Below are 112675 nucleotides of genomic sequence, written 5' to 3'. Positions count from 1 at the left end.
GTGCTGCTCGACGGCAGCACCGGCGATGTGGTGATCGATCCGAGTCCGCTGCGACAGCAGGCCGCGATCGAGCAGGCGGCGGCGGACGCGGCGCGGCTGGCCGCGGCCAGCGGGCCGGGGCATACCGCCGACGGGACGCCGGTGCAGGTGCTGGTGAACATCGGGACCGTCGACGATGCGGAGAAGGCGGGACCGGTCGACAGCGAGGGCGTCGGGCTGTTCCGCACCGAATTCATGTATCTCGGCAAGGCGACCGCGCCGAGTCTGGACGAGCAGATCGCCTCCTACACCACGGTTCTCGAAGCGTTCGCCGGGCGCAAGGTCGTGGTCCGCACGCTCGACGCGGGCTCGGACAAGCCGTTGCCGTTCCTCGATCTGGGGACCGAGGAGAACCCCGCGCTCGGCGTGCGCGGGCTTCGGATCGGGACGGTGTTCCCGGATACCCTGGCCACCCAGCTCACCGCGCTGGCCAGGGCGGGCGAGGCCACCGGGGCGGATCTGTGGGTGATGGCGCCGATGGTCGCCACCGCCGACGAGGCCGCCGGATTCGGCGCGCTCGCCAGGGAATCGGGCCTGCGCACGGTCGGGGCGATGATCGAGATCCCGGCGGCGGCGCTGCGGGCGGCCGATCTGCTGGCGCATCTGGACTTCGTCAGTATCGGGACCAACGACCTCAGCCAGTACACGTGCGCGGTCGACCGGATGGCGGGCGGGCTCGCGCATCTGCTCGATCCGTGGCAACCCGCGGTGCTCGATCTGATCGCGATGGTCGGTGCGGCGGGGACGGCGGCCGGCAAGCCGGTCGGGGTGTGTGGGGAGGCGGCGTCGGATCCGACGCTGGCGCCGGTACTGGTCGGGCTCGGGGTGACGAGTCTGTCGATGTCGGTACCCGCGTTGCCCGGGGTGCGGGCGGCGTTGTCGGCCGTGGATATCGAGACGTGCCGCGACGCTGCCGATGCCGCGTGTGCGGCCAGGAATCCGCAGGTGGCGCGTGAGGCGGTCGCGGCGATCGTCGGGCGGGCATGAGTCGGAGGACGGTGTGGGCGGTCCGGCGAGTGGCCGGGCCGCTACACGGTGGGTGGGTGCGGGCATCGTTCGTTCGGCGGGTTCGCTCGATCCGCGATGCCCGGCGGGGCCGACCTCGCACCCCGTACACGGCCGGCGACTTCGCACGCTTCGGCAAGGGGCGAGCGGTTCCTTCGCCAGCCGTCGGACCGCCGAGTTGTTTCCGCGGCGACGTCGTGGGTGGCGGAGATCGCCGCGCCATGGCGTCCCAGGCCGCAGGCGAAGATCCGGGGCAGTTCGACGCTCGAGCCGATGTGGGACGGCGGGTGCGCGAGGCAGGGCACGACCGCTCCCCTATCTCCTGCAGCACAGTTGATTCCGTCGGTACCAGACCGGTCGAGGCCGGAGGACGGTCTACCGCTCGCGACACCCCGGCGGCGCGAGCGAATCGGCAGGTCGAGGCGCGGACAGCCGTCCGGCACGAGGCGCGGGCCTCCGATGTCTGGCAGGAGTCGGCGTGGGCCGCCGACATCTGGATGGGTCCGACGTGGGAATCCGACGTTCGACAGGGGTCGGTTCAGTGACGCTTCGGGGCTTCGTGCGTGGGCGACTAGTTGGGACGCCGGGCGGTGAGATCGCCGATGGGGTGGTCGAATTCGCGGACGGCCGGATTACCTGGGTGGGTGCGGCAGCGGACTACCCTGCGGTTGAGCGACTTCCCTCGGCGAGTGACGAGCTGGTGCTGCCGGGGTTGATCGACGTGCACTGTCATGGTGGTGGTGGGTTCGGGTTTCCCAACGCTGATGCGGCGGGCGCGCGGGTCGCGGCGGCGAATCATCGTGGTCAGGGCACGACCGGGTTGCTCGGGAGTTTGGTGTCGGCGCCGCCGGACGTGCTGATTCGGCAAGCGGGGCTACTCGCCGATCTCGTGGCGGACGGGCAGTTGCTCGGGGTCCACTTGGAGGGGCCGTTCATCAACGCTTGCCGTTGTGGTGCGCAGGATCCCGCGGCGATCGTTCCCGGTGATCCCGAGCTGTTCGAACGGATCTACGCGGCGTCGCGCGGCACCGTCCGATCGATGACGCTGGCGCCGGAGACCGCGCACTTCGAGGAACTGCTTACCGCCATGCGCCGCAACGATGTGCTGCCGAGCCTCGGGCACACCGATGCCGACGCCGCCACCACGGCGGCCCGGATCGTGGCTGCGGCCGGTGGTCCGATCACCGCGACGCACCTGTTCAACGGCATGCCGCCCCTGCACCACCGCTCACCCGGACCGGTCGCCGCCTGCCTGGCCGCCGCCGGTCGAGGCGACATGGTGCTCGAATTGATCGCCGACGGTGTGCATTTGGCACCCGAGACCGTGGCGATGGTGTTCGACACCGTGGGGCCCGAACAGATCGCGCTGGTCTCCGATGCGATGGCGGCGGCCGGGCTCGGCGACGGCGACTATCAGCTGGGCGCGCTCGATGTGCGTGTCCGCGACGGTGTCGCCCGCCTCGCCACCGCGGACGGGACACCGGGGGCGATCGCGGGCGGGACCGCGCGACTGCTCGATGTGCTGCGCTGGACGGTGCGGGACGCGGGGATTCCGCTGGCCAACGCCGTCACGGCCGCCACTCGCACGCCCGCCCGGGTCCTCGGTCTCGACGACCGCGGCATTCTCGCTGTCGGCATGCGCGCCGACCTCCTCGTCACCGACCAGTCATTGCAGCCGCGGCGGGTGTTCGTCGCCGGAACGGAAGGAACCTGATGGAAATCGTGATCCGGGCGGACGAGCACGAGGTGGCCACCACGGTCGCCGATATCGTCGGCGGCTATGTGGAGCGCGGCAACGCGATCCTCGGTCTGGCCACCGGGTCGTCGCCGCTGGGCAGCTACCGGGAACTCGCGCGGCGCTGTCGCGACGGCGAACTCGACTTCTCGACGGCGAGCGCGTTCCTGCTCGACGAGTACGTCGGGCTGCCGAAAGAGCATCCGCAGTCGTACTTCTCGGTGATCCGCTCCGAGTTCGTCGACCACGTGAATCTCGATCCGGCGCGGGTGCTGAGCCCGAACGGCGAGGCAGGCGACATCGCGGGCGAGGGCAGGCGCTACGACGCCGCCATCGCCGCGGCGGGCGGGGTCGACGTCCAGTTGCTCGGCATCGGCACCGACGGGCACATCGGTTTCAACGAGCCGGGCTCGGCGCTCACCTCCCGCACCCGGGTGAAGACGCTCACCGAGCAGACCCGCAAAGACAACGCCCGCTTCTTCGACGGGCCCGAAGACGTGCCGCATCACGTGCTCACCCAGGGCCTCGGCACCATCGGCGAGGCCGGACATCTGGTGATGATCGCGCTCGGCGCGGGCAAAGCCGACGCCATCGCCGCCGCGGCGGAGGGACCTCTGTCCGCCTTCTGCCCGGCCTCGGTCATGCAGTGGCACCGGCACGTCACCGTGGTGATCGACGAAGCCGCCGCGAGCAAGCTGAAGCTGGCCGACTACTACAAGTACGCGCTGGCGAACAAGCCCGCCTGGCAGTCGTTCTGAGATGACCGCGCTCGAGTTCGCGGTGCAGGATGTGGCGGGCGCGATCGGCGCCCGCCGGGTCGGCGCGGATCGGGTGGAATTGTGTGCGGCGCTGGGCAGTACGGGTGGGTTGACGCCGAGTATCGGGATAATCGAGGCGGTGGTGGCGACCGGTATCCCGGTGCACGCGTTGATCCGGTGTCGGGCGGGCGGTTTCGTGTATTCCGAGGCCGCCGAGATCGACGTGATGAATGCCGATGCGAAGGCGGCGGTGTCGGCCGGGGTGGCCGGGCTCGTCGTCGGAGCGCTCACGCCCGAGCACCGGATCGACGTCGAGACGCTGGAGCGCATCCTCGACGGCGTTTCGGTCGACGGCATCGAGCTCACCTTTCATCGGGCCATCGATCAGATCGGTGATCGGTTGGCTGCGATCGACAGCCTGATCGCAGGGGGCATGACCAGAGTCCTCAGCTCCGGCGGCGCGGCGTGTTGCGCCGATGGTCTCGACGGGCTCGCCGCCATGGTCGACCAGGCGGCAGGCCGACTCCAGGTGATGGCGGGTGGCGGCGTCACAGTGGCCGATATCCCCGCACTGCACCGCATCGGCGTCGACGCGATCCATCTCTCGGCCCGTCGCGTGGTCGCCGATGACGGTGGGCCGGGCGGTGGCGGCACCACCGGCCACGAGCAGCTGGACGAGGAACTCGCCGCAGCGGTCGCGGCACAGCTCCACGACGTGGCGTCGGCCGACTGATCAGTCACCCGGATCAGGCCACGACGACATCGAGCGACTGGTGGCGGACTCGGCGGCACGTCGGCGACCTTGTCGAAACGTGCACGGCAACAACACCATCGGCGGCGGCCACGGGTCTGCCTGTCGTCGACCACGCGATCACCCCCATTCCCGCGGCCTGATCAGCCACCCGCGTCCGCCACGATTACGGTGGACCGGTCGGTGGCGACATGGCGTGTCCCGCGCCGCCACCACCGGCGCATCAGGGTCACCAGCTAGGGCCGAAGCTTCAAGAACGTTCGGCGAGAATGAGTTCCGCTTCACCGGGGTTGCAGTCGAACGCCGCCCGCACCGCCGCGATGGCTTGGGCGTGCTCCCCCGCCGCGACCAGTCGATCGATCTCCGCCCACTGATCGGTCGGGGCGGCTACCGACAGGTCGAGTCTGCGTTCGAGCCGTTCCCACATGCGGGCGACTGTCGGGTCGCCGGCGAGCAGTTGGCCCAGGTGGGCTTTGAAGGTGGGGTGTTCGGTGCGGTACATGCCCATCCAGCTGCTGTCGGGCGGGCTGGCCTCGGCGTTGGCGGTGCGGTCGGCGAGCTTCAGGATCACCGCGGGTGGGTGGGCGGCGATCTTGGTGTAGGCGTTGAGGTTTCGGGCCTTGCGGTCGGGGCCGATACCGGTGACGGCCCAGACCAGGTCGAGAACCTCGCGGCCGAAACGGGATTCGACCTCCTCGGCGGTGACCGGGGTGTCCTCGATGACATCGTGCAGCCAGGCGGCGGTACCGACCGCGCCGTCGTAGCCGAAGTCGTCGAGCACGGCCCGTACCGCCGCCAGGTGGGTGATGTAGGGATGCTCGCCGTAGCGCTGGTCGCGGTGGGACTCGAGGGCGAACGCCCGCGCCTCGGATTCCCGCTGATCGAACTCCATACCGCACCCCCGTGCTCGATTCGGATCGTGACGAGATCGACCCTAGCCGAGGCCACCGACAATCAGCGCGGCTTCCGGGCGGTGAGGACGCCGGTCTGATACTTGCTCTGGGTGTAGTCGAGCTCGGTGAAACCGGCGGTGCCCAGCTGGTCGGTGTAGTGACGGATGTCGGCATCGGCGAAGGGGTTGCCGCCGCCGAAGAACGGGGCGAGCACCCGGCGTGCCCGCGGGGTGAGCGAGGCGTCGGCCAGCAGCAAACGGCCGCCGGGACGCAGGACCCGCCACATCTCGGTGATCGCGGCCGCCCGATGGTGCGCGGGAATGTGGTGCATGACGAATGTGCAGGTGACGACGTCGAATTCGCCGTCGTCGAAAGGAAGTTCCTGTGCGGGCGCCTGTTCGTAGCGGTGGTTCGCCGCGCGATCGCGCTGCCGGTTGTCGGCGACGGCGATCGCGGACGGGTCGACTCCGACGGCGGTGCCGGCAGGCCCGGCCACCGCGCCTGCGGCGCGCACGAGTTTGCCCGGCCCACAGCCGATATCGAGCGTGCGCTGCCCGGGTGCGATCCCGGCCGCCGCGACGAACTCGGTGAGCAGGCGATGCTGCCTGCCGAGGAAGAACACCGTGGTGAACAGGTTGTACCGGCGCAGGCCCGCGATGACGATGCCGGTGTCGCTGTCCTCGACGAACATGGGGGTGAGAAGCTGGTTTCTTGACATGGGTCCATGGTCGGACGCGGCCACGGCGGCGACCAGGACCAGAATCGCCGGATCTGTCCGTTTCCGGACACATCCGGGGAAACCGTCCCGTGGAGGAACGATGGCCGAGCACACCGATCGACGGGTCCGCCGGACCAGGGACAACCTGCACCGCGCGCTGATCGAGCTGATGATCGAGCGCGGCTACGACCGGGTGACGGTCAGCGACGTCATCGAGCGCGCCGATGTCGGACGCTCCACCTTCTACGCGCACTATCGCGACAAGGACGACCTGCTGCTGGTCAGCTGCACCGAGTACCTGCGCCGCGAGATCACCCGCACCACCGTGCCCGGCTCACCGCTCGCGCCGCTGCGCGTGATGTTCGCCCTCGCCGCGCAGCATCCGGAGGTCTATCGGCCACTGATCGGGCCGAAGGCGACCACGACGGTGCTGCACGCCTACCAGCGGTGCGTGGCCGACCTGATCGGTGAGCTGGCCGACGACCTGCCCGGCGATACCGTCGCGTTCCTGTCCTGGGGACTGGTCGGCGTCCTCGGCGCCGTGATCGACCCGGGCGATCCGGTGCCGCCCGCGACCGCGTGGCAGCGCTTCGAAACGCTGGCCCTGTACGGGCTCAGCGGCGACCCAGGTCCGGCCACGGTGGCCGGCGCAGCAGGGCCAGCGCCGCGATCACGCCCGTGAGCAGACCGATCCATTCGCCGAGCTGAGCGATCCGGTTGGTGTCGACCGCGGGCGTCCAGTGGGCGCGGCCGTCGTGGATGACGAACACGCCGACGGGTCGCGCGGGTCTGCCGAAACCGCCGCCGCGGGCGACGGTGATCACGGTCGCGCCGTCGGCGGTCGGCACCGGGTCGCCGAAGATCGTCGGCGGCGTGGTGACCACCTGCTCGAGCCGGTCCCTGATCGTCATCCGAACCCCCGTCGGTCGTCGCGGCACTGCTGTCGAACATACGCGCCGGGCGCTGCGCTGCCCGGCGGTTCGCGCACACCACGCCCGAGCGCGGCGGCGCTCTTGGCATGATGGGTGAGCCCAGCCACGACGAGAGGTGTTGCGCCGATGACCACCACCCCTGAGCTCGACATCCTGGCTACACCATGGTCGCGTTCACTCGGCCTGCGCGTACCCGTGGTGAACGCGCCGATGGGCGGGGCGGCGGGCGGACGGCTCGCGGCGGCGGTGACCGCGACGGGTGGGCTCGGCATGATCGGCATGGGCAGCGCCGGATCGGTGGCCGCGCTGGAGCGCGAGCTCGCGCTCGCCGGGGACGCGGTGTTCGGGATCGGGCTGGTCGACTGGGTGCGGCAGCGGGAAGCCGGGCTGCTCGACGCCGCGATCGCCGCCGGGCCGCGGGCCTTGTCGATCAGTTTCGGTACCGACTTCTCCTGGGTGCCGGTGGTGCGGGACGCGGGAATTCTCGCGATCACGCAGGTCTACGACGTACCGGGGGCGCATCGCGCGCAGGACGCCGGGATCGACGTGCTGGTCGCGCGGGGATGCGAGGGTGGCGGTCACGGTGCCGACCGGCTCGCACTGCTACCGCTGCTCGACGCGGTCCTGGATATCGCGACCGTGCCGGTGCTGGCGGCGGGCGGCATCGGTTCCGGGCGCACGCTGGCCGCGGTGCTGGCGGCGGGCGCGGCCGGAGCCTGGTTGGGGACATGCCTGGCGGCGGCGGAGGAGTCTCTGCTGCCCGAGAACGCGCGCCGGGCAATGCTCGCGGCCGATTCGACACACACCGTGGTGACCACGGCCTTCGACGAGACACTCGACCTGCCGTGGCCGCCGATCTACCCGGCCCGCGTGCTGCGCAACGACTTCACCGATCCGTGGTCACGCCCCGAACTCGACGAGACGCGGCCCGACGCGGACCTGCTGCGCACGGCCATCGCCGCCGACGACGCGACCATCGCGCCGGTCGACGCGGGACAGGGCGTCGGGCTGATCACCCACATCGAACCCGCGGCCGCGATCGTCGATCGACTCTGCCGGGACGCGGCCGTCTTGTTGCGGCGCTGATCTGCGACACAACGACTCAGCGGCCGACCGGCTCGGCTACCCGGCGTCTCTACGGCTCAGCAGCGCTAGGTCCCACAGCCCAACGGCCATGCAGCTGGTCGCTTGGCCATTGTGCCGCTGAGCTTCTCGCCGTTGGGTCGCCGAGCTGCTTGGCCCTACCACAGCCGAAGGCCGCAGCGCCGCCCCAACGACCGCGAAGCTCGGCGAATCAGCAACTCAGCGGACAGGATTGCGCAGGTCGACGCTGTGGGCAGGGTCGTTCAGCAGACCCTGATCGAGCTGGATTGTCTCCTCGGTCCGCCACCGGGCGTGCCAGATCGGCACACCACCGGGCAGATTCGACTCCCGGGCGGTGGTGAGCAGCGGGAGCTCGAGGCGCGCCGCGGTCACCGTGACCGAGGCGTTGGCCGGGGTGTGTGACCAGACGTCGTCGACCACATCGGTGACCCGGATGCCGAGCCGGTGGCCGACGGCCAGGCGGGCGTCCTGCCAGAGCAAGCGGATCGCGGCCTCCGGGCGGACCGGGGCGATGCCGCGGGTCATCACCGTGGCGCGACCGTCGGGGGCGATGTCGTAGAGCTCCAGTGCGACAGTCGCTTCCGGCGGTCCGGACAGCTGAACGGACGCTGTCGCCCGGCCTGCCAAGTGCAGCGCTTCGGTGACCGGCGCCGAGATCGACCAGATCTCGCGGTCGGGGCCGGGGAGCAGGCCGCGATCGGTGAACGTGCCGGTGCGCAGGTCGACGGTCACGCGCTCGGCATCGACCGGCGGCCAGACGCTTTCCCCGCGCCAGCCGCCGTCGAACTGGCCGACGGTGACCGGCGGGCCCGGCACGTCGACAGCAGCGCCGGCAACATGCCGGTCCAGGAAGGCCGCCAGTTCCTCAGTGAAATGCGGTGTGCCGCAGCGGCTGCGGCAGTCCGAGTGACCCCACTGACCGAACCAGGCACGGTGCTCGCCAGGGCCCATCGCCTGCCAGGCGTCGAGGACGCGGTCGGCACGGGTGTTGGTATCGAGGAAACTCTGGCCGAGGAACAGCGGCGTGGTGTTGCCGCGCAGGTCGTCGACGATGTCGCGGTCGCGCCAGCCCGGGTTGTCGGCGTTGTGGTCGGTGGTGAGGGCGAGGTAGCTGTCGGTGCATTGCTTGGTCAGCGCGACGGCGTTGGCCTGGTATTCGGGTGAGTCGTCCCAGCGGCCGGGGGTGTGGGCGATGGCGAGGTGCTCCGGGCCGGCGAGATCGGCGGGGCGAAGGCCGTCCTCGGTCAACGGTTTTCCGCCGAACTTCCACGAGACGCCCTGCATGTACAGGTAGGAATACGGGTCGACGACCGGCTCGAACGCCGCGACGGCGGCCAGGCCCTTCGGCTTCGCGGCCAGCGCGAGCATCCCGGTCCAGCCCTCGTAGGACGTGCCGACCACGCCGACCCGGCCGGTCGACCACGACTTGCTCGCCGCCCATTCGACGGCGGCGGCGACGTCGGACTGCTCCCCCGGGCCGCCGAAATCCGGGCAGCCGTTGGAACCGCCGAAGCCGCGCAGATCCACGATCACGTAGGTGTAGCCGGCCTTCAGCGCCCACTCGACCGGCAGATTGTCGGTCGACGGTCCGCCCTCGGGGCGGGGCTGGGTGAGATAGGCCAGGTGCGCCCGGTACGGGCTGGCTGTCAGCAGCACCGGGGTGCGCACGTCGTCGGCCAGGCCGGACGGCCGCAGGATGTCGGCGTGCAGGCGGGTGCCGTCGGGGGCGGTCAGGTAATCCTGCGTCCACTGGAACGCCACATTCACCGGCTCGGCCGACACCGGCGCCGCCATACCCAGCACCAACGCCACACCGGCCGCGACCCGCGCCACCATCGCACCCCATTGCACGGATGGACTATCGCCGGTCGCGCCGCGCGCGTCCAGCCCCGAGATCCGGGGGCCGCGAACTAGGGCTGAGGTTGCGGACGGACGGTGAGGATCTGCTGGGCGACACCCACCGGTCCGCGCACGTCGTGCAGCACGGTGCTGGTCAGGCCCTGTCCGGTGTGACCGAAGGTGACGCCGGTGTCGAGGCCGGTCCACTCGCCCTCGGGCTGCCGGTACAGGTGGATCGTCAGGTCGACGTTGGGGAACATCCATTTGGTCGGTTCCTGCCGGGCCGCGATGCCGTTCGCGGTGTCGACCAGCGCGATGAAGGACGCGAGGGGCTCGCTCGGTTCGCCGGAGACCAGGTCCACCGCCGAGTGGATCCAGGCGGCGGTCTGCCCGGGTTGCGGGTGCCCGACCGGGCGGGTGTCGAGGGTGGCGATGTAACCGCCGGGCCAGATCGAACTGAGCGGCCACGCGGACAGGGTGTCCGGGGCGGGCAGGCGATCGGGTTCGCCGCCGGCGACGCTGTCGGTGTCCTGATCGCTCAGCAACCAGGCACGGGCGCTGATGACACTGCGACCGGCGATGGTGACCGTGGCTTCCACCAGTTCGATGGTGCGGCCGGGCCGGACGGTCCGGACATCGATGTCGAATTCCTCGAAGCCGATCCGGCCGAGGATGTCGAAGCTGATCCGGCTCAGGGCCAGCGCGGGGCGTTGCTCGCGCGATCGCGTGCGCAGGATCTCGTGGACGATCAGCCCGCCGAGGGGGCTGAAGTGCTGTTCGTCGAGGTCCCAGGCGCCGCCCGCGTGGACGGTGGGCACGAAGCGGTGCGTGCCGACTCGCTGGAAGTAGCTGGGGGCGATCGTCTCCGTCACAAAACTCAACCTAAGGGTCGAGTTTTCATCTTCATAGTCGATTTACCATCCTTGTGGTCGACTTCACAGCGACGACTTGCCACGGCGGGGCCCGACCGCGCCCCCGATATGATCGGCCGATGACTTCGATGGCGGACGAGAGCGTCGCGCCCGCCGGGCGCGCGGCCAGACGCCGTGATCGCCGCAAGGCGGAGATGATCGATGCCGCGTTGCAGATCCTGTCGAGCAGCGGTTATCAGGGGATGCGGTTCGAGGACGTCGCCGAGCGCTCCGATATCGCGAAAGCGACCCTCTACCACTACTTTCCGAGCAAGGACGCACTCGTCTCCGCGGCATTGGAGAAGCTGACCTCCGATGTCCTGACCCACCTCGGCGCCGCGCTCGACGGTGCGGCGGATCGACCGGCGGCCGATCGGCTGCGCGCGCTCGTCGACGAGCAGCTGCGGGTGCTCACGGTGCTGTATCCCGAAGTGGGGAAACTCTTCTCGTTCCCGGCGCCGTGGCCGGCCGAGCACACCGAGTCGATCAAGACCATGCGCAGGCGGCACGACCGGATCTTTCGCGAGGTCGTCGACGCGGGCATCGCGTCCGGCGAATTCGATTGCCCCGACCCGTCCGTCGCGCTGCACTGCCTGCACGGCATCCTGAACCACGCCTCGATCTGGCTGCGCCCCGAGGCCGATCCGGACGGGCGGACCCGCGATGCCGTGGTCGAGGAATCGTTGCGGTTGTTCGTCCGGGCGTGAAAACTCGCAGATCGGGCACTGTACGGACCCGCCGGTCAGGTGTCGGAGCGAAGGGGTAGTTTCTCCGGCACGGGCGGGGGATTCTCGCTCGTCACGGGAGGGACCCACTGTGGCTGAGCCGAGAACCCATCACTATCAATTCGCCCATCGGGTCCTGCCGGACCTGGCCCAGCGGCTCGGCGCGCGCATGGTCACCGACGAACCGCCGTTCGGTTACACCGAACAGCTGAAATACCTCTGGGACACCGTCGGTGAGCAGCTGGCCCCCGACGACCGCCTCCCCTGCGACGACATCACCGGCCGCCGCCTGGACGGCGAAGGATTCCGCCTCCTGCTGGTCCAACTCCCGACCCCGGCCGCCCCCGCGGAAGCGCATTTCGTGGCCGTCGTCCTCCCCGACGACTCGCCGGACGTCCGGATCTTCACCCTCGAACGCGCCGCACTCCAATCCTCGGACCGCTCCGACGCCACCACCCTCGGCTCCTGGGCCGACCACAGCCACCTCAACCTCGGCCCCGGCCCCCACCCCGACCCCACCGCCTTCGTCTCGGCCATCCACGCGAAGCTCGCCGCCCGCTAGTCCGGGCCGCGTTCGTCACCGACTACGCACGATCCGAGGGCCGAAGCGATTACGCACCGCCCCAAGGGTTCCCCGCCGCCCGTCGTGCACGACAGTGTCCACCCCACACGCCGACGCCGCGCGAATCGGGCCGAAGGCCGGTCTACGGACGGCATCCCACGGTGATCGCACCGATCGGGTGGTACTGCGAGCGTGCCGGGAAGGCTAAGTGGAGATCAGTCGGACCGACTGACCACAGAGCTTCTTCATATCGTCGGTATCGATGGTCAACAGCAATACCGGTGGGCGCTGCCGGGCCGCCAGTTCGGCCACCACCGCGTCGATGGCGTACTCGTGCCCGTGCAGGTTCGCCTCGATCAAGAGGTCGGATGCCGCCTTGGCGGCGGGCTCGTCGACGGGCTCGATGCGAATCCCGGAGAGCAACCAGGAAAGTCGGGCGCGATTGGTCTCGGCGTGGACGGCCTCGATGACGGTCAGCGCGCTGACGACCACCTCCATGCCGCGTTGTCGTGCCTCGGCCAGTACGGCGACCACCGGCAACGCGTCGTCGACCAGCCTCGACAGGCCGTCGCCATCGAGCACCAGCGTGCCCAGGTGGTGCTTCTCCCCCCGACGAGTCATCGTTCCCCTCAGCTCGCGCTCTGCCACTCGCCGTTCTCGGCGAGTGCGGTATCGAAGAGCTCCTTGGCCTTGTCCCGCGCATCATCCGGGATCGGGCCGACGCGCTGTTCGTAGTCGGACAAGTAGTCGTCGAGCACCTGCCCACGCAACTCACGTTCGACAGCCGCGGTCACGAACGCCGAGAACTCACGCTTTCCCACTCTGCGCCGCACGGCCTCAGCGGTCCCCTCGGGCAGCGACAGACTGACCCGCTGTGCGGGCCCCTCACCGATCCCGTGCTCGATCTCGCTCACCACCCGAGTTTATCAAAACAAGTAGGAAACTGATCGCGTCCGCAAGCGGGACGTACCCGGTCGGACGACGCGCAGCGTTCGAGCGCGCCTACTCGGCGGCGCGGGCGGCTGCCGCGATCTTCGTCGTCGGTTCGGGCATCCATCAAGATCGGGAGAGGTACTGTGACTGCCTTCAGGGGGCTTCGCCGGTGGTGGCCCCTTCATGGAGGGGAGTCCGAATGGGCAGTGCCGTATCAGCCTGTCGTGCACAGTGTTCGATGGTGAAGCGCGGTCGGCTGCGCTCGGCTGTGATCGCAGCTTCGGCCGTGTTGTGCCTGACCGGTACTCCCATGGCGGTCGGTCATGCGGATCCGCTGCCGATTCCGCAGAACGACCCGTTCTACACCCCGCGATCGGGCTGGGACTCGGCGGCACCGGGCACCATCCTGAATTCGCGCCCCGTCGAGGTGGCCTCGCTGCAACCACAGGCGCAGGACGCCGATGCCTGGCAGTTGCTGTATCGAACGACCGATACCGACGGCCGACCCATGGCGACCGTGACAACGGTGCTGCGCCCACGAACCGGGCAGGTCAAAGGATTGATTTCCTATCAGCCTGCCACGGATGCCTCGGCCGCACAGTGCGCGCCCTCGTTCGTGCTCCGGCAAGGAGCGCCGGACAAGTACGACTCGTCGCTGGATCTCATTCAGATCGACCAGATGTTGTCGTCCGGTCATGCGATTTCCGTCCCCGACTGGGAGGGGCCGAAGGGAACGCTGTTCGCCCCGAGACAGTCGGGTTACGCCGTGCTCGACGGAGTACGCGCGGCCCAGGGTTTCGCACCGCTGGGCCTGCCCGGCACCGATACTCCGGTTGCCGCGATGGGCTACTCCGGCGGGTCGTACGGCACCAGTTGGGTCGCGCAAGTTCAACCGACCTACGCTCCCGAAATACGACTGGTCGGTGTCGCCATGGGTGGTTGGACCGCGCCCATCGGCCGCTACCTGGGGACGCTCGATGCCGGTCCGTTCTCCGGTTTCCTGCCGTCGCTCCTGCCGGGCATGATGCGTGCCGATCCACGCCTGGCGGCGGCTTTCGACAAATATCTGACGCCTGCCGGGCAAGCTCTGATGGCTGCGGGTGACAGCAAATGCGTGACGGCGAACGTGGCTCAGCATGCGTTCCTGCGCATGGACGACTACCTGACGATCCCTTTTGCGCAACTGATCGAGGAGATACAGCCGTCGTTGGACGCGCTGGACTTCAGCCCCACGGCCTCGACCGCGCCGCTGTTCCTCTACAGTGCCGTGCACGACGAGATCGTCACCATCGCAGGGCCCGATAGGGCGGTGGCACAGTGGTGCGCAGCGGGGGCGCCGATCACCTACACGCGGGACCAGTTGAGCGAGCACGTCAGTCTCGCGATCAGTGCGACTCCCGCGGTCCTGCGGTGGATCGATGAACGTCTGGCGGGGCAGGCCGCACCAGACGGTTGCTCGACGCGCACGGTGATGTCCATGTCGCTCGGTGGCGCATAGCGCGAGGTCGGCGGCACCTGGCCTGACTGTTGGTTGCGGGCCGCGAACATCGAGGTCGTGCAGGCTCGAATGCGACACGCGGCCACGAAGACGACGCTGCGACACGTACGGGCATCGCTGGCCGGATACAGACGAGTCCGCCCGCTCCGTGATCACGGAGCGGGCGGACTCGAAACCGTCTACTGCGTAGGGAACGGGCCGATCAGGCCCGTTCCCGCAGGTCAGGCTTACACGTCGTAGTAGAGCTCGAACTCGTACGGGTGCGGACGCAGGTTGACCGGCGCGATTTCATTGTCGCGCTTGAGCTGGATCCAGGTCTCGATGAGGTCCTCGGTGAAGACGTTGCCTTCAGTGAGGTAGTCGTGGTCCGCCTCGAGGCGGTCGATGACCGTGGCCAGGCTGGTGGGGGCCTGCGGGATGTTCTTGGCCTCCTCGGGCGGCAGCTCGTAGAGGTCCTTGTCGACCGGAGCCATCGGCTCGATCTTGTTCTTGATGCCGTCCAGGCCGGCCATCATCATGGCGGCGAAGGCCAGGTACGGGTTGCCCGAGGAGTCAGGCGCGCGGAACTCGATGCGCTTGGCCTTCGGGTTGTTGCCGGTCACCGGGATACGCACGGCAGCCGAGCGGTTGCGCTGCGAGTACACCAGGTTGATGGGGGCCTCGTAGCCCGGCACCAGACGGTGGTAGGAGTTGACGGTCGGGTTGGTGAACGCCAGCAGCGACGGGGCGTGGTGCAGGATGCCGCCGATGTAGTGACGCGCCAGATCCGAGAGGCCACCGTAGCCGGCCTCGTCGTGGAACAGCGGCTTGCCGTCCTTCCACAGCGACTGGTGCACGTGCATGCCCGAGCCGTTGTCACCGAAGAGGGGCTTCGGCATGAAGGTGACAGACTTGCCTTCCTGCCACGCGGTGTTCTTCACGATGTACTTGAACAGCTGCAGGTCGTCAGCCGCGGACAGCAGCGTGCCGAACTTGTAGTTGATCTCGGCCTGACCGGCGGTGCCGACCTCGTGGTGGCCGCGCTCGAGCTCGAAGCCCGCGTTCTGCAGGTTGGTCGAGATCTTGTCGCGCAGGTCGACGTAGTGGTCGTACGGGGCGACGGGGAAGTAGCCACCCTTGTTGCGGACCTTGTAGCCCAGGTTGCGGCTGCCGTCCGGGTTGAACTCCTTGCCGGTGTTCCACGAGCCCGAGACCGACTCGATCTCGTAGAACGAGCCGTTCATGCCCGAGCCGTAGCGGATGCCGTCGAAGATGTAGAACTCGGCCTCGGCACCGAAGTACGCGGTGTCGGCGATACCGGTCGAACGCAGGTACTCCTCCGCCTTACGCGCGATGTTGCGCGGGTCGCGGGAGTACGCCTCACGGGTGAACGGGTCGTGCACGAAGAAGTTCAGGTTCAGGGTCTTCGCGGCACGGAACGGGTCGATCCGAGCGGTGCTGAAGTCGGGGAGCAGGAGCATGTCCGACTCGTCGATCGACTGGAAGCCACGCACCGAGGAGCCGTCGAACGCCAGACCCTCTTCGGCCAGGTCGGCGGTGAACGCCTTGGCCGGGATCGAGAAGTGCTGCTGGACGCCGGGCAGGTCGGAGAAGCGGATATCGACGTATTCGATGTCCTCTTCCTTGATGTACTGGATGACCTCTTCGGCCGTGCTGAACGTCACTTGTTCTCCTTACGGATCGGTTCCCAGCCAGTCACGATGCATGGGTTCGTCGCGACCTGACGCTAAGGACGCGGTGTTTCCCTACAGTCAAGGCTGTGTTTCGCCAGTGTTACGCGTGCCGGAGGCGGGGTGATGTCTGTCATCCGGGCGCGACCTGCATGCTAATCCTGCCATCCGCCCGATCGCGCGGTGACGTGACCTCCACGAATGCGGTCGTGAGCGGGCGATAGCCGGCCACTATCCTGGAAGCCATGGCGCGTATCACCGGCACATGGCTTTCCGGCAATCCGGCGGAACCGGGCGACCCGGAAACATCCGGCTACCCCGGCGAGCTCTACGGGCTGCCGCGCGAGGGCGCCGGCTCGCTGGCCCCGACCTGGCGCCGGGTCGTCGCGCTGTTCGTCGACTGGTTCATCGCGGTCGGCATCGCCGCCGTGATCACCCGCAGCTTCGCGTCGTCGTCGGTGCCGCTGCTGGTGTGGTTCGTGATCGGCGTCGCCGCGGTGACGCTGTTCGGGTTCACCCCCGGCCAGTACTTCCTGAAGCTGCGGGTGCTGCGGATCGACGCCCCGGTGGCGGTCGGGTTCGTGCGGGCGCTGGCGCGGCAGGTGCTGCTGGTGTTCGTCATCCCGGCGCTGTTCACCGATGCCGACGGACGCGGCATGCACGATCGCGCCACGGGCACCGCCCTGGTCAACGCGCGCTGACCCGTCGGCGGGCCCGCGCCGGCCTTACGCTGTGGCCGTGTCACTGAATCCGGCCCTGCTGGCCGTGCGTTTCCTGCTCGAACTGATCGCCATCGCCTCGTTCGGGGTGCTCGGCTGGCGAGCCTTCGACTCCCCCTGGCGGTATCTGCTCGTCGTCGTGCTGCCGATCGCGGCCGCGGCGCTGTGGGGCACGTTCGTGCTCCCCGATGATCCGAGTCGCGGCGGCGGCGTGCCGGTGCCGGTCTCGGGCCCGGTGCGGCTGCTCGTCGAGTTCACCGTGCTCTTCGGCGGCGCCGCCGCGCTGTGGGGCGCCGGCCTGCCCCGGCTCGCGCTCATCTCGACGGCGGTGCTGGTCGGCTACCACCTGCTGGCCTACGACCGCATCCTGTGGTTGCTGACCGGACGGCCGCCGAACTCCTGACACGAGACGAGCCCGGCACCTGCGATCAGGTGCCGGGCTCGTTCGGTAGGCGGGCTCAGCGGCGACGGATGGCGCGCTGCATGCCCTTCATCTTGGCGCCGGGGGGCATCGGGCCCTTCGGCATCGCGGGTCCGCTGCGCGAGCTCAGCGCGGTCAGCCTGCCCTCGATCTGATCGATCCGCTTGACATCGATATTGCGCGGCAGCTTGGTGAGGAACTTCTGCAGATCCTTGAGCGGGGTCTGGCCTTCCTCGTTGCCGACGACGACTTCGTAGATGGGGGTGTCACCGATGAGGCGAGCGGTTCGCTTCTTCTCCTGCGCGATGAGCGACTTGACCCGCTGCGGGGAACCCTCGGCGACGAAGATCACGCCCGGCAGGCCGATGACGCGGTGCACCGCGTCGAGCTGGGTGGTGGCCGCGACGCCGTTGGCGACCCGCCACTTGCCCTGCAGATTCTCCAGCACCCACGCCGCCGCGCCCGCCTGGCCCTCGGCCTTGCGGTAGACGTTCTTCTGCACGCGACGTCCGAAGATGATGAACGCGAACAACACACCGAGCAGCAGACCCAGCGGCAGCAGGAACCACTGCATGTCGAAGATCAGACCGATGAGGAAGAAGACCACCGTGGTGCCGACGAGTGCGCCGATCATCAGCGGCAGCAGCGCCTTGTCTTCCTTGCGCTGCATGTTGAACGCCTGCCACAACTGCTGACGCCGTTCGCGTGATGCCTGCTTACGGGCCGCTTTAGCCGCGGCCTTGGCTTCCTTCGACGGCTTGCCGCCCTTGCCTCCTGCCATAGGTGTCAGCTTAGATGGCCCCCCGCCGGGCCGTCGGACCGCATGACGCACCGACCTCGAACACGGCGATTCGGACGTCTTTCACGGCGAACCCGCCGGGCACGGGCAAGAATGGCGAGGGTGCGCCCGATGACCGAGAAGCCGACCGGATCCCCCGTCACCGCGGGGGTCGACGACGCGGTCGCCGAGCGACTGGCCGCGGCCTTGCGGTGCGCGACGGTCTCGACCGAGGATCCCACCCAGACCGCCGACGCGGAGTTCGCCCGGCTCGCCGCGCACCTCGAGGCGTCGTTCCCGCGCGTGCACGCCGAGCTGACTCTGACCACCTTCGGCCGCAGCAGGCTCTACCGCTGGGACGGCACCGAGCCGGGACCGGTGGCGGCGATCCTGCTGGCCCACCAGGACGTCGTCCCGGTCGACGATCCGCAGCGCTGGACCCATCCCCCGTTCGCCGGCGTCGTCGACGCGGAGTTCATCTGGGGCCGGGGCGCGATCGACGACAAGAGCCGGGTGCTCGCCGTGCTCGAAGCCGTGGAGCAGTCGCTGACGGCGGGTGTCCGGCCCCGGCACACCGTCTACCTGGCCTTCGGCCACGACGAGGAGGTCTTCGGCGACGGCGGCGCGGTCCGGATGGCCGAGCACCTGCGGGCCGAGGACGTCCGGGCCGACCTGCTGCTCGACGAGGGCGGGGTGATCACCGACGGGGTCGCCGACGGGGTCGACCGACCGGTCGCGAGCATCATGCTGGGTGAGAAGGGCTACGCGACGGTGCGGCTGTCGGTCAGTGAGACCGGCGGTCACTCCTCCATGCCGGGCAAGCAGACCGCGGTCGGGCGGCTGGCGCGTGCCGTCGCCCAGGTGCAGGACCATCCGATGCCGCTGCGGTTGACCCCGGTGATCACCGACATGCTCGCCCGGATGCGGGTGGCGCTGCCCGAACCGCGCCGCAAGCTGCTCGAACTCGCCGATACGCGCGGACTGGCCACGCTGGCCGGACCGCTGCTCACCCGGCTGCTGGCGGCGGGCCCTACCACCGAGGCACTGGTCCGCACGACGACCGCGCCGACGGTGATCCGGGGCGGGGTGAAGGCCAATGTGCTGCCGCAGAGCGCGGAGGCACTGGTGAATTTTCGGATCCTGCCCGGTGATTCCGTGTCGTCCGTGCTCGCGCACTGCCGCCGGGTGATCCGCGACATCGGCGTGGCGATCGAGCTCGTCGGACCGGTGTCGGAGCCGTCGCGGGTCGCCGGTCCGGGCCCCGCCTACGAACTGATCGCCGAACTCGCCGCCGAGCTGGTGCCCGGCATCGTTACCACCACCGGGCTGGTGCCCGGCGCCACCGACTCCCGGCACTACGACGGCCTGGCAGGCACCCGCTGCAATTTCGCGCCGATCGTGCTGACCGCGGCCGACCTGGAACGGATCCACGGAACCGACGAGCGGATCTCCCGGCTCAACTACGCTCGACTGATCGAGTTCAATCGGCGCCTGATCGAGCGGCTCGCGGTGGCGCCCGGCGACGAAGGAGCAGCACAGCGATGACGACGGACACGGGCGAATTCGCCGGCAACGGCGGCCGGATCGCCTGGCGCGCTTGGCAACCCGACACCGCCCCGCGCGCGGTGGTGGTGCTGGTGCACGGCGTCGCCGAGCACTCGGGCCGCTACGAGCACGTGGGCGACGCGCTGGCCGCGCGGGGTTTCGCGGTGTACGCGCTCGATCACATCGGACATGGTCTGTCGGAGGGCGCGGCCGCCAATATCGGCTCGATGCACGCCGCCGCCGACAATGTGGCCACCCTGCTCGACCTGGCGGGCACGGCCCATCCCGGCGTGCCCCGGTTCCTGCTCGGCCATTCGATGGGCAGCCTGGTGGTGCTGCACCTGGCCACCCGCGGACCGGTCGACGTGGCCGGGGTCGTGGTCTCGGCACCGCCGCTGGACATCCCGCTGGGCAATCCGGTGCAGCGCCTCGCCGCTCCACTGCTCACCCGGGTCGCCCCGAATCTCGGTGTGCTGACCCTGGATTCGTCGACGATCAGCCGTGATCCCGAGGTGGTGCGCGCCTACGACGAGGACCCGCTGGTGTTCCGCGGCAAGCTGCCCGCCCGCACCGCGGTGGAGATCCTGCAGCACACCGCGCTGGTGAAGCAGCGCCTCGACGCGCTCACCGCGCCGCTGCTGGTGCTGCACGGCACGGCCGACACCATCGCCGCGCCGTCGAGTGCGGACCTGCTCGAAAGCGATGCCGGTTCGACCGATGTGACGGTGCTGCGCTACTCCGGGCTGTTCCACGAGGTGTTCAACGAACCCGAGCGCGATCAGGTGATCGGTGACGTCACCGACTGGCTTTCCCGATATGTTACCGACGAGTAGCTTAGCGCCTAGTAGACTCCGCCCATGGGAACCACGTCTACCGGCGCCGTCGCCTTCATCCGCGCCAGCTGGCACAGCTCCATCGTCACCAAGGCCCACGAGGGCTTCGTCGCCGAATACGCCGGCCTGGGGTTCGACCCGGCCGCCGTCGAGGTGTTCGACGTCCCGGGCGCCTTCGAGATCCCGCTGCACGCGCAGCGCCTGGCCCGTACCGGCCGCTACGACGCGATCGTGGCCGCCGCGCTCGTCGTCGACGGCGGCATCTACCGTCACGACTTCGTCGCCACCGCGGTGATCGACGGCCTGATGCGCGTCCAGCTCGACAACGACGTCCCGGTGTTCTCGGTGGTGCTCACCCCGCACCACTTCCACGAGCACAGCGAGCACGTCGACTACTACACCAACCACTTCGTGACGAAGGGAGCCGAGGCCGCCCGCGCGGTGGCGAACACCCTCAGCTCTCTACGCTCACTGCCCGCGGCGCGCTGACTACTCGAACTGGGTCAGGCAGGCCTGTTCGCCGTCGAGGACGCCGGTGCGGAACGCCTCGAGGCGCTGATAGCCGCTCGGCACCACCTTGCCGTTGACGTCGGCGGCCGCGAGGCCGTCGGCGAGCAGGCCCGACACCGCCTCGTCGAGGTCGCCGGCCGACAGCCGCGGATCACTGCCCGGCTCACTGAGTTTCGTGGTCAGCACGCCCGACAGGCACGCGGTGCGCAGGCCCGCCGATTCGGCGCCGGTCAGTGACAGCTTGCGGTCCTGCTGCACCGCCAGGGCGTAGCGGGACACGAAGACCACCGCGGCGTTGTAGTCGCCGGTGACGACCGCCGAGAGCGGTTCCTCCTTGCCGGTGGCCCCCTCCCCCGCGCGCTCGGCCATGGCGGGCACGTCGGTGCCGATGGTGTTGCTGCCCGGGCAGTAGGACACCGGTTGGGTGGTGGTCGTCGAGGCGCAATTGCGGGTGACCCCCGCGTAGTCGAACTTCGGCGCGTTCCGCACCGGCATCGACTTGCTCAGCTGGGTGGCCAGCGAGCTCAGGTTCTCCTTGTTCACCGGGAGCTGCTGATCGCGCTCGCCGTCCTCGAAGGTGACCGGCAGGCCGCCACGGCGCTTGCTGATCTCGTCCTCGTCGATCCCCTTGCAGGACCCGGCGCCCTCGGTATAGCCCTTCTGCACCGCGGTGACGCGTTCGAAGGCCGAACCGTGCACGGCGTCGGGATCATTGGGGTCGCGGTCGCGCACGGCGACGGTCGCGCCGAGCACGCCGTTGAGACCGTCGGTGGTGTTGAGGGTGAAGTGCTTGGACTTGCCCTCGGCGACGTGGCGCAGGAAGACGCCGGCCAGGCAGTCGGCCTGCTGCTCCTTCACCAGGGCGTCGGTGAGGAAGCCGCGCAGCAGGTCGGCCTGGGACTGGATGGCGTGGCCGTACTCGTGGGCCAGCACCATCACCACCGACATCTCCTTGTACTTGTCGACCAGCAGCGGCAGCAGCACCGAGCGGTCCCAGCCGATGGTGTGGTCGAGCGGGCAGTACGCGGCGTTGACCATCTTGTAGGTGCTGCTCTTGCAGAACTGCACCGATTCCGATTCCGGCGCCTTCGCCGACCACGAGATGTACTTCGAGGCGGGCTTGAAGTTGCCGCGGAAGGTCTTGGAATACTCCGTCTGCCAATACTCTTCGATATCGGCGATGGCATTGAGCGCGAGCTTGTCGATCGTGCCGTTATCGCCGTTGTCGGCCTTCTTGTCGGTGTCGGGCACCCCGGGGCGGCTGCCGCTGGGCCCGGTGTTCGACGTCGCGCCCGCCACCTCCCACGGGTTGTCCATCGTGGGCATCGCCTGGTCGCTGGCGACGGTCGTCGCCGAGCAACCGGTGGCGAGCAGGCCGACGCTCACCAGTGCCGCCATCGCCATGGCGAACCGATGTTTGATCATCCGCTGTTTCCTCCCCGGGGAATGACACGGACGCCGAGCGGTCCGATGTCGAGCGCTCACATGGTAATCGACGCCGTCAATCCCGCATTCTGACCGTGGCGAGCACCGCGCGATGGTCGGAGCCCGCAATGGTGAGCGTGCGCACCTGTTCGGCGACGCCACCTGCGACGAGGATGTGATCGATGCCGATCACCGGCCCCCACCGGCGATCCGCGGGGTAGGTGAGCAGCACCCCGTCGCCCGTCTGTTCCGCGGCGGCCGCGAACGGACCGTCCAGCAGCGCGCGGTAGGCCGAATGGTTCTGCGTCGCATTGAAATCCGCGCCGACAATCGCGGGCGTTGGCGCCGAGGCCAGGATCTCGTCGACCCGGCGCAGCTCGGCGGCCCACGCGGCGAAGTCGATGTTCGGCGGGATCGGATGGAAGGCGAACACCGAGATCGGGCCGCGCTGTGGATGTTCCATCGTCGCGGAGATGTTGCTCATGATGAAGCCGTCGTACTTCTCGGTCTCGCGCAACGGGTATCGGCTGTAGATGCCGGTACCGCCACCACCGGATTGCGCGGGTTCCAGATAGAAGTAGGGCAGCCGGTCTTCCAGGCCCGCCGCCCGTAGCCGGGTGATCGAGTCGGTGGTCAGTTCGTCGGCGGTGAGCACGTCGACGTCGTTGTCGCGCACCGCCGCGACCACCACAGCCGGATCCGCCTGTCCGAACAGCAGATTCGACTGCAGCACCCGCAGCTGCGGTCCGTCGGCCGCGGCGGCCGCGGGAATGTAGGCCGGAACGACCAGCCACGCCGCGCCGGCCAGCACCACGCCCCCGGCGATGGCGCTGCGCCACCCCCGCGCGAGGAGCACGAGGACCACCCCGAGCACCGCGCCCAGCATCAGCCACGTCGCCCCCGACGCCAGCAACACCAGCGACTGCTGCCGCCAGTTGCCCAGATGCAACACGATCCCGGCCACCGCCGCGATCAGCGCGCCCCACCCCAGGACCAGCAACACCCGGTCCGACCATTTCCGCATCATGGGCCCGAGCCTAGGCTGGCGCCCTTGGCGCGCCCTTATGGTGCCGCTAAAGGTTCTCTGAGGTGCCCGCGTCGGCCTACACTGGCGCCGCAGAAGGAGGTGGCGCGTGTACATCGAAGAATTCCCCGCCGCAGGCCCGCTCACCGAGAACGCCGTCGACGCGCTGCTGACCGTCGCGGGCCGCTACACCTCGGCGCTGACCCTCACCGTCGCCGACCGCACCGTCCAGCTCCCGGTCCTGCCGGTCTGCTGGACCGAACTCCCCATCCGCGCCGGCACCCCGATCACCATCGAAGCCGCCCGTGGCCACCGACCGCCCGACGCCGAGGACCGCCGCGCCCTGCGCGACTTCGTCGACACCTTCCAGCGCGCCACCGGCGCACCGGAGTGAATCACGTCGCCAGGCGACGGTTCAGCGCCGAACGCGGCCCCGCCCCGCGCACCAGTTGGTGGCACAGCCACGAGCCTCGAAAGAGGCTGTGCGACGTATAGTCGAGGACGAAACTTACTCTGGGGGACAACGTCTTCCAGCGACTAAGCAGGGGGCTGCATGTCTACTGTCGATGACAGGATCGTGCTGGCGGCGGGTTGGCTCCACGCCAATGTTGTCCGCGTCGATGATGGACATGCAGGGTGGGGCTGGTCTCCCGATGTGTCACCGAATCCCCAGGACACCGCCGAAGCCGTGTGCGCCTTGACGGCCGCCCGAGCACACACTCCGATCCATCTCTTGGCCCCGGCCTATGACGTGCCGGAGCCGACCAGCGTGACGGCACTACTGCGCCTGGGCAGCGTTACGCACGCGACTCAGGGCGAGTGGATATTCCAGTCACCCGTCGACGCTGCATGGCGCCTACGCGCACTCGTCGCGATGAGCGCGGGCGGGGTCTTACCCGACGTGCACGCATACCGGCAGGCCCTCCTCGCCATGCAGGATCCGCATTCGGGCGGTTGGACCATGTCCGACGGGTTAGCTCCGGTCTCTGTCACAGCTACTGCCGCCGCGATCCGCGCACTGCTGGAACTTCCCGATTCCGACACCGAAGCAGCCGCCGCGATCCGGCGCGGCTGCGACTTCCTGGTCAACGCACTGCTCCATGACGATCCACAGGCGACGACCAACTTCGCGACCGCCAAGATTGCGTGCTTGCTGGGTGCCGGGCCACTCGCGGACATGGGCAATCCCCGCATCACGCGAGCACATGAGCGAGCGGTCGACCATGTACTGCACTATTTGGAGACCGCACCTGGCACCCTCGAAGAGGAGCCGATTCGTCGCGGCAACGTCACCCAGACCTGGTACCACGCAACGCTTCCGCAGTCGATCATGGCACTGGCCACGTCCAGAAAGCAGTTGATCTTCCACCCCGCGTTCCGCAGCGGGTTCACCGAACTGCTGGACTATCAGCAACTTTCGCCGACTCATCGCGACCACGGCGGCTTCAAGACCTCGCGAGGCGGCATGATCACGTCCTACGCGACCGCCCAGTCGATCCACACCCTGATTCAGGTGAATGCCGAGGTGCGTCAGCGTGTCAACCCGGGCACCGTCTTCGACATGCTCTGTGACGCCAACAGCAGCCACCACACGGACCCGCAGAACATCGCTCCCGCGAAGTTTCCCGCAGTCCGGATGAACAGCACTGCGGGCGCGGCGATCTTCGGGATGGGTCTCACCGCCGGGCTCACCATTATCTTTCTGGCATTGATGTTCGACGAAGGAACGCTGGAACCACTGGGAAAACCAGGCAGCCGTGCCCTGATCTACTGGGGCACTGCCTTCATCTCCGTCGGGCTCTATTGCTGGGCGACAACCCGATTCCACCGCCTTGCCCGCGGAAAGATGCTGTCGCTGGTCGCAGCGATCTTCACGGCAGGAATTTTCCCCTTCTTGGCCTTCCTGCTCACATAGCACCGGCGGCTTGCCGGCACCTGCCACACAGCGCGCCGCTACGGACAGGTGGGACCGGGCGGAACTACAACGGCAGGCCTGCCTCGATCCAGTTGTAGGCCTGGATCTTTCGGGAGGCCGGATCGTTGACGACCTGGTTGATGAGGTCGTTGATCTGGTCGGTGGACAGGGGGTAGCCGTAGTGTTCGGCGGCGCCGGCGGAGGCCCAGAGGGAGGCGAAGAGGCCGGGGCCGCCGAGCAGGTGGGACAGGGCGGTGGCGACGTCCTCGACCACCTCGATGACGCCGTGCACCATGGCGATCGCGATGTCCTCGTCGCCGGGGGTGGCCCCGGGGGCCAGGGCGCCGGAGGCGACGGCGCGGCGGGCCAGCCAGTCACGGGGGACCATCGGGTTCGGGCCGATCGCGTCGCCGAGGTAGTACCGCCACTCCCCCGGGTTGCCCTGGTCGAAGGCGTGGATGTAGAAGGTGCGGGTCAGCGCCCACAGGGCGATGTAGCGCAGGGCGACCTGTTCGGGCTCGAGCGCCGCGTCGGGGCCCTCGGCGCGGTCGCGTTCGAGCTGGTTCCAGGCGAAGCGGAACCAGACCTGCTCGGAGTTGCCGACCCAGGTCGCGGGCAGGCGATCGGCCAGGGCGGCCATGTCGGCGGCCGGGCCGTAGAGGCCGGTGTCGCCGGACACCTCGACGCGCAGGTTGTCGACGTAGCCGCGCAGGGCGTCGACGGAGGTGAACACGGCGTAGCCGAGCTGGGCGAGGCGGGTGAGGTCGGCGTTGGCGGGCTCGAGCACCAGCACCACCGGCATGCCGACGCCGGGCTGCAGGCCCTCGGGCCAGAACGCCTCGGCGACAGCGAGTTCGCGGCCGGTCACCGGATCGGAGACCTCGCTGTCGAGCAGCGGGAAGCCGAAGCCGTCGGCGACGAGGTCGTCGACCAGCGCGTTCACCAGGTCGACCGCCGGGTCACCGAGGCTCACCCCGGCGACACCGACGGACAGCAGCGTCGGCCGGTGCAGGGTGCCGGTGCGCAGCTGCTCGAGGAACGCGTCGGCAGCCGCGGACAGCAGTTTGCGGCGCGCGCGCAGGAATTCGCGGTAGTTCTCGACCCGCCACAGGGTGGGATCGGTCGGAATCCACTGCGAGGCCAGCACTCCGGGGTGCTGCCGCTCGACTTCAGCGAGGTAGTCGGCCGGTTCGCGTTCGCCCAGTTCGGCTTCCGAGCCGGGGCTGAGGAAGCAGAAGTTGGCGATCGCGTTGATCTCGTTGCGTTCGTAGCCCGCGTCGCGCAGCGTGGTCTTCGGGAACAGGTAGTGCACCTGCACCGGGGTGCGCTCACCGAACTGCTCGATGCCGAGTTCGTCGCCGGTGCCCAGATCGCGCGAACCGTCGACGCGGGTCAGCAGGTACAGCAGCGGATAGAACCGCGATCCCCGGGTCGCGCCGCCGAAGTCGTCGGCGCAGAGGTCGAGCGAGCCGCCGCGCAGCCGTTCCAGCGAGCCGATGAGGCCGTTGATGCCGCCGCGTTCGAGCGTCTCGTAGTCCTGCTGCAGGAACGTCTCGGTGGACCCGCTGAACCGGCCCCACAGCGCGGAATGGATGTACCAGTACAGCACCCGGTCGCGGTGCAGGTCGTCGTCGAAGCGGCCGCCGTTGAGGAACAGCAGCCGGGTGATGACCGGAATCGCGTAGCGCCCCATCAGGACTCGGTCGTGATCGAGGCCGAGGCGACCGGCCACGGTGTCGAGGAAGGTGTCGACCTGGGTCGCGGTGTTGCTGAGCGCCTGCTCGAATTCCGCGGGCGACAGATCGCCGAGCGCGTCGAAGTGGGCGCGGCCGTTGCCGATGGCGATCACATTGCGCAGCAACCAGTCCAGGGTGAAGGTGTAGCCGTCCTTGTCCCAGCGGATCAGGTGGTCGCGCAGGTTGCCGCGGGCCTGCGGCCACTGCGCGCACAGCGTCGCCAGCGCAAGGTCGCCCTTGGACAGTTTGGTGCCACCGGAGTTGACGCGGTTGAAGATGTCGACGACCTCGTCGACGGTCCGGTCCGAGCCGGTGATGGTCTCGACATTGAACTCGCGATGGGTGATCTCGCGCAGCTTGTTCAGCCGGTCGAGGTAGACCGCCAGCGTCTCCGGCGCCACCTCGGTGAACCGCGGCAGGTAGTGCACCGGACCCAGCGCGAACAGCTCGGTGACATCGATCCAGGTCGGCGCGGTCTCGCGGCCTGGCACCTGGAACTCGAAAACCTCACGGTCGACATCGAAATGGAGCCCGGTGAACGCGACGGCGTCGCCCTCGAAGAACGACGGCGCGGTGCCGCGCAGGATGCCGTAGAGGGTGGTGATGCGCTGCTGGCCGTCGAGCAGCAGCTGCCGCAGCCCCGATCCGCCGCCCTGGCCGCGCACGGCGATGTCCTCCGATCCGGTCTCCCACACCAGGAGCCCGCCGACCGGATAACCGAGGTACAGCGACCGCATCAGTCCGCGCACCTGGTCCCTGTTCCAGACGTAACCGCGCTGGAATTCGGGCAGCAGCACCGCTCCGGAGTCGATCTGGTCGAGCAGGGAGGACAGACGTGTCACGGCAGCCTTTCATCGCGATCCGGTAGCGCAAGCGCTCCATCGTTGCACGGATCGTACCGACAAACACCGACGCGCCAGCGGCCGAACAGAACTCACGGTCCGCGGGCTCGCGGGTACTACGTCGCGGCCACCGCCGCGCGGAACGCCGCCGAGGCGTAGAAGGGCGCCAGCCTGCGCCGGACGACGGTGTCGAGATAGCCGCGCTCGTCGAGTTTCGCGAGCACCGAGGGGCCGAAGCGCAGCGCCTCCTCGATCATGTCCGCGCGCCCGATGCCCAGCTCGGCGAGCAATTCGGCCAGCGGGGTGTCACCGTATTTGTCGAAGACGTGATCGATGCCCTCATCGAGCAGCGCGTGGAAGTAGTCGGTGTCGCGGAAGGTGCGCCAGAACTCGAAGGTGAGGACGACGGCGTCCTCCACGTCGTTGGCCGAGACCAGTTCCCGGAAGGACCCGATCGAATCGCCGGTGTGCTTGCGCCAGGTCTCGCGGGCGGCGTCGAGCAGCACGTCGTCGGCGTCGTTGCGGTTGCCGCGCAAGACGAATCGCGCGCCGGTGCGGGTGATCCGGCCGACGCCGTTCTCGATCACCGGCAGCGCCGGCTCGGCCAGCCGGGCCAGCGCGCCGCGCAGCGACTGCGCCAGGCCGCCGCCGTCGGCGCGCCTGCCGTCGTCGACGGCGGTGACGACCGCGCGCTGCACCGCCTCGACGCAGGCGTCCACGGTGACCGGGCTGTTGAGCACCAGGCGCACCAGCCGGTGCGAGACCTCCATGTCGGCCACGGCCGAGACCAGTTCGTCGAAGCGGCGGTTGTCCACCACCTCGCCGACCGGGATCTCGTCCTGAGCGCGATGGTTGTACAGCCGGGCGGCGATCTCGCCGACGAGTTCGGGGATCGCGCCCTCGACCGGGATCTGCACCGCGTACTTGTGCGCGACGCCCTTGATCTGCTCGCGGGTGACGGCCTCGGCCAGGGTCAATACCGCGCATTCGGCGAGCAGGCCGTCGACCTCCTCGGTGACGAGCTCGAGGAAACCCGTGGGCGTCAGCAGCTGTTCCTTGGTGAACGCCACGTGCGCGTCGAGCACCCGCAGTGCCAGGTCGACGTGTCCGGAGTCCGCATCGTTGGTCTCACCCATGTCGCCCAGATTGGCACACCGCGCGCGCTGGTGAGACCTCGGCGCACCCGTCGATGATCTTCGGTGCCGACACGCCGAGCGCGGCACGCAGACTCAGCCCAGATCGCGGTTCGGAGACCCCATGCGCGCAGTTTGTCGGCGAGTATGGCATACTTGGCTGCTGAGACTGGGCTGATCACAGAGATCGCCATGGCTCACCGACTGAAAAGACTTGTAAAACACATGACTCAAGGCACTGTTAAGTGGTTCAACGGCGAAAAGGGCTTCGGCTTCATCGCCCAAGACGGAGGCGGCCCCGACGTCTTCGTGCATTACTCGGCCATCAGCGGCTCCGGCTTCAAGTCCCTCGAAGAGGGCCAGCGGGTCGAGTTCGAGGTCGGCCAGGGCCAGAAGGGCCCCCAGGCTCAGGACGTCCGCGCCATCTGATTCCGGCGTGAACGAGAAAGGCCCCGCACCCTCGGTGCGGGGCCTTTCTCTTGTCCGCTATCCCCCGAACACCCGCTCCACGACCGCCTTGGCGCGGCGGGTGATGCGCATGTAGTTGTCGAGGAACTCGCTGCCGTCGTCGGTGGGCCAGCCCGCCACCCGCGCGACCGCCGATAGTAGGCGGCCCGGGCCGGGGAGCTGATCGGTCGGCTTGCCCTTGACGAGCACGAGCGCGTTGCGGGCCGCGGTCGCGGTGATCCAGGATTCCCGCAGCAGCGCGACATCGTCGTGCTCCAGGATGCCCTCGGCCTCGATGACGTCGAGCGCTTCCAGCGTCGAGGTGTTGTGCAGGGCGGGCACCTCGTGCGCGTGCCGCAGCTGCAGCAGCTGCACGGTCCACTCGATGTCGGCCAGACCGCCGCGCCCCAGCTTCGTGTGGGTGGCGGGGTTGGCCCCGCGCGGCAGGCGCTCGGCGTCGACACGGGCCTTGATCCGGCGGATCTCGCGGGCGAACTCGGCGGACACCCCGCCGGCCGGGTACCGGATCGGGTCGATGACGTGCAGGAACCGCACACCCAGCGCCTGATCCCCGGCCACCTGGTGCGCGCGCAGCAGCGCCTGCACCTCCCACGGCTGGGCCCACTGTTCGTAGTAGGCCTGATAGGCGGCCAAGGTGCGGACCAGGGCGCCGTTGCGGCCCTCCGGTCGCAGGCCCGCGTCGACCTGCAGCGGCGGATCGGTGCTGGGCGCACCGAGCAGGCGCTGGACCTTCTCCGCGACGCCGATCGCCCACTTCACCGCGATGGTCTCGTCCTCGCCGGGACGCGGATCGCAGACGAACAGCACGTCGGCGTCGGACCCGTAGCCGAGTTCCATGCCGCCGAGCCTGCCCATGCCGATGACCGCGAAGTCGGCGGGCGCGGGCGCGCCTCGTTCGGCCTCCGACGCCCGGATGACCACGCCCAGCGCGGCCTCGAGCACCGCCACCCACACCGAGGACAGCGCCGCGCACACCTGCGGCACGTCGAGCATGCCGAGCAGGTCGGCCGAGGCCACCCGGGCGAGCTCGTGCCTGCGCAGCGAGCGGGCCGCGGCGACCGCGCGGTACGGGTCGTCGTAGCGGGCCGCGGCGGTCTGGATGCCGCGCGCGACATCCTCGGGCTGCGGGCCCAGCAGCTGTGGGCCGCCCGGGCCGTCGGCGTACATGCGGATGGTCTCGGGGGCGTTGATCAGCAGATCGGGCAGGTACTCCGAGGAGCCGAGCACGATCATCAGCCGCTGGGCGATGGCGCCCTCGTCGCGCAGTTCGCGCAGGAACCAGATCTGGTCGTCGAGACCTTCCGAGACCCGGCGATACGCGAGCAGGCCCGCGTCGGGATTCGGTGTGTCACCGAGCCATTCGAGCAGCGTCGGCAACAGCAGCGCCTGAATGCGGCCCTTGCGCGAGACACCGCCCGTGAGCGCCTTGAGGTGGCCGAGGGCGTTGGCGGGCGCGCCGTAGCCGAGCGCGGCGAGCTGGCGCACGGCGGCGTCGGGGCTCAGCCGCAGCGCGTCGGAGTCGAGCCGGGCGACCGACTCGAGCAGCGGCCGGTAGAACAGCTTGGAGTGCAGCCGCCGCACCCGCATGGAGTTGCGGCGGATGTCGGTCTCGAGCACGCCGACGGCGTCCTGACGGCCGTCGGGCCGGATGTGGGCCGCGCGCGCGAGCCAGCGCATGCCCTCCTCGTCGTCGGCGGCGGGCAGGGTGTGGGTGCGCTTGAGCCGCTGCAACTGCAGCCGGTGCTCGAGCAGCCGCAGGAACTCGTAGGAGGCGGTGAGGTTGGCCGCGTCGTCGCGGCCGACATAGCCGCCCGCGGCCAGCGCGGTGAGCGCCTCGACGGTGTTGGTGGCGTGCAGGGAGTCGTCGACCCGCCCGTGCACCAATTGCAGCAGCTGCACGGCGAATTCGACATCGCGCAGGCTGCCGGCGCCGAGCTTGAGTTCGCGCTCGCGCAGGTCGGCGGGGACCAGATCCTCCACCCGGCGGCGCATGGCCTGCACGTCGGCGACGAAGTCGGGGCGTTCCGACGCGGTCCACACCATCGGCATGAGCGCGTCGCGATACTGCTGACCGAGTTCCAGATCGCCGGTCATCGGCCGGTTCTTCAGCAGCGCCTGGAACTCCCAGGTGCGGGCCCAGCGCTTGTAGTAGGCGAGGTGGGAATCGAGCGTGCGCACCAGCGCGCCCGCCTTGCCCTCGGGGCGCAGTGCCGCGTCGACCTCGAAGAACGCCGAACTGGCGACGCTCATCATCTCCGCGGCCAACCTGGTCGCGGTGGCATCGGCCGGTTCGGCGACGAACACCACGTCGACATCGCTGACGTAGTTCAGTTCGCGCGCACCGCATTTGCCCATCGCGATGACCGCCAGCCGCACCGGTACCGGGCCGTTCTTGCACACCCGGGCCACGGCCACCGCCAGCGCGGCGGTGAGCGCGGCATCGGCCAGATCCGACAGGTGCCTGCCGACCACCTGGTACGGCGGCACCGGCTCGTTCTCGACGGTGGAGGCCAGATCGACCGCGGCCAGCAGCATCAGCTGATCGCGATACCGGCTGCGCAGCAGCGCGATCGCCTCCGGACCGGCGATCTCGGCCCGGTACAGCATCGGCCCCGCGTTGGGTCCGTTCTCGGGCTCGGCCTCGACCGCGTCGAGCAGATCGGCGATCAGGTCGTCGCGTTCGGGAAGCCGGTTCGCGCGCAGCACTTTCCACGCGGCCGGTGCGGCCACGAGGTGGTCACCGAAAGCCGTCGACGAGCCGAGCAGCCCGAACAGCCTGCCGCGCAACGTGGAATCGGACCGGATCACCGAATCCAGTTCGGCCCAGTCGTTTCCGAGCGACTCACGCAGCCGGACCAGCGTGGACAGGGCCAGGTCGGCATCGGGCGAACGCGACAGTGCCCACAGCACTGGCACCCCGTCGATGTTGTCCCAGCCGAGCTGGTGCAGGGAGTCCGCTGCGGTGGGCTCGAGCAACCCGAGCCGGCCGACGCCGGGGACAGCGGAGCGGACAGTCGGTGGCCGGACCATGCCCTCAAAGTACATGGTCCGTGCATCGACCGCGTCACGCCCGGCGCGCCGGGCGCCGTGTCACAGGCTGAGGTACTCCTCGAGCTCCCACGGGGTCACCTGGCTGCGGTAGGCGGCCCATTCCCGGCGCTTGTTGCGCAGGAAGAAGTCGAAGACGTGCTCACCGAGGGTCTCGGCGACGAGCTCCGAACGCTCCATCACCTGCAGGGCCTCGTCGAGGGTGCCGGGCAGCGAGCGGAAGCCCATGGCGCGACGCTCGGCGTCGGTCAGCGACCACACGTCGTCCTCGGCCTCGGGGGGCAGCGTGTAGCCCTTCTCGATGCCGCGCAGACCGGCCGCGAGCAGCACCGCGAAGGTCAGGTACGGGTTGCAGGCCGAATCAGGGCTGCGGATCTCGACGCGACGCGACGACGACTTGTTCGGCGTGTACATCGGCACGCGCACCAGCGCGGAGCGGTTGGACCGGCCCCAGGAGGCCGCCGTCGGCGCCTCGCCGCCGTGGATCAGGCGCTTGTAGGAGTTCACCCACTGGTTGGTGATCGCGCTGATCTCGGGGGCGTGCTCGAGGATGCCCGCGATGAACGAGCGCGCCGTCGAGGACAGGTTCTCCGGATCGTCGGCGTCGGCGAAGGCGTTGGACTCGCCCTCGAACAGGCTCATGTGGGTGTGCATGGCCGAGCCGGGGTACTGGGCGAACGGCTTGGGCATGAACGTCGCGCGCACGCCCTCGTCGATCGCCACCTCCTTGATGAGGTAGCGGAAGGTCATCACGTTGTCGGCCATCGATAGCGCGTCGGCGTAGCGCAGGTCGATCTCCTGCTGGCCGGGGGCGCCCTCGTGGTGGCTGAACTCCACCGAGATGCCCATCGACTCGAGCGCGTCGATGGCGTGGCGGCGGAAGTTCGGGGCCGAGTCGTGCACGGCCTGGTCGAAGAAGCCGCCGTTGTCGGCGGGCACCGGCACGCCGTTCTTCAGGCCGTTCTCCAGCAGGAAGAACTCGATCTCGGGGTGCACGTAGCAGCTGAAGCCCACGTCGGCGGCCTTGTTGAGCTGACGCCGCAGCACGTGGCGCGGGTCGGCCCACGACGGCGAGCCGTCGGGCATGGTGATGTCGCAGAACATGCGCGCGGAGTGCTGGTGGCCCTTGGAGGTGGCCCAGGGCAGCACCTGGAAGGTCGACGGGTCGGGCCGCGCGACCATGTCCGCCTCGGACACGCGCGCGAAGCCTTCGATGGCCGAGCCGTCGAACCCGATGCCCTCCTCGAAGGCGCCCTCGAGCTCGGCAGGCGCGATGGCGACGGACTTCAGGTAGCCCAGCACGTCGGTGAACCAGAGACGTACGAAGCGGATGTCCCGCTCTTCGAGCGTCCGCAGCACGAATTCCTTCTGGCGATCCATACCGGCGAGCGTAGGCACCCGGCGTTAAATCCGTGTTACATACGCGCTCGCATTTGCTATCTGGTCACATCGTTCGCACATCTCACCCGCTGTGACGGGGCGCGGTGAGCCGCGATCCGCGTCAGCAGGTGAGACCGGCGCCGGGCGCGGCGAGGTCGACCAGATAGTCGATCACCGCGTCGTCGAGGCACCGGTCGCCCGCGACGAGGGCGGCGGTGTGCCGGTTGCCGCGGAAGGTGATCAGGTCGGCGCCCAGCTGCGCGGCCAGGTCGACACCGGCCTGGTACGGGGTCGCCGGGTCCTCGGTGGTCGAGACCACGACCGTCTTCGGTGCGCCGGGGGCGCTCACCCGGTGCGGGGTGCTGGTGTTGGGCACCGGCCAGGAGGCGCACAGTTCCAGCGGGGCCGCGCCGGTGCCCTTGCCGTCGTCGAGGAAGGGCGCGGCCTTGCGGTACTCGCTGTCCTGGCGGCCGGTGACCGCCGGATCGGTGACGCGCGGATCGTCGACGCAGCGGATGGCGTTGAAGGCGTCCTGGGTGTTGGCGTAGGTGCCGTCCTCGCGGCGGCCGTCGTACATGTCGGCCAGCTGCAGCAGGGTGTCGCCGTTGCCGTCGCGCAGTTCGGTCAGGCCCTGGGTGAGGATATTCCACAGCTCGTCGGTGTAGAGGGCCTGCTGGACGCCGGTGATGGCGTCGCCGTAACTGAGCCCGCGCGGGTCGGTGGTGGCGGCGGGCTTGGTCTCCAGCGGGGCGACCAGCGCGCGGAACCGGGCCACGGACTGGGCCGGATCGGTGCCGAGCGGGCAGTCCGCGTTCTTCGCGCAGTCGGCGGCGTAGGCGTTGAACACGCCCTGGAAGCCCGCGGCCTGGCGCAGCGATTCCTGCACCGGATCCTGGGAGGAGTCCACCGCGCCGTCGAGCACCAGCGCGCGCACGTTCTGCGGGTACTTCTCGGCGTAGGCCGAGCCGAGCCGGGTGCCGTAGGAGTAGCCGAGGTAGCTCAGCTTCGGGTCGCCGAGCACCGCGCGCATCACATCCATGTCCTGGACGACCTCGCGGGTGCCGACGTGGGCGAGCAGGTCGGTGCCGGTGCGCTGGGCGCACCGGTCGGCGTACTCGCGATTGTCGGCCTCGGCGTCGGCGATGCCGGCCGGGGTGTTGTCGGTGGGCGGCTCGGCGCGTTCGGCGTCGGCCTGCTGCGGGGTCAGGCAGACGATCGCGGGCAGCGAGGAGCCGACGCCGCGCGGATCGAAACCGACCCGGTCGAACTTCTCGGCCAGCCCGGTGCGGTTACCGACGGTGACCATCGACAGCCCCGAGACGCCGGGACCGCCGGGGTTCATCAGCAGCGAGCCGATCTTGTCGCCGGTGGCCGGGATCCGCGACAGCGCGATCTGGGCGGTCGGGCCGTCCGGACGCGCGTAGTCGACGGGCACGGTGATGCGCGCGCATTCGGTCTTGGGCGGCAGCCGATCCTCGGGGCTGCCGAAGCCTTCGCACGATCCCCAGTCGACCTGCTGGTCGTAGAACTTCTCCAGACCGGGCGGCGGTGGCGGCAGCTGCGCGCGCGGCGTGCTCGTCTCGGCGCTGGTACAGCCGGAGACGATCAGCGCCGCGAGGGCGCCCCAGAGCACGACGAGCCTGCCACGCTGCACAGTGGGCCCACCTTTCCGCGCCGCACGGCGCACAACACGATGCGCCCGCTCCGCGCGAAGGGGCTCATCTCACGGTAGCCGAACCACCGCTGTGACCGATCACACCGGCACCGGCCCTTAAGCCGGCTCGGCCCGAGGTGGCACACTGGATTCGTCAGAAAAACCCGGGGACCCGGTACGGGCCTCGAGGAACCAGACGAAAGGGACGATGATGTCCGTATCCGATGAGCAGACCCCTGCCTACGGTGCCGCTCCCGCAGCCGAAGCCAAGCCCCGCCGCAAGACCCGCGTCCAGCATCTGCAGCAGATGAAGGCCGAGGGCGAGCGCTGGTCGATGCTGACGGCCTACGACTACTCCTCCGCGCGCCTCTTCGAGGAAGCGGGCATTCCGGTCCTGCTGGTCGGCGATTCCGCCGCCAACGTGGTGTACGGCTACGACACCACCGTGCCGATCACCGTCGACGAGCTGATCCCCCTGGTGCGCGGCGTCGTCCGTGGCGCGCCGCACGCGCTGGTCGTCGCCGACCTGCCGTTCGGCACCTACGAATCCTCGCCGCAGCAGGCGCTGGCCACCGCCACCCGGTTCATGAAGGAGGGCGGCGCGCACGCGGTCAAGCTCGAGGGCGGCGAGCGCGTCGCCGAGCAGATCGCGCTGATCACCGCCGCCGGCATCCCGGTGATGGCGCACATCGGCTTCACCCCGCAGAGCGTGAACACTCTCGGCGGGTTCCGGGTGCAGGGTCGCGGCGACGGCGCCGAGCAGCTGATCGCCGACGCCATCGCGGTGCAGGAGGCCGGCGCGTTCTCTGTCGTCATGGAGATGGTCCCGGCCGAGCTGGCGGGCCAGGTCACCCACAAGCTGACCATCCCGACCGTCGGCATCGGCGCGGGCGCCGACTGCGACGCCCAGGTGCTGGTCTGGCAGGACATGGCCGGCTACACCAGTGGCAAGACGGCGAAGTTCGTCAAGCGCTTCGGCAATGTCGGTGACGAATTGCGCTCCGCCGCAGCCGCCTACGCCGACGAGGTCCGCCGGGGCACCTTCCCGGGCCCCGAGCACAGCTTCTGAGTTTTCGGAGCGCTGGCGCGCTCGAGTCAGCGGCCCTTTGTGTCCCGGCGGTCAGGCACCGTTGCTTGCTCCTTCGTCGCCTGCGCAACGGCGCCTGACCGCCGGGACGGCCGCCGACGGCCGACTTCGTCGGCCTGCCCTCCCTAGGGGTCGGGCGTCGGGGGCTCGGGTGAGGTGCTCTCCGGCCAGCTCGGGGAACGGGTCCAGCCCGACCGGCACCGCGGTGGGCTCCTGGGCGAGGGCTGTGTGGAGGGTCGACGGGTGGCAGACTCGATATCGACATAGTCGACACGAGTAGAGGTATCGATGCCGCACCGCCGTTGGAAGATCCGTCCCGTGTTGCTGCTCGCGGGCGCGCTCGCCGTCGTGAGCCTGAGCGCTTGCGTCAGTGTGGATACCACCCCGACCGACAGTTCGGGCACCACGACCGCCACCACGACCAGCGCGGCGAAGCCGACCACCTCCGGCACCGCGGGTAGCCCGACGATCACCGACACCGCGGCCGCGCAGCTGTGCGACATGATCCGGCCCGAGCTGTCCAACTTCCGGGTGCAGGGGCCGACTCTCGGGCGGCTCGCGTTCAATGCGATGGTGCACGAGTGGGCGCTGCGCAACGGCGGGATCAACGGGCAGGTGCTGGCCGACAAAGCCATCATCGACCGCGTCACCACCGGGGCCTGCCCGGACGTGCGCACCGAGGCGATGACCGCCCTGGAGCTGCCGAATCTCGCCGCGGGACTGGCGTTCTGATGCGCGCCCTGTACCCGGAGATCGAGCCGTTCGAGCACGGCCTGCTCGCTGTCGGCGACGGCCAGTCGGTGTACTGGGAGGTCAGCGGCAACCCCGACGGCAAGCCGGTGGTCTTCGTGCACGGTGGGCCCGGCGGCGGTACCGGGCCGCTGCAACGGCGGTTCTTCGATCCCGCCGTGTACCGCATCGTGCTGTTCGATCAGCGCGGGTGCGGACGGTCGGTGCCGCACATCGCCGACGGCGCGAACCTCGACGTCAACACGACCGGGCACCTGATCGCCGACATGGAACTGTTGCGCGAGCATCTGGGCGTCGAGCGGTGGCAGGTGTTCGGCGGCTCGTGGGGGTCCACCCTCGGCCTCGCCTACGCCCAGGCCCATCCCGAGCGGGTCACCGAGCTGGTGCTGCGCGGGATCTTCCTGCTGCGGCGCAAGGAGATCGACTGGTACTACAACGGCGCGGCGGGCAACGTCTACCCGGCCGAGTGGGCGAAGTTCCTGGCCCCGGTGCCCGTCGCGGAGCGCGGCGAGGACCTGGTCGAGGTGTACCACCGGCTGCTGCACTCCCCCGATCCGCAGGTCGCGCTCGACGCCGCCGTGGCCTGGTCCACGTGGGAGGGTGCGACGAGTTCGCTGCTGCCGCAACCGGATCGGGTCGCCGAAACCGGTGAGGCGCGCTTCGCGCTGGCGTTCGCGCGGATCGAAAACCACTATTTCCGGCACGGCGGATTCCTCGACGAGGGACAGTTGCTGCGTGACATGGACCGGATCGCCGACATCCCCGGAGTGATCGTGCAGGGCCGCCACGACATCGTCTGCCCGGCGGTGAGCGCGTGGGATCTGCACAGCGCCTGGCCGGGCTCGACCCTGCACATCGTCGAGGACGCCGGGCACACCGCCCACGAGCCCGGCATCACCCACCACCTGGTGGAGGCGACCGACGCGTTCGGGAAGCGAGGCTGAATCATGGCGCCCAAGGCCGGAAAAGCCGTCGTCGCGGCACTGCGTCACGACATCGACCGGCTGCTGGCCGCCGAACCCGACGTGCGCGCCGACGCCTACGACTCGGTGCACCAGATGCGCGTGGCCACCCGACGTCTGCGCAGCGTGCTGCGGTCCTATCGCAGGCTCTTCGACGCGGAGCGGGCGGCGGCCACCGAGGCCGAGCTGAAGTGGCTGGCCGAGCTGCTCGGCGCGGCCCGCGACGCCGAGGTCCGCGCCGAGCGCTTCACCGACCTGCTCGCCGGGCACGAGGAGGTCCCGGACGAGGTGACCCAGGCACTGGTCGGCGCCTCCCGCGACGCCTACGCCAGCGCCCACGCCGCGGTGCTCACCGCACTCGACGGCAAGCGCTACCGGCGCCTGCGGAAGACGCTGACCGCCTGGCGCACCGATCCCCCACTGGATCGCGACCTGGCCCGCACCCCCGCGACCGAGGCCTTCGACGACATCCTGCGCCGCGACCGCAAGCGCCTGCGCAAACTGGTCTTCGCCGAACCCACCGCCGCGCCCACCCACCGCGTCGAACTCCTGCACGATATCCGCAAGGGCGCCAAGCGCTTACGCTATTCCTGCGAAGCCGCGGGCACCGTCCTCGGCGCCGACGCCACCGACCTCGGCACTCGCGCCAAACGCCTGCAAACCGTCCTCGGCGACCACCGCGACGCCGTCGAATCCCGCGAAGCCATCCTCGCCGCAGCCGCGACCGCCCCCACCTCCACGGCCACCCTCTACGAACTCCTCGCCGACACCGAAGAAACCGCCGCGGGCCGAGCCATGGCCCACTACCCCGCCGCCGCCGCTTTCGTCTCTGCGGCCGACTGACCTCCCGCACCGCGGCGGCGTACGCCGCCGCGTCGGATCAGTGTGCGGCGTAGTCGAATCCGATCGTGCGGGTCGCCACGTCGGCGGTCACCAGCCGGACCGAGACGTGCTTGCCTTCGGGTGGTTTGCCCTCGCAGCGGCCCAGGATCGGGGGTTCGGTGACGAAGATCTCGGCGTCGCGGGTGCCGTTGGCCTCGCGCAGGACCAGGGCCGGGAACTCGGTGCCGACCCGGGGCGCCAGGACGGTCGCCTCGGTCAGGTCGACGCAGGCGCGGTCGACCTTGGCCGCCACGGAGTCGGTGCGGCGCAGGGTTTCCGCTGCGGGACCGAGACCGTCGATCACCCAGGCGGGAACCTCGGTGCCCGCGCAGTGGGCCAGGCAGACCTCGGTGGTGAACCGGTCGGCGAGGCGGCGCAGCGGGGCGGTGACGTGGGCGTACGGCGCGCCGATCGCGCTGTGGGTGAGCTGGCCGTCGGTCGGCTGGTCCAGGTCGCCGAGGATCGTGTAGCCGGCGCCGCGCAGCAGACTCGTCGCCTCCGACATCAGGACCAGGGCGGCGGGGGTGTTCGCGTCGAGCCCGGCCAGCATCCGGCCCACGGGCACATCGGCGGGCCAGGCGACGTCGAGGGCGGCCGCGGTACGCCGCATCGAGGCGATCGCGCTGTCGGGCGGCGGCGGCATGGTGCGCAGCAGGCCGATCGGAGTTCCCCTGTGCTCCAGCATGATCCGCGCCGCGCACATGCCGGTGAGCAGCGAGACCTGCGCGTTCCAGTCGTCGGCGGCGGTACGCGGTTCCAGGTCGAGGCGCCAGTTGTCACCATGGCGCACCACGTCCTGAGCGGGCAGCCGCAGCGAGATCGCGCCCCGGTCGAGTCCGGCTTCGATCCGCAGTCTGCCGAACTCGGGTAGCGCGGTCAGCGAGGGGTGCAGCGTGCCCGCGTCGGCGGCGGCCTGCACCTGCGCGTAATCGAAGCGTTCCCGGGAGCGCACCAGCGCGCGCGTCACCGAGAAGTGCTGCGGGACAGCGTGATCGTCGAGTTCGATGGTCCACAGCGCGGCGGGGCGGTCGACGCCGGGCAGCAGGCTGGCGGTGCCCTCGGACAGCACCGTCGGGTGCAGCGGGACGGTGCCGTCGGGCAGGTAGAAGGTCTGGCCACGGGATTCGGATTCCCGGGCGAGCGCACCGCCGGGCACGATCACGGCGCCGAGATCGGCGATCGCGTAGTGCAGGGTGAAGCCGGTGGGCGTGCGTTCGATGTGCAGCGCCTGGTCCAGATCCATGGCGCTGGGCGGGTCGATGGTGACGAACTCGATCTCGGTCCGGTCGACCCGCGTGCCCGCGAACGCGTCGACCGCGTCGCGGGCCTCCGAGACGGCCTCGGCAGGATAGTCCGAGGCCAGCCCGAATTCGGAACGGATGGCGCCGAAGTCGACCGGCGCCGAGACGATCCGCTGATGGAGTTCCATCCTGGCAGGTTAGCGACTGACTACTGCAGTGCCAGCATGGTGCCGTTGAGCTGGTCGAACGGGCCGTACACGGTGAAGGTGACCCGACCGTTGGGGACCGACGAGGAGACGGTCGCCGCGGCGTCGAGCGCCTGGCCGAACGAGGCCGCCGAGGGGTGCGGCAGACCGGCGACAGTCAGACCGAAACGGGTCTGGTGGACCCAGGCGGTATCGGCCGGGCTGAGGTCGACCTGGACCCCGCCCGCCAGCGGGGTCACCGCGACCGCGCTCGCCGATCCGGCACCCAGCGAGGTGAAAACCGCAGCGGCTCCGGCGATCAGTGCACCGGCGACAATGGAACGAACTACCCGCATGTAAATGTGACCTGCTTCCGCGATCGAATGTGTTGGGCTCACCACCGGCGGCATCGAGCCCTCCCGACGGCGATCACTCTATGACCTCGCTCACGTTTCCGGCGACTTCCTGCGCATTTTCACGCAGGCGACACACTTTTCCCGCCACCGTCTCGCCAGTTGTTACTGTGTCGGCGGCACACCCGGCAAACGCCGGGCAGTGCGGCACCCACGTCGATAAATGGGAGTTCCGAGCGTATGTCGTCGCTGATTTTCGATTACCTGTTGCCGATCCTCGGCCCGGACCAGGCGTCCTATTGGGCCCAGCTGCTGGTGATCAACCCCGCGTAGCTCACCGAGCAGATCGAGCACCTGTCGCCTCCCGTTAACCTCACGGGAGGCGGCTTGTTTTCTGGGGCGCTAGCATCCCGCGCGTGAGTAGAATTACCGCCGCTCTCGCGGCCAGCGCCACCGTCTTCGCCCTGCTTCTGGCCGGCTGCGGGGACGACTCGTCCTCTTCCGCCGCCGACGGCTCCCCGGCCACCACCACGACCGATTACAAGGTCGATCCGAGCAAGGCAGGCATGTTCGTGGTGAGCTACCGCAACGCCTTCCCGAAGCTGGCCGCGGGGCGTGACGACGCCACCGTCGCGACCGTGCTGAACCAGTCGTGCAGCGACATCAAGGCGGGTAAGTCCGAGGCCGACACCATCGCCTCGATCATCAAAGCCACCAAGAACGGTGCCGACGCCGCGACCGAGGACGAGGCCAAGGCGATCTACCAGATGTCTACGCTGATGTGCTGAGCCGAATTCCGGCGACCTGGCGGCGGTTCCCTGTGAGAGCCGCCGCCTCGTCGTTCGGAGGCGGACGAGCCGGCCTGTAAGCCGGATCCTGTCCCCGGTTCGCACCGGGGGACGACCATCCATCTGGACACACCGTTGCCGGGTGCCTCGAGCGGTCCACCCGCAGGCTCGGGCGAGCAGCCCTCGAACACCTGCGCAGCCGCACCGTGAGGTGCGACCTTCGACCTTGCTCCGGGCGGGGTTTACCGAGCCGCCCCGGTCACCCGGGGCGCTGGTGCGCTCTTACCGCACCGTTTCACCCTTACCGCACGTATGTGCGGCGGTCTGTTCTCTGTGGCACTGTCCCGCGGGTCACCCCGGGTTGCCGTTAGCAACCGCCCTGCTCTGTGGAGTCCGGACTTTCCTCGGTACCGAGCAGCGGCGCGCACGCGCCCGTTCTCGTCACCGCGGTCGCCCGGCCGACTCGTCCGCTCGTACAGAGTACCGCGGCGCGAGCGACGGGCTCGGAGGCGGCAGCCCTGCGTCACCACGCAGGGCCCCGGGAGCGCCGCCCGAAAACGCAGTACGGTAATCACCCATGGAACGTGTCGACGTCAGTTTCCCCTCGGGTGACCAGCAGTGCGCTGCCTGGCTCTACCTGCCCGACGGTGCGCCCCGGCCGCGCCCGCTGGTGATCATGGGACACGGGCTGGGGGCAACCCGCGAAATGGGGTTGGATCGATATGCGCGGCGGTTCGTCGCGGCGGGGATGGGGGTGCTGGCGTTCGATTACCGGCATTTCGGCGCCAGCGAGGGTGATCCCCGCCAGGTGATCAACATCGCCCGTCAGCGGCAGGACTGGAAGGCCGCAATCGCCTACGGGCGCAGCATCCGGGGGTTCGACGCGACCCGGATCGCGTTGTGGGGCACCTCGTTCGGCGGCGGTCACGTGTTATCCGTGGCGCCCGACGACGACTACCTCGCCGCGGTGGTCGCGCAGGTGCCGTTCACCAGCGGATGGGCCTCGGCGATGGCGAAGGGGCCGATCAGCGTCACCAAGGTCGCTACCATCGCCGCCACCGACCTGCTGATCGGCCCGATCCGGCGCAAGCCGGTGCGGATCCGGCTGGGGGGACGCAAGCGGGCCGCGGCGCTGATGAGCGCGGCCGATGTGCCGGACGGTTTCGGCAGGCTCGCCGAGGAGAGCGAGACCTATCGGCCGAAAGTCGGTGCGCGGGTGGCCTTGTCGACGCTGTTCGACGCGCCCGGCCGCCGTGCGAAGGCGCTGAAGGTGCCGGTGTTCTACGCGATCGCCGAGAACGATTCGGTCGCCCCGGCGGGCCCGACCCGCAAGGCGGCCGAGCGCACCAAGCACGCGGTGGTCAAGCAGTACCCGGTCGGCCACTTCGACGTCTACTTCGACGACGTCTTCGAGCAGGTCGTGCGCGACCAGACCGATTTCCTGGTGTCGGTGCTGCGTCCGTGAACGCCGCCGCCGGCGGTGCCGGTGGGGCACGATGGGGGTATGGAACAGCTCAGCTCGCGCACGATCTACACCAATCCGTGGATGCGGCTGCGGGAGGACACCATTCGCCGGTCCGACGGGTCCGTCGGGATCTACGCCGTGGTCGACAAGGTCGACTGGGCGATGGTGATCCCGTTCGACGGCCACGGGTTCCACCTGGTCGAGCAGTTCCGGTACCCGCTGGGCGAACGCTACTGGGAGTTCCCCGCGGGCACTCCCCCGCAGGGCACGGCACCGACGCCGCTCGAGCTGGCGCACAACGAATTGCGCGAGGAGACCGGGCTGCGCGCCGGGCGGATGACGCCGCTGGGCATCCTGGCGACCGCACCGGCCTCGACCAGCCAGCGCGGCCATTGCTTCCTGGCCACCGACCTCACCCCGGGTGAGCCACAGCGCGAGCCCGAGGAACAGGACATGCGCAGCGCCTGGTTCTCCCGCGCTCAGTTCGAGGCGATGATCCTGCGCGGGGAGATCATCGACGCCCACGCGGTGGCCGGCTACGGCCTGCTGCTCATGCACGAACGCGGCCTCAGCTCACCGTGACCGCCGGTCTTCCCCAGTCGTGCGACGCGGGTGCGCTCGCCTGCCGGCCGTGCTGAACGGTCAGCGGGTGGTGGTCATCGGAGGACCACTCGCAGGCCCGCGAACTCGAGTGCGGCGAAGATCGCGACCAGCACCGCGCCGGTGAGCAGGAAGCCGATGCCGAGGGCGGTCAGGGGCAGCAGACCCGAACCGGCCAGCGCCGTCATGCCGACGGCCGAGGCGGCGTTGACGGCGACGACGAGGCGGCCGTAGCGATGCGGACCGCGCCGGGCGAGGGACAGCAGGGCGGCGCCGCCGGTGATCATGACGGCGCCGAAGAGCAGCGACAGTGCGGTCGGCAGGCCCAGTGGTGTGCGCAGCAGTGGCGCGCACAGGGTCAGCCCGACGCCGAACAGCGCTGTGCTCCAGCCGTCTACGCGCAGAACCGCGGGCAGTGGATCGCGGCGTGGGTCGGTGATCGTGGTCATCGTCGGCTCCTGTTCTCGGGGTGACGAGGCCACTGTGCGGGGCGCGGGTCATGCTCGCAATGACCTCCGAGGTCATGGCCGGGCCTGCGCCGCGCTGGATACGCTGGGCCGATGACGGATCCGCGGATCGGGCCGCTGCTGCGGGAATGGCGGCAGCGACGCAAGCTCAGCCAGCTCGAGCTCGCGCTGGCCGCCGACACCTCCGCGCGGCACCTGTCCTACGTCGAGACCGGGCGTGCCGAGCCGAGCCGGGCGATGGTGCTGCGGCTGTGCGACACCCTCGATGTGCCACTGCGGGAACGTAATACGCTGCTGCTGGCCGCCGGCTTCGCGCCCGCGTTCCGGGAGTCCGCGCTCGACGATGCCGCGCTCTCGCCCGCGCGCGCCGCGATCGACACGATGCTCGCCGCGCACGAGCCGTATCCCGCGGTGGTGGTCGATCGCTGGTGGGATGTGGTGGCAGGCAACGCCGCGATGCCCGTGCTGATGGCCGGGGTGCCCGAACACCTGCTCACCCCGCGCCCCAACGTCTTCCGGCTGGTCCTGCACCCCGACGGACTCGCGCGGCGGCTGGAGAACCTGCACCAGGTGCGCGAGCTGTTCCTGGAACGGCTGCTACGTCAGCTCGGGGCGACCGGAGACGCGCGGCTGCGGGCCCTCTACGACGAGGTGAGAAGCTATCCGGTGCCGACGGATTCGCCCGGCGCCTCCGAGCCGGCGGGCCCGTTCCAGGTACCGATCCGCATCAGCTCACCCCTCGGCCCACTCACGATGTTCTCCACCATGGCTACCTTCGGCGCCCCGGCCGACGTCACCCTCTCGGAGCTCGCCATCGAGTTCTTCTACCCTCTCGACGACACCACCGCCACCGCCCTCCGCACCATGGCCGCAGCGGCGCACTGACCGTCCGGCCTCATGGCTACGGCTTGCGCGAGAACACCGCAAAGACAGGGCGCACCACCGAGCCGGTGATGCGCCCCTGTCAGGTCGAGCTGGGATCAGATGGGCTGGAAGCCCGCGCCGACGCCGCCTGCCCGGTTCAGCACGTCCAGGATGACCTGGATGGGCTGGAAGTAGGCGGGCGAGTGGATCGGGTTGGCGCCACCGGTGCACGGGACGTCGAAGTCGACGGGGCCCAGGCCGGTGAGCCTGCCCTGGTTCATGCCGACCAGCCGGTCGCCGACGACGACCGGGCCGCCGGAATCACCGGGCTGGGAGCAGTACTGGTTGATCGAGGTGCCTTCGAGCTCACCCCACACCACGCCGCAGCTGCGACCGCTGGTGCGACCGTCCGAGCACACGGTGGTGCCGGGGCCCGGCGCGCCGCCGATGCCGGCGACGGTGGTCTGGCCGATGGTGCGCACCGGCAGGACCTTCGACGCGTCCAGCTGCAGGACCGCGAAGTCCAGGTAGTCGCCGTCGTCGGAGAACGCGACGGTGCCGATGACGCCCGCGTTCAGCGCCTGCTCGGCGCCGACCCGTGCCCCCGTCGGTGCGCAGTGCCCGGCCGTCAGGCCGACCAGGCGGCCGGCGTTGTCGTGGCCGATGGCGGTCAGCGAGCAACCGGAGTTGTTGTCGAAGACGATGCCCGAGGCCGCGCCGAGCACCACGCTCGGATCGGCCGACACGCTGCCCGCACCAGCGGACGCGGTGAGCGCCCCCGCGATGGCCGCCGCGAACGCCGCCATCCGTAGAAACCTCATCAAGTACCTTTCTCGACGGCCGCGGTAACTCCGCACGCCCGAGAAGCTTCTCGGCCGCCGGGGCATAGTCGTTACGCCGACCGCGAACCGGGGCGACCGTACCGCGCCCAGGCGACAAACGGCCAGCGCTAAAGGTACGAAACGTCGTTGACCAGACGGACCGAGGCGCCGCCGTCGGGATAGAACTCCGCGATGCACAGCGAGGCCAGGTCCAGATGCAGGCGATACAGCAGCGACGGGCCGACGCCGAGCGCCAACTGCAGCAGCGTCTTGATCGGCGTGACATGACTGACCACGACGATGTTCTCGCCCGGATACAGTCCCACCAGATCGCGCCGGACCGATTCGATCCGCTCACGCACCTGATCGAAGCTCTCGCCACCGGGCGCGGGCACCGACGGGTCGCCGAGCCAGTCCGCGTGCAGCTGCGGATCGCGCTGCGCGGCCTCGGCGAAGGTCAGACCCTCCCAGTCGCCGAAGTCGGTCTCGATGAGGCCGTCGAGCACGCGCAGCGGCACGTCGAGCTCGACGGCGGCGGCTTCGGCGGTGGAGCGGGCCCGCTGCAGCGGCGAGGTCACGACCGCGGCGATATCGCCCTTGGCGGCCAGCATCTTCGCGGCCCGCTCGGCCTGTTCGCGGCCGAGATCGGTCAGCGGCGGATTGCCGTGTCCGGAGTAGCGGCGCTCGATCGACAGGTCGGTCTGGCCGTGCCGCAGCAGCAACAGCCGCGTCGGCCTGCCGATCGCGCCGGTCCAGCCGGGGGCGACCGGAATCCGCTGGGCGGCACCGGAATCGCGCGGCTCGGCGGGCACGGCGACCTGGTCGCCCGCCGCGTGACCGGCGGCCACGGCGTCGCGGACGGTGCCGACGACCGCGCCGTCGTCCATCGCCTCGTTCGCCAGCCGGTCGGCGTGTGAGTTCTCCGCGCGCGGGATCCAGGTGAAGCTGACCCGCTCGAACCCGGCGACCAGTCCGCGCGCCTGTTCGGCCAGCGGAATCATCGACGGGTGCTTGACCTTCCAGCGACCCGACATCTGCTCGACGACGAGCTTGGAGTCCATCCGCACGGTGACCACCCGCGCGCCGAGCTCGGCCGCGGCGGCCAAACCGGCGATGAGACCGCGGTATTCGGCCACGTTGTTGGTGGTGACGCCGACGTATTCCTTGCGCTCGGCCAGCACCCGCACATGATCGGCGGCGAACACCACCGCGCCGTAGCCGGCCGGGCCGGGGTTGCCGCGCGACCCGCCGTCGGCCTCGACGATCACCTCGTTCATCGGGTTACAGCCCGGATTCCTTGGTACGCACCATGATCGCGCCGCATTCGGGGCAGCGCAGGACCGCGTCGGGGGCGGCCTTGGCGATGCGCTGCATCTCGCCGCGATCGATCTCGATCCGGCAGGCGCCGCAGCGCCGGGCCTGCAGCAGGGCGGCGCCGACACCGTGGGCCGCGCGCTGCTTGTCGTAGATGGCGAGCAGTTCGTCCGGGAACAGGCCGAGCAGACCGCCCCGGTCGTTCTCGCACCGCTGCTGGGCCACTTCGAGATCGGCCATCGCCTCGTCGCGCAGCCGTTCGGCGTCGGCGAGGTCCTGCTCGGCCTTGCTCAGCCGGGCGCCCGCGTGGTCGTGATCGGCGACCATCGCCTCACGCTGTTCCATCACGGTCAGCAGTTCGTCCTCGAGCACCGAGCGGCGCCGCTCCAGGCTGCCCAGCTCGTGCTGGATCTCGGAGAGCTGCTTGGCAGCGACGGTGCCCGCGGTGAGCATGCCGCGGTCGCGGTCCTCGCGCTTGCGGACGGCGTCGACCTCACCCTCGAGCTTGCGGATGTCGCGGTCCAGATCGTCGATACCGATCTCGACCGCGACGGCGGCGTCCTTGTAGCCGTTGCGCTCGGTCGCCAGGCGCGCCACCTCCTGCTGCTCGGGCAGCGCGTTCCTGCGGTGCGCGATCCGCGTCAACTCGGCATCGACAGCGGCGAGCTGGAGCAGCTTGGACTGGACCGACGGTTCGACATTCAACGCGCACGAACTCCTGAACACGGTGGACGGATGGGTTGGTCAACCGTACCGCGCCGCGGGGTGTGCGTACGCCATGACCCGAGGACCTGGGCCGACCGTTCCCGGTGTGGTGCTCGCTCCGGGTACCGGCGGCGGCGCGATACGCGGCGGGCAACGGCCGTGGTCGACGGCGGCGATAGATCGGCGGCCGGTGCGCACCGACGGCCCGGCACCCGCGACCCGTGTCGACACGGGTCGTGGGTGCACCGGCGGCAGGTGGTCGGCGGTCTCAGCCGGTGACTGTCCACGGGTCGGTGCGCAGGGCGCAGACGCGGGTCTCGACCCCGGGGAGTGCCGTGCGGACGAGCTGCTCCGCCTGCCCGCACCAGGGGAACTCGGTGGCCCAGTGGGCGGCGTCGACGAGGGCGGGACCGCCGCGGCGCAGGTGTTCGTCGACGGGGTGGTGGCGCAGGTCGGAGGTGAGGTAGGCGTCGACACCCGCGCGGATGGCCGCGTTCAGGTAGGAGTCGCCCGCGCCGCCGCAGACGGCGACCCGCCGGATGACGCGGTCGGGGTCACCGGCGGCGCGCACGCCCCAGACGGTGCGCGGCAGGCCGACGCCGACCCGGGCGGTGAATTCGCGCAGGGTCTCGGGCTCCGGGAGTTCGCCGATGCGGCCGATGCCGAGCGAGGACGGCAGCGGCGCGCGCTCGGTGACGTGGTAAGCGGGTTCCTCGTACGGGTGCGCCGCGCGCAGGGCAGCCAGGACGGCCAGGCGGGAGGTCGGTGCCGCGACCACCTCGACGGCGTCCTCGGTGACGGTCTCGACCGCGCCGATCGCCCCGATCGCCGGGTTCGCGCCGGGCAGGGGGCGGAACTGGCCGGTGCCCGAGGTGTACCAGGCGGCTTCGCGGTAGTTGCCGATCGCGCCGGCGCCGGCGGTGAACAGGGCCGACATGAGCGAGGCGGTGTGCGTCTGCGGGACCTGGATCACCCATTTGTCCACGGAGGCAACGGGTTTGGGGTCCAGTGGGCCGGTGACGGTGAGGCCGACGGCAGCGGCGAGCGCGTCCGAGACGCCGGGATCGGCGGAGTCGGCGTTGGTGTGCGCGGAGAACAGGGCGCAGCCGGAGCGGATCAGCCGGTGCAGCAGCGCGCCCTTGGGGGTGTCGGCGGCGACGGTGTCGACGCCGCGCAGCAGCAGCGGGTGGTGCACGACCAGCGCCTGGGCGCCCCACGCGATCGCCTCGTCGACGACGGCGGCGGTGGCGTCGACGGCGAACACCACCTTGGTCACCTCCTGGCCCGGATCACCGCATACGAGCCCGACCGAATCCCACGATTCGGCCAGCCGCGGCGGATACGCCGCGTCGAGCACCCCGATCAGTTCGGCCAGGTCGGTCACCGCCGCCTCCTTCGTTCCGTTGCGTTACCCGTCACCACAATGCTCTCCGCTGCCCAGGTCGTGGCGCACAGTTGACGTTGCCCGTCCCCGGTCACCACAGCGCGGCTCGCACACCCTCGATCAACCGATCGACCTCGCCCGCCCCGCGCACCGCGACCCGCAGATGATCGGGCCCCAAGCCCGGGAAGGTATCGGCCCGGCGCACGGCGATGCCGAGGTCGGCCAGGCGCTTGCGCAGCAGCTCGCCGTCGGGGACGCGCAGCAGCAGGAAGGGGCCCGCGGCCGGGGTGTGCACGTCGATGCCGAGGGCGGTGAGACGGTCGATCATGGCCGCGCGCTCGGTGGCGATCTCGTCGGCGTGGCGACGGGACGCGGCGACGGCCGACGGCTCGGCGGTGGCGATGATCGCCTCGAGCTGAAGGGTGCCCAGCGGCCAGTGCGGGCGGCCGCTGGTCAGCCGGGCCAGGATCTCCGGCGCGCCGAGGACATAACCGCAGCGCAGTCCGGCCAGCGCCCAGGTCTTGGTGAGGCTGCGCAGGACGAGCACGTCCGGCGCGGACAACGCGGCCAGTGACTCCGGTTCCCCGGCGGCGATCGACATCGGGGATCCCGGACTCGGCGGCAAGGTGGACTTCACCGGCGAACCCGGGGCCATACCGGCAACCGACGTAGACGACGAGTCCGCCACCAGCCGCGCCGACGACGATGCGGCTCGCGCACCACCGGAATCGGCCACGGTGCCGTGCATCGCGGCATCGAATGCGGTGCCATCGGCACGACCGTGCGGGGAGTCGACCGCACCACCGACGACGGTGACCTCCGCGACCGCATCGGCGAATGCCTCGTCGATCACGACAAGGCGCCCCGGCCGCCGGAGTGCCTCGATGACGGCCGCCGGGTGCAACACCGAGGTCGGGTTGGTGGGATTACCGAGGACGACCAGATCGGCCTCCTCCGGCACAAGACCCGGGTCGAGGGTGTACGGCGGCTCCAGGATCACCCGCGTCACCGGCACCCCCGCCTCCCGCAGCGCCAGTTCGGGCTCGGTGAAGGAGGGATGGACGACCGCGGCCAGGCGCGGGGCCAGGCGGGGCAGCAGGGCGAAGCCCTCGGCGGCGCCGGCGAGCAGCAGGACCTCGTCGGGGCGGCGGCCGTGGCGGGCGGCGACGGCCGCGCGGGCGGCGGCCTCGTCCTCGGCGCTCGGGTAACGGCCCAGGTCGTCGAGACGGGCGGCGAGGCGATCGCGCAGCCAGGCGGGCGGCGCGGTGCCGCGCACGTTCACGGCGAAATCGAGCATTCCAGGGCGCGCGTCCACGTCGCCGTGGTGGCGCAGCATCGCGGGGTCGACGGAGTCCTGGAACACAACTGAACACCCTACGTGGCGGCGATTCGGCGGCACGGGCGACAATGGCAGGCGTGGGTCAGCTGCACGTGTCATTCATCTGCACAGGGAACATCTGCCGCTCGCCGATGGCGGCGAAGATGTTCGAAGCGCACCTGTACCGTGCCGGTCTCGCGAACCGGGTACGGGTGACCAGCGCGGGCACCGGATCGTGGCATGTCGGCGATCCGGCCGATCCGCGTACCGAGGCGACCCTGCGCCGGGCGGGCTACCCCACCGAGCACACCGCGGCCACCTTCGGTCCCGAGCATCGCGACGCCGACCTGATCATCGCCCTGGACACCGGGCACGACCGGGAGCTGGCCCAGCGCGGCGTCTCCACCGACCAGCGCCGGCTGCTGCGCAGCTTCGACCCCGGTGCCGACGGCCGCGACGTGCCCGACCCGTACTACGGCGACCAGTCCGATTTCGACCTGGTCCGCGACCAGATCGAGGGCGCCATCCCCGGCCTGCTCGACTGGGTGCACGCCGAACTCGACGCCCGCCCCACCGTCGACGCGCACCGCTGATGCGCAAACTCACGTTCCTGCTGCGCCCGAGCTGGCTCATCCTCGCGGTGATCGTCGTCGCGTTCGCCTACCTGTGCTTCACCGTGCTCGCACCGTGGCAGCTCGGCAAGAACACCAGCACCGAGCACCGCAACCAGCTGATCGCCGACTCGGTGCAGGCCGATCCGGTGACCGTGAACAGCGTCCTCGACGGCGACCCGAGCGCGCACACCGAGTGGCGCAAGGTCACCGCGAGCGGCACCTATGTCCCGGATTCGACCGTCCTGGTACGGCTGCGTCATCTCGACGGCGCCCCTGGCTACGCCGTGCTCGACGCGTTCCGCCTCGACGACGGCCGGACCCTGCTGGTCGATCGCGGCCTGGTCGCCGCCGTCGACGGCACCCGTCCGCCGGCGATCGCCGCGCCGCCGACCGGCCCGCAGCGCCTCGAAGCTCGGGTGCGCGCCTCCGAAGGCGTCGTCGCCAACAAGCCGCCGAGCACCCAGGACGGCTATCGCCAGGTCTACACCGTCGACACCACCCAGGAATCCGCCGTCCTCGGCACGCCGCTGACCCCGATTCCCACCGGCACGGACAAGGGCGGCTACCTCCAGCTCGCCGAGGGCCAGCCCGGCGCCTTCACCCCCAGCCCGCTCCCCCAGCTCGACGCCGGTCCCTACCTGTCCTACGGCCTGCAATGGCTGGCCTTCGGCATCATGGCCCCACTCGGCCTCGGTTATTTCGTCGTCGCCGAACTGCGCGCCCGCCGTCGCGACCGCGCGCAAGCGCCCGCGGCCACCGAGACCGCGTCGGTGTCCACCGAACCGAGCGCTCCGGCCGCGCCCGCCACCGAGGCCCGTTTGGCCGACCGCTACGGCCGCCACCGCTGACCACCTGCGGCCGCTGCCGGTCGGGCAGACCTCACGCAGCGCGGTAGCGCATCAGCACCGCGGTGTCGAAATGCCTGGTCTCCACCAGGCGGAGCGCGATGCGCTGGTCCAGTGCCGGGAACATCGGTGTGCCGCCGCCGAGCACCATCGGCGAGATGTACAGGTGGTACTCGTCGATGAGACCGTGCGGCATCAGCGAGGCCGCGAGACTCGCGCCGCCGACCTCCATGACGCCGTCGCCCTCGGCCTTGAGCCTGCGGACCTCCTCGACCGCGTTCTCCGCGACCAGCGTGCTGTTCCACTGGACCTCGGTGAGCGTCCGGGAGAAGACGACCTTGGGCATCGCCGTCCAGAGCCGGCCGAAATCACGCTGGATGGGCGGCGCGTCCTCGGGCACGTACGGCCAGTAGTCGGCCATCAGCTCGTACAGCCTGCGGCCGTTCAGCACGACCTCGAGATCGCGGAACCGGTCGTTGTGCCACTGGTGCAGCTCGTCGTCGGGGTCGGTCCAGTCGATCTTGCCGTCGCGGTCGTTGACGTAGCCGTCCACGGACACGCCGAATCCATAGATCAGTTTCCTCATGACCGTGTAGACCTCCGCCACGCTCGAAACTCATCGGTCCAGCCAGAGATAGCAGACTAACCGCGCCGCGCTCGGCGCAACACGGCGCCGACCACCACCGCGACCACCAGCGACCCCACCTGCACCGCCTCGGACATGCGCACCGCGCGCCGCAGATCCGCGGTGGTCGGGGCGGGCCCGTCGCCGAGCGTCGGCCGCAGTTCCGCGCCGTGCCGGTACTGGGTGCGCCCGCCGAGCCGGACGCCGAGCGCCCCGGCCATGGATGCTTCCACCACGCCCGCATTCGGGCTCGGATGCTTGCTCGCGTCGCGCCGCCAGGCGCGCCACGCGGCGGCGGGCGTGCCACCGACCAGCGGGGCGAGCGCGGCGGTGAGCAGCCCGGTCACCCGGGCGGGCACCACATTCGCCAGGTCGTCGGTCCGTGCGGCGGCCCAGCCGAAGCGGAGGTAGCGCTCGTTGCGGTAGCCGATCATCGCGTCGAGGGTGTTGACCGCCCGGTACCCGAGCAGCCCCGGCACCCCGGCGACCGCGCCCCACAGCAGGGGCGCGACGGTCGCGTCGGAGGTGTTCTCGGCCACCGATTCCAGCGCGGCCCTCGCCAACCCGTCCGCGTCCAGGACAGACGGGTCGCGTCCGCACAGCGACGGCAGCAGTTCCCTGGCCCCGTCGATGTCTCCGGCGTCGAGCCGCTCGGCCATCGCGTGGCCGGCGCGCGCCAGGCTGCGCCCGCCGAGCGCGGTCCAGGTGGCCAGCGCGGTCGCGAGCACGCCGCCCCGCGCGGCGAGCACCCCGAACCCCACCACCGAGCCCACCGCGACCACCTCGTCGACCACTCCGGCCCGCCGGTCGTCGGCGTAGGTCAGCTGTTCCAAAGCCGCTGCCGCGGAGCCGAATCCGGCCACCGGATGCCACCGGCGCGGATCGGCGAACACCCGATCGAGCGCGAATCCCAGCATCAGCCCGACCGCGGTCGATGTCCCCTTCTGCACCCGGCCGAGGGTAGTCGACCGCGGGAATGTCACACCCCACCGCGCTGGTTCGTCCTCTCTGCGACGACCCTCATACACTCGCCCGGACCCGGGCCAGACGACCGAACGGCGAAACCACGATGACCGACCTACCGCAGCAGATCGACCAGGCCGAACTGGCCCGCCGCTTCGAAGAACACCGCCCTTACCTGCGCAGACTCGCCTACAGCACACTCGGCAGCATCACCGACGCCGAGGACGTGGTGCAGGACGCGTGGCTGCGCCTGCAACGGCACCACGAGGCGGGCAAGGCGGGCGAGATCGACAATCTGCGCGCCTGGCTGACCACCGTCACCGGCCGCCTCGCCCTCGATCACCTCGGTTCGGCGCGCGCCCGGCGCGAACAGTACGTCGGCGACTGGCTCCCCGAGCCGGAGGTCACCACCTGGGACGACCCGGCCGACCGGATCTCCCAGGACGAGCGGGTCACCACCGCACTGCTGGTGGTGCTGGAATCGCTCTCGCCCGCCGAGCGCACGGCCTTCGTCCTGCAGGATGTGTTCGGCATGACCGGTCCCGAGGTCGCCGAGGTCGTCGGCCGCACCCCGGCCGCGGTCCGCCAGCTCGCCTCCCGGGCCCGCAAGCACGTCGAATCCGGGACCCCACGGTTCCCCGCGTCACCTGTGGAGCAGGAGAAGGTCGTCTCGGCGTTCGCGCTGGCCTGGCGCTCGGGCGACCTGAGCTCGCTGCTCGGCGTGCTCGACGAGAACGTGGTGCTCACCGCCGACGGCGGCGGCAAGGTGCCCGCCATCCGCAAGCCGCTGCACGGCGCCGAGCTCATCGCCAAGGCCCTGCTCGGCTGGTACCACGCGCCGTCGGCGTCGGGTGGCTGGGGCCGCGCGGTCCTGGTCAACGGCGTGCCCGGCCTGGTCGTCTTCGACGGCGCCAACACCGGCGTCTTCTCGTTCGTCATCGACGCGGGCCGCATCGTCGCGATCAATATCGTCCGCAACCCCGACAAGCTCCACGATCTGCCCACCGAGGGCGAGCCGGACTGGTACCTCGGCGCAGGTCAGTAGGACGAGATCACACGTTCAACGAGTATCCGTGGGCCGCGGCTACTTCGGTGGAGAGGAGCTTGCCGTCGACGGCGGTGAGGCCCGCCGCGAGGCCGGGGTCCGCGGTGCACGCGCCGCGCCAGCCCTTGTCGGCGATCGCCGTCGCGAAGGGCAGGGTGGCGTTGGTGAGGGCGACCGTGGAGGTGTGTGGCACGGCGCCGGGCATGTTCGCGACGCAGTAGAACAGCGAATCCGCCACGGGGAAGGTCGGATCGGCGTGCGTCGTCGGCCGGGTGGAGGCGAAGCAGCCGCCCTGGTCGACGGCGATGTCGACGAGCACCGAACCGGGGCGCATGCCCGCGACGAGGTCGTCGGACACCAGTTTCGGCGCCTTCGCGCCGGGCACCAGCACCGACCCGATCACCAGATCGGCGCCGAGCACGGCCTTTTCGATCTCCAGCGCGTGCGAGGCGAGGGTGCCGACCCGGCCACCGAAGCGGGCATCGAGCTCGCGCAGGCGGGCCAGGTTGGTGTCGAGCACGCTCACCCTCGCGCCCATCCCCACCGCGACGCTCGCCGCGTTGGTGCCCGCCACCCCGCCGCCGAGCACCACCACATCCGCGGGCCGGACGCCGGGCACGCCGCCGAGCAGCACGCCCTCGCCCCCCATCGGCGCCATCAGGTGATACGCGCCGACCTGCGCGCCGAGCTTGCCCGCGACCTCGCTCATCGGCGCGAGCAGCGGCAGCGAACCGTCGGCGGCACGCACGGTTTCGTAGGCGATGGCGGTGATCCCGGAGTCCAGGATCGCGTCGGTGCATTCCTTCGACGCGGCCAGGTGCAGATAGGTGAACAGCACCTGGTCGCGCCGCATCCGCGAATACTCCTGCGCGATGGGCTCTTTCACCTTGAGAATCAGCCCGGCCGTGGCCCAGAGCGTGTCGGCGTCGGGCACGATCCCGGCGCCGGCGGCGGCATAGTCCTCGTCACCGAAGCCCGAACCTGCGCCGGCGCCGGCCTGCACGAGCACCTCGTGCCCGTGCGCGGTCAGTTCGGTGGCGCCCGCCGGGGTGAGCGCCACCCGGAATTCCTGCGGTTTGACCTCCGTCGGCACACCGACCGTTCCGCCTGTTCCCGTCATTGCGCCAGCTTAGGACGCTCATCGGCGGGAGTCAGGCGGTTGCCGGTCGTGTGTCGTCGCTAGGCCGGTGGTGCTGTCGCGGTGGTCGTGACCGCGGGGTCGGCCGCCGGCGCGGCCGAGGTCGTCGCCGGGGCGGTGGTCGTCGCCGCCGGTGTCGTCGTCGGTGGCGGGGTGGTGGTCGGCGCGGGAGCCACCGTGGTCGGCACGGGCGCCGCGGTGGTGCCGCACTGGTCGTGGTTGGGCCCGCAACTGTCGATGCCGCAGATCGGGACGCCCGGCGGGCATCCTTCCGTCGTCATGCCGCATTCGGTGAAGCCGCAGCTGTCGGTCCCGCAGTCCGGGCCGGGCACACAGTTGTGGCCCGGCGGGATGGTCGGCTCGGGGTCGTCGGGCGCGGCCGTCGGCGCGTTCGTCGCGGGTCCCGGCTGGGAGCCGCTACCCGGTCCCGACGCTCCGCCGTCACCGGGCGACCCGTCCGGGTTCGCCGCGGGCGCGGTCGAACTCGTCGCCGACACCGTCGCGGTGACCGACGTCGTGGACACCGTGCTCGAGGCGGGTTGATCCGATTCGGACCCGTTCGACGAACATGCCGACAACGCCAGCACCAACGCGACCAACGCCAGCAGTAACCGCACCATCGTGCGCGACCGGCTGCCCATCCGTGTGTTCGGCAACTCTTCTCCTGCGATCGTGGGAAACCCGCGCCCGACGATTCGGGCGCGGGTGGCGAAAAATCTGTGGTCGGTGCGGTCGCTCAGACCGCGAATATCTCGCCCCGCACCGGAATCCGGAGCTGAGCGGCACGCTCGGCGTAGGCGAAGGTGCGTTCGAGGTAGTCCAGCGACTCGCTGAAATGACCCCAGCCCTCCGCGTGCACCGCGACCACGACCGCGTCACCGAGCACGGCGGCCGCCTCGACGGCGGTCCTGGCGTTGAGCGTGACGTCGCTGTCGCCGAACCGCCCGACATTGGCCGCACCGATATTGAGCACCGCGACGTCGATCCGCCCGATCCGCTCGACGATCCGCTCGACCAGCTCCACCGACGCGTTGTCACCGGAGACATAGACCGTCGGCTCGCCCGCCGCCCGCAGCACGAACCCGGTCACCACGCCGCTGAGCGGCTCGCAGCCCTCGGGCCCGTGCAGCGCGGGCACCGCGGTCACCTCGACATCGCCGACGGCCACGACCTCCCACGGCACCAGCCCGCGCACGCCGGCGATCCGCCCGGCGGCATCGGGCGTGGAGAGCACGGTCTCGACCTCGGTCAGCAGGGCGCGACCCGCGGTGTCGAGGTTGTCGGCGTGCTGGTCGTGCGAGAGCAGCACGACGTCGATCGCGCCGATCGCCTCGGCCGGGACCGCCGGGCCGCTGAGCTTGTGCAGGGTGATCGGGCCGGGGTAGTAGCCCGGCTCGTCGAAGGTCGGGTCGGTGAGCCAGGTCAGGCCCCCGTACCGGAAGCGCAGGGTCGGACCACCGATGTGCAGGACGTCGAGCAGGGTGGGGCGGGTGATCGTCTCGGTCATGCCGACAACTTTCGCCGACCGTGACACGCCACGACAGTGGCCCCTAGGCCGACCAACGCTAAGATCGGGCCATGCTTTCGGTGGCCGTGGTGGCGTTCGACGGGATCAGTCCCTTCCACCTGTCGGTGCCGACCCTGGTACTCGGTCGCTCCGGCACCGGCGTCGACGCCGAGCCACCCTACGACGTGCGGGTCTGCGCCGAGCACCCCGGAACCCTCTCCACCGCAGCGGGTTTCGACATCACCGTGCACCACGGCCTGGACACCGTCGCCGCGGCCGACATGGTGGTCTTTCCCGGCTGGCACCGCGACCTGGCCGTCTCCCCCGCGCTCGACGAGGCCGTGCACGCCGCGCACGCGAACGGCGCCCGGCTGGTCGGCCTGTGCCTCGGCTCATGGGCGATCGCGGCGACCGGGCTGGCCGACGGCCGCGAACTCACCACGCACTGGGCCGCCGCCGAAGCCATGGCCCGCGCCTATCCGCGGGTGCGGGTGCGCGCGGACAGGCTCTGGACCGACCTCGGCGACGTGATCACCTCCGCCGGCGTCGCCGCCGCGCTGGACTGCTGCCTGCACATCGTGCGTGGCGACCTCGGTTCCCGCGCCGCCACCGAGCTCGCCCGCGCACTGGTCACCGCACCGCACCGCAACGGCTCCCAGGCGCAGTTCATCCCGATCGCGGTCCCCGACGACGACAGCGACGACCCGATCGAGCACGCCATGGTGTGGGCACGCACCCACCTCGACACCGGCATCGACCTCGATCACTGGTCGCGCGAGGCGCTCATGTCGCGGCGCACCTTCACCCGCCGGTTCCGCGAACGCACCGGCACCAGCCCACAGCAGTGGCTGTTGCAGCAGCGCACCGACCACGCCCGGCTGCTGCTGGAATCGACCGACGAGACCGTCGACCGGATCGCGCGCGACACCGGTTTCGGCAGCGCCGTGAGCCTGCGCCACCACTTCCACCGCATGCTCGGCACCAGTCCGGCGGCCCACCGCGCCCAGTTCCGTGGCGCGGCGCGATAATCACCGCATGATCATCAAGGTGTCCGGGTTCGCGCCGGAAATCGACGACACTGCCTGGATCGCGCCGAACGCGACCGTCATCGGCCGGGTGCGCCTGGCCGCCGAGGTCGGCATCTGGTACTCGGCGGTGCTGCGCGGTGACCTCGAACAGATCAGCATCGGCGCGCGCACCAATATCCAGGACGGCTGCGTGCTGCACGCCGACCCCGGTTTCCCGCTCACCGTCGGCAGCGGAGTCTCGGTGGGACACAACGCGATCCTGCACGGCTGCACCGTCGGCGACGACGTGCTGGTCGGTATGGGCGCGACCGTGCTCAACGGCGCGGTGATCGGCGCGGGCAGCCTGATCGCGGCCAATGCCCTGATCCCGGAGGGTGCCCGGATTCCGCCGGGCTCGCTGGTCGCCGGCGTGCCCGGCAAGGTGCGCCGCGAGCTCACCGAGGCCCAGCTGGACGGGATCAAGCTCAACGCGGCGGTGTACCTCCACAATCTGGCGACCCATCGCGACGCCGAGGTGTTGTGAGACGTCACACTGAGCAAGTGACCAGTAGGGATACCTGATAACATTTGCCCTGCGTATTGCGTCCGGCCATGAGTGTGACGGCCGGCACCGGATACGCAAGGTAGGAGGTATCACGGTGGCATACGTGCAGTCCGGTGTGCACCGAGCGGGGGGACGGCTCAGCGTGGCCGACATCGCCGCCCAGCCCGGCGGAATCGAGGCACTCCAGTGCCGGGTTCACGAACTACGCTCCCGCGGAATCCATTTCGCCGCCAACGCGATCGAACAAGAGATGGCCGCACTGGATCTGTCGCCACAACGCGCTGACTTGTTCGACGTTTCGTGAGTCGACGCGATCGAGCGCGCGTATAAATAGCTGCGTGGCGGGGGCAGCGGGGACAGTGGTCGGTGCGATTGCGGGGGCGGCGTACTGATGGCCACGTTCGTAGTCCCTGAGGGTTGGATGATGCAGGCCTACCGGTTTGCGCTGGACCCAGTTCCCACCCAGCAGCGTTCGTTGACGTCGCACGCGGGGGCGGCGCGATTCGCACACAATCACATGTTGGCGCTGGTAAAAGCTGTGATGGATCAACGCGCGGCGGAACGCACCTACGGCCTCGCCACCGATCAACTCACCCCGGCAATGGGGTGGTCGCTGTCGGTGTTGCGGAAGGTCTGGAACACCCGCAAGGGCGAGTACGCCCCGTGGTGGAGCGAGAACTCCAAGGAGGCGTACAACACTGGATTGGATGGATTGGCCCGCGGGTTGGACAACTGGTCGAAGTCTCGCGACGGTACGCGTGCAGGAAAGCCGTTGGGGTTCCCCAGGTTCAAGTCAGCCCGGTCGCGGCGGACAGTGCGGTTCACGACGGGCGCCATCCGAGTGGAGGCCGATCGCCACCACATCACTTTGCCTCGCCTGGGAACCATCCGCACACACGAATCCACCCGGGCGTTGGCCCGCAGGATCGAGGCCGGGCACTGCGCGAATCTTGTCGGCCACTGTTGTCCAGGATTCGGCCGGCCGCTGGCACTGCTCCTTCCAGACCCTCGTCCGAGGCAAGGACCGGCCGGCTCATCGAGCACGGTCACCGTATCCGGTGGTGGGTGTCGATGTCGGGGTGAAAGATCTCTTGGTGGTCGCAACCCCGGATGGAACCGAAGTCGCGCGTGTTCGAGCTCCAACACCACTCGCCCGGCGCCCGGACTCGGTTGCGAGTGCTGGAACGTCGAGCTGCCCGGCAGCGAGGCCCGTTCGACCATGCCACCCAGACGAAGCAGCAGCCATCACAGCGATGGCGTAAGACCAGGCGCCAGGCCGGACGAGTCTACTTTCGTACCGCCTGCATACGTCGCGATGCGCTGCACAAGGCCACCACCGCACTCGCACAGCAGCACCAGGTCATCGTCGTGGAAACGCTCGATGTCGTCAGCATGCGCTCGCATGGCGGCGCCTACAAGCGCGGTTTGAACCGCGCGCTGGCCGATGCCGCGTTTGCCCAGGTTCGGCGCATGTTGACATACAAGTGCCGCTGGTACGGCTCGACAGTCGTGCGAGCCGACCGGTTCTATCCGTCGTCGAAGCTGTGTTCGGGGTGTGGTGGGCGAAAGCCAAGCCTGACCCTCGCCGACCGCACCTACACCTGCGACTACTGCGGCCTGTCGATCGACCGTGACCGCAATGCCGCAGTTAACCTCGCCCGCCTCGGCGGGACCGGTATCGGGAGTAGCCCGACCGCCGACCGCCGGGTCGGAGATGGACGTGGAGCCACGCGTAAGACCGGAACCGCGCAAGCGGGCAAGGCGGCGGGCGATGAAGCGTCAACCCGGCACGACACCACTGACGGTGCCGATCAGCCCGGGACTGCCTCCCCGCAAGGCGAGGCTGCCTGATGGATTCGAACACAGTCACAATTGTTCACCACCAGACAACGGATAATGGGGCCATGCCCACTGTCTCGTCCATCCTCGCGCGGATACTGGAAAAGCCCGTCACCGATGGGGAGAAGCTGCTCGACAGCGCGCTGTCGGCGTTTCTCGATTTCGGGATCAAACGGACGAGTATGGGCGAGATCGCCCGGCGGGCGGGCATCAGTCCGGCCACCCTGTACCGGCGCTTCGAGTCGAAGAACGAGCTGGTCGAGGCGGTCGGCGTGCGGGAGGCGCAGCGCTACGTGGCCGAGATCGATGAGCGGGTGCGGGCGGTCACCGAGCCGGGCGAACAGCTCGTGGAGATCTTCGTCGCGTTCGTGACGACCCTCGCGGGCAACGAACTGCTCCGCAGGCTGCTCAGCACCGAGCCGGAGGCCATCCTGCCCAAGCTCACCATCGAGGCGGGCCCGATCCTCGCGGTCGGCCGCGAATACCTCGCCGACAAGCTGCGCGAACTCCAAGCCGGCGCCACGGTGCCCGACTTCGCACCCGATCTGGTCGCCGAGATCATGGCGAGGCTCGCGCTGTCGCTGGCGCTCACCCCCGACGGCCTCATCCCCCTCGACGACCCCGCGGCCGGCCGCGACTTCGCCCGCCGCACCCTGCTGCCGATGGTCGGCATCCGCGCCGCTCACTGAGCGGGCACCCCGAACGCGGCGGCGACGGCCTCGTCGATGCCCGCCGCCGCCACCGGCACCCCGTCCTCGAGCACGCCACGCACCCGCCCGACGATCGTGGCCGCGGCGGCGCCCGCCGGATCGGGCAGCGGCAGCCGGGCCACGTACTGGGTGATCCAGCGCCGCCGTCCCGAATACAGCCGATTGCCGCACACGGCGTCGTAGAACCGCAGTCCCAACGCCGAATTCGCCACGCCCATCAGCAGATACGCGAGTTCGGTCGCCTGCTCGCCGACCCCGAGATCGGTGAGCGAGATCCAGTAGCAGTCCCCGTTGACCACCGCGCCGGACCGGTCTAACGCAAACCGCGGCCGTTCACTGATATCCGGGAACACCAGTTTCGGCGCACCCCACAGGTGCGGACGCTGCGGCACCCAGATCTCGAACCACTTCCGCCCGCCGTCGAGCACATACCGGCGGCCGGACAGCACCTGCTCGTGCGACCGCAGATACTCCGCGGCGCCGGGGAATTCGGCGAGATCGATCGGCGTGCGGCGCGGCTGCATGAGGTCGTAGGGATAGAGCACCCTGGTGCCGCGATCGCGCCCGATCCGCCACGGATGCAGATCGTGGTGGGTGATCAACTGCCGCAACAGTTCCGGTTCCGGCGTCGGATCCATCTGGTCCCAGCGATCGGAGATGAACACCCGGTCCGCGGTGGTCTTGATGCCGACGCGAATGCGGGCGGTATCGCCGAAGGTGCGCCAGGTGCGCTCGGCGATGCGGCCGAGCCATCGGTCGACGGCGGGGCGGGACATACGCCAGGCGGTGTCGCCGGGGGAAACGACGCTCGACCGGTCGGGTGTGCCTGTCGCCGCTGTCGGTGACCGTCCACCGACCGACCCGGTGGACAACACGCCCACCTCGACAGCGAACACCCGTCCACCCGCGCCCACCAGGCAGCCCGTGTCCCCCGCCAGCGCGTCGAACAAGTCGGTGGCACAGTCAGGTTCGGCGCCGGGCTTCTCGTAGACCGAGACGTACCGGCAGTCGCACTCCCGAGGCGCGCGCGTCGCGACGGTGACGGCGGGCAGCACCGCGGCCGCGAAGAGCTTGGTGTCGCCGAGGTCGTAGAGCTCCGCGGGATGCAACTCGCCGGTGAGGATCCGGCGCAGATTCGCACCCGCCCTGGTGGTGAGAAACCTGTTGGCGCACAGCAATCCGAGGACACCGTCGGCGGCGAGCAGGCGGGGCGTGATCGCCACGAACGGGTGGGTGAGGTCGATGCGCCCGCGCAGCCCGAACTGCTTGCTCAGCAGCTGCGCGGTCGCGCCGCCGAGCTGCTGGGTCCGCACGTACGGTGGATTGCTGATGACGAGATCGAAGGAACCGTCCGCGATCCGCGCCGAGGCGGCGAGAAAATCACCTGCCCGGCAATCGATCTCGACGCCCTCGGCCCCCGCGCGCGCAGCTGTCTCGCCGACCGCGCGCCGGTCCAGGTCGTACCCGGTCAGCCGTACAGTGATGCCGGACGAGGCCAGCTCCCGGTGCACCGCCAGCAGCAGCTCGCCGTCACCGCAGGCCGGATCGAGCACCCGGAGCTCACCAGCGCGTGGCGCGTGCCGTAGCGCCCGTCGCGCCAGGAACCGCGCCAGCGCGGGCGGGGTGTAGTGCCTGCCGTGCCGTTTGCGCTCCTGCGCGTCGCGGGCCTGCGAAGCCATGCGCACGATTGTGCCCCGCGCGGCCGGTGTCGTGCCGCAGGCGCGAGGCCACGGACCGGTATCCGGGCGAAAAACCGATCGTTACCTGCCGAAACATCATTTCATCCGGCAAACGGTGGCTTGTGCCACTGATTTTGGGGTTACGACCGGCCCTGACCAGTCTGTATCGTCTATCCGGTTTCACACCGAGTGATGAAGTTCGAGGACGATGTCGAGATTCCGGACGCTGGCCGCGGCACTGACCGCCACAGCGCTCACCTTGCTCCCCGCCGCACTGCCCGCCGCGGCGCACGCCGACTCGGCACAGTACGCGCCGACCATGCTCATCCTGGACGCGTCCGGGTCCATGCAGCGCCCCGACCAGGGCGCCACCATGATGGACTCCGCGAAGAAGGCCGTGCGCACCTTCGTCGACTCGGCCCCGGCCGAGGCGAAGGTCGGCCTCACCACCTACGGCACCGGGACCGGCAACACCGAGGCCGAGAAGGCGGCGGGCTGCCGCGACGTCCGGATCCTGCAGCCGCCGACGACCATCGACAAGCCCGCGCTCACCAGCGCCGCCGACGGCATCGAGGCCCGCGGCTGGACCCCCATGGGCACCGCGCTGCGCCAGGCCGCCGAGGCGCTGCCGTCGGCGGGACCGCGCTCGATCGTGCTCGTCTCCGACGGTGACGACACCTGCGCGCCGCCGGACCCGTGCGAAGTGGCCGCGGAACTGAAGCAGCGGGGTGTCGACCTGGTCGTGCACTCGATCGGCTTCGCCGTCGACGACAAGGCGCGCGCCCAGCTCACCTGTATGGCCCAAGCCACCGGCGGCACCTACAGCGACGCCGCCGACGGCGCCGCGCTGGAACGCATTCTGCCCCGGGTGAGTTCGGCGGCCCTGCGCAACTACCAGGCCACCGGGACCCCGATCACCGGCACCGCCACCTACGGCACCGCCCCGGTCGCGAAGCCCGGTCAGTACCTCGACACCATCGGCCAGCACGAGAAGCGGTTCTACGCCGTCGATGTGCCCGCGGGCGCGACGGCGTACTTCACCGGCATCGTCTCCTTCCCGCGGGCGGCCGCCGGTGCGGCCACCGACGGACTGGCCGTGCTGGAACTGCGCGTCTACGGCCGCGACGGCACGTACTGCAATATCCGGGAACGTGAGCTCGAATCCCGCACCGGTGACGGCGTCGCCTTCACGATCAGCAACACCCTGGAGCGGGCGACCGAGGAACCGAGCGGTGGCAGTTCCGACTCCTGCAAGGGCGGCGGCCGCTACTACTACGAACTCCATTGGGACGAGGTCCCCGCGGGCGTGCCCGCACGGCTGCCGGTGGAGCTGATCGTCGGCATCGAACCGGGTGTCACCGATCCCGGCCAGGGCCCGGTCACCGAGAAGACCGCGTTCACCGACCCGGCGGGCCCGGTCGAGCCGGTCAGCGGCGGCGGATCGTTCACCGTCGCCACGATTCTCGACGGCAGCGGCAAGTACACCGACACGATCCAGAACGGCGAGTACGTCTTCTACAAGGTGCGCCTGAACTGGGGCCAGGGGCTGGCCTATCGCGTACGGTTCACCGAAACCGGCGGGGCGGGATACACCGTCGCCACGAACGTCACCACAACCCTGTACTCGCCACTGGGCAGACAACTCCACGAGGACACCAACGCCTACACCGGGCGCCAGGCCACGACTCTCGAAGGCGCGACCGTGCCGACCCGCTACGCCAACCGGGAGGCCGCCGGGGAGGCCCAGCGCCAGTCGGTGGCCGGGTGGCACTACCTCGCGGTCAAGGTCGGGATGCCGTCGGGCGAAACCGCTATGCCGCCGACGCCGATCGAACTCGACCTCACCGTCGCCGGTGACATCGAGGCCGGACCGACCTACGTGACCGCCAGTCCCGACGTGCTCGGCGAGCAGTCGCAGCCCGGCACCGAAAAGTCTGTCGCCGTGGAGGGTTCGGACTCGTCGACACCGTGGCTCGCCATTGCCGGCATCGGTGTCGGCGTGGTCGCGCTGATCGGCATCGGCGTCGCGATCTGGGCGGTTTCCCGGCGTCGCGCCTGATCCACCCCCGGAGCCCGCTCGCACCCGATTTCGCGGTGTGAGCGGGTTCCGCGTTTCCGGGACGGCTGCTAACGTGGTCTCAAAATGAGACTAGTTCTCCGCATCGACCGAGGGAGCCGCGCCATGGCGCCGACCGACCACGACAGCGGCGATTTCGCCGCCCTGCAGCGCCTCGCCGACGCGCGCTGGACCTGCAGGCAGTTCCTCCCCGACGAGGTCGACCGGGCCACGATCGACCAGCTGCTGAGCCTGGGCGCGCGCACCCCGTCGTGGTGCAACACCCAGCCGTGGCAGGTCGTCGTCACCGCGGGCGAGGGCACCGAGCGCTTCCGCAAGGCCCTGCTCACCCATATCCAGACCAACGGCGCCGCACCGGATTTCGAATTCCCCGCGCAATACGCCGGTGTCTACCGGGACCGCAGGCGCGCCTGCGGCTTCCAGCTCTACGACAGTGTCGGTATCGCCAAGGGCGACCACGAGAACACCATGCGCCAGATGGTGCGCAACTTCGAACTCTTCGACGCACCCCATGTCGCCATCGTCACCTCCGAGGCCGACCTGGGCACCTACGGCGCCGTCGACTGCGGCCTCTGGCTCCAGAGCTTCCTCCTCGGCGCCCAGGCTCTCGGCCTCGGCGCCGCCCCCCAAGCCGCCCTGGCCTCCTACTCCCCCTTCATCCGCGAGTACTTCGACCTCCCCGACCACCGCAAGGTCGTCTTCGGCGTCTCCTTCGGCCACCCCGACCTCGCCCACCCCATCAACACCTTCCGCACCGCCCGCGCCCCCCTCCCCGACCAGATCACCTGGCACACCAGCTGATCCGCTATCCGGGGATGCGGAGTCGGTTCGCACCCACGCGCTCGCGATCTCCTGTGCCGGCTGCCGATGTAGCTCGGCGGCGTGGATTTCGACCACCGTCCACACGATGCCGTCGTCCACCAGCCAGTAGGTGGATGGCCCTCAGGCGGGACGTGAGGCGGAGGTGATTCCGGGGCCCGGTTCGGGGAGGATGTCGCGGGCGGTGACCTCGGCGTCGCACTCGTCGCAGGTGAGGTGGACGTGGGCCTCGCCGGTGCAGTCCTTGTGCCGGTACTCGACCGGGGGCCCGTCTGGGGCCATGTAAGTGTCGCCCCAGTCGCGGATAGCCATCAGGATCGGGTAGATGGCGTGACCCTTTTCGGTCAGGCGGTACTCCTCGTAGGCGCCGTCTTTCGCGGGTTGCTTGACCAGGATCTCGTGCTCGATCAGCCGGTCGAGGCGGTCCTGGAGTCGGCTGCGGGAGATTCCGAGCGCGCTCTGGAAGGCGTTGAATCGGCGAATCCCGGTGAAGCTGTACTTGAGAACCAGCAGTGTCCAGCGGTCCCCGAAGATCACCAGCGGCCGCGTGATCGAGCACGGGACCTCGGCGAGTTCTTCGTAGCGCACCCTGCCATTATGCGCGCCGCCGCCGGTCGACGGCCTGCCGAACGGCCGAGATCGCCTCGCCCGGGTGCGACTATCCGGCCACGCACCGCTGACGGCGAACGGCTAGTCCTCGGCCGATTCGGCCAGGAGATCGGCGGCGTCGCTGTTACCACCGGCGGCAAGCCGCCTCAGCTCCGCGATGTCGCCACGATCGGACGCGAGCTGAACCAGCTCATCGATCGCATCGCCGCTGCCGGTGGCCCCAGCCGCCGCAACGAATCGATCGTGATGGATCAGCCTGAATCCTGTGTTCCTCCAGCGGTTTCCTCGTCGACTCCCGACCGATGACCTTCCCGCAGCCCACTCACCGCATGCGCGAACTCGGCCAGTTGCGCACGAAGATCAACATCGGGTTCGATCGCGGCCGCCGCCGCCACCCGGTCAGCGATTTCTCCTGGCAGATCGTCTCCGTACCAGGAGGTCAGGACACCGATCGCCGCACGACGCAGCCGCACGGGATAGCCGCGCAGCGCAGCACGGACCAAGGGTTCCCCGGTTCCCGGAGTGGCGCGGCACAGCATCGAGAGCACGGATTCGAGAGTGTGGTCGCTGATGCCTTCCTCGCCCCACCGGATCGCCTCGGGGCCAGGGCCGCAGGCGATCTCGTCGAGCGGGAGCACAGTTCGCGCGAGTTCGGCGATGCGGGCGATGTCGTCGTCCGGCGTTCGTCGCGCGACCCACGCCCACACGTATCCGTTTCGCGGATCTTCGCCCAGGTGCGCCACGGCCTGCGCGTACGCATCGACGCCGACGGCTCCGGCTACCCGCAGCGCCCTGTTGAATCCGAAGGGACCGTGCGGGTCGGCGAGCCTCGCTGTCACGTACTCGGCCCAGTCGGGACGAGCGAGCAATGCCGCGTAGGCCTCGACCAACCGGGTGACCTCGGCTTGCGGCCAGTCCAGTTCCGAAGGCTGCTCTCGCAGGAGGTACACGATCGACTGGACGCCCGAGATGCGGCTCAGCGTCGGCGCGGCCGCGGTCAGCAGGTCGGCGTATCCGGCCAGGACCGGCAGCGCGTCCGGGTACTGCCGGATGTCGGCGGCGGGACCGCCGATGGCCGCCAGCGCCTCGAGAATCTCGGCCGCACCGTCGAGAAGTTCGTCGTCGACGACGGATTCGGCGAGGGCGCCACGGAGATCGCCCGTGGTCGCCGCGAGATGGGCGAGGTACTCGTTCATCACCCCGTTGCGGAAACCGCGCCGCAGCAGCCACGCCTTGATCTCCGGATCCTCGGTTCCGGCCAGTCGCTCCACGGCATGGATCCGTCCCCAGCCGTCGACCCGGCGAGCCATGTCGAACACCGCGCGATCCCGATCCGGCTGTGAATTCGACAGCGCCACCACCGCATACAAGGTCAGATCGCCGAGCGACCCCAATGTCAGCAGGACCTCCCGGTCCCGGCGGTCACCGACCACACCGAGCATCACGATGCCGAGCGCCACCGCATCGCGGCGCGTTCCCGAATCGGTCACCTGCCTGGCCACCGAACGCACCCGCTCGACAGGCAGTGCGGCAGTACGCAATTCCCGACACAGATCGTCGGCCACGGCGAGCGCTCGTTGTTCGGCGAGCAGATCGTGCAATGCCACCATCGCGGCGTCATCGGGTTCCGCGACGAGCACCCGCACCGCCGCCACGATCTCGGCCGCCGACGCGGTCTCGTTCGCGAAGTGATGCGTCCGGATACCGTCGAGCACAGTCGAACTCAGAAACTTCCGCTCACCGGGTATCTCATCCGGATAAGGGTGTCCCTCCCCCGGCCACGGTCCTGGACCGTGCACAGCGGCGAGTGCGAGCGCATGAGCGAGATACGTGGTCTGGTCGTCATCGGGCGCCAGCCACGCGCCGGGCTTCACCGGCAGGGGCGCACGGCGCCCTTTCCACGAGAATTATTCACGGCCACACCGTAACCGACCCCACCCGAGAACACCAGTGGCACCCCTCACCGGGCGGACGGACCGCGGTCGACCGAATTCGCCCGCGACCTTCGTCGCAGCTTTGCCTCCACGACATCGCGCAGCGGCGCGTCCGGCATCTTCCACCACCTCGAGGTCTGCCACTTGGACCTGGTCGACAACAGTTCGACCTCACACTGCTCGGCAGCCGCCAGATCTACCGTCCCCGACGTCGGCGCGAGCATGCGGGTCGTGCGCCACTACGACGATCCCGATGGCGTCCATGGCACACCCGGCGACACGATGTGCGCCGATGTCCACAAGTGGCCGCGTCCACTGGGTTGGCACCTCACGACAGCCGTGCTCGAGTTCCTGGTGGCGACCGGAGCGGAGCTCGATGTCGACGAATACCACTGAGTCGGGCGCGAAACGGCCGCCGCCACTTCCCTTTTCGGGAAGAGGGCGACGGCCGGTGTACGACTGGCGCGCTGGGATCAGAGCGGGATGTTCTTGTGGTGGCTCTTGCGAGCCGGCGCCGAGGCCAGGGCCGCGGCGATGATGCTGCGGGTCTTGGCGGGATCGATGACCTCGTCGACGACGCCGATGGCGACGGCGCGCTCGACGCCGCCGGCGATCTGCTCGTGCTCGGCGGTCAGGCGCTCGTGCAGGGCTTCGCGCTCGTCCTCGGGCGCGGCCGCGAGGGCCTTCTTGTGCAGGATGCCGACGGCGGCCTTGGCGCCCATGACGGCGACTTCGGAGCCGGGCCAGGCGTAGACGGCGGTCGCGCCCAGGGAGCGGGCGTTCATCGCGATGTAGGCGCCGCCGTAGATCTTGCGGGTCACCAGGGTGACGCGCGGGACGCGAGCCTCGGCGAAGGCGTGCAGCAGCTTCGCGCCACGGCGGACGACGCCCTCGAGCTCCTGGCCGACGCCGGGCAGGTAGCCGGGGACATCGGTGACCACGATCAGCGGGATGCCGAACGCGTCGCACAGGCGCACGAAACGCGAAGCCTTCTCGGCACTTTCGGAGTTCAGGCAGCCGCCCAGACGCAGCGGGTTGTTGGCGAGCACGCCGACCGTGCGGCCGCCGAGGCGACCCAGGCCGACGACCATGCTGCGGGCGTAGCCGCCCTGCAGCTCCTCGAAGGAGGATTCGCCGTCGACGTTGTCGAGCAGCTCGTGGATGATCGGCTTCACGTCGTAGGCGCGCTTGGCCGAGGCGGGCAGCATCGCCTTCAAGTCGACGTCACCGTGCTCGGCGACAGCCTGGTCGAATTCGCCCTGTTCGGCGAACATCGAGACCAGCCGGCGCGCACGATGCATGGCATCGGCCTCGTCGTCGGCGGCGATGTGGCACACGCCCGACTTCTTGAAGTGTGTGGTGGGACCACCGAGGGTCTCCATGTCGACGTTCTCGCCGGTCACCGAACGCACCACGTCGGGACCGGTGACGAAGACGCGGCCCTCGGGCGCCATGATGACGATGTCGGTGAGCGCGGGGCCGTACGCGGCACCACCGGCGGCGAAGCCGAGGACCACGGAAATCTGGGGAACCAGGCCGGACGCGCGGACCATGGCCTCGAAGACCAGCCCTACCGCGTGCAGGGCCTCGACGCCCTCGGCCAGGCGGGCGCCACCGGAGTGCCACAGGCCGACGACCGGGATACCGGAATCGATGGCGGTGTCGATCGCGTCGACGATGTGCTTGCAGCCCTCGACGCCCATCGCACCGCCCATGACGGTGGCATCCGAGCAGTAGGCCACGGTGCGGACACCGTCGACCTCGCCGATCGCGGCCAGCACACCGGACTTGTCCCGCGGGTGCAACGGAAGCACCGTGCCGGGATCGAAGAACCGCTGCAGGCGGCCGAGCGGGTCGCGCGGATCGGTCGTCGTGTCGTTAAACGCGGGAGCAATGATGGTCATCGCGTTCGTCTCCTGCCTTCGAAGAGAGTGGCCGCGGCGGCGGCTGCGTATGGCGAACCGCCGGTGGGGTCGAACCATTCAGTTGGCGCGAACCCCACCGGGGATCGTGAATGCAGTCGATCGGTGCGGCCGGGTTGAACCGGCCGGATCTGGAGGGCCTTCGTGGTTACGCAGGCTTCCGCCTACGGCCCTTGACCAGCTCCGGCTATGCCCGACCGAAGGCGAGCGCGACGTTGTGCCCACCGAAACCGAAGGAGTTGTTGATCGCGTACTCGATTTCCTGGTGCCGGGCCTGCCCGTGCACCACGTCGAGATCGATCTCCGGATCCTGGTTGTCCAGGTTCAGCGTCGGCGGAACGACGCCGTCCCTGATGGCGAGCACGGTGAGCACGGACTCGAGGGCGCCGACGGCGCCGATCGAGTGGCCCAGTGCCGACTTCGGCGCGTACACCGAAGCGTGTGCGACACCAGCCTTGTGAATCGCGTTCTTCTCCGCGGTGTCACCGATGGGCGTGGCGGTCGCATGAGCGTTGACGTGGGTGATGTCCCTCGCCGACAGACCAGCGGTCTGGATCGCGCGGGTCATCGCCCTGCCCGCACCGGTGCCCTCGGGATCGGGAGCGACCAGGTGGAAGCCGTCGGACGTGATGCCCGCACCCAGCAGTCGAGCGTGGATGGTGGCACCGCGAGCCTTGGCGTGCTCCTCGGTCTCGATGACCATGAGCGCGCCCGCCTCGCCGAAGACGAAGCCGTCACGATCCTTGTCGAACGGACGCGAGGCGCCCTTCGGATCGTCGTTGCGAGTACTCATCGCCCGCATCATGGAGAACGCGGCGATCGGCACCGAGTCGATGAAGCCCTCGACGCCACCGGTGACGACGATGTCGGCGTCACCCATCACGATCATCCGCCACGCGTTGGCGATGGCCTCCGAACCCGACGAGCACGCCGAGACCGGAGTGACCACTCCCGCCCTGGCCTTCAGCTCGAGACCGACGACGGCCGACGGACCGTTCGGCATGACCATCTGAACAGCCAGCGGCGAGATCTTGCGATAGCCGCCGTTCTTCAGCTTGTCGACCGAGTCGATCAGCGCGTCGCCACCACCGAGGCCGGTGCCGATCGCGACGCCCAGGCGGTCGAGGTCGACCTCCGGGCTGCCCGCGTTCTTCCACACCTCGCGACCGAGGACGGTCGCCAGGCGCTCGACATACGCCATACGGCGGATCTCGACCCGGCTCAGCAGGGTGTCGGGGCTGACTTTCAGGTGACCGCCGATGCGCACCGGCAGGTCGTATTCCTCGATGAAGGAATCCTCGAGAACGTCGATTCCGCTCTCACCGTTGAGGAGTCCCTTCCACGTCGCATCGACATCACCCGCGATCGACGTGGTCGCCGCCATGCTGGTGACGACGACGTTGGGGAAATTCCCGTTCAAGGTGGAAGGAGTGGTCACTGGTTCAGCCCTACTCGGCGTCGAACTTGGCCTTGAGCTCCGCGGCGGCGTCGGAGTTCTCTGCCTCGAGCTTCTGGATGTAGGAGACCGCGTCACCCACGGTCTTCAGGCTGGCGAGATCCTCGTCGGGGATCTTGACGCCGTACTTGTCCTCGGTCTGCACAGCGATCTCGACCATGGACAGCGAGTCGATGTCCAGGTCGTCGACGAAGGACTTCTCGATGGTCACCTCGGAGGGTTCGATACCCGTAACCTCTTCGATGATCTTGCCGAGTTCTTCGACGATCTGTTCCTGGGTCAGAGCGGCCACTTTGGTGGCTCCCTTCTTGTTCTCATTGTGTAGGGGTCTTCTACGGCCGGCACCTCGTCGTGCGCGACCGCCGGGGGGAAAGCTAGCCGGAGATGGTCAGTTCGACCAACGCGGGGAGGTCTTCCGGAGTCTTCAGGGCCAGGTTGGGCGTGCCCTTCAGCTCCCGCTTGGCGATTCCGACGAGGGTGCCCGCCGGTGGCAGTTCGGCCACCGCCGAGACGCCGGCCTCGCGGACGGTCTCGGTGCACAGGTCCCAGCGCACGGGGCGAGTGACCTGAGCGGCGAGCTTGTCGATCGCGTCGGCGCCCGAGGTGACCGGCTTGCCGTCGAAGTTCGACAACAGCGTCCGGATCGGGTCGCTCGGCGTGATCTGAGCAATGGCATCGGCGACAGCAGCCTGGGCCGGGGCCATGAAAACGGTGTGGAACGCACCGGCGACGGGCAATGCGCGGACCCGTGCCTTCTCCGGCGGGTTCGCGGCGAGCTCCGCCAGAGCTTCCAAGCGACCCGCCGCCACGATCTGGCCGACCGCGTTGCGGTTGGCCGGGACGAGGTCGAGCTCGGCGAGCCGTGCGAGCACGGTGGCTTCGTCACCACCGAGCACAGCGGACATACCGGTCGGCTCCAGCGCACACGCCTTGGCCATCTCCCGGCCGCGGATGGCGGCCAGGGTGACCGCCTCGTCGGCGGTGATGACGCCGGCGACAGCAGCCGCGGCGAATTCGCCGACCGAGTGTCCGGCGACGATGGTATCCGCCGGAATCGCCTCGGGGGCGATTTCGGCGAACGCGAGCAGTGCGGCCGCGACCACGAGCGGCTGGGTCACCGCCGTGTCGACGATCTCCTCGGCCGTCGCGGTGGTGCCGAGACGGACCAGGTCGAGGCCGGCGGCCTTCGACCACAGCTCGAGGCGGTCGGTCGCACCGGGAAGTGCGAGCCAGGGCGCGAGCATGCCGGGTGTCTGGGACCCCTGTCCAGGGGTGAACAACGCGATCACTCCCTAAGAAAACACTGTGACCCCCACCGCATGAGATGTCGGCGCGAATGAAGCTTTCGAACGGGTTTTGTAGGGGTCCCACAAAATCCGAGGTGGGATGTCCCGATCGACCGATTCCCCAATCTCGTTACAGGGGCTCGAAGCCCACTGGGGTAGGCGGTGTTTCTGTGACGGGGGGTGACGATTCGTTATGCGTTCGTGTCAAACGGCCCACTGTGGCCGCGATCCGGAGCACATAAGCGTCTCGGGGATTCATGGGATCACGTCCCGTGATCTCGCCGATTCGTTTGAGACGGTACCGAACGGTATTTGGATGGACGTACAGCTGACGCGCGCACGTTTCTACTGCTCCACCACAATCCAGATAGGCATCGAGTGTGTCGGATAACGAAGATCCGGCAGCAGCCAACGGGAGCACAAGATACTCGTTCAGCGCCTCGATCGCAGCTCTATCGCCCAGCAGGGCGCGTTCGGGGAGCAATTCCGAGGCGTGAACGGGCCTTGGCGCGGCGCGCCAGCCCACCACGGCCTCCATTCCGGCCAGCGCCTCGATCGCGCTGGCGTGCGCGGCGCCCAGGGTCCGCATGGTCGGGCCGATCACCACCGGGCCGTCGGAGAAGACGTCGGCCAGCAGATCGGCCAGGAACGGCGAGGCGATCCCGGCGTCACCGAGATGCCCGCTGACCACCATCACCAGTCGCGCGCCCTGCACCACCGCCAGCGCGGCCCTGCCGTGCCTGGTCGCGATGGTGTGCACCGCGCCGACCGTCGACACGCCCTGGTCCGCCGGCGGAGTACCGACGAGCACGGTGGCGGGCGCGGTGGCGTCCCAGTTCAACGTAGCCGCCCGGAGAGCATGTCGGGACCGGTGTCGCCGCGGACCACCGCGTCGACCACCAGCGCCTCCAGGCGGGTATCCCACGCGCCGCGCGACTCGGCGGCGCTGGCGTACACCGAGGCGGCTGCGAAACCGAGCTCACGCCCGTATCGCAGCACCGCCTCGGTGAGCGCGACCAGCTGCCGGTCGTTGCGCGCCAGAGCGGGCAGCCACTGCTCGAAGAAGTCCATGGCCACCCGCACCATGTCCACGGTCTGGCGCAGCGTCAGCCGCCGCGCCAGATCCTGCGGAATCACCTGGAACGCGTCCAGGCTGAAGCGGATATCGGAGTCGGGATCCTGCAACCACTCCAGGAAGTTCACGACCGCCGTCTGCACCAGCATCTGGACGCCCGCACGCTGCGCGGCGTCCAGGTCGGCGAAGAACGGCAGCCGATCCTGCATCGACCCCACCGCCTCGGTGGACAGCCGGCCCGAGAACTGCTTGACCCGCTTGAGCAGCGTGTCGGGCAGCGGATCACGGGTCTGCCGATTCGGGGACAGTGCCCCGGTCGGCAGATAGACCTCGTGTTCGCTGGTGCCCTCGGTGATCCGACGGGGCCGCGGCGGTTTGCGCTCCACAGTCCAATAGTCCGCTACGCGAGTTCCTCGGCCGCGTCCGCACTGGGCTTCGGCGCGGCGGCGACGTCGTCGATGCGGTATTTCGCCGCCGCTTCCACCGCCTTCGCCTTGTCCAGCGTGCCGTCCTTGACCAGGCCCTCGAGCACCGCGACCACGATCGACTGCGCGTCGACGTTGAACACCCGGCGGGCGGCCGGGCGGGTGTCGGAGAAGCCGAACCCGTCGGTGCCCAGGGTGATGTAGTCGCCCGGCACCCACTGCCGGATCTGATCGGAGACCGCGCGCATCCAGTCCGTGGCGGCCACGACCGGTCCCTGCGTCTGCGCGAGCGCCTGGGTGACGTAGGGAACACCCGGATCGGTGTCGGGGTGCTTGAGCGCCTGGATCTCCTTGTCCAGCGCCTCCCTGCGCAGCTCGCCGAACGAGGTCACCGACCACACGTCGGCGGCCACGCCCCACTCCTGCGCCAGGATCTCCTGGGCGCGCAGACCGTCGGGCACGGTCACGCCGGAGACGAGGATCTGGGCGCGGATGCTGCCCTCACCACCGCGCTGGTACAGGTAGAGACCCTTGAGCAGACCGGCCACGTCGAGGTCGTCCGGCTCGGCCGGCTGCTGGTAGGGCTCGTTGTACAGGGTGATGTAGTAGAAGATGTTCTCCCCGGCGAACGCACCGCTCTCCGGCGGATTCGTGCCGGGCAGCGGGGTGGTCTCGGGGGTCACACCGCCGTACATCCGGCGCAGGCCGTCGCGCATGATGTGCGCGATCTCGAAGGAGAACGCCGGGTCGTAGGTCACCACGGCCGGGTTGGTCGAGGCCAGCAGCAGCGACTGTCCGTCGTTGTGCTGCAGGCCCTCGCCGGTGAGCGTGGTGCGGCCCGCGGTGGCGCCGAGGACGAATCCGCGCGCCAGCTGGTCGGCGGCGGCCCAGAAGCTGTCGCCGGTGCGCTGGAAGCCGAACATCGAATAGAAGATGTAGAGCGGGATCATCGGCTCGCCGTGGGTGGCGTAGGAGGTGCCCGCCGCGGTGAAGGTCGCGGTGGAACCGGCCTCGTTGATGCCCTCGTGCATGATCTGGCCGACGGTGCTCTCCTTGTAGGCGAGCATCAGCTCCGCGTCGACCGAGGTGTAGAGCTGGCCGTTGCGGTTGTAGATCTTCAGCGTCGGGAACCACGAGTCCATACCGAAGGTGCGGGCCTCGTCCGGGATGATCGGCACGATGCGCTTGCCGATCTCCTTGTCGCGCAGCAGTTCCTTGACCAGGCGCACCAGCGCCATGGTGGTCGCGACCTTCTGCTTGCCCGAGCCCTTGCGCACCGAGCGGTACGCCTCGTCGCCGGGCAGCGTGAGCGGCTTGGCGACCGAGCGGCGTTCCGGCACGAAACCACCGAGCGACTGACGCCGGCTCAGCATGTACTGGATGGCCGGGTTGTCCATGCCGGGGTGGTAGTACGGCGGCAGGTACGGATCCTTCTCCAGCTCGGCGTCCGTGATCGGGATGCGCTGCAGATCGCGGAAGTCCTTGAGGTCCTGCAGCGCCAGCTTCTTCATCTGGTGGGTGGCGTTGCGGCCCTCGAAGTGCTTGCCGAGGGTGTAGCCCTTGATCGTCTTGGCCAGGATCACCGTCGGCTGGCCCTTGTGCGTCATCGCCGCCGCGTAGGCCGCGTAGACCTTGCGGTAGTCGTGGCCGCCGCGCTTGAGGTTCCAGATGTCGCTGTCGGACATGTTCTGCACCAGCGCCTTGGTGCGCGGGTCGCGACCGAAGAAGTGGTCGCGCACGTACGCGCCGTCGTTGGCCTTGTAGGTCTGGAAATCGCCGTCGGGCGTGGTGTTCATCAGGTTCACCAGCGCGCCGTCGCGGTCGGCGCCCAGCAGCGCGTCCCACTCGCGGCCCCAGACCACCTTGATGACGTTCCAGCCCGCGCCGCGGAAGAACGACTCCAGCTCCTGGATGATCTTGCCGTTGCCGCGCACCGGACCGTCGAGCCGCTGCAGGTTGCAGTTGATCACGAAGGTCAGGTTGTCGAGCGCCTCGTTGGCGGCCACCTGGATCAGGCCGCGCGACTCGGGTTCGTCCATCTCGCCGTCGCCGAGGAACGCCCAGACGTGCTGGTCGGAGGTGTCCTTGATGCCGCGATCGTGCAGGTAGTGGTTGAACCGCGCCTGGTAGATCGCGTTCATCGGGCCCAGGCCCATCGACACCGTCGGGAACTCCCAGAAGTCCGGCATCAACCGCGGGTGCGGGTAGGACGGCAGGCCGTGGCCCGGTCCGCCGTGGCTGTATTCCTGCCGGAAGCCGTCGAGCCGGTCGGTGCTCAGGCGGCCCTCCATGAAGGCGCGCGCGTAGATGCCGGGCGAGGCGTGGCCCTGGATGAAGATGTGGTCGCCGCCGCCGGGATGGTCCTTGCCGCGGAAGAAGTGGTTGAAGCCCACCTCGTAGAGCGCCGCCGAGGACGCGTAGGTCGAGATGTGGCCGCCGACGCCGATGCCGGGGCGCTGCGCGCGGTGCACCATGATCGCGGCGTTCCACCGGATCCAGGCGCGGTAGCGGCGCTCGACCTCTTCGTCACCGGGGAACCAGGGCTCGTTCTCGGTGGGGATGGTGTTGACGTAATCGGTGGAGGTGAGCGCGGGGATCGAGACGCGGCGTTCGCCGGCGCGCTCGAGCAGTCGCAGCATCAGGTACCGGGCGCGGCCCGGGCCTTCGCGGTCGAGCATGTCGTCGAAGGATTCCAGCCATTCGCTGGTCTCCTCGGGGTCGATATCCGGAAGATACGACGCCACTCCCTCGCGGATCACCCGAACCCGCTCACCGGTAGGTCTGGTGGCGGACTCGGCGCCTGCGGCGGGTGCCGCCGCGGCGGGATCGTTCGCGGAATTCGCTGATACAGAGTGGATCAGGTCGGTCAAATCTGCTCCTCGTACTGGGGGCTGAACTGCTTGTTGGCGTCGCTATCCCCGGGCCTGCCCGCTTGGTGTGCGGGCCACCCGTCACGAAAGTTTCGGGCGCACCTTTCATCCTTACCGAAAAGGCTGCCCGGGTCATCCCTCCCGAGCAGGTACTGCCCGGTATTTCGCTGGACCACAGCGTGACGTTCCCCCAGCGATCCGTGCCCCGGCCGGAGGCGGCGGCGGACCCGCCGCCACACCACCTCACGGGCACCCCTCATTCATATCACTTCCCTATGGATTCCGGACCGAACGAAGTCGCAGCGCAGCGCCGATCCACGCGCCTGCGGAATCCACTAAGTTCGGCAGGGGAAGCAACCGAGTGAGAGGAATCGGGGGAACGATGAGGCTGCTGGACGTGCGCCGGCTCGGGCTGGTCTGTGCCGCTGTCGCCGTGACCGCGGGCATGGTCGTGGCCGGCTGCGCCGAGCAGGTGCCCGGCACCGCCACCACCGACGCCGCCGAGGTCGCCGCCTATAAGACCTCCGCCGCCGCGTCCTCCTCGGCGGCCGCCTCGTCCAAGGCCGCCGCCGCGCAGACCAAGGCGATCAGCGACAACTGCACCCAGTTCCCCACCACCACCGGCGCAGGCGTCACCGCCTTCAACGAGTTCGTCACCGCGCACGACCGCAACGCCCCCGACTACGCCGACAAGCGCGAGGCCGCGGCTACCACCCTCGACAACGCCGCGACCAAGGTCGAGACCGGCGTCACCGCGGCGGCGGGGGCGCTGCCCGCCGATCTCGCCGAGAAGTTCACCGCCTACGTCGTCGCCGCGCGCGAGCTGTCCGCCGAGACCAGAAAGATGACCTACAGCTCCCAGGTGACCCGGCTCAACGACGCCAGCCGCAAGATCAACCAGGCCCGTACCGCGGTCCACGACGCCTGCCCGAGCCGCTGAATTCGCCCCGCCGACACGCGGCATACGGTCCCAATTCATCCGATCGGCTTGCGCTGCGGCCGATAACCATGTTCGCTTGCACGTATCTACTGTCGGCAGTTTAGGGAGGACACCACCGTGGTCGCCGCGGCGGACGCGCAGAACTACGCTCAGAAGCTTGGCATTTCTCACGGCTTGGTCGTTCAGGAATTGGGCTGGGACGAGGACACAGACGACGCATTGCGCGCCGAGATCGAGGAGGTCAGCGGCGCCGAGATGGTCGACGAGGACTCCGACGAGGTCGTCGACGCCGTCCTTTTGTGGTGGCGAGAAGGTGACGGCGATCTGGCCGACGAGCTGATGGATGCCATCGGCCCGCTGGCCGACGAAGGCTTCATCTGGGTCCTCACCCCCAAGACCGGTCAATCGGGCCATGTCGATCCGAGCGAGATCGCCGAAGCCGCGCCCACGGCCGGCCTGACCCAGACCTCGACCATCAGCCTCGGCAGCTGGACGGGCTCGCGCCTGGTCCAGCCGAAGGCACCGTCCAAACAGCGCTGAATCCGCCGTTCGCTAAGGTCTCAGCCGGACGAGAACGCTCGGCTGAGACCCGACACGACGGAGGATTCGCTGTATGCCGCTAGAGGTTGGCACTCTCGCGCCGGACTTCACGCTCAAGGACCAGAACAACCAGCCCGTCTCGCTGTCGGATTATCGCGGCAAGAAGAACGTCCTGCTGGTGTTCTATCCGCTCGCCTTCACCGGCATCTGCCAGGGTGAGCTGTGCAAAGTGCGTGACGAACTGCCCAAGTTCCAGAACGACGACGCCGAGATCCTCGCGATCTCCGTCGGTCCCCCACCCACCCACAAGATCTGGGCCGCCGAACAGGGCTACCTGTTCCCGCTGCTGTCGGATTTCTGGCCGCACGGCGCCGTCACCCAGGCCTACGACGTCTTCAACGAGAAGTCCGGTTATCCCAACCGTGGCACCTTCGTCGTCGACAAGTCCGGTTACATCACTTTCGCCGAGATGAACGGGCCCGGAGAGGCCCGTGACCAGGCGGCTTGGGAGAAAGCGCTCGCCGCGCTAGATTCATAAACCGTCACCGCCGGTTCCCGCCGGCGGTGCCAGGGCGTATAGCTCAGCGGTAGAGCACTGGTTTTACACACCAGCGGTCGGGGGTTCGATCCCCTCTGCGCCCACTCCCCCGATCTCACGTCACCCGTTGCACGTGCCAACGGGGTCGACCTGACCAGGTGCCGGTGGCCGATTCCGCGCCGCCGAACAGAGCCGCCCCAGCACCGCAACGACATCCCCGCCCGATGTGACACCGGCCTGCGGCCTGTCAGCGGTTTCTGTGTCGATTCGCGCGCAGGTTCTCGGCCTTGCGGTGGCGGGACTCGGCCATCTGCGATGAATCCTCAGCGCCGGATTTTCGGCCTCTGCTCCCCGATCCCCGCATCGGAGGCACTTTCGGCACCGAGGTTTGCGACGAACGGCTCTGCATGTGTCGGGGCAAGAGGGGTTCAGTCGGAGGTGCGGTGTTTGCCGGCGTGCAGGGGAAGGTGGGTGCGATGAAGACGGTGACAGGGCTCCTGCCGCTGGCGGTCGTGCTCGTGGCGGTGGTTGCTGTTGTCTGGTGGCTGCTCGACCGCGGGAGCGCCTGGGGTCCGTGGCTGGTGGCGGCGATCCTGTTCGCACACGGCTGGGTGCATGTAGTCCTTCTTCTTCCGACGCCCAATCGTGGGACGAGCGAGGCGGGCGCGGACAACCCATTCGACATGGACCGCTCGTGGTTGATCGGGCGCGGCGTCGACAGCGGGCTCGTGCGTGCGCTCGGTGCGGTGCTGGCCGTCATCACGTTCGTAGCGTTGGCCGCGGCTGCGCTGGCGGTGCTGGGATGGCTGGTTCCGTCCGCTTGGTGGATCGGTCTCACCGTCGCAGGCGTCCTCGGTTCCACGACGGTGCTCGCGTTGTTCTTCGCGCCGACCCTCGTGCTCGGCTTCGTCATCAACGCCTGCCTACTCGCCCTGGCGTTCCAAACAGTCTGGGAAGTGCCGCGGTGAGAGTACCTGCCTTATCGATGGGGAAACGCTGCCACTGGCCCTGATCGGGCGGCAGATCGTCGACGGGTCGTTCCGAGCGACTCGCACGTTGCAGTCGGGGCGTCGATGTTCTCCTCGACCGCCCGGCACGGTCAGCCGCATCGATATTGACGGGTTCGTGCGACAGGAAAGCGAGTTCGGCCTGTGGGGCGCCGTTGCCGGTCAGTTCGGCTCGGGTCGACCGGATGCGGCGGTGAGGCTGCGGACGAGCAGGTCGATGACCGCTCGCTTGTCCGCGTCGTCGCGATTATGGGTGAGGAGTCCTTCGATGACGAAGGTGCCGATAGCGGACATGGCGGCGAGGTCGGTTTCGGCGACTCCGACCGCGCGGAGGTTGTCGGCGAACAGCGCGTCGGCCACCTGGTGAAAGCCGGAGTGCCAGGCATCGATGGCGGGGGCGGCCGCGGCGCGGGCGTGCACGGTGTTGACGAGCCCGTGCAGCTGCGCCAACTGGTCGACCACCCACAGCAGCCGTTCGTTCAACGATAGGCCGTCGATCTCCGCGTAGGTGGCGAGCGCCTCGGCCAGGATGCGGTCCAGGACCGCGATGAGCAGCTCGTCCTTGTCCTGGAAATACCAGTAGATCGTATTGACGGTGACCCCGGCGCTTTTGGCGATCCGCCCCGTGGACGCCGACTCGAAGCCGTCGTCGATGAGCAAGCGCCGCGCGGCGGCGATGATCTCCTCGCGCTTCTCCTCGCGGTTCTGCGGACGTCGATTCCTTGGCACCTAACCACTTTATCTTGAGCAACGCTCAAGAAGGCGTTAGCATTCTTAAGTGACGCTCAAGAAATTACGAGATGAGGCTGGGTTCCATGGACACCGACAACGCGGCCGCCGAGCTACGCCGGCTCGACACCAGCGGCCTGCTCGCCCTGTTCACCACTCTGGAAGCGCCAACCATCGCTGAGATCGATGGCGAGTACACCGCCGGCCTGCTGGCCCAGCCGAACCCGTTCGCTGTGGTGACCGGAAAGGTGGCCGTGGCCAACCCGCTCGGACCATGGCTGTGCAAGGCGTTCCGCCCCGTCGATGAGAACGGCGGGCGCGGCTACAACACTTTCGGCGAGTTCGGCCGGGTCCGGCAGCGCTACCCGATGCGCACGCTGCTGGCCCCGTCCCGCTACGACGGCGCCCCGGCCTACACGCTCCTCTATCGCGCCTACACCTCGATCTGCGGGTCGATCCACATGGTGGACGAGGTGCGGCGTGCCGCGCCCGGCGTTTATCTGGGCATGGGCACCTGGGGCTTCACCGATGCTCAGCGCCGGGTCCCCCGCCCTTTCCTGCTGACCGGCCCGGTCGGCTCCTACCGCGGCGACATCGGTAAAGCCCGCCGTAACTTCGCACCCGGCCCCCGCGAGCTGCCCGGCCCGCCCGCCTGACACCGCTCACCTGTCGGCCCCTCCGAACGAAGGATCCATGACCACATCCCCTCGCACCGCACTGATCACCGGCGCGTCGGCCGGCATCGGCTCGACGTTCGCCCACCACCTGGCCGCAAGCGGCTACCAACTGCTGCTCGTCGCCCGCCGCGCCGATCGTCTCCAGGAGCTCGCCACGCAGCTGACCGATCGCCACGGTATGCGCTGCGAGGTGTTCGCCGCCGACCTCACCGACCCCGCCGCACCCGCCGCGATTGTGGACTACGCCAGCCAGCAGGGCTTGGACGTCGACGTCCTGATCAACAACGCAGGCCTATCGGGCAAGACCGCGTTCGCCGATACCCCATGGGACGTCCTGGCCGGGGAGATCCAGCTGATGGTGACCGCCCCGACCGAACTCGCCCACCTGGTCATCCCCGGCATGAAGAAACGCCAGTGGGGCCGCATCATCAACCTGTCCTCCGTCGCCGCGTTCGCCCCACCCGGCGCCAGCCTGCTCTACACCGGCATCAAGTCCTACGTCCTCAACACCTCGCAAGCCCTCGACATGGAACTCAAACCCCACGGCATCCACGTCACCGCGCTGTGCCCCGGCTTCACCCACACCGAATTCCACGACGTCATGGGCACTCGCGACAAAGCCGACCACCTGCCCAGCATCCTCTGGCAGCAGCCAGAAGCCGTCGTCTCCGAAGGCTGGGCCGCCGTGATGAAAGGCAAGCCCGTGTGTGTCCCGGGCGTCGTCAACAAGATCTCCGCCGCCGTCCTGAAGCCCCTGCCCATCCGCCTGGGCTACCTCGCCGGAAGGACCTTCAACCCCTTCCAGAACAGCTGAAGCCGCTCACCTCACGCATTCAGCGAAGGCCTGGCCACCTGGTATTCCTCTCGCCGTGGCCGGCCTCGAGCCGCCACCGGAACTTGCTCGCCGCATCGGCGAAGATCTCGAACTTTCCTGCCATGGTCGGCCCCGCTTCCGTTCGAAGGGAAAACGCGCCTACCAGCGCAGACTATGCCACCCGGGCGGGTTTTACGCCTGGCATGGGCTTACCGCTCCTCGGAGGCGGCGGGTGTCGGCCCGCGTCCTGGGCCTGCCTGCACGTCTGCAGGCCGGCCCAGGACAACGGGAAAGGGCGGAGCGGAGTGTCTCTGCTCGGTTAGATGCCGAAGGGTGCTGCGTAGCGAACGGTGCCGCTGGGCAGTTGTTCGGAGTCGAGGCTCAGTGCCATCAATGCCTCGTCGGGGACATCGATACTGAGCCGGATGCCGTACTCCGAGGCGCGGGTGAACCCGAACCGCGGGTAGTAGGTCGGATGTCCGAGAACGATCACGAAGTGCTCGCCCGCCGTTTCAGCAGCCGCGAGAGCGGCACGGATGGCAGCGGAGCCAGCCCCGGTCCTCTGGTACTCGGGCAACACCGCGCACGGTCCCAGGCATAGCGCCGGGGTGTCGTCGACGTGACAGCGAGTCAGCAACGCGTAACCGACGGGCTGGCCGTCGGGTCCTGCGCTGAGGATGGACAAGCTGGCTATCCACGCCGGATCGGCGCGTAGCGCGTCGACGAGGTCGGCCTCCTCGGCGGTGTCGAATGCGGCGAGGTTGATCTTGCGAATCGCGGGGATGTCGCCGTCGGTCTCGGCGCGGGTGGTCCAGTTGGTGTGTGTGCTCACAACAGTCTTCTCCGTTTCGGGGTGGTGAGTTACTCGGTGTGGAGGGCGGCAGGTCTGCGGGGCTGGAGTGCCGGCCGCAGGCAACCGGCGCAGCCGGGAGGTCCCCGGGTGCGTGCTGCCGCAATCGGCGTCAGCGTTCGCGCTGGCGGTCACGGAATCGATAGGTCGCGCGCAGATCCCGCGTGATCACCTTTTTGGTTGTGCTGCGCTTACTCGACTCGCGGGCGTTTCCTCGGTCCGCGGCCCGTGCGCTTTCGCGCAACAGCTTGCGGTATCGGTCGAGCCTGCTCACATCCAACATGCCGGCGACCACAGCTTCCTGTACCGCGCAGCCCGGTTCACTGCGATGTTCACAATTTCGGAAGGCGCAGTCACGGGCGTAGGCCTCGATCTCGGCGAAGACCCGCTCGACCCCGTCGGCGGCATCGTGCAGGCCGATGCCCCGCAAGCCCGGAGTATCGATGAGCACCCCGCCGCCGGGCAGCGGCAGCAACTCGCGGTGCACGGTGGTATGCCGACCTTTGCCGTCTGTGGCCCGAACTTCGTTGGTGCCCATGTGTTCTCGACCGAGCAGGGCGTTGGCGAGGGTGGACTTTCCCGCACCCGAGGGGCCGAGCAGGACCGTGGTTCCGGTCATCACCTCCGGCAGAAGGTCCAGCCCCGTACCTGTCGTGGCGCTGGTGGTGACGATGTCCACGCCGGGTGCCAGCGAGGCGAGAGCCGCCAAGGTGGCGTCGAGATCGTCGGTGACGTCGGCTTTGGTGAGTACGACGACCGGTTTCGCACCGCTGTCCCACGCCAGCGCTAGTAACCGCTCGACGCGGCCCGCGTTCAGCGGTGCTGTGAGCGAGACAGCGATAGCGACGGTGTCGACGTTCGTCGCCAAGACCTGCCGGTGGGAGGTTCGATCCGACGAAGCCCGGGTGATCGCGCTGCGCCGTGGCAGCAGCGCCACCAGTTCCGGTTCCGGGTCCGGGCGCAGTGCCGCCCAGTCGCCTGTGCACACGGTATGGGCGGGGTCGAGCGAGGCTACCGCCGCACTGTCCGCGCGGACGGGACCCGAGGCGGTCAGTGTGTCACAGCGGCCGCGGTCGACCCGCACGACGCGAGCCGGAACCAGACCAGCGGCCGCATGCTCTACGAACAGCGCTGCGAACGAGTCGTCCCAACCGAGCGCGGATAGATCGAATGAGGACTGAGAAGAGGAATACATAGTGAGACCCTTGAAAAGGGACCCCGGCTCGAACACCGAATCCACCACGGCTGCGAGCGAATGGCTCGCGCCGCTAGCGGCGATGGGAATCGATCAGACCGGAGCCCGGGACGTGAGGATGGTCCGGGCGCTGCACAGGGCAGCGGTCTTCACCGCGATCATCAACTCACCTCCCAATCTCTCGCACTACATCGAACTCGGACGAACGACCCTAACACCAGGCGGCAATACCCCGCCAGCGATATTTGTGACCATCTGACCCCTCCGTGCCGTAACGATCGGCTCCCCGAGAAGGGCGCAGTGTGCGCACCGTCGTCACCCACGGCGGCGCGCTGACTTTCGTCATAGCGTCCTGGATCCGCGTGCCCCTCGATTCAGCGGGCTACGCCCACTTCCACGCCACCTCGGGCGGCATCACCGAACTCCGTGAGGACCCGTACTTCCACAACCGCCAGGTCTTCAGCCTCAAAAGCACCCACCAAGGGTGTCTGGCTGCTCATCGAACTCGATGACGATGGCCGCCCGGTCCGCCAGGTCGACTTTCGAGGCCTGGACGGCGTTCCGGTGACCGCCGCGGCACTCGACGAGGTGCTGCGCGCCCGCGACCAGGGTGGAATCAGTGCGGTTCAGGAGTATGAGCGGCGGTACGGCGTGCTCGGCGAGGGCACCGCCGACGACTGGGACCTCGCGGACGGCTCGCCCGAGGAGATCCGTCCGGAGAAATTCGAGAGGGTCTGGTCGGCGGCTCGGCGGGCCATAGGGCAGCGTGCCCCACGGTGATGTCGTGGGGCACGCTGCGATCCGGCCCAGAACTACGAGGAGACCTTGTCGCGGTCCGCGACGGTCAGCGTGCAGACGCCGCCTTCGCAGGAACGCTGCAGTTTGCCTCGGGAGAGGGTCTGCATCAGGCCGATCGCCCAGCAGGTCGGGCAGCCGCGCAGGGCGAACAGACCGACGGGCAGGAGCAGGAGGCTGAGCAGGCCGGTGATCGGGATGAGGGCGACCGAGCCGGTCAGGGCGGCGAAGCCCAGGGCGCCGCGAAGCAGGTGGACGGGCACCGATGAGCTCGCGTAGTCGGGGGTGTCAGGTTTCGTTCCGGTCATCGTGTCCTCCTGGAACCGGGTCGGTGACGGTGTGCAGGGATTCCCGCACGGTCGCGCGGGCGCGGTGCAGGCGGGATTTCATCGCGGCGGTGCTGAGGCCGAGGGCGTCGGCGACCAGCCGCCCGCTGTAGCCCTGGATGTCGCGCATGATCAGCACCCGGCGCTGATCGGCGGGCAGGGCGGCGACGGCGGCCGCCACCCTGCTCGCTTCCCAGCGTTGCAGCACTTCGTCCTCGGCGGAGGCGACCGCGGCGATTTCCGGCACCGGTGCGTTGTCCCGCATTCCCATGCGCGCCCGCCGCAGGCACTCGTTGCGCACGATGCGGAACATCCACGACGCCAGCGCACCGGAGGCCCGCAGCATCCCGATCTTGCGATAGAGGATGATCAGCGCCTCCTGCGCCGCGTCCTCCGCGTCTTCCGGTGTGGCGCACAGGGATCGCGCGAAGCGCTGGATGTTGGGGTGCGAGCCCGACACCAGCGCGGCGATCGCATCGACGTCACCGCCCTGCGCGGCGACGATCAGCTGATGGTCGGGCCAGCTCGCGTCAGCCACGCCCAGCTCGTTTGCGCTTCACGACGACCATGCACGTGCACAGCGCCATCAGGCCGACGACGATACCGATTCCGATGAGCACAACAACCTCCGTTTCCGTTCCCGACATTGTGTCGGGACATCGATAAGAGGCACGCACCGCGCAAAAGGATTCAGACGCCTGGTCGCGGGGGCCGGCGGGCGGTGACGAGCCACGCGCGCGAGTCGAAGTACACGCCGTCACCGGTGTGGTGCGCGTCGAGCAGTGCCCGCAGCCGCCCACGCGCCGCCTCGGCGCCCTGTGCGCCCAGACCGGCGATGACGTCCCGGAACTCCACCAGCCGGAGCACGTTGACGAAGGCGGTCACACTGTCACGGCCGTAGTAGACGGGCTCGTGGACATCGGTGAACGTGATATCGGTGAATCCGGCGGCAGCCAGGATCCCTTCGGTGACGGCCGGATCGGCGAGCGCGAACGCGCCGGGACCGTCGCCGGCGACTGTCGCCTCGGTGGTGAGGGTCTCGCGGATCACCGATGTCCACTCGTTGCGGTCGGCGGCGGCGCGCGCCGCTTCCCGCGTGGTCTGCCCGGCACCGCACCCGATATCGAGCACCCGGTCGTGCACCCGCACCCGTGCGGCGGCCCGGAAGTGGGCGTTGTGCAGGCGCAGCTCCGCGTCGTAGTCGAACACCTCGGCGGGCTTGCCCTCTGGTTCTGTCACCGGATCCCCTCAACGCTCGACGGGACCGTCGCGCAGGCCGCCGCGCACTCGGTCCACCGTCTCCGTCTCCGGCGCGGACTGCGCCAGCCGCCAGGTGGCGCCCACCTCAGCGTAGAGCGTCGAATCGGTGCCGGGCGGAAGCGCGACGTTGACGTCGAACGGGGTCGTGTTTCCCGGACGGAGGCCGGTGGGGTGGTGATCTCGGCGAGCGGCCGCGCCCGACACCGATCGTCGAGTTGGTCGCCGGTCGCGCTTCATTCCTCGGCGCAACCGGAGCACGGCACCGTCATCGTCGGTCTCCTGCCGGCGGTGCGGTGGCCGGGCCTGTCCGACCACCGCACCCATTCACTACGGCGTCGAGTAGCCGATGAGGGCGCCGATGCCCGCACCGATCGGAATGGTGACCAGCGCGCCGACACCGCCGAGGAAGAACCCGAGGACCGCGCCGATGCCCGCACCGATCAGGGCGCCGATGCCCGCGTTGTGCTGTTTGCGGGCGAGGGTGTCGCTCGCCTCGTCGACGAAGGCCGCCAGGTTGTCGGTGACGAAGGCCGGTGCGGCGACCGGACGTAGGGTGACCGACTGCCCGTCGGCGGCGATCCCCGCGGCCAGCTCGACCTCACCCGCGCCGGTGGCGAGGCGGGTCGGCACGGCGGCGACCACCCGGCCCGCCCCATCGGAGAGTGTGACCACACCCCCGGCGAGCCGGAACGTGCCGTCGGCGACGGAGGCGGTGAGTCCGGAGCCATCGGCGAGCGGACTCGCCGTGAACGCCACTCCCCCTTCGACGCCCTGGACGGTCGGAACGGCTGCTGCTGGTCCGGCGTGCGCGGTGGTGGCCGCGAGGCCGAGAGCCCCTGCCGCGAGAACGGCGACGGTGCCGAATCGTCGTGCGCTGGAACTCGTTCGAGACGAGAAAAACATCTTGCCCCTCCAGTCTGCCCGCCGAGATCGGCGGAACATCCTCTGCTGGACCGGATCTCGATCCGCGAGCATTTTCGCATCGTCAACGATCAAGTGGAACCCCACCTGCGGTGATACCGGAAAAACATCACCGGATCGCCTCGAATTCAGGTGAGGTTGTGTTCGTAGGCGAACGCGGCCGCGGCGGTCCGCGAGCCGACCTCGAGCTTGGTGAAGATGTTCGACAGGTTCCTGGCGACGGCCTTCTCAGGTCCGCTACAGTCCCCCACCGATGGAAGGGGTGGTCGGGACATGGTCGGCTGGTGGCGCTCCGGCGCACGCGGGCGTCGGCGGGAGCTGATGCTGGATGCGCTGGACGGCCTGTCCGTCGGTGACGCGCTGGGCGCGCAGTTCTTCCTCATGGGCCAGTCGATTCCGGAGCTCCGGGCGGGGCGGCCACCGTCGGGGCCGTGGGTGTGGACCGACGACACCGAGATGGCGGCCTGCGTGGTGGCCGAGCTGCACACGCGCGCGGAGATCGACCAGGATCGGCTGGCCGCCGTCTTCGCGCGTCGATGCGATCCCGCGCGGGACTACGGCCACGCGACAGTGACGACGCTGCGGCGCATCCGCGACGGCGCGCACTGGCGTGCGGCGGCCGGTGCCTCGTTCGACGGGCAGGGATCCTGCGGCAACGGTGCGGCGATGCGGGTCGCGCCGCTGGGGGCGTACTACGCGCAGAATCCGGAACGGATTGTCGCCGAGGCGATTCGGTCGGCGCAGGTGACGCATCTGCATCCGGAAGGGGTGACCGGTGCGGTCGCGGTGGCCGTCGCCGCCGGCGCGGCGGCCCGCGCTCGAGCGACCGGGATCCGGCCGGCGCCCGGCGAATTCCTCGCCGCGGTACTCGATCGCCTCGAACCCGGCGAGACGACTCGTGCGGTCCACCGAGCCCGCGCTCTGCTCGGCGTTTCCGTCGCGGACGCGGCACGCGAGCTGGGGAACGGCTCGCGGGTGACCGCGCAGGACACCGTGCCCTTCGCCCTGTGGGCCGCGGCGACGCACCTCGACGACTACCCCGCCGCGCTCACCGCCTGCATCGAGGCGGATGGCGATCGGGACACCACCGGCGCGATCGTCGGTGGAATCGTGGCCGCCTACACCGGAATCGGCGATCGGACCGGTGTGATCGGGGTGCCGTTCGCGTGGCGGGCCGCGCGGGAACCCTTGCCCGCCTGGCTCGATCCGCGCGGACGGCGGTGAGGGTTCAGGCCAGAGTCTTCGCGTCCACCCGGACAAGGTCGTATCGGCGGCTGGAGTGGTCGGCGGGCGGATTGTCGACGGGGCTCACCCGGACGGTCAGTTCGTAGGCGTAGCCCGGCTCGTATGTGAACCCGGCGATGCCCTCGTAGAACAGCTGCCAGCGCTCGTCCGGCGAATACCGGATCTGCAAGCACCGCATCGGCGCGACGCCGACGCAGTCGACCTGCTCGGGCGCGACGAACATCCGGACGGTCTCGTCCTTCGCTTCGGGCTGGTCATCGGCCGGACTACCGCAGCCGAGGATGCCGACGGCGAGTACCGCGCCGAGCAGGACGAGTCGTCGCATCATGGTGTCCTTCGGCTGCCGGGAGGAACTGATCACTTGCCCCGCCAGGGTAGCTGACCGGTAACCATGGCCTGCGCGGCCACGAGCGAGCGCCGGACGGAGGTCGAAATTGCTACGTGCCGTCGGCGAATTCCGTTGGCAGAATGGATTCCTCATCGAGTCGTACCGGAGGGAAACACATGACCGTCCTGGTAACCGGGGCCACCGCGAACATCGGCCGCAAGGTCGTCGATCACCTGCTCGCCGCAGGGCACACCGATGTCCGCGCGCTCACCACCAACCCAGGCAAGGCGGCGCTGCCCGCCGAGGTGGACGTGGTCGAGGGCTATCTCCGTCGCCCGGAGACCCTGCCCGCGGCGTTCGAGGGCGTGGAGCGGGTGTACCTGGCGCCCACCCCGGACAATGCCGCCGAGGTGCTGGCGCTGGCCCGCGCGGCAGGCGTGCGGCACATCGTCGACCTGTCGGGCGAGCCGGAGAGCTGGTGGGGCGCGGTGTGCACCGCCGTCGAGGACAGCGGCCTGGCCTGGACCCACCTGTGGCCCGCCGACTTCATGGAGAACACCCTCACGTGGTCGCAGCAGATCCGCGACACCGCCACCATCCGCGAGCCGTACCCCGACGCCGCCACGGCCCCGATCGCCATGGACGACATCGCCGCCGTGGCTGCCACCGCCCTGCTCTCCGACTCCCACCAGGGCCGGGCCTACTCCCTGGCAGGCCCCGAAGTCCTCACCCGCACCGCCCTCGTCGCCCATCTCGCCACCGCCCTGGACCGCGACCTCACCTTCCGGCAGTCCACCCGCGCGGAAACCATCGCCGCCCTCACCCCCACCATGGGCGACAACGCCGTCTGGTACGTCGACAACGTCCTCACCGACTACGCCCCCGACCCCACCAGCCTCCCCGTCACCAGCGTCCACGACATCACCGGCCGCCCCGCCACCACCTTCGCCGACTGGGCCACCACCAACGCCTCCCGCTTCCTCACCCCCTGATCCGGGTCATCCGGCGCACTCCCGCTCGGCCATCCACAGCGCTCGCCGCTCGGCATCCGGGGAAGGGCCGCATCGATCGTCGTCCGAACACCAACGCCATGGGTGCCGAATTCGCATTGCGTGCGCGCGGAGCGGTGGACGACTATCGAGGAGTGGACAGCGAACATCCGCCCGCACTGCCGCCGGGGGTCGTGCCGCCCGATCGAGTAGTGGTCGGGAATCTGGTGATTCGACGGTGGCAAATCGACGATCTGGCCGCCAAGTTCGCGGCGATCAGTGCGTCGTTCGAGCAGTTGCATCGCTGGATGGAGTGGGCGGCGCAGCCGCCGGACTTCGAGGAGCTGGCCGCGACGCACGCGAAACTGTCGGCGGCCTGGCCGACGCCGGACGGCGGCTTCAATTACGGCGTCTTCGATCGTGCGGGCTCGGTGCTCGGAGTGGTGGGCCTGCACGATCGGGTCGGGCCTGCCACGTTGGAGATCGGCTACTGGTGCCACTCCGAGCATGTCGGCCGCGGTGTCATCACCCGCGCCGCCGGGGCGCTCACGACCATCGCGCTGGCCCTCCCCCGGATCCACCGCGTCGAAATCCATTGTGATGCGGCCAATCTCCGCAGTGCCGCGGTGGCCCGACGCCTCGGCTACCGACTCGAGAGCATCGGTCCGCGAGCACTGTGCACGCCCGGCGAATCGGGTCGCGGCATGCTCTGGGTCATGGACCGGGCCGCACCGTAGCGCCCGGCGGTTCCCGCCGTGCGGAGCCGGCGAGAGTCTGTGTCAGGCGCGCCCGAACTGGTCGGCCGGCGCGGGCAGCGTCGCGTTCGCGCGACGATCGAGCGCTCAGCCCACGTCGCGGCGCAGCCAGGTGACCTCGGCGCCGACGCAATCGGTGCCCTGGCGGAAGGCCTCGAGATCCTCGTCCCACGCGGTCCCCAGGGCGCGGTCGATCTCGGCGGACAGGTCGTAGGTGCCATGGCCGCCGAGTTCCTTGGCGGCCTGGAGTAAGGCGCGTAATCGCATCTCGCCGAGCATCACATCGCCGTTGGCGCCGGTGGAGCCGTGCCACAGGCCAAGGGCGGGGACGAAGCTGTAGCGTTCGCCGTCGACGCCTTCGCTGGGGTCCTCGGTCACCTCGAAGCGCAGAACCGGCCAGGCGCGCAATGATTGGGCAATCCGCGATGCCGTGCCGACGGGACCGATCCAATCGCTGCTGGCGCGCAGTTGTCCGTCGGCGGGTTGCGCTGTCCAGCGCAATTTCGCGGGCGAGGAGAGCGCGGTGGACAGTGCCCATTCGACGTGCGGGCACAACGCGGCGGGCGATGAGTGGATGTAGACCACACCCGCCGTCGCATCAGCGAACTGACTCGATGCGCGCACTGCACAACACCTCCAGCCTCGACAAGGAGCGTCTTCCCCAACGACCCGTCGGACTGGCGTGGCCCGAGTGTACTGAAGTGTTCGGTGTTACGGGTGTTACTTCACAGCGTGTTGTGTGTCTCTGCGATCACGGAATCGCTGAATTTCGGCCACGCTGCTCGAGCCCAGTCGCCGAAATTCTCGTCGCTCAGCGCGATCGCCGCCACCCCTATTTCCGGGTCCACCCACAGGAACGTGCCGGACTGCCCGAAGTGCCCGTAGGTCCGCCCGGAATTGGCGGATCCGGTCCAGTGCGGGGATTTCCCGTCGCGTATTTCGAATCCCAATCCCCAGTCGTTGGGGCGCTGGGGGCCGAATCCGGGCAGGACTCCGTCACGGCCCGGGAATTGCACGGAGGTCGCCTCGGCGAGGGTTTGCCCAGATATCAATTGAGGTGTCAGCAACTCGGCGGCGAACCGGACCAGGTCGTCCACGGAGGCCTTCGCCGCGTGCCCGGCGGAACCGTCGAGGACCGCGGTGCGCATGCCGAGCGGCTCAAAGACGGCGTCGTGCAGATACTGCGGGAACGCGATGCCGGTGCTCTCGGTGAGGAAGTCGGCGAGCAGTTCGAAGCCGGCGCTGGAATAGATGCGCCGAGCGCCGGGCGCGGCGATGACGTCGGGAGTGGCGAAGGCGACGCCGGAGGTGTGGGCGAGCAGATGACGCACGGTCGATCCGGGCGGCCCGGCGGGCTGATCGAGTTCGACCGCGCCCTCCTCGATCGCGACGAGCGTGGCGTAGGCGACGAGTGGTTTGGTGACCGAGGCGAGCCGGAACACCCGCGCGGTGTCCCCGGTGGTCGCCACACCGCCCGCGGTGACGACCGCGGCGGCGGCGTTGGCGACCGGCCAATGCTGGATCTGCTCGAACGAACGCATATCGGCAGCGTACGAGACGCCGCTACGATCGAGTCACCATGAGTCCCGCACCATCGATCCACGGCGACGTGGCGGCCGGTTTCGGCCCCGTCGCCGACGCCTTCCGCCGCAACTTCACCGAGCACGGGGAGATCGGCGCCGCCGTGGCCGTCTACGCAGGTGGCGAGCCCCTCGTCGACCTGTGGGCCGGGCACCGCGACCGCAAGCGCGAGGTGGCGTGGGAGCGCGACACCATCGTGCCGGTGTTCTCCTCGTCGAAGGGGATGTCGGCGTTCACGATCGCCACGGCGGTCTCGCGCGGCCTGCTCGACTACGACCAGCCGGTGGCGAAGTACTGGCCGGAGTTCGCCGCCAATGGCAAGGACGAGATCACCGTCCGGCAGCTGATCGACCATCAGGCCGGGCTGTCCGGGCTCGACCGGATCGTGAAGCTGCGCGAACTCGCCGACCGCGACGCCCTCGGCGCCCTGCTGGCCGAGCAGAAGCCGGCATGGCGGCCGGGCACGCGGCACGGCTATCACGCCCTCACCCTCGGGCTCTATCAGAGCGAACTGCTGCGCCGCGTCGACCCGGCCGGCCGCAGCCTCGGCCGGTTCTTCGCCGAGGAGATCGCCGCCCCGGTCGCGGCCGACCTGTTCATCGGGCTGCCCGCGTCCGAGCCGATGGAGCGCGTCGCCGAGCTGTCGGCGACGAAGGGCCTCGACATCCTGCGCTACGAGCTCGCCGACATCCCGGTCCGGATCGGCGCCGAGGTCTACGCCAAGCGGGGACTTTCCTATGCGGCGCTGACCAATCCGCGCCCCGGCGCCCCCGCCCGTGCCGCCCGCCGGGAATTCCTGGAGATCGAGTGGCCCGGGATGAACGGCGTCGGCAATGCCCGCGCGCTGGCCCGCGTCTACGGCGCGGCAGCCGGGCGCACCGGCGCCCTGCCGATCAGCGAGACGGTGCTCGACCTGCTGGCCGCGGCCGAGACCGCCGACGACGTGCCCGCCGATGACCTGGTGCTGCACACCAAGAGCCGCTATCACCTCGGATTCCGCAAGTCGCGCGGGAGTTTCCGCTTCGGCTCGGACAAGCGCGCCTACGGCACCACCGGATTGGGCGGATCGTTCGGCTTCGCCGACCCCAGCACGGGCCTCGGCTTCGGCTACAGCATGAACCGCCTCGGCATGGCGATCCTCGACGACGTCCGCAGCCGCAACCTGCGCGAAGCCGTCGTGCGCTGCGCCGGCTGACACAGCGCACCCCGCGACTCGGCACGGATCCGCGCACGCCGCCGCGGCTCGGACCCGTCACCGCGTCACGATGGAAGCGGTTGGCGCGCATCGGTGGTCGGTCCACCGATGCGCGCCGTCGCTCGATCAATGTCCGGCGACACCGCTGATCTCGTTCGGCGCCGAGGCCACTGTGGCTGTGGCCGTGACCTTTCCGTCCGCCAGGTCCACGCGATGCACCTGCTTGGCCGCCGGGTCCGAGACGTAGGCGATCCCGCCGCGCACGAACAGCGCTGGTCGGGCGTCCTGCCAGTCGAGCGGTTCCTGCCAGCTGCCGAGCACCGGAATGGTCCGGGTGACGGTGCCCGCGACGGGATCGATGACGTGGATCTTGCCGTCGGTGCCGAGCACCAGCGCATCGCCCTGCGGGCCGCGGCCCAGCGAGCGGAAGGTGTAGCTGGTGCCGATGTCGACCAGGCGCAGGGAGCCGTCGGTGGTGTTCACCAGCGAGATCCGCTGTGGCCGTTCCAGTTCGGCGTCCTTGTCGACCTTGTAGTCGCCGAGCACGATCGGGGAGACCGCGCTGCCGGACATATTGCCGATCCGGCCGTACGGATCCGGGCTGGCGACTTTGGTGAACTTCCCGTCGCGGTAGACGACGGCGCCGGTCTGGCAGCCGATCACCACCGCCTCGTCCTGCGCGGTCGCCTCACCGTGCACGCCGGGGCAGTCCTCGTTCCTGGTGAGCTCCTTGCGGTTCGGATCGAGCGCGACGGCGCCGACCCGCTTGTCCTCGGTCCCGAGGGTGACCACCAGCTGTCCGTCGCTCAGTTCGATCGCGACACCGTGGTGGGGCGCGGCCGCCTGGTAGACCTCGGTCTTCGGTGTGCCCTGCGCGAGCTGGTCGGAGTCGAAGACGGTGACCTCGCCCGATCCGTCGGCGAACAGCACGGTCTTGCCCGCGTGCCGGACGACGTGGCCGGGCTTGCTCGCGGGGAACTCGGTGCCGGTGAATTCCCTGTCGTAGGCGTCGAAGACGCGGAAGCCGTCCTTGGTCGACACCATGAGGTGGTCGTCGTCGCCCGCCGGGTTGAGCCGGTTGTAGCCGTCGAGCTTCACCTCGCCCTGCTGGGTCAGTGTGGCGCCGTCGAGGACGTAGATGCCGCCGTTGTAGGTGAGCGCGATCGGCTCCGCGCCCGGCGTGTGCTCGTGCTCGTGCGCGGCGTCGTCCGTGCCGCAACCGCTGAGCGCGACCACCGAGGCGAGGGCCCCGGACAGGGCCACCAGCGTGGTGGTCCGTGACCGACTGTGCATGTGCTGCTCCATTTCTCCTGCGTGAACTACGTTGTCGGCCCGGCCAGACCACGGGCGATGGCCTCGGTGTTGGCGCGCGCCATCTCCAGATAGGTGGCCGCGCCACCGCCGGGCGCGGTGAGCGACTCGGTGTGCAGCGCGATCACCTGCACCCGCAGACCGGTGTGCTCGGCGAGCACGCGCGACAGCCGGTCGGGCTGCGCGGAATCGGCGAAGATCGCGCTCACTCCCGCGGCCCGGATCGCGGCGGCGAGCTCGTCGAGATCGGCGGCGCTGGGTGAGGCCAGGGTGGTGCCGCTGGGAATCACCGCGCCGATCACCCGGAGGCCGAATCGCTGTGCGAGATAACCGAAGACGTGATGGTCGGTGACCAGTTGCCTGCGTTCGGCGGGGATCGCGGCGAACCGGTCGCTCATCCACCGGTCGAGCTGATCGAGTTCGGCGAGGTAGCGATCGGTGTTCACGCGCACCGTCGCGGCATCGATCCCACCCACCCGCGCGAGGACTTCCGTGCTGATGGCCTCGACGGCCTTGCGGACCCGCTGCGGGTCGGTCCAGAAGTGCGGGTCGGGTTTTCCCGCCGACTCGTCGGACGTGTACGCGATCGGGTCGACCTGTTCGGCCACCGCCAACGTGCGGACGCCCGCCGCGGCCGCCGCTTGCACGTGCCGCGCCACCCCTTCCTCGAGGCCGAGCCCGTTGTGCACGACCAGCGCCGACCGTTCGATCTCGGCCGCCTGCCGGGCCGAGATCGCGAAGGAATGCGGATCCGCCCCGGCCTGCATCAGCACGGTGACCGGCACCGTGTCACCGACGACCGCCCTGGTGAGATCGCCGAGGATATTGGTCGTCACGACGATCCCGGATCGCTCGCCGCCGGTCGCACAGGCGCCGACCAGCGGCGTCAGCACGGCCAGGACGAGCACGAAGATCATCGCGGCGGGCAACGACCGCCGTGGGTTCCGGGTCCGGTCGGTGACCGGGCCGGAAGCCGCTGCCTGCCACCGGGAGTGCACGTTCACAGTCCGGTCTCCACGATCAGCGACGGCGCGATATCCACGGGGAAGGTGCGCGCCAGGCGGAGGTTGTCGTTGTAGGCGATCTCGTACACGGTGCGCGCGCGAACGTCGTTGACGTAGGCGCGATCCGGATCGACCTGGATGGTGGCCGAGTCATCGGCCGGACCTTCGACCAGGTCGAGCCGCGCTGTCTGGGCACCGGTGACCGGATCGAGGCCGTGCAGGACACCATCTCGGGTGAGCACCAGCAGCGCCGATCCCTCGCCCGCGGTGTTCACCGCCACCGCATCGGCGATCGGCGTCAACGTCCAGCTCTTCGCTCTGATATCGAGAGTCCACACACCAGTGCGTCCGGCGAGCGCCGTCAGCGTCGTGCTACCCGGCCGATGTGTGAAGGCCGTCGCCCGCTCGGCGGACGGCACCGGATACGGGATCTTCTCGCTGACGAACGCGCCCTCGCGCTGCGCGACGACGAGTGCGCCATCGGCACAACCGAAGACGACCCCGCGCCTGGTCACCGCCTGCCCGCGCGCATCAGCACACGTCGTAGGCTGCGCCTCGCCGGCCGCACCATCGCGCCCGCGCACCTCCACCCGCCCCGCCCGATCGACGACGATCAACCGCTCGCCATACGGCACCGCGACGCCATCGACCCGCCGCGGCTCCCCCACGGTCCCTTCGCCCAGCGCGGCACGATCGAACACCATCGTCTCGCCGCCATCCGACACCGCCGCTGTGACAGCAGGATCGCTGTGCGCGGCGACGACCACACCACTCGGCTGAGCCTGCCCAGTTGGTTCAGGTACGACACTCGGTTCGGCCGAGCCGCTCGAGCCCGCCGGGCTTGGTCGGGCCGGCGTACCGGGTACGGGCGAGCCACCCGGCCCACCTGAGCCACCCGGTTCACCTGTACCGGACCGTCCCGCCACGAATTCGGTGGGCCCGACCACCCGGACCGGAGCACTGTAGTAGTGCCGATGATCGCCGTGATCGACCGTCCACGCTCCACTGTCCACGATCGACAGACGGCCACCCGCGGAGACGTAGCCGAATCGGCCGTCCCCGGTGAGCCGCACCGCATTCGCGCCAGAACCCACCGAATGCGGTTGTGGGACCGCCACATCCAGGGCTGTCGCCTGCTCGGTGAGCAGATCGACGACCCGCATCTCCCCCGTCCCCGCATCGGCCACGATCAACCGCGTCTGCGGCTCGGCCATCTCCTCGGCCCCCGCGACGAACCCGTGCGGCGTCTCTTCCACCACCGCGGACTCCCCCGACCCACACCCGACCAGCGGCAACGCCGCGAGCGCGGCCACCGAGGCGGCACCGAGCCGGCGCGCGCCGAGTCGGTCCCGCAGCGCCGCGCCGATCGCCGACAGGAAAAACGATCCGACCGCCACGGCGGCGATCGTCGCGCCCGCCGCGGTTTCCGCGTGCCACGAGATGAGCAATCCGACGGCGGTCGACGCCCCACCGATCAGCGCCGCGACCACCATCACCACCGGGATCCGGTCCGACCAGTACAGCGCCGCGGCGGGCGGCGCGATGAGCAAGCCGAACACCAGCAGCGTGCCGACGACGTGGAACGACGCGACGATCGCCAGCGTCACCAGGCCGATCAGGGCCACCTGCGCGACTTTCGGACGCAGCCCGAGTGTGTGGGCTTTGCGCGGGTCGAAGGTCGAGGCGACGAACGCGCGGTGTCCCAGCACCGCCACCGCGAGCGCGATCACCAGTGCCACACCGAGATACGCCAGGTCCCGGGGCCGCACGGCCAGTACATCGCCGAACAGGAACCCGGTCAGGTCGACGGCGAACGACTGCGAGCGCGACACGATGATCACCCCGGCGGCGAGCATGCCGACGAACAGCAGCCCGATCGCGGTATCGGGCGCGAACCGCTTGCTCCGGCCCAGCGCCGACACCCCGAAAGCCATGGCGGCGCAACTGATCGCGGCCCCGACCAGCAGATTCCCGCCGAGCAGCGCCGCGACCGCGACACCGGGCAGCATCCCGTGCGACATCGCATCGCCCAGAAAGGCCATGCCGCGCACCACCACCCAGGTCCCGGCGAGGGCGCACACGCACGACACGAGCAGCCCGCCCCACAGCGCACGTTGCACGAAGGCCACCTCGAACGGGGCGAACAGCCAATCCATAGCGCGGAACGCTATACTGAAAATGATTATCGTTTCAAGTGAGGTGAGATGCGGCACACAGCGGACAGCGCGATCGAGATCGAGCACCTGACGGCGGGCTACGGAGCGACCCCGGTGCTGGCCGAGGTGTCGGCCAGGATTCCGCGCGGGCAGGTGACGGCGATCGTCGGCCCCAACGGTTCGGGGAAATCGACTCTGCTGGGCGTCCTCGCGGGCACCGTGCCGATCCAGTCGGGCAGGGTCACCCGGAACACTGCCCACCGCCCGGCAATCGTGGTGCAGCACACGGCAATTCCACCGACGCTGCCGTTGACCGTGCGGGACACCGTGACCATGGGACGGTGGGCGCATCGCGGACCGTGGCGACGCCTCACCCGCGCGGACAGGGCGATCACTCAGGACTGCTTGGCGCGAATGGATCTCACCGCGCTGGCAGCGCGGCGGCTCGACACCCTCTCGGGTGGACAACGCCAGCGTGCCCTGCTCGCCCAGGCCCTGGCCCAGGAGTCCGATCTGCTGCTACTCGACGAACCGGCGACCGGTCTCGACGCGGCCTCGCAGGCCACGATCGCCCAGGTCCTGAGCGAGGTCAGCGCGGCCGGCGTCACCGTCGTCCAGGCCACGCACGATGCGGCCGAGGCCGCCAGGGCCGATCATCTGCTCGTGCTCGCCGAGGGGCGGATCGCCGCGGGTCGGCCCGGCGAGGTGGGCGCCCGGCCGTAGAATCGCCGGGCATCCGCTCCACCCGCTCGCCGCGCAGCAGGAGGAATCATGGCCGCGACACCGACCTCCGTGGACGCCTACTTGGCCGATCAGCCGCAAGCCCAGCGCGCCGCGCTCCAGCGGATCCGCGAGACGATTCATCGCGTACTGCCGGAGACGGGCGAGAAGATCAGTTACGCCATCCCGGCCGTCACCCTCGACGGCCGGGCGTTCATGTCCTTCGCGGGATGGAAGGAACATGTGAGCGTGTACCCCATCCCGGAGGGAGACGAGGCGTTCGAACGTGCCATCGAGCCCTACACAGCGGGCCGTGGCACCCTGAAATTCCCGCTCGGGGAACCGATTCCCTACGACCTGATCGCGCAGGTCGCGGTCCGGCTCGCCGAACGGGAACGCGGGTGACTTACCAGTCGGCTTCGGTGAAGCGGATGATGCCGCGGATGTTCTTGCCGTCCAGCATGTCCTGGTAGCCCTGGTTGATCTCCTCGAGCGAGTAGCTGCGGGTGACCATGTCGTCCAGGTTGAGCTGGCCCGACTTGTAGAGCGACAGCAGGCGCGGCGCGTCCTGGCGGGCGTTGCCACCGCCGAAGATGCAGCCCTTCACCGTCTTCTGCAGCATCGACAGCAGGAAGCTGTTCATCTTCACGTCGCCGGCGTCCATGCGGCCCATCGAGGTGACGACCAGGGTGCCGGCCTTGCCGGTGAGGATCAGGCCCTCTTCGATGTAGTCGCCGTGCATCTCACCCATGGTGAGGATGACCTTCTCGGCCATCCGACCCTCGGTGGCGTCGATCATCGGCATGATCGCGGCGGCCATGCTCTCGTAGGTATGGGTGGCGCCGAACTTCTGCGCCTGCTCCCGCTTCCACGGGTTCGGGTCGATGGCGATGACCTTCGACGCGCCGGAGAGCACCGCGCCCTGCAGCGCGCTCATGCCGACGCCGCCGATGCCGGCGATCACCACGGTCTCGCCCGGCTTCACCTCGGCGACGTGGGTCGAGGAACCGAAGCCGGTCGGCACGCCACAGCCGACGAGGCACGCGACCTCGAACGGGATGGTCGGGTCGATCTTCACGACCGAGGTGTGGTGCACCGTCATGTACGGGGCGAAGGTGCCGAGCAGGCACATCGGGATGACGTTCTCGCCGCGCGCCTGGATGCGGTAGGTGCCGTCCGAGATCGCCTGACCCATCAGCAGGCCGGCGCCCAGGTCGCACAGCGCCATGTTGCCCGCGACGCAGGCGGGACAGCGGCCGCAGGCCGGGATGAACGACAGGATCACGTGGTCGCCCACGGCCAGGTCGCTGGGGCAGTTCGGGCCGAGCTTGGTGATGACGCCCGCGCCCTCGTGCCCACCCATCACGGGGTAGCCCGGCATCGGCGTCGCGCCGGTGACGATGTGATGGTCGGAGTGGCACATGCCCGCCGTTTCCATCCGGATCTGCACTTCACCGGCGACGGGATCGCCGACCTCGATCTCCTCCACCGACCATTCCTGATCGATGCCCCACAGGATCGCGCCCTTCGTCTTCATGTCCGGTCGACCTCTCGCCAAGCTTGTGCCTCGTTGTGACTGCACTCACCCTAACGAAAGATCGCCCAATTCTGAAACACGTTCTAGAAATTTGCCGAGAAATATCTATCCGCGCACGTCATGGACGTGATGGACGAGGTCGTGCAGGAAGTATCGGGCCAGCGAGGCGACCGTGAACAGCGCTCCGTCGCTGCGCGCACCCCGCGCGCCGAGCCGATCCGCGGGCACCGCGGCGAAGGCGGCGGCGATCCGGTCGGCGGCCGCCGCGAGCTCGGTCGCCACCACCGCCGGGTCCTGCCGGTCGTAGCGGTCGGCGACGGCGGTCGTGTCCTGGTCCCAGTTCTCGAATCGCGGCGGCTCGACGCCGTCGTCGGTCAGCATCAGCGCCAGCCGGGTGTCGAAGATCCGGCACACATCGCGCACGTGGGCGCCGTATTCGAGCACCGACCAGGTCGCATCGTCGGGACGGACACGCACGTCGGCGCGCTCGAGGGCGGTGCCGATCCGCGCCGCGCTGTCGACGGTCCGTTCGGGCACCGCCGCGTACGCGATCGCCTCGGCATCGAATCCGCAGTCGGGACAGGCGCGTTCGAGGACCCAGGTCCAGTTCTTGGTGTCGGGAACGATCATGTCCACAGCCTAAGATGTCTGCATCTTGCGATCCATCGATATTCCGCCAACCATCGGCGAGATCCGGGCATCACGCGGTGAGCTGACCGGCCTTCTCGAACAGTTCCAGGGTCACCGCGTGCAGGAAGTCGCCGACCGGCTTGGGCGCCTTGCCCGCGAAGGCGCGGGCGTGCGTGCCCTCGAGCACGATGCCGAGCTTGAAGCACGCGAGTACCTCGTACCAGGTCACCGCGCTCAGATCGCGATCGGAGAACCGGCCGTAGTGCTCGATCATCTCCTCGGGCGTGGGCAGACCGCCGACCGTGCCGAGGGTGCCCATCAGCCCGGCGCCGACGGTGCCGGGCACCGGCCGGGTCGCCAGCTGCCAGCCGAGGTCGAGCAGCGGATCGCCGATGGTCGACATCTCCCAGTCCACCATCGCCGCCACCTGCGGGCTGTCGTACTCGAACATCATGTTGGCCAGGTGACAGTCACCGTGCATGATGCCCGGGGTCCAGGTGGCGGGCCGGTGACGTTCGAGCCAGTCGCCGATCCGCTCGACGCCCGGAATCTCCGGCCCGGGATAGCCCTCGTTGGCGGTGTAGGAGTCGAGTTCGCGCAGCCAGCGCGGCACCTGACGCTCCAGGAAGCCCTCGGGCTTGCCGTAGTCGGCCAGGCCGAGCGCCTGGTAGTCGAGCGCGCCGAGCCGGGCGATCGCCTCGACCGCGGACAGCCCCATCTGCCTGCGGATCTCCGGGTCGCCCGCGTGCAGCTCGGGAAGTTCGGTCTGCGGGTTGAAGCCGTGGATCGGTTCCATCAGATAGAACACCGCGCCGATCACCGTCTCGTCGTCGCAGGCGGCGATCACCCGGGGCGAGCGGACCTCGGTGCCGTCGATCGCTTCGAGCAGCCGCGATTCGCGCCGGATCACGTCGTTGCTCTTGGCGCGCAGATGCTTGGGTCCGCGCCGCAACACGTACTCGCGACCGCCACGGGTGAAGCGCAACATGATGTTCTGCGTGCCGCCGCCGATCGCGCTGACCGCGCCGACCTCGCCGGCGGGCAGGCCGCGCTCGTCCATCCATCGGCCGATCGCCGCGAAATCCGCGATCGCCGGGTCCACGTCGACCGGTTGCGAAACAGACATGGCGATCATTGTGCCCGAGGCGGGTCGTCCGTGGGCCCGGCGTAGGGTTTTGCCACGATGCGCACGCTGTTGATCGACAACTTCGACTCGTTCACCTACAACCTCTATCAGCTGATCAGCGAGGTCAACGGGAACGAGCCGACCGTCGTGCGCAATGACGAGGCTGCCGGGCTCGCGCTCGACGGTTTCGACAATGTGGTGATCTCCCCCGGCCCCGGCCGGCCCGATCGCGTCCGCGATATGGGGGTGTCGACGGCCGTGATCGCGGAGTCGACCCTGCCGCTGCTCGGGGTCTGTCTCGGTCACCAGGGCATCGTGATCGGTGCGGGCGGCACGGTGGGCCGCGCGCCGGAAGCCCGGCACGGTTACCTCGATCGGGTCGCGCACGACGATCGCGACCTGTTCGCCGGTCTGCCGCAGGATTTCACCGTCGTCCGGTATCACTCGCTGGCCGCCCAGGAGCCGCTGCCGCCCGTGCTCGAGGTGACCGCCTCGACCAGCGACGGCGTGATCATGGGGGTGCGGCATCGCGAGCGGCCGCAGTGGGGTGTGCAGTTCCATCCCGAGTCGGTGTCGAGCGAGTTCGGCGCGGCGCTGCTGCGCAACTTCGCCGATCTCACCAAAGCGCGCACGCACAACGGCGCGCCGATCATGGTGCGCGGACCGCGCGAGGAGCCGCGGCTGTCGTCACCAGAGCGTCGATTCCGGTTGCGGCACAGCGTGATCGAGCGGGCTATCGATACCGAGGCGGTCTTCCTGCGCCGCTACGCCGAGTCGCCGACCGCGTTCTGGCTCGACAGTGAACACGTCGAGCCGGGCCTGGACCGGTTCTCCTTCCTCGGCGACGCGACGGGTCCGCACGCGGAGATCGTCGGCTATCGGGTCGGCGAGGGTGCCGTCACGGTGACGGACGCCGCGGGCGCCCGGACCGTCCCCGGCACCGTCCTGGACTATCTGGACCACGAACTCCGGCACCGGCACTGTGAAACCCCCGGCCTGCCGTTCGATTTCGCCGGCGGGTACGTCGGCTATCTCGGCTACGAGGTGAAGGCCGACTGCGGCGCGAGCGCGGCGCACCGCTCCCCCACGCCGGACGCCCAGTGGATCTTCGCCGACCGGTTGATCGTCGTCGACCACGAAGCGGGCCACACGCATCTGCTCGCCCTCACCGAGCACGACGACGCATCGGCGGATCGCTGGCTGGCCGAGACCGCTGCCGCGCTCGCCGATCTGCCGACCTGGGCCAATCCGGCCGACCTGCCCGTGCCCGCCGATCCGGATGCCGTCCAGCCGCATCTGGTGCGTGGCCGCGACCGCTACCTGGCCGATATCGCGGTCTGCCGGCAGCGGCTGCACGCGGGCGAGTCGTATGAGATCTGCCTGACCGACGCCGTGGCCGTCGCGGCCGCCCCCGGCGACGGGCTGGCCTTCTACCGGCGACTGCGGCGCTGCAATCCGGCGCCGTACGCCGCGTATCTGCGGTTCGACGGTCTCGACGTGGCCTGTTCGTCGCCGGAGCGGTTCCTCAAGATCGACCGCGACCGGATGGTGGAGAGCAAACCGATCAAGGGCACCGCGCCGCGCGGGCGGACCGTCGCCGAGGACGAGCATCTGCGGCTGTCGCTGGCCGAGGATCCGAAGACCAGGGCCGAGAACCTGATGATCGTGGATCTGCTGCGCAACGATCTGGGCCGGGTCTGTGAGGTCGGCTCGGTGCACGTGCCCGAACTGATGGCCACCGAGACCTATTCCACCCTCCACCAATTGGTGTCCACGGTGCGCGGGACGCTGCGGCCCGAAGCCGGGGTGATCGACTGTCTGCGGGCCTGTTTCCCCGGCGGCTCGATGACCGGTGCGCCGAAGCTGCGCACCATGGAGATCCTCGACGAGCTGGAAACGCAGGCGCGCGGGATCTATTCGGGCACGATCGGCTTCCTGGGCCTGGGCGGCACCGCCGATCTGAACATCGTCATCCGCACGGCCGTCCGCTACGACGACGAATGGCGGATCGGCGCGGGCGGCGCCATCGTCCTCGATTCCGATCCCGAGGACGAGTACGCGGAGATGGTGCTCAAGGCCGCCGCGACCTTCCGCGCGCTGCGCTAGCGGCGCGAACGCTTGTCCTTGCCGGGTTCCGGCGGCGGTTCTTCCCCGGTCCGGCCGGTGATCCGGCCGAGCAACCCGACGCCGGGCAGTTTCGCCAGCGCGCCGAAGAGATCCTCGCCCAGCGAGATCATCGCCTCGAGCCGGGGCAGCAGCCGGTCGTAGGTCGCGAAGACCGGGTCGGCCAGCGCCAGGGTGCGGTCGAGCCGATCGATGGTGCTGTTGAGCCGGTCGACCGCGATCGACAGGTTCTCCACCAGATCCGGCAGCTGCGCGGCCAGCTGCGCCGAGGCCGGCGGCAACCGCACCGCCGCGTCGAAGGCATATCCCGCCGTCTGCTGCGCGGCATCGATGGCCTGCCCCGCCGCCGTCTGCGCGGCCCCCACGGCGGCCTGCGCCGCGGAAAGCAGATCGGCCCCCGGCACCTTGCGCCCCTGCGCCTCCGGCGCGGGCTCCGCGGCGCGTCCCCGCTTCTTCGGGTTCGTCATGCCACCACTGTGCCGCACCGAGCACCCAGACACAGGGATGCGCCCCACCGTGTCCCGCCGCCCCCCGCCCTGCCGCACCGACCCCAGCCAGTGGCGTCAGCCCGACCAACCCGACCAGCACGCCCCGACCCCGAGGAGGGGCAGGCCAACACAGTCGGCCGTCGCGGCCATCCCCCCGATCAGACACCGGCGCGCAAACGACGACCCCACGAAACAAACCCAGCCACGCACGCCCCGACCCCGAGGAGGGGCAGGCCGACGCAGTCGGCCGTCGCGGCCGTCCCGCCGATCAGGCGCCGTGGCGCAAGCGACGAAGGAGCAAGCCACGGCGCCTGATCGGCGGGACACAAGGGGCCGCGACCTCGAGCGCGCCAGCGCTCCAATAACCCTGTCGGTGCGACATGGCATCATGCGAGCACCATGGAACTCCGCAAGGGCGCGCACGCGCCGGTCCCGACATCGCTTCTCGCCGTGGTCCTTTCATGGCGGTCGGCGCATGCCGTCGACGCCCACGCGCTGCTGGTCACCGAGTCGGGGCTGGTGCGCGGCGACCGGGATTTCGTGTTCTTCAACGCCCCTCGGCACGCCTCGCAGGCGGTGACCCTGGACCAGGAGCCCGCGCCGGGTACCGCGCGGCTGAGTGTGTCGCTGCCGCGGACCGAGGCGGAGGTGGCGCGCATCGTCGTCAGCGCGTCGCTCGACGAGGGCACCTTCGATCAGCTCACCGGGCTCACGCTCACCGTGCACGCCGCCGACGGGCCGGTGGCCCGGTTCGCGCTGGACGGCATCGAGGACGTGCAGGCGATGATGTTCGGCGAGTTCTACCGGCGCGACGGGCAGTGGCGGTTCCGGGCGATCGGGCAGGGCTGGTCGGGTGGGCTGGCCGGGCTCGCGGCCGAATTCGGCGTCACCGTGGACGAACCGGGCAGGACCGGCGCGGATCGATCGGGGGCTCCGGCGCGGACCACTCCGGCGCGGCCCGCTCCGGCGATGTCCGCCCGCGTCGCCGAACATGCGGAGTTCGCCGACGGCGCGGACGGCGCTTCCCCGGTCGCGGCCGGGTATCCCGGCTCCGGGCCCGACGGCGCGACCAGCGATCCGGTCGAACCCGCGCTCTCCGGACGCGCGTCGCCGCGCCCACCGGCGCTCACCCGCCGCGTCATCGATGTCCCGCCCCCACCGCCGCACGACCCGGAACTCGCCGACTGGCATCCCGACCCGCAGGTCCCCGACCAGTTGCGCTGGTGGGACGGCGACGAGTGGACCACCTGCACCCGCACGCACGTGCAGGACAACCGGGCCCGCTGCCCCCGCTGCGACAACCCGCTGCGCCGCAAACTCTTCGGCGGGCACGGCCAGTGCCGGTCGTGCGCGGGCGAGGTCGAGGAGTTCCTCACCCACTGGCGCACGCGCGCCCGCCGGGTGCTCACCGGGCCCGGCACGCTGTCCGAGGATTGGATCGAGGTCTGGGCTGCCCTGCGCTACCAGCGTATCGACGAGGAGCGCGGACGCGCGGTGCTGCGCGAGGCCGGGCTGACCCAGGTGGAGCGGATGGTCGCGTTCGCCTTCGCCGACGGCGAGGTGTTCGCCGACGAACTCGACGCGTTCGAGCACGTGGTGAGCGAGCTGGCGCTGTCCGGCCCGATGGTCGAGGACCTGCGGCGCCGGATGCACCGCGGCCGCACCCTGTCCCGGCTACGCGCGGGCGAACTGCCCACCATCGATACGCCCGGCCTGCACCTGGACCCCGAGGAACGGGTGCACCTGGATCTGCCCGCCGTGCACATCAGGATGCTCGCGCGCGGCCCGCGCAATACCGAGGGCCGGTTGATCGGCAGCTCCAAGAAGCTGCGTTTCGTCGGCGACGGCACCGGCATCGAACTGCCGTGGAACCGGGTCGTCTCCGTGCATCCCGAGCACGGCACCGTGGTGCTGGCCGCGACCTCGGCGCGCGGTGGCGCCACCTTCGGCGTCACCGATCCCGACTATGTCGCGGCCGCCCTGGAAGGTGCGCTGCGCGTGGCGAAACGGCTGGTCCTGACCCCGGGCCAACGGGACAGCCGCAGCATCCCGCAGGACGTGAAAGCCCAGGTGTGGCAGCGCGACGGTGGTCGCTGCGTCGAGTGCGGTGACGGCCACTACCTGGAGTTCGATCACATCATCCCGCTCAGCCGCGGTGGTGCGACGAGCGCGGCGAACCTGCAGATCCTGTGCCGGGCCTGCAACCGCGCCAAGGGCGCTCGGATCTAGCCGAGAATCGCGTTCATGATCGTGCCACCGCTGGTGGCCACCACGCCGCCGATCATGGCGCCCGCGATCATCTTGGGCGACTCCATGGCGCTGCCGTTCCACTTCTCCCAGGCGAACTTTCCGCCCGCCACGGTGATCGCCAGCACGCCCGACAGGATCATGAACCAGGTCAGGTACTGGACCATCTGCATGATCTTGTCCGACAGCGGCGGCGCCTCGGGCGTAGGGTTGCCGACCTGCGCGAACGTCGTGACAGTCTCGGCCATCGACGTCAGAATGATGCTCATAGCCTGCTCCCCTTTTCGCGTGACGCGAACTGTGTTCCAGCACTGCCGTATTCGAACGAGTCCAGGATACGGGCGCGGAGCCCCAGCACACCAACAAAACCGATCGGTCCGCTCCGGGTGGGCGGCTGCGGCACCCGATTCGACCGGATAACATCAGCGACAGCAGTTCATCGCCGTTCCCCCCGAGTACCGAGTGAGAGCAAACATGATTCTGGCCGCCGTCACCGATACCCTGGCGCAGATCGGCAATCCGACTCCCGAAGCACCCCCGATGTCGGACAAGATCTTGCAGCTGGTGCGTTACTTCACCTGGTTCATCCTGCTGTCGGGCGTCATCGCCATCACCTACGCGGGCGGCAAGTTCGCCTGGGAGAAGTGGACCGGCGGCGGACTCGAGTCGCCGAAGATGATCGCGGGCGCCATGATCGGCGGCGCGGTCGCCACCAGCGCGGGCACGATCATGAACGCCATGCTCTGATCCCTGTCCGCTCGGCACGGTCCGGACAACTCCGGGCCACCTCGACCGGCAAGGCATCGCGACCCGGGTTCTCTTGTTCGGCAGGAGAACCCGGGTCGTCTGGCGTGCGAGGTCTCGAGTGTCGGCACATGGCAGCTACCTCCTTACGTGTGCTGGGGCTGCTCGGCTAGGTGTACAGGCGATCCAGGAAGGCGAACAGGTTCTCGCGGACCCGCCGCGCCTTCTCCTCCGGCGTCAGGTCCTCGCGGTACCGGCTGCCCAGCGCGGGCCGCTTCTTGTTGCGGGCATACAGCGAGCAGGCCAGATCGGTGCAGATGTAGCTGCCGATCGTATTGCCGCGCCGTCCCGATTCGCCCGCCTTGTTCGCGGTCATCAGCGAGACGCCGCCGCCGGTGTGGGTGGTCAGGCAGAAGGCGCACATCTGCGTCTTGCCCGATCCGCCGGTCTCGTGCCGCAGCGCGACGCTCACCAGCGCACCGTCGCGCGGGACCGCGAGATAGCAGCGGCCCGGGTAGGAGGGATCGGTCCAGCCGAGGAAGTCGAGATCGTCCCAGGGGCGAGCGTCGAGGTCACGCGGCACGGACAGGCGTTTGGCGTCCCCCTTCGAACAGTTGACGAACGACGACCTGATGTCGCGTTCGGTGACGGGTTCCATGGAGTGTCCTTTCGATATGCGGTCACAAACGGTAGACACGCTAACGATGTGCCCGGCGTACGACAACCGATTTTCCGGCCGGTGACCTCGGCGTCCGCGCTGCCGCTATTTCGCGCGGACCGGCCCGGAGGTAGATTCAATGAGTGGCGGATTTGTTCGTATGACCGCCGCCATTACGCCTCGAGCAGCCGCCGACGATTTCCGATGACACCCGACGAACTCATGGAAGAGGCATGCAGACTGGCCAAGGAGTCGGTCGACAACAATTGGGGTGGACCGTTCGGCGCCGTCATCGCTAAGGACGGAGCGATCGTCGCGCGAGGTCAGAACCGGGTACTTCTCACCGGCGACTGCACCGCACACGCCGAGATCGAGACCATCCGCAGGGCGACCCAGGTACTCAACGACCAATCGCCGTCCATTTCCCGGGAATACCAGAACGAATCGATCCTCGAATTGGCCACGCGGCCCGAGGGATCCGCCGACAAGCTTCCCGAACGCGCGAAAATGTTGATGGGGATGGAGATCTACATCAGCGGCGCCCCCTGTCCCATGTGCATGAGCGCGATCTATTGGGCGCGGCTCGACGCCGTGCATTTCGCCAGCGATCTGGACGACACCAGCGACATCGGATTCGACGACGCGTTCCAGTACGAGGACTTCACGAGGCCACTGCCCGAGCGACGGGTGCGAATCGGACAGTTCCGCCGGGATCTGGGCGCCGTTCGACGACGTCGACCATCTGAAGCGCTGGCTCGACAGCGCGACGCGGCGTGCGCTACTGGCCCGCGGAGCCGGGTTCTTCGAGCGGCCCTCGACCCAGCATGTCCTGGTCGACGAGCCGGACGAAGAGGTGGCGACAGTTGTCGTCTCGCATCCCGTGGCGGCCGATCGGGAGGCGGAGTTCGTCGCCTGGCAGGCCCGCATGACCGAGGCCGAACGGACGTTCAGCGGCTTCCGCGGATCCGAGCTGCACCGGCCGATTCCCGGTGTGCAGGACGAGTGGACGATCGTCTATTCCTACGCCTCGGTCGAGCACCTCGACGGCTGGCTCGAATCGCCCCAGCGCAAGGCGCTGCTCGCGGAAGCGCCCGATTTCCGGGACTTCGAGGTCCACCGCATCGCCAACCCCTACGGGTCGTGGTTTCCGCCGACCGCCGGGCCCGACGAGGGTCCCGCGTTGTGGAAGACAGCACTGTCGGTCCTGGTGGGGCTGTATCCGACGGTGGTGATCCTCACCCTGGCGATCGACGAGCTCTGGCCGGGCGCCCAGCTGTGGCTCAGCCTGCTGATCGGCAATATCCTGTCGGTCAGCCTGCTGACCTGGGTGGTGATGCCGGTCGTCACCCGCGCGCTGGGATTCTGGATGCGCCCGGGCCCCGAGCGCGACGCCCGCACCGACCTGCTGGGACTCGCCTGCTCGGTGGGCTTCCTGACCCTTGCCGCACTCTTCTTCTCTCTGGTGACCCGGGTGTTCTGGACGCTGCCGTGACCACCGTTCGCCGACTCACCCGATAAACAGTCCGGTCGCTACTGGTCGAGGAGGGCCGCGACGGCGCGTTCGGCGCTCTGGACGGCGCTTTCCATCGTCGCCGACCAGTCGGTGCGGGTCCAGTCGCCGGCCAGCATCAGGTTCGGGACCGAGGTGCGCTGGCCGGGGCGCAGGTTGTCGGTGCCGAGGACTTGGGAGAACGTCGCTTTGGGCATTTTGACTACGTGGCCGGTCACGACCTTCGCCTCGGCGGCTTCGGGATAGTAGCGGCGGAGGAGGTCGATCTGCTCGGCGACGATCTCCTCGGTGCTCTTGTGGATCTGCTCGTAGGCGCCGCTGGTGGTCAAGCAGTACAGCCAGGTGCCGTCGGGTGTGCGACCGTGCATGCGCTGCCGGTCGAAGACCTGATCGATCACACCGGTGCCGCCGATCAGCGCCTCCATGGCCGACTTGGTGTTCAGCGGCCGATCCAGGTACAGGTTCGTGCTCACGATCGGGGTGACACTCAGCTTGTCGGCGGCGGCATATATTTCGGCATGTTCGGGCAGGCCGTCGAGGAGCCCGCCGATATTGGAGTTCGGGACCGCGCAGATCACCGCGTCGGCCTCGAGCACCGAGCCATCGGCCAGCTGCACGCCGGTCGCCCTTCCGCCGGTGATGACGATCTCGCGGGCCACCGCGCGCAAGCGCACCTCGACACCGTGGCGTTCGAAGACCTTCTCGGCACCGCCGATGTATAGGGTGTCCAGGTCCACGGTGGGATAGCCGATCGTGACACTCTCCCGATCCCGCATCCCGATCCGCACCCCGGTGGCCAGCACATCGGCGAACACCTTCGCCGACTCCCGGTCCACCGGCTCGGCCGCGATACCGAGCGCCAGCCAATCCCACAGGGCCTCACGCGCTTTCGCTGGCATCCCGACCCGCTGGAACCACTGCGCGGTGGTGATGCCGGCCAGGTCCCGCGGCTGCCACAGCGCCTCCCGAACCAGCCGCAGCGAGGACCGCAGCGCCCGCAGCCGCTCCAGTGGACCGGCATCGGGGTGCGCACCCATCAGCGTGCGCAACGCCCCGAAACCCTTGGTGTACAACATGACCGCGCGGCCGCCCGGCCAGCGCAGGCTCCCGGCGCCCGGAAACTCCACGTACTGCCGGGTGCCGACGCTGTCCAGATACCGCCACAGACTGTGATACCCACTGGCCACCACATGCTGACCGTTGTCCGCGAGGTCGTCCACCTCGGCGACGCGCATCGCCTGCGTGCGGCCACCCAGCCGAGCACGCCGCTCCAGCAGCGTCACCTGCTTACCGGCCTCCGCCAGCCACACCGCGGCCGCCAACCCGGCCAAACCACCCCCGATGACGACGAATCGGCGCGAATCGCTTACACCCACCATTGAGACAATGTAGCCCGAATTCTCTCTTTATATCGCCGGAACGGCACCCCTAGTGGAGGATGCCCGCGGCGCGGGCGGCGCGGAGCCAGTCGGGGAATTCGCCGAGGACGCGGCGGTAGAGTTCGGCGTCGTCGACCTGGTCGATGTCGTCGAGGGCGAAGAAGCCGGCGTTGTCGACGATCCGGCCGTCGAGATCATCAAGGGTGCGCAGGACGCCGAAGTTGGCTTTGCCGAGGCCGATGAATTGCCAGAAAGCGGGCAGGGCAGCGGCTTCGCGCATGAGGGCGGCGATTTCGCGTTTCTTGGCGAAGCCGCCGTCGGTGAAGAACAGGACCAGGGTCGGCGCGGCGCCGGCGATGAGGGTGTCGATGACGGCGCGCATCACCGGGAGTTCGTCGTTGCGGCCGCCGATGCTGTCGTAATCGATGCCGTCGTGGGTGCCGGTCAGGTGGAGGTAGGTCTGGGCCCACCGGTCGCCGCCGTCGACGGTGATGTCGGGCAGTTTGGCGAAGGTCAGCGCGTAGAGGTAGGCCTCGAGGGTGCCGTCGTCGTCGAGCTGGGTGGCCACCGGGATCATCCGCTCCACCACGCGGTGGACGGTGCCGCCGCGGTACAGCTTCTGCATGCTGCCGGTCTTGTCGATGACCAGCACTACC

114 protein-coding genes, 1 tRNA gene, 1 other RNA gene and 3 pseudogenes (2 of these 119 only partly in view) are annotated in these 112675 nt (G+C 69.4%); 58 read left to right on the top strand and 61 right to left on the bottom strand.

The genetic code is table 11. The annotated features are described in order from the left end of the window. From ptsP to NV348_RS27190, 4 genes are all read left to right on the top strand, one after another. Positions 1 to 1026, top strand: partial view of a phosphoenolpyruvate--protein phosphotransferase gene (gene ptsP / locus NV348_RS27205; protein WP_447149394.1) — the 3' portion only. It extends 639 nt beyond the left edge of the window; the window shows 1026 of its 1665 coding nt (coding positions 640-1665); the start codon falls outside the window, past its left edge; the stop codon is at positions 1024 to 1026. Positions 1027 to 1603: 577 nt separating this feature from the next. Continuing rightward, positions 1604 to 2758, top strand: a complete 1155-nt coding sequence (locus NV348_RS27200; protein ID WP_447149393.1) for an N-acetylglucosamine-6-phosphate deacetylase — start codon at positions 1604 to 1606, stop codon at positions 2756 to 2758. Further along, positions 2758 to 3537 (top strand): glucosamine-6-phosphate deaminase, encoded by a 780-nt coding sequence (gene nagB, locus NV348_RS27195; RefSeq protein ID WP_447149392.1) that lies wholly within the window; start codon positions 2758 to 2760, stop codon positions 3535 to 3537. Before NV348_RS27200 ends, nagB begins: the two co-directional genes overlap by 1 nt. Position 3538: 1 nt before the next feature. Continuing rightward, positions 3539 to 4270 carry a copper homeostasis protein CutC gene (locus NV348_RS27190; RefSeq protein WP_447149391.1) on the top strand — a complete coding sequence of 244 codons (732 nt, stop codon included), beginning with the start codon at positions 3539 to 3541 and terminating at the stop codon, positions 4268 to 4270. 268 nt (positions 4271 to 4538) lie between these two features. On the opposite strand, the gene NV348_RS27185 is transcribed toward NV348_RS27190, so the two are convergent. Both NV348_RS27185 and NV348_RS27180 read right to left on the bottom strand, forming a co-directional pair. Further along, positions 4539 to 5180: an HD domain-containing protein gene (locus tag NV348_RS27185; RefSeq protein ID WP_447149390.1), complete on the bottom strand. Its 642-nt coding sequence runs from the start codon at positions 5178 to 5180 to the stop codon at positions 4539 to 4541. Between the two features lie 62 nt (positions 5181 to 5242). Further along, positions 5243 to 5899 carry a class I SAM-dependent methyltransferase gene (locus NV348_RS27180; protein WP_447149389.1) on the bottom strand — a complete coding sequence of 219 codons (657 nt, stop codon included), beginning with the start codon at positions 5897 to 5899 and terminating at the stop codon, positions 5243 to 5245. Between the two features lie 100 nt (positions 5900 to 5999). Here NV348_RS27180 and NV348_RS27175 point away from each other — a divergent pair, with 100 nt between their 5' ends. Next, positions 6000 to 6581: a TetR/AcrR family transcriptional regulator gene (locus NV348_RS27175; RefSeq protein WP_447149388.1), complete on the top strand. Its 582-nt coding sequence runs from the start codon at positions 6000 to 6002 to the stop codon at positions 6579 to 6581. Here the strand turns inward: NV348_RS27175 and NV348_RS27170 are convergent. Then, complete coding sequence (locus NV348_RS27170; protein ID WP_447149387.1) at positions 6514 to 6810, bottom strand: hypothetical protein; 297 nt, start codon at positions 6808 to 6810, stop codon at positions 6514 to 6516. The two genes, NV348_RS27175 and NV348_RS27170, sit on opposite strands and share 68 nt — an antisense overlap. A gap of 171 nt (positions 6811 to 6981) precedes the next feature. Here NV348_RS27170 and NV348_RS27165 point away from each other — a divergent pair, with 171 nt between their 5' ends. Continuing rightward, the gene (locus NV348_RS27165) at positions 6982 to 7917 is read left to right on the top strand and encodes an NAD(P)H-dependent flavin oxidoreductase (RefSeq protein ID WP_447151149.1); all 936 of its coding nucleotides are present in this window, start codon (positions 6982 to 6984) and stop codon (positions 7915 to 7917) included. A gap of 216 nt (positions 7918 to 8133) precedes the next feature. Here NV348_RS27165 and NV348_RS27160 read toward each other — a convergent pair whose 3' ends face one another. Further along, the gene (locus NV348_RS27160) at positions 8134 to 9786 is read right to left on the bottom strand and encodes a CocE/NonD family hydrolase (protein WP_447149386.1); all 1653 of its coding nucleotides are present in this window, start codon (positions 9784 to 9786) and stop codon (positions 8134 to 8136) included. A gap of 59 nt (positions 9787 to 9845) precedes the next feature. Further along, positions 9846 to 10646 carry a thioesterase family protein gene (locus tag NV348_RS27155; RefSeq protein ID WP_447149385.1) on the bottom strand — a complete coding sequence of 267 codons (801 nt, stop codon included), beginning with the start codon at positions 10644 to 10646 and terminating at the stop codon, positions 9846 to 9848. A gap of 119 nt (positions 10647 to 10765) precedes the next feature. On the opposite strand from NV348_RS27155, the gene NV348_RS27150 reads away from it, so the two are divergent. Together NV348_RS27150 and NV348_RS27145 are read left to right on the top strand one after the other, a co-directional pair. Next, positions 10766 to 11392, top strand: a complete 627-nt coding sequence (locus NV348_RS27150; RefSeq protein ID WP_447149384.1) for a TetR/AcrR family transcriptional regulator — start codon at positions 10766 to 10768, stop codon at positions 11390 to 11392. Positions 11393 to 11501: 109 nt separating this feature from the next. Continuing rightward, the gene (locus tag NV348_RS27145) at positions 11502 to 11972 is read left to right on the top strand and encodes a hypothetical protein (protein WP_447149383.1); all 471 of its coding nucleotides are present in this window, start codon (positions 11502 to 11504) and stop codon (positions 11970 to 11972) included. A gap of 204 nt (positions 11973 to 12176) precedes the next feature. Here NV348_RS27145 and NV348_RS27140 read toward each other — a convergent pair whose 3' ends face one another. Next, positions 12177 to 12593, bottom strand: a complete 417-nt coding sequence (locus NV348_RS27140; RefSeq protein ID WP_447149382.1) for a DNA-binding protein — start codon at positions 12591 to 12593, stop codon at positions 12177 to 12179. Between the two features lie 8 nt (positions 12594 to 12601). Beyond that, a complete protein-coding gene (locus NV348_RS27135) occupies positions 12602 to 12886 on the bottom strand; it encodes a hypothetical protein (RefSeq protein WP_447149381.1) in 285 nt (94 codons plus the stop codon). A gap of 257 nt (positions 12887 to 13143) precedes the next feature. Here NV348_RS27135 and NV348_RS27130 point away from each other — a divergent pair, with 257 nt between their 5' ends. Further along, a complete protein-coding gene (locus tag NV348_RS27130; RefSeq protein ID WP_447149380.1) occupies positions 13144 to 14403 on the top strand; it encodes a lipase family protein in 1260 nt (419 codons plus the stop codon). A 227-nt stretch (positions 14404 to 14630) separates the two neighbouring features. Here the strand turns inward: NV348_RS27130 and glnA (NV348_RS27125) are convergent, their stop codons facing one another. Beyond that, positions 14631 to 16067 carry a type I glutamate--ammonia ligase gene (gene glnA, locus NV348_RS27125; protein WP_447149379.1) on the bottom strand — a complete coding sequence of 479 codons (1437 nt, stop codon included), beginning with the start codon at positions 16065 to 16067 and terminating at the stop codon, positions 14631 to 14633. 251 nt (positions 16068 to 16318) lie between these two features. On the opposite strand from glnA (NV348_RS27125), the gene NV348_RS27120 reads away from it, so the two are divergent. Beyond that, entirely contained in the window at positions 16319 to 16774 is a 456-nt protein-coding gene (locus NV348_RS27120; protein ID WP_218721835.1) for an RDD family protein, read from the top strand. Between the two features lie 37 nt (positions 16775 to 16811). After that, positions 16812 to 17195, top strand: a complete 384-nt coding sequence (locus tag NV348_RS27115) for a YrdB family protein (protein ID WP_447149378.1) — start codon at positions 16812 to 16814, stop codon at positions 17193 to 17195. Positions 17196 to 17250: 55 nt separating this feature from the next. Here NV348_RS27115 and NV348_RS27110 read toward each other — a convergent pair whose 3' ends face one another. Next, on the bottom strand, positions 17251 to 17994 hold the full coding sequence (locus NV348_RS27110; protein ID WP_447149377.1) for a DUF4191 domain-containing protein: 744 nt from the start codon (positions 17992 to 17994) through the stop codon (positions 17251 to 17253). Between the two features lie 129 nt (positions 17995 to 18123). Between NV348_RS27110 and NV348_RS27105 the strand changes: the two genes are divergently transcribed. Genes NV348_RS27105 through NV348_RS27095 form a run of 3 tightly spaced genes read left to right on the top strand, consistent with a single transcriptional unit; the run spans position 18124 to position 20858 of the window. Further along, positions 18124 to 19536, top strand: a complete 1413-nt coding sequence (locus tag NV348_RS27105) for a M20/M25/M40 family metallo-hydrolase (RefSeq protein WP_447149376.1) — start codon at positions 18124 to 18126, stop codon at positions 19534 to 19536. After that, entirely contained in the window at positions 19533 to 20369 is an 837-nt protein-coding gene (locus tag NV348_RS27100; protein ID WP_447149375.1) for an alpha/beta hydrolase, read from the top strand. The genes NV348_RS27105 and NV348_RS27100 overlap by 4 nt, the downstream gene beginning before the upstream one ends. A gap of 24 nt (positions 20370 to 20393) precedes the next feature. Continuing rightward, positions 20394 to 20858 carry a 6,7-dimethyl-8-ribityllumazine synthase gene (locus tag NV348_RS27095; protein ID WP_447149374.1) on the top strand — a complete coding sequence of 155 codons (465 nt, stop codon included), beginning with the start codon at positions 20394 to 20396 and terminating at the stop codon, positions 20856 to 20858. On the opposite strand, the gene NV348_RS27090 is transcribed toward NV348_RS27095, so the two are convergent. Together NV348_RS27090 and NV348_RS27085 are read right to left on the bottom strand one after the other, a co-directional pair. Then, on the bottom strand, positions 20859 to 22304 hold the full coding sequence (locus NV348_RS27090; RefSeq protein ID WP_447149373.1) for a neutral zinc metallopeptidase: 1446 nt from the start codon (positions 22302 to 22304) through the stop codon (positions 20859 to 20861). 76 nt (positions 22305 to 22380) lie between these two features. Beyond that, positions 22381 to 23331 (bottom strand): endonuclease/exonuclease/phosphatase family protein, encoded by a 951-nt coding sequence (locus tag NV348_RS27085; RefSeq protein WP_447149372.1) that lies wholly within the window; start codon positions 23329 to 23331, stop codon positions 22381 to 22383. A gap of 106 nt (positions 23332 to 23437) precedes the next feature. Between NV348_RS27085 and NV348_RS27080 the strand changes: the two genes are divergently transcribed. Both NV348_RS27080 and NV348_RS27075 read left to right on the top strand, forming a co-directional pair. Then, the gene (locus NV348_RS27080) at positions 23438 to 23722 is read left to right on the top strand and encodes a hypothetical protein (protein ID WP_447149371.1); all 285 of its coding nucleotides are present in this window, start codon (positions 23438 to 23440) and stop codon (positions 23720 to 23722) included. A 159-nt stretch (positions 23723 to 23881) separates the two neighbouring features. Then, complete coding sequence (locus NV348_RS27075; protein WP_447149370.1) at positions 23882 to 25243, top strand: prenyltransferase/squalene oxidase repeat-containing protein; 1362 nt, start codon at positions 23882 to 23884, stop codon at positions 25241 to 25243. A 64-nt stretch (positions 25244 to 25307) separates the two neighbouring features. On the opposite strand, the gene NV348_RS27070 is transcribed toward NV348_RS27075, so the two are convergent. Together NV348_RS27070 and NV348_RS27065 are read right to left on the bottom strand one after the other, a co-directional pair. Next, positions 25308 to 27821 carry a GmrSD restriction endonuclease domain-containing protein gene (locus NV348_RS27070; protein ID WP_447149369.1) on the bottom strand — a complete coding sequence of 838 codons (2514 nt, stop codon included), beginning with the start codon at positions 27819 to 27821 and terminating at the stop codon, positions 25308 to 25310. A 116-nt stretch (positions 27822 to 27937) separates the two neighbouring features. Next, positions 27938 to 28957 (bottom strand): hypothetical protein, encoded by a 1020-nt coding sequence (locus tag NV348_RS27065; RefSeq protein ID WP_447149368.1) that lies wholly within the window; start codon positions 28955 to 28957, stop codon positions 27938 to 27940. Positions 28958 to 29179: 222 nt separating this feature from the next. Here NV348_RS27065 and NV348_RS27060 point away from each other — a divergent pair, with 222 nt between their 5' ends. Continuing rightward, positions 29180 to 29383, top strand: a complete 204-nt coding sequence (locus tag NV348_RS27060) for a cold-shock protein (protein ID WP_218721900.1) — start codon at positions 29180 to 29182, stop codon at positions 29381 to 29383. A 57-nt stretch (positions 29384 to 29440) separates the two neighbouring features. On the opposite strand, the gene NV348_RS27055 is transcribed toward NV348_RS27060, so the two are convergent. From NV348_RS27055 to NV348_RS27045, 3 genes are all read right to left on the bottom strand, one after another. Beyond that, positions 29441 to 32452 carry a bifunctional [glutamine synthetase] adenylyltransferase/[glutamine synthetase]-adenylyl-L-tyrosine phosphorylase gene (locus NV348_RS27055; protein ID WP_447149367.1) on the bottom strand — a complete coding sequence of 1004 codons (3012 nt, stop codon included), beginning with the start codon at positions 32450 to 32452 and terminating at the stop codon, positions 29441 to 29443. A 60-nt stretch (positions 32453 to 32512) separates the two neighbouring features. Further along, complete coding sequence (glnA, locus tag NV348_RS27050; RefSeq protein WP_447149366.1) at positions 32513 to 33850, bottom strand: type I glutamate--ammonia ligase; 1338 nt, start codon at positions 33848 to 33850, stop codon at positions 32513 to 32515. A 121-nt stretch (positions 33851 to 33971) separates the two neighbouring features. After that, positions 33972 to 35504 carry an alpha/beta hydrolase gene (locus NV348_RS27045; RefSeq protein ID WP_447149365.1) on the bottom strand — a complete coding sequence of 511 codons (1533 nt, stop codon included), beginning with the start codon at positions 35502 to 35504 and terminating at the stop codon, positions 33972 to 33974. A 211-nt stretch (positions 35505 to 35715) separates the two neighbouring features. On the opposite strand from NV348_RS27045, the gene panB reads away from it, so the two are divergent. The 4 genes from panB (at position 35716) to NV348_RS27025 (ending at position 39146) form a co-directional block, all read left to right on the top strand. Beyond that, positions 35716 to 36573: a 3-methyl-2-oxobutanoate hydroxymethyltransferase gene (panB, locus tag NV348_RS27040; protein ID WP_447149364.1), complete on the top strand. Its 858-nt coding sequence runs from the start codon at positions 35716 to 35718 to the stop codon at positions 36571 to 36573. Between the two features lie 336 nt (positions 36574 to 36909). After that, the gene (locus tag NV348_RS27035) at positions 36910 to 37323 is read left to right on the top strand and encodes a hypothetical protein (protein WP_447149363.1); all 414 of its coding nucleotides are present in this window, start codon (positions 36910 to 36912) and stop codon (positions 37321 to 37323) included. Next, a complete protein-coding gene (pip, locus tag NV348_RS27030) occupies positions 37323 to 38285 on the top strand; it encodes a prolyl aminopeptidase (RefSeq protein ID WP_447149362.1) in 963 nt (320 codons plus the stop codon). The genes NV348_RS27035 and pip overlap by 1 nt, the downstream gene beginning before the upstream one ends. A gap of 3 nt (positions 38286 to 38288) precedes the next feature. Then, on the top strand, positions 38289 to 39146 hold the full coding sequence (locus NV348_RS27025; RefSeq protein ID WP_447149361.1) for a CHAD domain-containing protein: 858 nt from the start codon (positions 38289 to 38291) through the stop codon (positions 39144 to 39146). A 37-nt stretch (positions 39147 to 39183) separates the two neighbouring features. Here NV348_RS27025 and NV348_RS27020 read toward each other — a convergent pair whose 3' ends face one another. Next, positions 39184 to 40614: an RNB domain-containing ribonuclease gene (locus NV348_RS27020; protein WP_447149360.1), complete on the bottom strand. Its 1431-nt coding sequence runs from the start codon at positions 40612 to 40614 to the stop codon at positions 39184 to 39186. A gap of 20 nt (positions 40615 to 40634) precedes the next feature. Beyond that, positions 40635 to 40967, bottom strand: a complete 333-nt coding sequence (locus NV348_RS27015) for a hypothetical protein (RefSeq protein ID WP_218721870.1) — start codon at positions 40965 to 40967, stop codon at positions 40635 to 40637. Between the two features lie 413 nt (positions 40968 to 41380). On the opposite strand from NV348_RS27015, the gene NV348_RS27010 reads away from it, so the two are divergent. Beyond that, on the top strand, positions 41381 to 41752 hold the full coding sequence (locus NV348_RS27010) for a hypothetical protein (RefSeq protein ID WP_447149359.1): 372 nt from the start codon (positions 41381 to 41383) through the stop codon (positions 41750 to 41752). A gap of 61 nt (positions 41753 to 41813) precedes the next feature. Here NV348_RS27010 and rnpB read toward each other — a convergent pair. Then, positions 41814 to 42218: RNase P RNA component class A (rnpB, locus tag NV348_RS27005), an RNA gene on the bottom strand. A gap of 111 nt (positions 42219 to 42329) precedes the next feature. Between rnpB and NV348_RS27000 the strand changes: the two genes are divergently transcribed. Then, on the top strand, positions 42330 to 43217 hold the full coding sequence (locus tag NV348_RS27000; protein WP_447149358.1) for an alpha/beta hydrolase: 888 nt from the start codon (positions 42330 to 42332) through the stop codon (positions 43215 to 43217). Positions 43218 to 43256: 39 nt separating this feature from the next. After that, the gene (locus NV348_RS26995; RefSeq protein WP_447149357.1) at positions 43257 to 43799 is read left to right on the top strand and encodes an NUDIX domain-containing protein; all 543 of its coding nucleotides are present in this window, start codon (positions 43257 to 43259) and stop codon (positions 43797 to 43799) included. A gap of 74 nt (positions 43800 to 43873) precedes the next feature. On the opposite strand, the gene NV348_RS26990 is transcribed toward NV348_RS26995, so the two are convergent. Further along, a complete protein-coding gene (locus NV348_RS26990; protein WP_447149356.1) occupies positions 43874 to 44266 on the bottom strand; it encodes a hypothetical protein in 393 nt (130 codons plus the stop codon). Between the two features lie 111 nt (positions 44267 to 44377). Here NV348_RS26990 and NV348_RS26985 point away from each other — a divergent pair, with 111 nt between their 5' ends. Further along, entirely contained in the window at positions 44378 to 45169 is a 792-nt protein-coding gene (locus NV348_RS26985; protein ID WP_447149355.1) for a helix-turn-helix domain-containing protein, read from the top strand. Between the two features lie 95 nt (positions 45170 to 45264). Here the strand turns inward: NV348_RS26985 and NV348_RS26980 are convergent, their stop codons facing one another. The 5 genes from NV348_RS26980 to NV348_RS26960 form a co-directional block, all read right to left on the bottom strand. Further along, positions 45265 to 45954: a chymotrypsin family serine protease gene (locus tag NV348_RS26980; protein WP_447149354.1), complete on the bottom strand. Its 690-nt coding sequence runs from the start codon at positions 45952 to 45954 to the stop codon at positions 45265 to 45267. A 143-nt stretch (positions 45955 to 46097) separates the two neighbouring features. Then, the gene (locus tag NV348_RS26975; RefSeq protein WP_447149353.1) at positions 46098 to 47246 is read right to left on the bottom strand and encodes a bifunctional RNase H/acid phosphatase; all 1149 of its coding nucleotides are present in this window, start codon (positions 47244 to 47246) and stop codon (positions 46098 to 46100) included. 4 nt (positions 47247 to 47250) lie between these two features. Then, complete coding sequence (locus NV348_RS26970; protein ID WP_447149352.1) at positions 47251 to 47988, bottom strand: zinc ribbon domain-containing protein; 738 nt, start codon at positions 47986 to 47988, stop codon at positions 47251 to 47253. Between the two features lie 268 nt (positions 47989 to 48256). Continuing rightward, positions 48257 to 49372 (bottom strand): Nif3-like dinuclear metal center hexameric protein, encoded by a 1116-nt coding sequence (locus tag NV348_RS26965; RefSeq protein ID WP_447149351.1) that lies wholly within the window; start codon positions 49370 to 49372, stop codon positions 48257 to 48259. Positions 49373 to 49463: 91 nt separating this feature from the next. Beyond that, the gene (locus NV348_RS26960; protein WP_447149350.1) at positions 49464 to 50735 is read right to left on the bottom strand and encodes a pyridoxal phosphate-dependent aminotransferase; all 1272 of its coding nucleotides are present in this window, start codon (positions 50733 to 50735) and stop codon (positions 49464 to 49466) included. A gap of 44 nt (positions 50736 to 50779) precedes the next feature. Between NV348_RS26960 and NV348_RS26955 the strand changes: the two genes are divergently transcribed. Together NV348_RS26955 and NV348_RS26950 are read left to right on the top strand one after the other, a co-directional pair. Beyond that, entirely contained in the window at positions 50780 to 51283 is a 504-nt protein-coding gene (locus NV348_RS26955; RefSeq protein ID WP_447149349.1) for a low molecular weight protein-tyrosine-phosphatase, read from the top strand. Next, positions 51283 to 52152, top strand: coding sequence for an SURF1 family cytochrome oxidase biogenesis protein (locus NV348_RS26950; protein WP_447149348.1), 870 nt, complete (start codon positions 51283 to 51285; stop codon positions 52150 to 52152). The genes NV348_RS26955 and NV348_RS26950 overlap by 1 nt, the downstream gene beginning before the upstream one ends. 31 nt (positions 52153 to 52183) lie before the next feature. Here the strand turns inward: NV348_RS26950 and NV348_RS26945 are convergent, their stop codons facing one another. Together NV348_RS26945 and NV348_RS26940 are read right to left on the bottom strand one after the other, a co-directional pair. Further along, positions 52184 to 52735, bottom strand: coding sequence for a dihydrofolate reductase family protein (locus NV348_RS26945; protein ID WP_447149347.1), 552 nt, complete (start codon positions 52733 to 52735; stop codon positions 52184 to 52186). 56 nt (positions 52736 to 52791) lie between these two features. Then, positions 52792 to 53724 (bottom strand): cobalamin biosynthesis protein, encoded by a 933-nt coding sequence (locus NV348_RS26940; RefSeq protein WP_447149346.1) that lies wholly within the window; start codon positions 53722 to 53724, stop codon positions 52792 to 52794. Positions 53725 to 53843: 119 nt separating this feature from the next. On the opposite strand from NV348_RS26940, the gene sigJ reads away from it, so the two are divergent. Continuing rightward, a complete protein-coding gene (sigJ, locus tag NV348_RS26935; protein WP_447149345.1) occupies positions 53844 to 54782 on the top strand; it encodes an RNA polymerase sigma factor SigJ in 939 nt (312 codons plus the stop codon). Positions 54783 to 54789: 7 nt separating this feature from the next. Here the strand turns inward: sigJ and ald are convergent, their stop codons facing one another. Further along, on the bottom strand, positions 54790 to 55902 hold the full coding sequence (gene ald / locus NV348_RS26930; RefSeq protein ID WP_447149344.1) for an alanine dehydrogenase: 1113 nt from the start codon (positions 55900 to 55902) through the stop codon (positions 54790 to 54792). Positions 55903 to 55983: 81 nt separating this feature from the next. Here ald and NV348_RS26925 point away from each other — a divergent pair, with 81 nt between their 5' ends. Then, the gene (locus NV348_RS26925) at positions 55984 to 56463 is read left to right on the top strand and encodes a hypothetical protein (protein WP_447149343.1); all 480 of its coding nucleotides are present in this window, start codon (positions 55984 to 55986) and stop codon (positions 56461 to 56463) included. A gap of 193 nt (positions 56464 to 56656) precedes the next feature. On the opposite strand, the gene NV348_RS26920 is transcribed toward NV348_RS26925, so the two are convergent. After that, positions 56657 to 57427, bottom strand: coding sequence for an MBL fold metallo-hydrolase (locus NV348_RS26920; protein ID WP_447149342.1), 771 nt, complete (start codon positions 57425 to 57427; stop codon positions 56657 to 56659). Positions 57428 to 57498: 71 nt separating this feature from the next. Here NV348_RS26920 and NV348_RS26915 point away from each other — a divergent pair, with 71 nt between their 5' ends. The 6 genes and pseudogenes from NV348_RS26915 (at position 57499) to NV348_RS26890 (ending at position 61527) form a co-directional block, all read left to right on the top strand. Next, positions 57499 to 58455 carry a GlxA family transcriptional regulator gene (locus NV348_RS26915; RefSeq protein ID WP_447149341.1) on the top strand — a complete coding sequence of 319 codons (957 nt, stop codon included), beginning with the start codon at positions 57499 to 57501 and terminating at the stop codon, positions 58453 to 58455. 7 nt (positions 58456 to 58462) lie between these two features. Next, complete coding sequence (locus tag NV348_RS26910; protein ID WP_447149340.1) at positions 58463 to 58978, top strand: gamma carbonic anhydrase family protein; 516 nt, start codon at positions 58463 to 58465, stop codon at positions 58976 to 58978. A 163-nt stretch (positions 58979 to 59141) separates the two neighbouring features. Further along, positions 59142 to 59303 carry a hypothetical protein gene (locus tag NV348_RS26905; protein WP_447149339.1) on the top strand — a complete coding sequence of 54 codons (162 nt, stop codon included), beginning with the start codon at positions 59142 to 59144 and terminating at the stop codon, positions 59301 to 59303. 87 nt (positions 59304 to 59390) lie between these two features. Next, positions 59391 to 59480, top strand: a pseudogene (locus tag NV348_RS26900) (hypothetical protein); the annotation flags it as partial. Between the two features lie 629 nt (positions 59481 to 60109). Further along, the gene (locus NV348_RS26895) at positions 60110 to 60850 is read left to right on the top strand and encodes an RNA-guided endonuclease InsQ/TnpB family protein (RefSeq protein ID WP_447149338.1); all 741 of its coding nucleotides are present in this window, start codon (positions 60110 to 60112) and stop codon (positions 60848 to 60850) included. Positions 60851 to 60903: 53 nt separating this feature from the next. Then, the gene (locus NV348_RS26890; protein ID WP_447149337.1) at positions 60904 to 61527 is read left to right on the top strand and encodes a TetR/AcrR family transcriptional regulator; all 624 of its coding nucleotides are present in this window, start codon (positions 60904 to 60906) and stop codon (positions 61525 to 61527) included. Here the strand turns inward: NV348_RS26890 and NV348_RS26885 are convergent. Further along, entirely contained in the window at positions 61521 to 63227 is a 1707-nt protein-coding gene (locus NV348_RS26885) for an Eco57I restriction-modification methylase domain-containing protein (protein WP_447149336.1), read from the bottom strand. The genes NV348_RS26890 and NV348_RS26885 overlap by 7 nt on opposite strands. 208 nt (positions 63228 to 63435) lie before the next feature. On the opposite strand from NV348_RS26885, the gene NV348_RS26880 reads away from it, so the two are divergent. Next, complete coding sequence (locus NV348_RS26880; RefSeq protein ID WP_447149335.1) at positions 63436 to 65286, top strand: vWA domain-containing protein; 1851 nt, start codon at positions 63436 to 63438, stop codon at positions 65284 to 65286. Positions 65287 to 65409: 123 nt separating this feature from the next. After that, positions 65410 to 66105 carry a nitroreductase gene (locus NV348_RS26875; RefSeq protein WP_447149334.1) on the top strand — a complete coding sequence of 232 codons (696 nt, stop codon included), beginning with the start codon at positions 65410 to 65412 and terminating at the stop codon, positions 66103 to 66105. 141 nt (positions 66106 to 66246) lie between these two features. Here NV348_RS26875 and NV348_RS26870 read toward each other — a convergent pair whose 3' ends face one another. Both NV348_RS26870 and NV348_RS26865 read right to left on the bottom strand, forming a co-directional pair. Beyond that, positions 66247 to 66711 carry a winged helix-turn-helix transcriptional regulator gene (locus NV348_RS26870; RefSeq protein ID WP_447149333.1) on the bottom strand — a complete coding sequence of 155 codons (465 nt, stop codon included), beginning with the start codon at positions 66709 to 66711 and terminating at the stop codon, positions 66247 to 66249. A gap of 272 nt (positions 66712 to 66983) precedes the next feature. Further along, positions 66984 to 68447 (bottom strand): hypothetical protein, encoded by a 1464-nt coding sequence (locus tag NV348_RS26865; protein WP_447149332.1) that lies wholly within the window; start codon positions 68445 to 68447, stop codon positions 66984 to 66986. A gap of 363 nt (positions 68448 to 68810) precedes the next feature. Here NV348_RS26865 and NV348_RS26860 point away from each other — a divergent pair, with 363 nt between their 5' ends. After that, the gene (locus NV348_RS26860; protein ID WP_447149331.1) at positions 68811 to 69062 is read left to right on the top strand and encodes a hypothetical protein; all 252 of its coding nucleotides are present in this window, start codon (positions 68811 to 68813) and stop codon (positions 69060 to 69062) included. A 77-nt stretch (positions 69063 to 69139) separates the two neighbouring features. On the opposite strand, the gene NV348_RS26855 is transcribed toward NV348_RS26860, so the two are convergent. The 6 genes and pseudogenes from NV348_RS26855 to aceE all read right to left on the bottom strand — a co-directional run bounded on the left by NV348_RS26855 (position 69140) and on the right by aceE (position 77589). Next, a complete protein-coding gene (locus NV348_RS26855; RefSeq protein ID WP_447149330.1) occupies positions 69140 to 70570 on the bottom strand; it encodes an acyl-CoA carboxylase subunit beta in 1431 nt (476 codons plus the stop codon). Positions 70571 to 70775: 205 nt separating this feature from the next. After that, on the bottom strand, positions 70776 to 72026 hold the full coding sequence (locus NV348_RS26850) for a KasA/KasB family beta-ketoacyl-ACP synthase (protein ID WP_447149329.1): 1251 nt from the start codon (positions 72024 to 72026) through the stop codon (positions 70776 to 70778). A 10-nt stretch (positions 72027 to 72036) separates the two neighbouring features. Beyond that, positions 72037 to 72336 (bottom strand): meromycolate extension acyl carrier protein AcpM, encoded by a 300-nt coding sequence (acpM, locus tag NV348_RS26845; RefSeq protein WP_019046010.1) that lies wholly within the window; start codon positions 72334 to 72336, stop codon positions 72037 to 72039. Between the two features lie 82 nt (positions 72337 to 72418). Beyond that, on the bottom strand, positions 72419 to 73333 hold the full coding sequence (locus tag NV348_RS26840; RefSeq protein WP_447149328.1) for an ACP S-malonyltransferase: 915 nt from the start codon (positions 73331 to 73333) through the stop codon (positions 72419 to 72421). 127 nt (positions 73334 to 73460) lie between these two features. Then, positions 73461 to 74761: pseudogene (locus tag NV348_RS26835) on the bottom strand (PucR family transcriptional regulator). A 44-nt stretch (positions 74762 to 74805) separates the two neighbouring features. Beyond that, positions 74806 to 77589, bottom strand: a complete 2784-nt coding sequence (aceE, locus tag NV348_RS26830; protein ID WP_447151148.1) for a pyruvate dehydrogenase (acetyl-transferring), homodimeric type — start codon at positions 77587 to 77589, stop codon at positions 74806 to 74808. 493 nt (positions 77590 to 78082) lie between these two features. Here aceE and NV348_RS26825 point away from each other — a divergent pair, with 493 nt between their 5' ends. From NV348_RS26825 to NV348_RS26805, 5 genes are all read left to right on the top strand, one after another. After that, the gene (locus NV348_RS26825) at positions 78083 to 78640 is read left to right on the top strand and encodes an Rv2240c family protein (RefSeq protein ID WP_447149327.1); all 558 of its coding nucleotides are present in this window, start codon (positions 78083 to 78085) and stop codon (positions 78638 to 78640) included. A 117-nt stretch (positions 78641 to 78757) separates the two neighbouring features. Beyond that, a complete protein-coding gene (locus NV348_RS26820) occupies positions 78758 to 79180 on the top strand; it encodes a DUF3052 domain-containing protein (RefSeq protein ID WP_447149326.1) in 423 nt (140 codons plus the stop codon). A gap of 73 nt (positions 79181 to 79253) precedes the next feature. Then, positions 79254 to 79718, top strand: coding sequence for a peroxiredoxin (locus NV348_RS26815; protein WP_218718893.1), 465 nt, complete (start codon positions 79254 to 79256; stop codon positions 79716 to 79718). 32 nt (positions 79719 to 79750) lie between these two features. Continuing rightward, positions 79751 to 79822, top strand: a tRNA-Val gene (locus NV348_RS26810). A gap of 372 nt (positions 79823 to 80194) precedes the next feature. Next, complete coding sequence (locus tag NV348_RS26805; protein WP_447149325.1) at positions 80195 to 80686, top strand: hypothetical protein; 492 nt, start codon at positions 80195 to 80197, stop codon at positions 80684 to 80686. A gap of 201 nt (positions 80687 to 80887) precedes the next feature. On the opposite strand, the gene NV348_RS26800 is transcribed toward NV348_RS26805, so the two are convergent. Next, complete coding sequence (locus NV348_RS26800; protein ID WP_447149324.1) at positions 80888 to 81454, bottom strand: TetR/AcrR family transcriptional regulator; 567 nt, start codon at positions 81452 to 81454, stop codon at positions 80888 to 80890. 86 nt (positions 81455 to 81540) lie between these two features. On the opposite strand from NV348_RS26800, the gene NV348_RS26795 reads away from it, so the two are divergent. Further along, complete coding sequence (locus NV348_RS26795) at positions 81541 to 82110, top strand: hypothetical protein (protein ID WP_447149323.1); 570 nt, start codon at positions 81541 to 81543, stop codon at positions 82108 to 82110. Between the two features lie 37 nt (positions 82111 to 82147). Then, on the top strand, positions 82148 to 82945 hold the full coding sequence (locus NV348_RS26790; RefSeq protein WP_447149322.1) for an SDR family NAD(P)-dependent oxidoreductase: 798 nt from the start codon (positions 82148 to 82150) through the stop codon (positions 82943 to 82945). Positions 82946 to 83264: 319 nt separating this feature from the next. Here the strand turns inward: NV348_RS26790 and NV348_RS26785 are convergent, their stop codons facing one another. Together NV348_RS26785 and rsgA are read right to left on the bottom strand one after the other, a co-directional pair. Continuing rightward, on the bottom strand, positions 83265 to 83777 hold the full coding sequence (locus NV348_RS26785; RefSeq protein ID WP_447149321.1) for a GNAT family N-acetyltransferase: 513 nt from the start codon (positions 83775 to 83777) through the stop codon (positions 83265 to 83267). A 130-nt stretch (positions 83778 to 83907) separates the two neighbouring features. Next, positions 83908 to 84990: a ribosome small subunit-dependent GTPase A gene (gene rsgA, locus NV348_RS26780; RefSeq protein ID WP_447149320.1), complete on the bottom strand. Its 1083-nt coding sequence runs from the start codon at positions 84988 to 84990 to the stop codon at positions 83908 to 83910. Positions 84991 to 85292: 302 nt separating this feature from the next. Here rsgA and NV348_RS26775 point away from each other — a divergent pair, with 302 nt between their 5' ends. Both NV348_RS26775 and NV348_RS26770 read left to right on the top strand, forming a co-directional pair. Then, positions 85293 to 85502 (top strand): hypothetical protein, encoded by a 210-nt coding sequence (locus NV348_RS26775; protein ID WP_447149319.1) that lies wholly within the window; start codon positions 85293 to 85295, stop codon positions 85500 to 85502. A 52-nt stretch (positions 85503 to 85554) separates the two neighbouring features. Further along, a complete protein-coding gene (locus tag NV348_RS26770; RefSeq protein ID WP_447149318.1) occupies positions 85555 to 85770 on the top strand; it encodes a hypothetical protein in 216 nt (71 codons plus the stop codon). Between the two features lie 32 nt (positions 85771 to 85802). On the opposite strand, the gene NV348_RS26765 is transcribed toward NV348_RS26770, so the two are convergent. The 6 genes from NV348_RS26765 to NV348_RS26740 all read right to left on the bottom strand — a co-directional run bounded on the left by NV348_RS26765 (position 85803) and on the right by NV348_RS26740 (position 88543). After that, positions 85803 to 86093: a hypothetical protein gene (locus NV348_RS26765; RefSeq protein ID WP_447149317.1), complete on the bottom strand. Its 291-nt coding sequence runs from the start codon at positions 86091 to 86093 to the stop codon at positions 85803 to 85805. Continuing rightward, positions 86074 to 86649, bottom strand: coding sequence for an RNA polymerase sigma factor (locus NV348_RS26760; RefSeq protein WP_447149316.1), 576 nt, complete (start codon positions 86647 to 86649; stop codon positions 86074 to 86076). The genes NV348_RS26765 and NV348_RS26760 overlap by 20 nt, the downstream gene beginning before the upstream one ends. Before the next feature lie 152 nt (positions 86650 to 86801). Continuing rightward, the gene (locus NV348_RS26755; protein ID WP_447149315.1) at positions 86802 to 87350 is read right to left on the bottom strand and encodes a hypothetical protein; all 549 of its coding nucleotides are present in this window, start codon (positions 87348 to 87350) and stop codon (positions 86802 to 86804) included. 9 nt (positions 87351 to 87359) lie between these two features. After that, positions 87360 to 87695, bottom strand: coding sequence for a hypothetical protein (locus NV348_RS26750; RefSeq protein ID WP_447149314.1), 336 nt, complete (start codon positions 87693 to 87695; stop codon positions 87360 to 87362). 3 nt (positions 87696 to 87698) lie between these two features. Then, positions 87699 to 88274, bottom strand: coding sequence for a DUF8020 domain-containing protein (locus NV348_RS26745; RefSeq protein WP_447149313.1), 576 nt, complete (start codon positions 88272 to 88274; stop codon positions 87699 to 87701). Between the two features lie 146 nt (positions 88275 to 88420). Then, complete coding sequence (locus tag NV348_RS26740; RefSeq protein ID WP_447149312.1) at positions 88421 to 88543, bottom strand: helix-turn-helix domain-containing protein; 123 nt, start codon at positions 88541 to 88543, stop codon at positions 88421 to 88423. 70 nt (positions 88544 to 88613) lie between these two features. Here NV348_RS26740 and NV348_RS26735 point away from each other — a divergent pair, with 70 nt between their 5' ends. Continuing rightward, positions 88614 to 89516 (top strand): ADP-ribosylglycohydrolase family protein, encoded by a 903-nt coding sequence (locus tag NV348_RS26735; RefSeq protein ID WP_447149311.1) that lies wholly within the window; start codon positions 88614 to 88616, stop codon positions 89514 to 89516. Between the two features lie 4 nt (positions 89517 to 89520). Here the strand turns inward: NV348_RS26735 and NV348_RS26730 are convergent, their stop codons facing one another. Beyond that, positions 89521 to 89862, bottom strand: a complete 342-nt coding sequence (locus NV348_RS26730; protein WP_447149310.1) for a DUF4377 domain-containing protein — start codon at positions 89860 to 89862, stop codon at positions 89521 to 89523. A gap of 179 nt (positions 89863 to 90041) precedes the next feature. Between NV348_RS26730 and NV348_RS26725 the strand changes: the two genes are divergently transcribed. Then, positions 90042 to 90857, top strand: coding sequence for an SDR family oxidoreductase (locus tag NV348_RS26725; protein WP_447149309.1), 816 nt, complete (start codon positions 90042 to 90044; stop codon positions 90855 to 90857). A 98-nt stretch (positions 90858 to 90955) separates the two neighbouring features. After that, positions 90956 to 91591 (top strand): GNAT family N-acetyltransferase, encoded by a 636-nt coding sequence (locus NV348_RS26720; RefSeq protein ID WP_447149308.1) that lies wholly within the window; start codon positions 90956 to 90958, stop codon positions 91589 to 91591. Positions 91592 to 91696: 105 nt separating this feature from the next. Here the strand turns inward: NV348_RS26720 and NV348_RS26715 are convergent, their stop codons facing one another. Next, positions 91697 to 92233 (bottom strand): DUF3145 domain-containing protein, encoded by a 537-nt coding sequence (locus NV348_RS26715; RefSeq protein ID WP_447149307.1) that lies wholly within the window; start codon positions 92231 to 92233, stop codon positions 91697 to 91699. 101 nt (positions 92234 to 92334) lie between these two features. Next, positions 92335 to 93150, bottom strand: a complete 816-nt coding sequence (locus NV348_RS26710; RefSeq protein ID WP_447149306.1) for a serine hydrolase domain-containing protein — start codon at positions 93148 to 93150, stop codon at positions 92335 to 92337. Positions 93151 to 93188: 38 nt separating this feature from the next. Between NV348_RS26710 and NV348_RS26705 the strand changes: the two genes are divergently transcribed. Continuing rightward, entirely contained in the window at positions 93189 to 94385 is a 1197-nt protein-coding gene (locus NV348_RS26705) for a serine hydrolase domain-containing protein (protein ID WP_447149305.1), read from the top strand. Between the two features lie 126 nt (positions 94386 to 94511). Here the strand turns inward: NV348_RS26705 and aztD are convergent, their stop codons facing one another. The 3 genes from aztD to aztB all read right to left on the bottom strand — a co-directional run bounded on the left by aztD (position 94512) and on the right by aztB (position 98943). Continuing rightward, the gene (gene aztD, locus NV348_RS26700; protein WP_447149304.1) at positions 94512 to 95678 is read right to left on the bottom strand and encodes a zinc metallochaperone AztD; all 1167 of its coding nucleotides are present in this window, start codon (positions 95676 to 95678) and stop codon (positions 94512 to 94514) included. 26 nt (positions 95679 to 95704) lie between these two features. Next, positions 95705 to 96613 carry a zinc ABC transporter substrate-binding protein AztC gene (gene aztC, locus NV348_RS26695; RefSeq protein WP_447151147.1) on the bottom strand — a complete coding sequence of 303 codons (909 nt, stop codon included), beginning with the start codon at positions 96611 to 96613 and terminating at the stop codon, positions 95705 to 95707. An 83-nt stretch (positions 96614 to 96696) separates the two neighbouring features. Further along, positions 96697 to 98943 (bottom strand): zinc ABC transporter permease AztB, encoded by a 2247-nt coding sequence (gene aztB / locus NV348_RS26690; RefSeq protein ID WP_447149303.1) that lies wholly within the window; start codon positions 98941 to 98943, stop codon positions 96697 to 96699. Here aztB and aztA point away from each other — a divergent pair. Together aztA and NV348_RS26680 are read left to right on the top strand one after the other, a co-directional pair. Then, positions 98905 to 99579: a zinc ABC transporter ATP-binding protein AztA gene (gene aztA, locus NV348_RS26685; RefSeq protein WP_447149302.1), complete on the top strand. Its 675-nt coding sequence runs from the start codon at positions 98905 to 98907 to the stop codon at positions 99577 to 99579. The two genes, aztB and aztA, sit on opposite strands and share 39 nt — an antisense overlap. 48 nt (positions 99580 to 99627) lie before the next feature. Then, positions 99628 to 99981: an iron chaperone gene (locus NV348_RS26680; RefSeq protein ID WP_447149301.1), complete on the top strand. Its 354-nt coding sequence runs from the start codon at positions 99628 to 99630 to the stop codon at positions 99979 to 99981. 1 nt (position 99982) lies between these two features. Here the strand turns inward: NV348_RS26680 and NV348_RS26675 are convergent, their stop codons facing one another. The 3 genes from NV348_RS26675 to NV348_RS26665 all read right to left on the bottom strand — a co-directional run bounded on the left by NV348_RS26675 (position 99983) and on the right by NV348_RS26665 (position 102869). Next, positions 99983 to 101113: an NDMA-dependent alcohol dehydrogenase gene (locus tag NV348_RS26675; protein ID WP_357347759.1), complete on the bottom strand. Its 1131-nt coding sequence runs from the start codon at positions 101111 to 101113 to the stop codon at positions 99983 to 99985. 105 nt (positions 101114 to 101218) lie between these two features. Continuing rightward, positions 101219 to 101743: a DinB family protein gene (locus NV348_RS26670; RefSeq protein WP_447149300.1), complete on the bottom strand. Its 525-nt coding sequence runs from the start codon at positions 101741 to 101743 to the stop codon at positions 101219 to 101221. 70 nt (positions 101744 to 101813) lie between these two features. Beyond that, entirely contained in the window at positions 101814 to 102869 is a 1056-nt protein-coding gene (locus NV348_RS26665; RefSeq protein ID WP_447149299.1) for a phosphotransferase family protein, read from the bottom strand. A 57-nt stretch (positions 102870 to 102926) separates the two neighbouring features. Between NV348_RS26665 and pabB the strand changes: the two genes are divergently transcribed. After that, positions 102927 to 104975, top strand: a complete 2049-nt coding sequence (gene pabB / locus NV348_RS26660; RefSeq protein ID WP_447149298.1) for an aminodeoxychorismate synthase component I — start codon at positions 102927 to 102929, stop codon at positions 104973 to 104975. Here the strand turns inward: pabB and NV348_RS26655 are convergent. Continuing rightward, entirely contained in the window at positions 104972 to 105460 is a 489-nt protein-coding gene (locus tag NV348_RS26655; RefSeq protein WP_447149297.1) for a hypothetical protein, read from the bottom strand. The genes pabB and NV348_RS26655 overlap by 4 nt on opposite strands. Positions 105461 to 105880: 420 nt before the next feature. Here NV348_RS26655 and NV348_RS26650 point away from each other — a divergent pair, with 420 nt between their 5' ends. Next, the gene (locus NV348_RS26650) at positions 105881 to 107710 is read left to right on the top strand and encodes a TerD family protein (RefSeq protein WP_447149296.1); all 1830 of its coding nucleotides are present in this window, start codon (positions 105881 to 105883) and stop codon (positions 107708 to 107710) included. Here NV348_RS26650 and NV348_RS26645 read toward each other — a convergent pair. Then, on the bottom strand, positions 107707 to 107997 hold the full coding sequence (locus NV348_RS26645) for a hypothetical protein (protein WP_110040221.1): 291 nt from the start codon (positions 107995 to 107997) through the stop codon (positions 107707 to 107709). The two genes, NV348_RS26650 and NV348_RS26645, sit on opposite strands and share 4 nt — an antisense overlap. A 205-nt stretch (positions 107998 to 108202) precedes the next feature. On the opposite strand from NV348_RS26645, the gene NV348_RS26640 reads away from it, so the two are divergent. Next, a complete protein-coding gene (locus NV348_RS26640; protein WP_110040220.1) occupies positions 108203 to 108475 on the top strand; it encodes a hypothetical protein in 273 nt (90 codons plus the stop codon). Positions 108476 to 108641: 166 nt separating this feature from the next. Here the strand turns inward: NV348_RS26640 and NV348_RS26635 are convergent, their stop codons facing one another. Then, positions 108642 to 109130, bottom strand: coding sequence for an FBP domain-containing protein (locus tag NV348_RS26635; protein ID WP_447149295.1), 489 nt, complete (start codon positions 109128 to 109130; stop codon positions 108642 to 108644). Between the two features lie 204 nt (positions 109131 to 109334). Between NV348_RS26635 and NV348_RS26630 the strand changes: the two are divergent. Beyond that, positions 109335 to 109721, top strand: a pseudogene (locus NV348_RS26630) (nucleoside deaminase); the annotation flags it as partial. Positions 109722 to 109983: 262 nt separating this feature from the next. Continuing rightward, the gene (locus tag NV348_RS26625; protein ID WP_447149294.1) at positions 109984 to 110622 is read left to right on the top strand and encodes an antibiotic biosynthesis monooxygenase; all 639 of its coding nucleotides are present in this window, start codon (positions 109984 to 109986) and stop codon (positions 110620 to 110622) included. Between the two features lie 38 nt (positions 110623 to 110660). On the opposite strand, the gene hpnE is transcribed toward NV348_RS26625, so the two are convergent. Next, the gene (hpnE, locus tag NV348_RS26620; RefSeq protein ID WP_447149293.1) at positions 110661 to 112019 is read right to left on the bottom strand and encodes a hydroxysqualene dehydroxylase HpnE; all 1359 of its coding nucleotides are present in this window, start codon (positions 112017 to 112019) and stop codon (positions 110661 to 110663) included. Positions 112020 to 112068: 49 nt separating this feature from the next. After that, on the bottom strand, positions 112069 to 112675 hold the final stretch of the coding sequence (locus tag NV348_RS26615) for a vWA domain-containing protein (RefSeq protein ID WP_447149292.1). The gene runs 635 nt beyond the window's last position; only the last 607 of its 1242 coding nucleotides appear in the window; its start codon lies off the right edge, out of view; the stop codon is at positions 112069 to 112071.

This window comes from Nocardia fodinahabitans (assembly GCF_052983615.1).
Note: the sequence above shows the minus strand (reverse complement) of the source record. Positions and strands in the feature narration are given on the sequence as shown.

Coding starts and splice junctions, on each gene's coding strand:
- nagB (WP_447149392.1), top strand. CDS start 2,758: ATGGAAATCGTGATCCGGGCGGACGAGCACGAGGTGGCCACCACGGTC.
- NV348_RS27190 (WP_447149391.1), top strand. CDS start 3,539: ATGACCGCGCTCGAGTTCGCGGTGCAGGATGTGGCGGGCGCGATCGGC.
- NV348_RS27185 (WP_447149390.1), bottom strand. CDS start 5,180: ATGGAGTTCGATCAGCGGGAATCCGAGGCGCGGGCGTTCGCCCTCGAG.
- NV348_RS27180 (WP_447149389.1), bottom strand. CDS start 5,899: ATGTCAAGAAACCAGCTTCTCACCCCCATGTTCGTCGAGGACAGCGAC.
- NV348_RS27175 (WP_447149388.1), top strand. CDS start 6,000: ATGGCCGAGCACACCGATCGACGGGTCCGCCGGACCAGGGACAACCTG.
- NV348_RS27170 (WP_447149387.1), bottom strand. CDS start 6,810: ATGACGATCAGGGACCGGCTCGAGCAGGTGGTCACCACGCCGCCGACG.
- NV348_RS27150 (WP_447149384.1), top strand. CDS start 10,766: ATGACTTCGATGGCGGACGAGAGCGTCGCGCCCGCCGGGCGCGCGGCC.
- NV348_RS27140 (WP_447149382.1), bottom strand. CDS start 12,593: ATGACTCGTCGGGGGGAGAAGCACCACCTGGGCACGCTGGTGCTCGAT.
- NV348_RS27130 (WP_447149380.1), top strand. CDS start 13,144: ATGGTGAAGCGCGGTCGGCTGCGCTCGGCTGTGATCGCAGCTTCGGCC.
- NV348_RS27120 (WP_218721835.1), top strand. CDS start 16,319: ATGGCGCGTATCACCGGCACATGGCTTTCCGGCAATCCGGCGGAACCG.
- NV348_RS27110 (WP_447149377.1), bottom strand. CDS start 17,994: ATGGCAGGAGGCAAGGGCGGCAAGCCGTCGAAGGAAGCCAAGGCCGCG.
- NV348_RS27105 (WP_447149376.1), top strand. CDS start 18,124: ATGACCGAGAAGCCGACCGGATCCCCCGTCACCGCGGGGGTCGACGAC.
- NV348_RS27100 (WP_447149375.1), top strand. CDS start 19,533: ATGACGACGGACACGGGCGAATTCGCCGGCAACGGCGGCCGGATCGCC.
- NV348_RS27095 (WP_447149374.1), top strand. CDS start 20,394: ATGGGAACCACGTCTACCGGCGCCGTCGCCTTCATCCGCGCCAGCTGG.
- NV348_RS27090 (WP_447149373.1), bottom strand. CDS start 22,304: ATGATCAAACATCGGTTCGCCATGGCGATGGCGGCACTGGTGAGCGTC.
- NV348_RS27085 (WP_447149372.1), bottom strand. CDS start 23,331: ATGATGCGGAAATGGTCGGACCGGGTGTTGCTGGTCCTGGGGTGGGGC.
- NV348_RS27075 (WP_447149370.1), top strand. CDS start 23,882: ATGTCTACTGTCGATGACAGGATCGTGCTGGCGGCGGGTTGGCTCCAC.
- NV348_RS27065 (WP_447149368.1), bottom strand. CDS start 28,957: ATGGGTGAGACCAACGATGCGGACTCCGGACACGTCGACCTGGCACTG.
- NV348_RS27060 (WP_218721900.1), top strand. CDS start 29,180: ATGACTCAAGGCACTGTTAAGTGGTTCAACGGCGAAAAGGGCTTCGGC.
- NV348_RS27055 (WP_447149367.1), bottom strand. CDS start 32,452: ATGGTCCGGCCACCGACTGTCCGCTCCGCTGTCCCCGGCGTCGGCCGG.
- glnA (WP_447149366.1), bottom strand. CDS start 33,850: ATGGATCGCCAGAAGGAATTCGTGCTGCGGACGCTCGAAGAGCGGGAC.
- panB (WP_447149364.1), top strand. CDS start 35,716: ATGTCCGTATCCGATGAGCAGACCCCTGCCTACGGTGCCGCTCCCGCA.
- pip (WP_447149362.1), top strand. CDS start 37,323: ATGCGCGCCCTGTACCCGGAGATCGAGCCGTTCGAGCACGGCCTGCTC.
- NV348_RS27025 (WP_447149361.1), top strand. CDS start 38,289: ATGGCGCCCAAGGCCGGAAAAGCCGTCGTCGCGGCACTGCGTCACGAC.
- NV348_RS27020 (WP_447149360.1), bottom strand. CDS start 40,614: ATGGAACTCCATCAGCGGATCGTCTCGGCGCCGGTCGACTTCGGCGCC.
- NV348_RS27015 (WP_218721870.1), bottom strand. CDS start 40,967: ATGCGGGTAGTTCGTTCCATTGTCGCCGGTGCACTGATCGCCGGAGCC.
- NV348_RS27000 (WP_447149358.1), top strand. CDS start 42,330: ATGGAACGTGTCGACGTCAGTTTCCCCTCGGGTGACCAGCAGTGCGCT.
- NV348_RS26995 (WP_447149357.1), top strand. CDS start 43,257: ATGGAACAGCTCAGCTCGCGCACGATCTACACCAATCCGTGGATGCGG.
- NV348_RS26990 (WP_447149356.1), bottom strand. CDS start 44,266: ATGACCACGATCACCGACCCACGCCGCGATCCACTGCCCGCGGTTCTG.
- NV348_RS26985 (WP_447149355.1), top strand. CDS start 44,378: ATGACGGATCCGCGGATCGGGCCGCTGCTGCGGGAATGGCGGCAGCGA.
- NV348_RS26980 (WP_447149354.1), bottom strand. CDS start 45,954: ATGGCGGCGTTCGCGGCGGCCATCGCGGGGGCGCTCACCGCGTCCGCT.
- NV348_RS26975 (WP_447149353.1), bottom strand. CDS start 47,246: ATGAACGAGGTGATCGTCGAGGCCGACGGCGGGTCGCGCGGCAACCCC.
- NV348_RS26955 (WP_447149349.1), top strand. CDS start 50,780: ATGGCAGGCGTGGGTCAGCTGCACGTGTCATTCATCTGCACAGGGAAC.
- NV348_RS26950 (WP_447149348.1), top strand. CDS start 51,283: ATGCGCAAACTCACGTTCCTGCTGCGCCCGAGCTGGCTCATCCTCGCG.
- NV348_RS26945 (WP_447149347.1), bottom strand. CDS start 52,735: ATGAGGAAACTGATCTATGGATTCGGCGTGTCCGTGGACGGCTACGTC.
- sigJ (WP_447149345.1), top strand. CDS start 53,844: ATGACCGACCTACCGCAGCAGATCGACCAGGCCGAACTGGCCCGCCGC.
- ald (WP_447149344.1), bottom strand. CDS start 55,902: ATGACGGGAACAGGCGGAACGGTCGGTGTGCCGACGGAGGTCAAACCG.
- NV348_RS26920 (WP_447149342.1), bottom strand. CDS start 57,427: ATGACCGAGACGATCACCCGCCCCACCCTGCTCGACGTCCTGCACATC.
- NV348_RS26915 (WP_447149341.1), top strand. CDS start 57,499: ATGCTTTCGGTGGCCGTGGTGGCGTTCGACGGGATCAGTCCCTTCCAC.
- NV348_RS26910 (WP_447149340.1), top strand. CDS start 58,463: ATGATCATCAAGGTGTCCGGGTTCGCGCCGGAAATCGACGACACTGCC.
- NV348_RS26895 (WP_447149338.1), top strand. CDS start 60,110: ATGGAACCGAAGTCGCGCGTGTTCGAGCTCCAACACCACTCGCCCGGC.
- NV348_RS26890 (WP_447149337.1), top strand. CDS start 60,904: ATGCCCACTGTCTCGTCCATCCTCGCGCGGATACTGGAAAAGCCCGTC.
- NV348_RS26885 (WP_447149336.1), bottom strand. CDS start 63,227: ATGGCTTCGCAGGCCCGCGACGCGCAGGAGCGCAAACGGCACGGCAGG.
- NV348_RS26880 (WP_447149335.1), top strand. CDS start 63,436: ATGTCGAGATTCCGGACGCTGGCCGCGGCACTGACCGCCACAGCGCTC.
- NV348_RS26875 (WP_447149334.1), top strand. CDS start 65,410: ATGGCGCCGACCGACCACGACAGCGGCGATTTCGCCGCCCTGCAGCGC.
- NV348_RS26855 (WP_447149330.1), bottom strand. CDS start 70,570: ATGACCATCATTGCTCCCGCGTTTAACGACACGACGACCGATCCGCGC.
- NV348_RS26825 (WP_447149327.1), top strand. CDS start 78,083: ATGAGGCTGCTGGACGTGCGCCGGCTCGGGCTGGTCTGTGCCGCTGTC.
- NV348_RS26815 (WP_218718893.1), top strand. CDS start 79,254: ATGCCGCTAGAGGTTGGCACTCTCGCGCCGGACTTCACGCTCAAGGAC.
- NV348_RS26805 (WP_447149325.1), top strand. CDS start 80,195: ATGAAGACGGTGACAGGGCTCCTGCCGCTGGCGGTCGTGCTCGTGGCG.
- NV348_RS26795 (WP_447149323.1), top strand. CDS start 81,541: ATGGACACCGACAACGCGGCCGCCGAGCTACGCCGGCTCGACACCAGC.
- NV348_RS26790 (WP_447149322.1), top strand. CDS start 82,148: ATGACCACATCCCCTCGCACCGCACTGATCACCGGCGCGTCGGCCGGC.
- rsgA (WP_447149320.1), bottom strand. CDS start 84,990: ATGTATTCCTCTTCTCAGTCCTCATTCGATCTATCCGCGCTCGGTTGG.
- NV348_RS26765 (WP_447149317.1), bottom strand. CDS start 86,093: ATGACCGGAACGAAACCTGACACCCCCGACTACGCGAGCTCATCGGTG.
- NV348_RS26750 (WP_447149314.1), bottom strand. CDS start 87,695: ATGGGTGCGGTGGTCGGACAGGCCCGGCCACCGCACCGCCGGCAGGAG.
- NV348_RS26745 (WP_447149313.1), bottom strand. CDS start 88,274: ATGTTTTTCTCGTCTCGAACGAGTTCCAGCGCACGACGATTCGGCACC.
- NV348_RS26735 (WP_447149311.1), top strand. CDS start 88,614: ATGCTGGATGCGCTGGACGGCCTGTCCGTCGGTGACGCGCTGGGCGCG.
- NV348_RS26730 (WP_447149310.1), bottom strand. CDS start 89,862: ATGCGACGACTCGTCCTGCTCGGCGCGGTACTCGCCGTCGGCATCCTC.
- NV348_RS26725 (WP_447149309.1), top strand. CDS start 90,042: ATGACCGTCCTGGTAACCGGGGCCACCGCGAACATCGGCCGCAAGGTC.
- NV348_RS26720 (WP_447149308.1), top strand. CDS start 90,956: ATGGGTGCCGAATTCGCATTGCGTGCGCGCGGAGCGGTGGACGACTAT.
- NV348_RS26710 (WP_447149306.1), bottom strand. CDS start 93,150: ATGCGTTCGTTCGAGCAGATCCAGCATTGGCCGGTCGCCAACGCCGCC.
- NV348_RS26705 (WP_447149305.1), top strand. CDS start 93,189: ATGAGTCCCGCACCATCGATCCACGGCGACGTGGCGGCCGGTTTCGGC.
- aztD (WP_447149304.1), bottom strand. CDS start 95,678: ATGCACAGTCGGTCACGGACCACCACGCTGGTGGCCCTGTCCGGGGCC.
- aztC (WP_447151147.1), bottom strand. CDS start 96,613: ATGATCTTCGTGCTCGTCCTGGCCGTGCTGACGCCGCTGGTCGGCGCC.
- aztA (WP_447149302.1), top strand. CDS start 98,905: ATGCGGCACACAGCGGACAGCGCGATCGAGATCGAGCACCTGACGGCG.
- NV348_RS26680 (WP_447149301.1), top strand. CDS start 99,628: ATGGCCGCGACACCGACCTCCGTGGACGCCTACTTGGCCGATCAGCCG.
- NV348_RS26675 (WP_357347759.1), bottom strand. CDS start 101,113: ATGAAGACGAAGGGCGCGATCCTGTGGGGCATCGATCAGGAATGGTCG.
- NV348_RS26670 (WP_447149300.1), bottom strand. CDS start 101,743: ATGATCGTTCCCGACACCAAGAACTGGACCTGGGTCCTCGAACGCGCC.
- NV348_RS26665 (WP_447149299.1), bottom strand. CDS start 102,869: ATGTCTGTTTCGCAACCGGTCGACGTGGACCCGGCGATCGCGGATTTC.
- pabB (WP_447149298.1), top strand. CDS start 102,927: ATGCGCACGCTGTTGATCGACAACTTCGACTCGTTCACCTACAACCTC.
- NV348_RS26655 (WP_447149297.1), bottom strand. CDS start 105,460: ATGACGAACCCGAAGAAGCGGGGACGCGCCGCGGAGCCCGCGCCGGAG.
- NV348_RS26650 (WP_447149296.1), top strand. CDS start 105,881: ATGGAACTCCGCAAGGGCGCGCACGCGCCGGTCCCGACATCGCTTCTC.
- NV348_RS26645 (WP_110040221.1), bottom strand. CDS start 107,997: ATGAGCATCATTCTGACGTCGATGGCCGAGACTGTCACGACGTTCGCG.
- NV348_RS26640 (WP_110040220.1), top strand. CDS start 108,203: ATGATTCTGGCCGCCGTCACCGATACCCTGGCGCAGATCGGCAATCCG.
- NV348_RS26635 (WP_447149295.1), bottom strand. CDS start 109,130: ATGGAACCCGTCACCGAACGCGACATCAGGTCGTCGTTCGTCAACTGT.
- hpnE (WP_447149293.1), bottom strand. CDS start 112,019: ATGGTGGGTGTAAGCGATTCGCGCCGATTCGTCGTCATCGGGGGTGGT.